Annotated in this window: 124 protein-coding genes (1 of these 124 cut by a window edge); 93 read left to right on the top strand and 31 right to left on the bottom strand. The window is 54.4% G+C overall.

Annotated elements, in window-relative coordinates; all coding sequences use genetic code 11:
- On the top strand, nucleotides 1-350 hold the 3' end of the coding sequence (locus tag BUB27_RS01850; RefSeq protein WP_143157839.1) for an AraC family transcriptional regulator. It extends 553 nt beyond the left edge of the window; only the last 350 of its 903 coding nucleotides appear in the window; its start codon lies off the left edge, out of view; the stop codon is at nucleotides 348-350.
- Nucleotides 351-979: 629 nt separating this feature from the next.
- Nucleotides 980-1,498: a hypothetical protein gene (locus tag BUB27_RS01845; RefSeq protein ID WP_143157838.1), complete on the top strand. Its 519-nt coding sequence runs from the start codon at nucleotides 980-982 to the stop codon at nucleotides 1,496-1,498.
- Here the strand turns inward: BUB27_RS01845 and BUB27_RS01840 are convergent.
- Together BUB27_RS01840 and BUB27_RS01835 are read right to left on the bottom strand one after the other, a co-directional pair.
- Nucleotides 1,495-1,722, bottom strand: a complete 228-nt coding sequence (locus BUB27_RS01840; RefSeq protein ID WP_159434733.1) for a hypothetical protein — start codon at nucleotides 1,720-1,722, stop codon at nucleotides 1,495-1,497. The two genes, BUB27_RS01845 and BUB27_RS01840, sit on opposite strands and share 4 nt — an antisense overlap.
- 275 nt (nucleotides 1,723-1,997) lie before the next feature.
- Nucleotides 1,998-2,402 carry a hypothetical protein gene (locus tag BUB27_RS01835; RefSeq protein ID WP_143157836.1) on the bottom strand — a complete coding sequence of 135 codons (405 nt, stop codon included), beginning with the start codon at nucleotides 2,400-2,402 and terminating at the stop codon, nucleotides 1,998-2,000.
- Nucleotides 2,403-2,903: 501 nt separating this feature from the next.
- On the opposite strand from BUB27_RS01835, the gene BUB27_RS01830 reads away from it, so the two are divergent.
- From BUB27_RS01830 to BUB27_RS01800, 7 genes are all read left to right on the top strand, one after another.
- Complete coding sequence (locus BUB27_RS01830; RefSeq protein WP_143157835.1) at nucleotides 2,904-3,317, top strand: hypothetical protein; 414 nt, start codon at nucleotides 2,904-2,906, stop codon at nucleotides 3,315-3,317.
- Nucleotides 3,318-3,832: 515 nt separating this feature from the next.
- Nucleotides 3,833-4,141, top strand: a complete 309-nt coding sequence (locus tag BUB27_RS01825; protein WP_143157834.1) for a hypothetical protein — start codon at nucleotides 3,833-3,835, stop codon at nucleotides 4,139-4,141.
- 171 nt (nucleotides 4,142-4,312) lie between these two features.
- Nucleotides 4,313-4,609 (top strand): hypothetical protein, encoded by a 297-nt coding sequence (locus tag BUB27_RS01820; RefSeq protein WP_143157833.1) that lies wholly within the window; start codon nucleotides 4,313-4,315, stop codon nucleotides 4,607-4,609.
- Nucleotides 4,610-4,623: 14 nt separating this feature from the next.
- Nucleotides 4,624-5,283: a DMP19 family protein gene (locus tag BUB27_RS01815; protein WP_143157832.1), complete on the top strand. Its 660-nt coding sequence runs from the start codon at nucleotides 4,624-4,626 to the stop codon at nucleotides 5,281-5,283.
- Nucleotides 5,284-5,358: 75 nt separating this feature from the next.
- On the top strand, nucleotides 5,359-5,823 hold the full coding sequence (locus BUB27_RS01810; protein WP_143157831.1) for a hypothetical protein: 465 nt from the start codon (nucleotides 5,359-5,361) through the stop codon (nucleotides 5,821-5,823).
- 15 nt (nucleotides 5,824-5,838) lie between these two features.
- Entirely contained in the window at nucleotides 5,839-6,192 is a 354-nt protein-coding gene (locus tag BUB27_RS01805) for a hypothetical protein (protein ID WP_143157830.1), read from the top strand.
- A gap of 18 nt (nucleotides 6,193-6,210) precedes the next feature.
- Nucleotides 6,211-6,879: a hypothetical protein gene (locus tag BUB27_RS01800; protein WP_143157829.1), complete on the top strand. Its 669-nt coding sequence runs from the start codon at nucleotides 6,211-6,213 to the stop codon at nucleotides 6,877-6,879.
- 873 nt (nucleotides 6,880-7,752) lie between these two features.
- Here the strand turns inward: BUB27_RS01800 and BUB27_RS01795 are convergent.
- Nucleotides 7,753-8,337: a hypothetical protein gene (locus tag BUB27_RS01795; RefSeq protein WP_143157828.1), complete on the bottom strand. Its 585-nt coding sequence runs from the start codon at nucleotides 8,335-8,337 to the stop codon at nucleotides 7,753-7,755.
- Between the two features lie 478 nt (nucleotides 8,338-8,815).
- Nucleotides 8,816-9,202: a hypothetical protein gene (locus tag BUB27_RS01790; protein WP_159434732.1), complete on the bottom strand. Its 387-nt coding sequence runs from the start codon at nucleotides 9,200-9,202 to the stop codon at nucleotides 8,816-8,818.
- A gap of 511 nt (nucleotides 9,203-9,713) precedes the next feature.
- Between BUB27_RS01790 and BUB27_RS01785 the strand changes: the two genes are divergently transcribed.
- The 4 genes from BUB27_RS01785 (at nucleotide 9,714) to BUB27_RS01770 (ending at nucleotide 15,898) form a co-directional block, all read left to right on the top strand.
- Nucleotides 9,714-10,253 (top strand): hypothetical protein, encoded by a 540-nt coding sequence (locus BUB27_RS01785; RefSeq protein WP_143157826.1) that lies wholly within the window; start codon nucleotides 9,714-9,716, stop codon nucleotides 10,251-10,253.
- 101 nt (nucleotides 10,254-10,354) lie between these two features.
- The gene (locus BUB27_RS01780; RefSeq protein ID WP_143157825.1) at nucleotides 10,355-13,306 is read left to right on the top strand and encodes an ATP-binding protein; all 2,952 of its coding nucleotides are present in this window, start codon (nucleotides 10,355-10,357) and stop codon (nucleotides 13,304-13,306) included.
- Nucleotides 13,307-13,311: 5 nt separating this feature from the next.
- Nucleotides 13,312-14,859, top strand: coding sequence for a response regulator receiver domain (locus tag BUB27_RS01775; protein WP_143157824.1), 1,548 nt, complete (start codon nucleotides 13,312-13,314; stop codon nucleotides 14,857-14,859).
- A gap of 10 nt (nucleotides 14,860-14,869) precedes the next feature.
- A complete protein-coding gene (locus BUB27_RS01770; RefSeq protein WP_143157823.1) occupies nucleotides 14,870-15,898 on the top strand; it encodes a DNA cytosine methyltransferase in 1,029 nt (342 codons plus the stop codon).
- A 902-nt stretch (nucleotides 15,899-16,800) separates the two neighbouring features.
- On the opposite strand, the gene BUB27_RS19060 is transcribed toward BUB27_RS01770, so the two are convergent.
- From BUB27_RS19060 to BUB27_RS01735, 7 genes are all read right to left on the bottom strand, one after another.
- Nucleotides 16,801-17,268 (bottom strand): ATP-binding protein, encoded by a 468-nt coding sequence (locus tag BUB27_RS19060; RefSeq protein WP_268793962.1) that lies wholly within the window; start codon nucleotides 17,266-17,268, stop codon nucleotides 16,801-16,803.
- Between the two features lie 97 nt (nucleotides 17,269-17,365).
- Nucleotides 17,366-18,256 carry a DUF1376 domain-containing protein gene (locus BUB27_RS01760; RefSeq protein WP_143157821.1) on the bottom strand — a complete coding sequence of 297 codons (891 nt, stop codon included), beginning with the start codon at nucleotides 18,254-18,256 and terminating at the stop codon, nucleotides 17,366-17,368.
- Between the two features lie 668 nt (nucleotides 18,257-18,924).
- Entirely contained in the window at nucleotides 18,925-19,356 is a 432-nt protein-coding gene (locus BUB27_RS01755; protein WP_143157820.1) for a hypothetical protein, read from the bottom strand.
- Between the two features lie 280 nt (nucleotides 19,357-19,636).
- Nucleotides 19,637-19,912, bottom strand: coding sequence for a hypothetical protein (locus BUB27_RS01750; RefSeq protein WP_143157819.1), 276 nt, complete (start codon nucleotides 19,910-19,912; stop codon nucleotides 19,637-19,639).
- A gap of 443 nt (nucleotides 19,913-20,355) precedes the next feature.
- Nucleotides 20,356-20,646: a hypothetical protein gene (locus BUB27_RS01745; RefSeq protein ID WP_159434731.1), complete on the bottom strand. Its 291-nt coding sequence runs from the start codon at nucleotides 20,644-20,646 to the stop codon at nucleotides 20,356-20,358.
- Nucleotides 20,643-20,864, bottom strand: coding sequence for a hypothetical protein (locus tag BUB27_RS01740; RefSeq protein WP_143157817.1), 222 nt, complete (start codon nucleotides 20,862-20,864; stop codon nucleotides 20,643-20,645). Before BUB27_RS01740 ends, BUB27_RS01745 begins: the two co-directional genes overlap by 4 nt.
- Before the next feature lie 35 nt (nucleotides 20,865-20,899).
- Complete coding sequence (locus BUB27_RS01735; RefSeq protein ID WP_143157816.1) at nucleotides 20,900-21,097, bottom strand: hypothetical protein; 198 nt, start codon at nucleotides 21,095-21,097, stop codon at nucleotides 20,900-20,902.
- A gap of 89 nt (nucleotides 21,098-21,186) precedes the next feature.
- Here BUB27_RS01735 and BUB27_RS01730 point away from each other — a divergent pair, with 89 nt between their 5' ends.
- From BUB27_RS01730 to BUB27_RS01715, 4 genes are all read left to right on the top strand, one after another.
- A complete protein-coding gene (locus tag BUB27_RS01730; RefSeq protein ID WP_143157815.1) occupies nucleotides 21,187-22,095 on the top strand; it encodes a S24 family peptidase in 909 nt (302 codons plus the stop codon).
- Nucleotides 22,096-22,322: 227 nt separating this feature from the next.
- Complete coding sequence (locus tag BUB27_RS01725) at nucleotides 22,323-23,009, top strand: putative polyvalent protein kinase domain-containing protein (protein WP_143157814.1); 687 nt, start codon at nucleotides 22,323-22,325, stop codon at nucleotides 23,007-23,009.
- A 429-nt stretch (nucleotides 23,010-23,438) separates the two neighbouring features.
- Entirely contained in the window at nucleotides 23,439-23,879 is a 441-nt protein-coding gene (locus tag BUB27_RS01720; protein WP_143157813.1) for a hypothetical protein, read from the top strand.
- A gap of 221 nt (nucleotides 23,880-24,100) precedes the next feature.
- Nucleotides 24,101-24,511: a hypothetical protein gene (locus BUB27_RS01715; RefSeq protein ID WP_159434730.1), complete on the top strand. Its 411-nt coding sequence runs from the start codon at nucleotides 24,101-24,103 to the stop codon at nucleotides 24,509-24,511.
- A 36-nt stretch (nucleotides 24,512-24,547) separates the two neighbouring features.
- Here BUB27_RS01715 and BUB27_RS01710 read toward each other — a convergent pair whose 3' ends face one another.
- From BUB27_RS01710 to BUB27_RS01700, 3 genes are all read right to left on the bottom strand, one after another.
- On the bottom strand, nucleotides 24,548-24,937 hold the full coding sequence (locus BUB27_RS01710; RefSeq protein WP_143157811.1) for a hypothetical protein: 390 nt from the start codon (nucleotides 24,935-24,937) through the stop codon (nucleotides 24,548-24,550).
- 6 nt (nucleotides 24,938-24,943) lie between these two features.
- On the bottom strand, nucleotides 24,944-25,438 hold the full coding sequence (locus BUB27_RS01705) for a hypothetical protein (RefSeq protein ID WP_143157810.1): 495 nt from the start codon (nucleotides 25,436-25,438) through the stop codon (nucleotides 24,944-24,946).
- A gap of 192 nt (nucleotides 25,439-25,630) precedes the next feature.
- Nucleotides 25,631-26,095, bottom strand: a complete 465-nt coding sequence (locus tag BUB27_RS01700) for an HIT family protein (RefSeq protein WP_143157809.1) — start codon at nucleotides 26,093-26,095, stop codon at nucleotides 25,631-25,633.
- 678 nt (nucleotides 26,096-26,773) lie between these two features.
- Here BUB27_RS01700 and BUB27_RS01695 point away from each other — a divergent pair.
- The 12 genes from BUB27_RS01695 (at nucleotide 26,774) to BUB27_RS01640 (ending at nucleotide 36,662) form a co-directional block, all read left to right on the top strand.
- On the top strand, nucleotides 26,774-27,904 hold the full coding sequence (locus tag BUB27_RS01695) for a hypothetical protein (RefSeq protein WP_143157808.1): 1,131 nt from the start codon (nucleotides 26,774-26,776) through the stop codon (nucleotides 27,902-27,904).
- A gap of 943 nt (nucleotides 27,905-28,847) precedes the next feature.
- Entirely contained in the window at nucleotides 28,848-29,186 is a 339-nt protein-coding gene (locus BUB27_RS01690; protein WP_159434729.1) for a hypothetical protein, read from the top strand.
- A 38-nt stretch (nucleotides 29,187-29,224) separates the two neighbouring features.
- Complete coding sequence (locus BUB27_RS01685) at nucleotides 29,225-29,914, top strand: SIMPL domain-containing protein (protein ID WP_143157806.1); 690 nt, start codon at nucleotides 29,225-29,227, stop codon at nucleotides 29,912-29,914.
- A 312-nt stretch (nucleotides 29,915-30,226) separates the two neighbouring features.
- Entirely contained in the window at nucleotides 30,227-30,625 is a 399-nt protein-coding gene (locus BUB27_RS01680; RefSeq protein ID WP_143157805.1) for a hypothetical protein, read from the top strand.
- On the top strand, nucleotides 30,622-31,068 hold the full coding sequence (locus tag BUB27_RS01675) for a hypothetical protein (protein WP_143157804.1): 447 nt from the start codon (nucleotides 30,622-30,624) through the stop codon (nucleotides 31,066-31,068). The genes BUB27_RS01680 and BUB27_RS01675 overlap by 4 nt, the downstream gene beginning before the upstream one ends.
- A 4-nt stretch (nucleotides 31,069-31,072) precedes the next feature.
- Complete coding sequence (locus tag BUB27_RS01670) at nucleotides 31,073-31,387, top strand: hypothetical protein (protein WP_143157803.1); 315 nt, start codon at nucleotides 31,073-31,075, stop codon at nucleotides 31,385-31,387.
- Between the two features lie 474 nt (nucleotides 31,388-31,861).
- Nucleotides 31,862-32,263, top strand: a complete 402-nt coding sequence (locus BUB27_RS01665; RefSeq protein WP_143157802.1) for a hypothetical protein — start codon at nucleotides 31,862-31,864, stop codon at nucleotides 32,261-32,263.
- A 15-nt stretch (nucleotides 32,264-32,278) separates the two neighbouring features.
- Nucleotides 32,279-32,647, top strand: a complete 369-nt coding sequence (locus BUB27_RS01660) for a hypothetical protein (protein ID WP_143157801.1) — start codon at nucleotides 32,279-32,281, stop codon at nucleotides 32,645-32,647.
- A 37-nt stretch (nucleotides 32,648-32,684) separates the two neighbouring features.
- Nucleotides 32,685-33,170: a hypothetical protein gene (locus BUB27_RS01655; protein WP_143157800.1), complete on the top strand. Its 486-nt coding sequence runs from the start codon at nucleotides 32,685-32,687 to the stop codon at nucleotides 33,168-33,170.
- 259 nt (nucleotides 33,171-33,429) lie between these two features.
- Nucleotides 33,430-33,885, top strand: a complete 456-nt coding sequence (locus BUB27_RS01650; protein ID WP_143157799.1) for a hypothetical protein — start codon at nucleotides 33,430-33,432, stop codon at nucleotides 33,883-33,885.
- Nucleotides 33,886-34,142: 257 nt separating this feature from the next.
- Nucleotides 34,143-34,643: a hypothetical protein gene (locus tag BUB27_RS01645; protein WP_143157798.1), complete on the top strand. Its 501-nt coding sequence runs from the start codon at nucleotides 34,143-34,145 to the stop codon at nucleotides 34,641-34,643.
- A gap of 573 nt (nucleotides 34,644-35,216) precedes the next feature.
- Nucleotides 35,217-36,662 (top strand): glyceraldehyde-3-phosphate dehydrogenase, encoded by a 1,446-nt coding sequence (locus tag BUB27_RS01640; RefSeq protein ID WP_143157797.1) that lies wholly within the window; start codon nucleotides 35,217-35,219, stop codon nucleotides 36,660-36,662.
- A gap of 1,610 nt (nucleotides 36,663-38,272) precedes the next feature.
- On the opposite strand, the gene BUB27_RS01635 is transcribed toward BUB27_RS01640, so the two are convergent.
- Nucleotides 38,273-42,781: a LamG-like jellyroll fold domain-containing protein gene (locus BUB27_RS01635; RefSeq protein ID WP_159434728.1), complete on the bottom strand. Its 4,509-nt coding sequence runs from the start codon at nucleotides 42,779-42,781 to the stop codon at nucleotides 38,273-38,275.
- Nucleotides 42,782-44,254: 1,473 nt separating this feature from the next.
- Here BUB27_RS01635 and BUB27_RS01630 point away from each other — a divergent pair.
- The 3 genes from BUB27_RS01630 to BUB27_RS01620 all read left to right on the top strand — a co-directional run bounded on the left by BUB27_RS01630 (nucleotide 44,255) and on the right by BUB27_RS01620 (nucleotide 46,315).
- Nucleotides 44,255-45,409: a hypothetical protein gene (locus BUB27_RS01630; RefSeq protein ID WP_143157795.1), complete on the top strand. Its 1,155-nt coding sequence runs from the start codon at nucleotides 44,255-44,257 to the stop codon at nucleotides 45,407-45,409.
- A 125-nt stretch (nucleotides 45,410-45,534) separates the two neighbouring features.
- Entirely contained in the window at nucleotides 45,535-45,942 is a 408-nt protein-coding gene (locus BUB27_RS01625; RefSeq protein ID WP_143157794.1) for a hypothetical protein, read from the top strand.
- 7 nt (nucleotides 45,943-45,949) lie between these two features.
- Nucleotides 45,950-46,315 (top strand): hypothetical protein, encoded by a 366-nt coding sequence (locus tag BUB27_RS01620; RefSeq protein WP_143157793.1) that lies wholly within the window; start codon nucleotides 45,950-45,952, stop codon nucleotides 46,313-46,315.
- 662 nt (nucleotides 46,316-46,977) lie between these two features.
- Here BUB27_RS01620 and BUB27_RS01615 read toward each other — a convergent pair.
- Nucleotides 46,978-47,331 carry a hypothetical protein gene (locus BUB27_RS01615; RefSeq protein ID WP_143157792.1) on the bottom strand — a complete coding sequence of 118 codons (354 nt, stop codon included), beginning with the start codon at nucleotides 47,329-47,331 and terminating at the stop codon, nucleotides 46,978-46,980.
- A gap of 362 nt (nucleotides 47,332-47,693) precedes the next feature.
- Here BUB27_RS01615 and BUB27_RS01610 point away from each other — a divergent pair, with 362 nt between their 5' ends.
- The 10 genes from BUB27_RS01610 (at nucleotide 47,694) to BUB27_RS01565 (ending at nucleotide 54,937) form a co-directional block, all read left to right on the top strand.
- On the top strand, nucleotides 47,694-48,203 hold the full coding sequence (locus BUB27_RS01610) for a hypothetical protein (RefSeq protein ID WP_143157791.1): 510 nt from the start codon (nucleotides 47,694-47,696) through the stop codon (nucleotides 48,201-48,203).
- An 83-nt stretch (nucleotides 48,204-48,286) separates the two neighbouring features.
- Complete coding sequence (locus BUB27_RS01605; RefSeq protein ID WP_143157790.1) at nucleotides 48,287-49,819, top strand: hypothetical protein; 1,533 nt, start codon at nucleotides 48,287-48,289, stop codon at nucleotides 49,817-49,819.
- A 33-nt stretch (nucleotides 49,820-49,852) separates the two neighbouring features.
- On the top strand, nucleotides 49,853-50,422 hold the full coding sequence (locus BUB27_RS01600) for a tetratricopeptide repeat protein (protein WP_143157789.1): 570 nt from the start codon (nucleotides 49,853-49,855) through the stop codon (nucleotides 50,420-50,422).
- A 38-nt stretch (nucleotides 50,423-50,460) separates the two neighbouring features.
- Nucleotides 50,461-50,772, top strand: coding sequence for a hypothetical protein (locus tag BUB27_RS01595; RefSeq protein ID WP_143157788.1), 312 nt, complete (start codon nucleotides 50,461-50,463; stop codon nucleotides 50,770-50,772).
- 21 nt (nucleotides 50,773-50,793) lie between these two features.
- Complete coding sequence (locus BUB27_RS01590) at nucleotides 50,794-51,420, top strand: hypothetical protein (protein ID WP_143157787.1); 627 nt, start codon at nucleotides 50,794-50,796, stop codon at nucleotides 51,418-51,420.
- Nucleotides 51,421-51,430: 10 nt separating this feature from the next.
- Nucleotides 51,431-51,889, top strand: coding sequence for a hypothetical protein (locus BUB27_RS01585; protein ID WP_143157786.1), 459 nt, complete (start codon nucleotides 51,431-51,433; stop codon nucleotides 51,887-51,889).
- A gap of 50 nt (nucleotides 51,890-51,939) precedes the next feature.
- A complete protein-coding gene (locus tag BUB27_RS01580; protein WP_143157785.1) occupies nucleotides 51,940-52,845 on the top strand; it encodes a hypothetical protein in 906 nt (301 codons plus the stop codon).
- A 601-nt stretch (nucleotides 52,846-53,446) separates the two neighbouring features.
- On the top strand, nucleotides 53,447-53,884 hold the full coding sequence (locus BUB27_RS01575; RefSeq protein WP_143157784.1) for a hypothetical protein: 438 nt from the start codon (nucleotides 53,447-53,449) through the stop codon (nucleotides 53,882-53,884).
- A 10-nt stretch (nucleotides 53,885-53,894) separates the two neighbouring features.
- Nucleotides 53,895-54,362: a hypothetical protein gene (locus BUB27_RS01570; protein WP_143157783.1), complete on the top strand. Its 468-nt coding sequence runs from the start codon at nucleotides 53,895-53,897 to the stop codon at nucleotides 54,360-54,362.
- Nucleotides 54,363-54,385: 23 nt separating this feature from the next.
- Nucleotides 54,386-54,937, top strand: coding sequence for a hypothetical protein (locus BUB27_RS01565; RefSeq protein WP_143157782.1), 552 nt, complete (start codon nucleotides 54,386-54,388; stop codon nucleotides 54,935-54,937).
- 36 nt (nucleotides 54,938-54,973) lie between these two features.
- On the opposite strand, the gene BUB27_RS01560 is transcribed toward BUB27_RS01565, so the two are convergent.
- Both BUB27_RS01560 and BUB27_RS01555 read right to left on the bottom strand, forming a co-directional pair.
- Nucleotides 54,974-56,896: a hypothetical protein gene (locus tag BUB27_RS01560; protein WP_143157781.1), complete on the bottom strand. Its 1,923-nt coding sequence runs from the start codon at nucleotides 56,894-56,896 to the stop codon at nucleotides 54,974-54,976.
- A 363-nt stretch (nucleotides 56,897-57,259) separates the two neighbouring features.
- A complete protein-coding gene (locus tag BUB27_RS01555) occupies nucleotides 57,260-57,802 on the bottom strand; it encodes a hypothetical protein (protein WP_143157780.1) in 543 nt (180 codons plus the stop codon).
- A gap of 126 nt (nucleotides 57,803-57,928) precedes the next feature.
- Between BUB27_RS01555 and BUB27_RS01550 the strand changes: the two genes are divergently transcribed.
- Complete coding sequence (locus BUB27_RS01550) at nucleotides 57,929-58,447, top strand: hypothetical protein (protein WP_143157779.1); 519 nt, start codon at nucleotides 57,929-57,931, stop codon at nucleotides 58,445-58,447.
- A gap of 15 nt (nucleotides 58,448-58,462) precedes the next feature.
- On the opposite strand, the gene BUB27_RS01545 is transcribed toward BUB27_RS01550, so the two are convergent.
- The 6 genes from BUB27_RS01545 to BUB27_RS01520 form a co-directional block, all read right to left on the bottom strand.
- Nucleotides 58,463-58,828 carry a hypothetical protein gene (locus BUB27_RS01545; RefSeq protein WP_143157778.1) on the bottom strand — a complete coding sequence of 122 codons (366 nt, stop codon included), beginning with the start codon at nucleotides 58,826-58,828 and terminating at the stop codon, nucleotides 58,463-58,465.
- 981 nt (nucleotides 58,829-59,809) lie between these two features.
- Nucleotides 59,810-61,738, bottom strand: coding sequence for a hypothetical protein (locus tag BUB27_RS01540; protein ID WP_143157777.1), 1,929 nt, complete (start codon nucleotides 61,736-61,738; stop codon nucleotides 59,810-59,812).
- A gap of 60 nt (nucleotides 61,739-61,798) precedes the next feature.
- Nucleotides 61,799-63,694: a hypothetical protein gene (locus BUB27_RS01535; RefSeq protein ID WP_159434727.1), complete on the bottom strand. Its 1,896-nt coding sequence runs from the start codon at nucleotides 63,692-63,694 to the stop codon at nucleotides 61,799-61,801.
- Between the two features lie 88 nt (nucleotides 63,695-63,782).
- Nucleotides 63,783-64,304 carry a hypothetical protein gene (locus BUB27_RS01530; protein ID WP_143157775.1) on the bottom strand — a complete coding sequence of 174 codons (522 nt, stop codon included), beginning with the start codon at nucleotides 64,302-64,304 and terminating at the stop codon, nucleotides 63,783-63,785.
- 922 nt (nucleotides 64,305-65,226) lie between these two features.
- The gene (locus tag BUB27_RS01525) at nucleotides 65,227-65,463 is read right to left on the bottom strand and encodes a hypothetical protein (RefSeq protein WP_143157774.1); all 237 of its coding nucleotides are present in this window, start codon (nucleotides 65,461-65,463) and stop codon (nucleotides 65,227-65,229) included.
- A 113-nt stretch (nucleotides 65,464-65,576) separates the two neighbouring features.
- Complete coding sequence (locus tag BUB27_RS01520) at nucleotides 65,577-65,777, bottom strand: hypothetical protein (RefSeq protein ID WP_143157773.1); 201 nt, start codon at nucleotides 65,775-65,777, stop codon at nucleotides 65,577-65,579.
- A 781-nt stretch (nucleotides 65,778-66,558) separates the two neighbouring features.
- On the opposite strand from BUB27_RS01520, the gene BUB27_RS01515 reads away from it, so the two are divergent.
- The 3 genes from BUB27_RS01515 (at nucleotide 66,559) to BUB27_RS01505 (ending at nucleotide 67,870) form a co-directional block, all read left to right on the top strand.
- Nucleotides 66,559-66,918: a hypothetical protein gene (locus BUB27_RS01515; protein WP_143157772.1), complete on the top strand. Its 360-nt coding sequence runs from the start codon at nucleotides 66,559-66,561 to the stop codon at nucleotides 66,916-66,918.
- 187 nt (nucleotides 66,919-67,105) lie between these two features.
- Nucleotides 67,106-67,507, top strand: coding sequence for a hypothetical protein (locus BUB27_RS01510; protein WP_143157771.1), 402 nt, complete (start codon nucleotides 67,106-67,108; stop codon nucleotides 67,505-67,507).
- Nucleotides 67,508-67,534: 27 nt separating this feature from the next.
- Nucleotides 67,535-67,870 (top strand): hypothetical protein, encoded by a 336-nt coding sequence (locus BUB27_RS01505; protein ID WP_143157770.1) that lies wholly within the window; start codon nucleotides 67,535-67,537, stop codon nucleotides 67,868-67,870.
- A gap of 744 nt (nucleotides 67,871-68,614) precedes the next feature.
- Here the strand turns inward: BUB27_RS01505 and BUB27_RS01500 are convergent.
- Nucleotides 68,615-69,169 carry a 2'-5' RNA ligase family protein gene (locus BUB27_RS01500; RefSeq protein ID WP_159434726.1) on the bottom strand — a complete coding sequence of 185 codons (555 nt, stop codon included), beginning with the start codon at nucleotides 69,167-69,169 and terminating at the stop codon, nucleotides 68,615-68,617.
- Nucleotides 69,170-69,429: 260 nt separating this feature from the next.
- Nucleotides 69,430-69,915, bottom strand: coding sequence for a GNAT family N-acetyltransferase (locus BUB27_RS01495; RefSeq protein WP_143157768.1), 486 nt, complete (start codon nucleotides 69,913-69,915; stop codon nucleotides 69,430-69,432).
- Between the two features lie 416 nt (nucleotides 69,916-70,331).
- Here BUB27_RS01495 and tnpA (BUB27_RS01490) point away from each other — a divergent pair, with 416 nt between their 5' ends.
- On the top strand, nucleotides 70,332-70,790 hold the full coding sequence (gene tnpA, locus BUB27_RS01490) for an IS200/IS605 family transposase (protein ID WP_143157767.1): 459 nt from the start codon (nucleotides 70,332-70,334) through the stop codon (nucleotides 70,788-70,790).
- 357 nt (nucleotides 70,791-71,147) lie between these two features.
- On the opposite strand, the gene BUB27_RS01485 is transcribed toward tnpA (BUB27_RS01490), so the two are convergent.
- Nucleotides 71,148-71,591 carry a GNAT family N-acetyltransferase gene (locus BUB27_RS01485; protein WP_159434725.1) on the bottom strand — a complete coding sequence of 148 codons (444 nt, stop codon included), beginning with the start codon at nucleotides 71,589-71,591 and terminating at the stop codon, nucleotides 71,148-71,150.
- A gap of 166 nt (nucleotides 71,592-71,757) precedes the next feature.
- Here BUB27_RS01485 and BUB27_RS01480 point away from each other — a divergent pair, with 166 nt between their 5' ends.
- From BUB27_RS01480 to tnpA (BUB27_RS01460), 5 genes are all read left to right on the top strand, one after another.
- On the top strand, nucleotides 71,758-72,228 hold the full coding sequence (locus BUB27_RS01480) for a hypothetical protein (RefSeq protein WP_143157765.1): 471 nt from the start codon (nucleotides 71,758-71,760) through the stop codon (nucleotides 72,226-72,228).
- 144 nt (nucleotides 72,229-72,372) lie between these two features.
- Complete coding sequence (locus BUB27_RS01475) at nucleotides 72,373-72,891, top strand: hypothetical protein (RefSeq protein WP_143157764.1); 519 nt, start codon at nucleotides 72,373-72,375, stop codon at nucleotides 72,889-72,891.
- A 1,255-nt stretch (nucleotides 72,892-74,146) separates the two neighbouring features.
- Complete coding sequence (locus BUB27_RS01470) at nucleotides 74,147-74,569, top strand: SHOCT domain-containing protein (protein WP_143157763.1); 423 nt, start codon at nucleotides 74,147-74,149, stop codon at nucleotides 74,567-74,569.
- A gap of 4 nt (nucleotides 74,570-74,573) precedes the next feature.
- The gene (locus BUB27_RS01465) at nucleotides 74,574-75,014 is read left to right on the top strand and encodes a hypothetical protein (RefSeq protein ID WP_143157762.1); all 441 of its coding nucleotides are present in this window, start codon (nucleotides 74,574-74,576) and stop codon (nucleotides 75,012-75,014) included.
- Between the two features lie 294 nt (nucleotides 75,015-75,308).
- The gene (gene tnpA / locus BUB27_RS01460; RefSeq protein ID WP_143157761.1) at nucleotides 75,309-75,767 is read left to right on the top strand and encodes an IS200/IS605 family transposase; all 459 of its coding nucleotides are present in this window, start codon (nucleotides 75,309-75,311) and stop codon (nucleotides 75,765-75,767) included.
- Nucleotides 75,768-76,176: 409 nt separating this feature from the next.
- Here tnpA (BUB27_RS01460) and BUB27_RS18825 read toward each other — a convergent pair whose 3' ends face one another.
- A complete protein-coding gene (locus tag BUB27_RS18825; protein ID WP_159434724.1) occupies nucleotides 76,177-76,329 on the bottom strand; it encodes a hypothetical protein in 153 nt (50 codons plus the stop codon).
- Nucleotides 76,330-76,694: 365 nt separating this feature from the next.
- On the opposite strand from BUB27_RS18825, the gene BUB27_RS01455 reads away from it, so the two are divergent.
- The 6 genes from BUB27_RS01455 to BUB27_RS01430 all read left to right on the top strand — a co-directional run bounded on the left by BUB27_RS01455 (nucleotide 76,695) and on the right by BUB27_RS01430 (nucleotide 80,831).
- Nucleotides 76,695-77,303, top strand: a complete 609-nt coding sequence (locus BUB27_RS01455) for a hypothetical protein (RefSeq protein ID WP_143157760.1) — start codon at nucleotides 76,695-76,697, stop codon at nucleotides 77,301-77,303.
- Nucleotides 77,304-77,701: 398 nt separating this feature from the next.
- The gene (locus tag BUB27_RS01450) at nucleotides 77,702-78,070 is read left to right on the top strand and encodes a hypothetical protein (protein ID WP_143157759.1); all 369 of its coding nucleotides are present in this window, start codon (nucleotides 77,702-77,704) and stop codon (nucleotides 78,068-78,070) included.
- Nucleotides 78,071-78,458: 388 nt separating this feature from the next.
- Nucleotides 78,459-78,806 (top strand): hypothetical protein, encoded by a 348-nt coding sequence (locus BUB27_RS01445; protein WP_143157758.1) that lies wholly within the window; start codon nucleotides 78,459-78,461, stop codon nucleotides 78,804-78,806.
- Nucleotides 78,807-78,832: 26 nt separating this feature from the next.
- A complete protein-coding gene (locus tag BUB27_RS01440) occupies nucleotides 78,833-79,381 on the top strand; it encodes a hypothetical protein (RefSeq protein ID WP_143157757.1) in 549 nt (182 codons plus the stop codon).
- A gap of 11 nt (nucleotides 79,382-79,392) precedes the next feature.
- Nucleotides 79,393-79,827: a hypothetical protein gene (locus tag BUB27_RS01435; RefSeq protein ID WP_143157756.1), complete on the top strand. Its 435-nt coding sequence runs from the start codon at nucleotides 79,393-79,395 to the stop codon at nucleotides 79,825-79,827.
- Nucleotides 79,828-80,312: 485 nt separating this feature from the next.
- Nucleotides 80,313-80,831, top strand: a complete 519-nt coding sequence (locus BUB27_RS01430; RefSeq protein WP_143157755.1) for a hypothetical protein — start codon at nucleotides 80,313-80,315, stop codon at nucleotides 80,829-80,831.
- 12 nt (nucleotides 80,832-80,843) lie between these two features.
- Here the strand turns inward: BUB27_RS01430 and BUB27_RS01425 are convergent, their stop codons facing one another.
- Complete coding sequence (locus BUB27_RS01425) at nucleotides 80,844-81,158, bottom strand: hypothetical protein (RefSeq protein ID WP_143157754.1); 315 nt, start codon at nucleotides 81,156-81,158, stop codon at nucleotides 80,844-80,846.
- Between the two features lie 631 nt (nucleotides 81,159-81,789).
- On the opposite strand from BUB27_RS01425, the gene BUB27_RS01420 reads away from it, so the two are divergent.
- The 33 genes from BUB27_RS01420 to BUB27_RS01260 all read left to right on the top strand — a co-directional run bounded on the left by BUB27_RS01420 (nucleotide 81,790) and on the right by BUB27_RS01260 (nucleotide 104,896).
- Nucleotides 81,790-82,230, top strand: coding sequence for a hypothetical protein (locus BUB27_RS01420; RefSeq protein WP_143157753.1), 441 nt, complete (start codon nucleotides 81,790-81,792; stop codon nucleotides 82,228-82,230).
- A 327-nt stretch (nucleotides 82,231-82,557) separates the two neighbouring features.
- On the top strand, nucleotides 82,558-83,886 hold the full coding sequence (locus tag BUB27_RS01415; RefSeq protein ID WP_143157752.1) for a PH domain-containing protein: 1,329 nt from the start codon (nucleotides 82,558-82,560) through the stop codon (nucleotides 83,884-83,886).
- Nucleotides 83,887-83,904: 18 nt separating this feature from the next.
- A complete protein-coding gene (locus BUB27_RS01410) occupies nucleotides 83,905-84,438 on the top strand; it encodes a hypothetical protein (RefSeq protein WP_143157751.1) in 534 nt (177 codons plus the stop codon).
- Between the two features lie 446 nt (nucleotides 84,439-84,884).
- Nucleotides 84,885-85,253 (top strand): hypothetical protein, encoded by a 369-nt coding sequence (locus BUB27_RS01405; protein WP_143157750.1) that lies wholly within the window; start codon nucleotides 84,885-84,887, stop codon nucleotides 85,251-85,253.
- A 22-nt stretch (nucleotides 85,254-85,275) separates the two neighbouring features.
- Nucleotides 85,276-85,695: a hypothetical protein gene (locus tag BUB27_RS01400; protein WP_143157749.1), complete on the top strand. Its 420-nt coding sequence runs from the start codon at nucleotides 85,276-85,278 to the stop codon at nucleotides 85,693-85,695.
- A gap of 162 nt (nucleotides 85,696-85,857) precedes the next feature.
- Nucleotides 85,858-86,478 carry a hypothetical protein gene (locus tag BUB27_RS01395; RefSeq protein ID WP_143157748.1) on the top strand — a complete coding sequence of 207 codons (621 nt, stop codon included), beginning with the start codon at nucleotides 85,858-85,860 and terminating at the stop codon, nucleotides 86,476-86,478.
- 582 nt (nucleotides 86,479-87,060) lie between these two features.
- Nucleotides 87,061-87,480, top strand: a complete 420-nt coding sequence (locus BUB27_RS01390) for a hypothetical protein (RefSeq protein WP_143157747.1) — start codon at nucleotides 87,061-87,063, stop codon at nucleotides 87,478-87,480.
- The gene (locus BUB27_RS01385; RefSeq protein WP_159434723.1) at nucleotides 87,458-88,003 is read left to right on the top strand and encodes a hypothetical protein; all 546 of its coding nucleotides are present in this window, start codon (nucleotides 87,458-87,460) and stop codon (nucleotides 88,001-88,003) included. Before BUB27_RS01390 ends, BUB27_RS01385 begins: the two co-directional genes overlap by 23 nt.
- 6 nt (nucleotides 88,004-88,009) lie before the next feature.
- Nucleotides 88,010-88,288 carry a hypothetical protein gene (locus tag BUB27_RS01380; RefSeq protein WP_143157745.1) on the top strand — a complete coding sequence of 93 codons (279 nt, stop codon included), beginning with the start codon at nucleotides 88,010-88,012 and terminating at the stop codon, nucleotides 88,286-88,288.
- 36 nt (nucleotides 88,289-88,324) lie between these two features.
- Nucleotides 88,325-88,756, top strand: coding sequence for a DUF3465 domain-containing protein (locus BUB27_RS01375; RefSeq protein ID WP_143157744.1), 432 nt, complete (start codon nucleotides 88,325-88,327; stop codon nucleotides 88,754-88,756).
- 91 nt (nucleotides 88,757-88,847) lie between these two features.
- Nucleotides 88,848-89,192 carry a hypothetical protein gene (locus BUB27_RS01370; protein WP_143157743.1) on the top strand — a complete coding sequence of 115 codons (345 nt, stop codon included), beginning with the start codon at nucleotides 88,848-88,850 and terminating at the stop codon, nucleotides 89,190-89,192.
- A 17-nt stretch (nucleotides 89,193-89,209) separates the two neighbouring features.
- Nucleotides 89,210-89,755 carry a hypothetical protein gene (locus tag BUB27_RS01365; protein ID WP_143157742.1) on the top strand — a complete coding sequence of 182 codons (546 nt, stop codon included), beginning with the start codon at nucleotides 89,210-89,212 and terminating at the stop codon, nucleotides 89,753-89,755.
- Nucleotides 89,756-89,764: 9 nt separating this feature from the next.
- A complete protein-coding gene (locus BUB27_RS01360) occupies nucleotides 89,765-90,220 on the top strand; it encodes a hypothetical protein (RefSeq protein WP_143157741.1) in 456 nt (151 codons plus the stop codon).
- A gap of 878 nt (nucleotides 90,221-91,098) precedes the next feature.
- A complete protein-coding gene (locus BUB27_RS01355) occupies nucleotides 91,099-91,581 on the top strand; it encodes a hypothetical protein (RefSeq protein ID WP_143157740.1) in 483 nt (160 codons plus the stop codon).
- Between the two features lie 5 nt (nucleotides 91,582-91,586).
- Nucleotides 91,587-92,126 (top strand): hypothetical protein, encoded by a 540-nt coding sequence (locus tag BUB27_RS01350; protein ID WP_143157739.1) that lies wholly within the window; start codon nucleotides 91,587-91,589, stop codon nucleotides 92,124-92,126.
- A 54-nt stretch (nucleotides 92,127-92,180) separates the two neighbouring features.
- Entirely contained in the window at nucleotides 92,181-92,771 is a 591-nt protein-coding gene (locus BUB27_RS01345; protein ID WP_143157738.1) for a hypothetical protein, read from the top strand.
- An 18-nt stretch (nucleotides 92,772-92,789) separates the two neighbouring features.
- Nucleotides 92,790-93,257, top strand: coding sequence for a hypothetical protein (locus tag BUB27_RS01340; protein WP_143157737.1), 468 nt, complete (start codon nucleotides 92,790-92,792; stop codon nucleotides 93,255-93,257).
- A gap of 394 nt (nucleotides 93,258-93,651) precedes the next feature.
- Nucleotides 93,652-94,020 carry a hypothetical protein gene (locus BUB27_RS01335; protein WP_143157736.1) on the top strand — a complete coding sequence of 123 codons (369 nt, stop codon included), beginning with the start codon at nucleotides 93,652-93,654 and terminating at the stop codon, nucleotides 94,018-94,020.
- Nucleotides 94,021-94,943: 923 nt separating this feature from the next.
- Nucleotides 94,944-95,729, top strand: a complete 786-nt coding sequence (locus BUB27_RS01330; protein ID WP_143157735.1) for a CPBP family intramembrane glutamic endopeptidase — start codon at nucleotides 94,944-94,946, stop codon at nucleotides 95,727-95,729.
- Between the two features lie 469 nt (nucleotides 95,730-96,198).
- Nucleotides 96,199-96,579, top strand: a complete 381-nt coding sequence (locus BUB27_RS01325) for a hypothetical protein (protein ID WP_143157734.1) — start codon at nucleotides 96,199-96,201, stop codon at nucleotides 96,577-96,579.
- Nucleotides 96,580-96,606: 27 nt separating this feature from the next.
- Nucleotides 96,607-97,041 (top strand): DMP19 family protein, encoded by a 435-nt coding sequence (locus tag BUB27_RS01320; RefSeq protein WP_143157733.1) that lies wholly within the window; start codon nucleotides 96,607-96,609, stop codon nucleotides 97,039-97,041.
- A 120-nt stretch (nucleotides 97,042-97,161) separates the two neighbouring features.
- Complete coding sequence (locus BUB27_RS01315) at nucleotides 97,162-97,488, top strand: hypothetical protein (RefSeq protein WP_143157732.1); 327 nt, start codon at nucleotides 97,162-97,164, stop codon at nucleotides 97,486-97,488.
- A 100-nt stretch (nucleotides 97,489-97,588) separates the two neighbouring features.
- Complete coding sequence (locus tag BUB27_RS01310; RefSeq protein ID WP_143157731.1) at nucleotides 97,589-97,816, top strand: PF20097 family protein; 228 nt, start codon at nucleotides 97,589-97,591, stop codon at nucleotides 97,814-97,816.
- Nucleotides 97,817-97,843: 27 nt separating this feature from the next.
- Nucleotides 97,844-98,272, top strand: coding sequence for a hypothetical protein (locus BUB27_RS01305; RefSeq protein ID WP_143157730.1), 429 nt, complete (start codon nucleotides 97,844-97,846; stop codon nucleotides 98,270-98,272).
- A 92-nt stretch (nucleotides 98,273-98,364) separates the two neighbouring features.
- Nucleotides 98,365-98,814 carry a hypothetical protein gene (locus BUB27_RS01300; protein ID WP_143157729.1) on the top strand — a complete coding sequence of 150 codons (450 nt, stop codon included), beginning with the start codon at nucleotides 98,365-98,367 and terminating at the stop codon, nucleotides 98,812-98,814.
- Between the two features lie 520 nt (nucleotides 98,815-99,334).
- Complete coding sequence (locus BUB27_RS01295; protein ID WP_143157728.1) at nucleotides 99,335-99,847, top strand: hypothetical protein; 513 nt, start codon at nucleotides 99,335-99,337, stop codon at nucleotides 99,845-99,847.
- A gap of 44 nt (nucleotides 99,848-99,891) precedes the next feature.
- Nucleotides 99,892-100,344 (top strand): DUF4279 domain-containing protein, encoded by a 453-nt coding sequence (locus BUB27_RS01290; RefSeq protein WP_143157727.1) that lies wholly within the window; start codon nucleotides 99,892-99,894, stop codon nucleotides 100,342-100,344.
- A gap of 19 nt (nucleotides 100,345-100,363) precedes the next feature.
- On the top strand, nucleotides 100,364-100,861 hold the full coding sequence (locus tag BUB27_RS01285; protein WP_143157726.1) for a hypothetical protein: 498 nt from the start codon (nucleotides 100,364-100,366) through the stop codon (nucleotides 100,859-100,861).
- A 549-nt stretch (nucleotides 100,862-101,410) separates the two neighbouring features.
- A complete protein-coding gene (locus BUB27_RS01280) occupies nucleotides 101,411-102,160 on the top strand; it encodes a hypothetical protein (RefSeq protein WP_143157725.1) in 750 nt (249 codons plus the stop codon).
- 75 nt (nucleotides 102,161-102,235) lie between these two features.
- Nucleotides 102,236-102,544, top strand: a complete 309-nt coding sequence (locus BUB27_RS01275; RefSeq protein ID WP_143157724.1) for a hypothetical protein — start codon at nucleotides 102,236-102,238, stop codon at nucleotides 102,542-102,544.
- Nucleotides 102,545-102,561: 17 nt separating this feature from the next.
- Nucleotides 102,562-103,032 carry a YcxB family protein gene (locus BUB27_RS01270; protein WP_143157723.1) on the top strand — a complete coding sequence of 157 codons (471 nt, stop codon included), beginning with the start codon at nucleotides 102,562-102,564 and terminating at the stop codon, nucleotides 103,030-103,032.
- Between the two features lie 36 nt (nucleotides 103,033-103,068).
- Nucleotides 103,069-103,722 carry a hypothetical protein gene (locus BUB27_RS01265; RefSeq protein WP_143157722.1) on the top strand — a complete coding sequence of 218 codons (654 nt, stop codon included), beginning with the start codon at nucleotides 103,069-103,071 and terminating at the stop codon, nucleotides 103,720-103,722.
- A gap of 754 nt (nucleotides 103,723-104,476) precedes the next feature.
- Nucleotides 104,477-104,896 (top strand): hypothetical protein, encoded by a 420-nt coding sequence (locus BUB27_RS01260; RefSeq protein WP_143157721.1) that lies wholly within the window; start codon nucleotides 104,477-104,479, stop codon nucleotides 104,894-104,896.
- Nucleotides 104,897-105,329: 433 nt separating this feature from the next.
- On the opposite strand, the gene BUB27_RS01255 is transcribed toward BUB27_RS01260, so the two are convergent.
- Nucleotides 105,330-105,941, bottom strand: a complete 612-nt coding sequence (locus tag BUB27_RS01255) for an NUDIX hydrolase (RefSeq protein ID WP_143157720.1) — start codon at nucleotides 105,939-105,941, stop codon at nucleotides 105,330-105,332.
- A gap of 56 nt (nucleotides 105,942-105,997) precedes the next feature.
- On the opposite strand from BUB27_RS01255, the gene BUB27_RS01250 reads away from it, so the two are divergent.
- Nucleotides 105,998-106,204: a hypothetical protein gene (locus BUB27_RS01250; RefSeq protein WP_143157719.1), complete on the top strand. Its 207-nt coding sequence runs from the start codon at nucleotides 105,998-106,000 to the stop codon at nucleotides 106,202-106,204.
- Nucleotides 106,205-106,234: 30 nt separating this feature from the next.
- Here BUB27_RS01250 and BUB27_RS01245 read toward each other — a convergent pair whose 3' ends face one another.
- Nucleotides 106,235-106,936, bottom strand: a complete 702-nt coding sequence (locus BUB27_RS01245) for a hypothetical protein (protein WP_143157718.1) — start codon at nucleotides 106,934-106,936, stop codon at nucleotides 106,235-106,237.
- A 237-nt stretch (nucleotides 106,937-107,173) separates the two neighbouring features.
- On the opposite strand from BUB27_RS01245, the gene cas9 reads away from it, so the two are divergent.
- Nucleotides 107,174-110,395, top strand: coding sequence for a type II CRISPR RNA-guided endonuclease Cas9 (gene cas9 / locus BUB27_RS01240; RefSeq protein ID WP_159434722.1), 3,222 nt, complete (start codon nucleotides 107,174-107,176; stop codon nucleotides 110,393-110,395).
- The last annotated feature ends 533 nt before the right edge of the window (nucleotides 110,396-110,928 follow it).

Here is a 110,928-nt window from a genome sequence, read left to right as displayed (position 1 = left end):
TCAGCGGCAGCCAGCGCTCCTATCAGATCGGGCAGGTCATCGAGTCCATCAAAAGCGACCTGTCCCAGTCACTGCGCATCGATGACTTGGCGCGCCAGCACGGCATGAGCCCCTCCACCCTGCACCACCATTTCAAAAGCCTCACCGCCATGAGCCCCCTGCAGTACCAGAAGCACCTCCGGCTCAATGCCGCACGCGGCCTCATGCTCAATCAGGGCATCGATGCCGCCAACGCCGCCTTCCAGGTAGGCTACGAAAGCCCCTCCCAGTTCAGCAGGGAATACAACCGCCTCTTCGGCGCCCCACCCCTCAGAGACATCAAAACCCTCCGCCAAAAAAGCAGCCAGTAGATTTACCCGGCCGGGGAGTTTTCAGTTTTCAGTGGCTAACGTGTAGAACACCCTTTGCGCTGATTCGGTACCGTAGCCAGTAGCGAGTAGGTAGTAGCATCACCGGATAAACCAGTGGGCGCTTGCGCAGACAAATCGGTTAGACACAGCATCAAAGCAATTTCCCCACGGAAATTTCCGCTACCCGCTCCCCCTTGCGGCTGGTTGCTGGCATGTAGAGCACCCTGTGTACTGATTCGATACCGTAGCCAGTAGCGGGTAGGTAGTAGCATCACCAGATAAACCGGTGGGCGCTTGCGCAGACAAATTGCTTAGTCACTGCATCAATGAAATTTCCCCATGGAAATTTCCGCTACCCGCTACTCCCTACCTGCTACGGCCCCTACCCGCCCTCGAACCACGCCGCAGCAAAGAACCCCAACGGGGTTCCATCGTCTAGCCCGGGGTCAGCGACCAGCGGGAGCGCCACCCCGGGAATAGGATAAAAAAACAACACGACCCCAACGCGGGTCGCGTAGGTTCCATCTAGCCGGGTTCTCGATTCTTCATTCTCCTCGCAGGGGCTCCACTACAAACAAGCCCCCCGATTGCAATACCCGCCGGCCTGTCACGCGCCTATCATAGGCAGCATGAAAGGAGACATGGAGTTCAGCACCCAGCTCTGGCACTGGGACGACTCAGGCATCCGGGTCACCACGCTCAAGACCCAGCACACCACCACCATCCCGTGGCAGGAGGTCGCCGGCATCTGCTCCCTTTTCATCCAAAAACATGATGGCAGCAGAATCCGCATCCTGGAGAACCGGAGAAAGGTATCCCGCGATCTCAGCAAGCAACTCGAGCAGAGCCTGAAAACCCACTGTCCGCAAGACTATGTCCGCAATCTTCAGCGCAGCATCCGTGAGCTCCAGCCATGTGTCCACAGCTACCTCCCGCTGAGGCTCTACCTCATCACCCTCCTCCCCTGGTACTGCGTGATGACCCTAGAGAGCCTTGGCATCCTCCCCGCAGGCTACCTCCAGTGCCTGACCCTCCCCACCATCATCTATCTAACATTACTTCTCATCCCGCACCTCCTCATGCTCCATGTCATCTTCCAGACCCATAGAAACAACTTCCAAGAACTAGAACAAATCACCCAGGCCTAAGCGGCCATGAAGCCCTGCTTGATGAAGCGTTTTCCACCACGAATCGCACGAATCTCACAAATGCGGTCTGGATGCAGCCCGGCTAGATGAGTAAGGTTCCACCACCCCTCCGGGGTGGTTTTGTTTTTGGATCCAGTTCCCGGGGTGGCGCTCCCTCTGGTCGCTGACCCCGCGCTACTTTCCATCACCCCTCCGGGGTGAAGCGCCCTCTGGGCGCTTGTCATTGGTCACGAGTCAGGAGTCATTGGGGTTCCATCTAGCTGGTATCAGTAATTAGTCATCACGAATCAGTCATGCTCCGCAGGGGCCGGGTTCCATCTAGCCGGTAATCCATCCCAATCTGTGAAATCTGTGGCTAGAAAAGCTCCATCTAGCCGGGTTCCATCCAAACCGAATTCGTGAGATTCGTGTCATTCGTGGTGGAAATGCTTCATCTCGCTAGGCTTCATCTAGCAGGTATCAGTAATTAGTCATCAGTCATGCCCCGTAGGGGCTCCATTCAGCTGTACCAGAATAGCTCGTTTCCGGGATTTCTTTTCGGCGATACCCACTCGCCGTTCACCCACTTCGCAGAGAAAAGAGTCCCTCCCGCATACAAGGGACCACCATAGAAGCCAGCCCGCACGCTCACCTCCTCCGGCGTACCCTCCACATACATGATGAAGCCCCCCTTGCTCCAGGGCCTGAAAAAGTTATTCCGCCACAAGCCCCACTTCACACTCCGGTCAAAGGCACCCTTATTCCAGCCGCACTCTATCAGCTTCTCCTTCTGCAGCTTGCTCAGCCCCGCCTCGTCCACCACGGTCACGGCATCCGTCACCGGCCACAGGCACCAGCCAAAGTACGCCACCAGCAGACCCAGCAAGCACCTCCGCACCAATCGCATCCGACACTTCTTCTCCATACCCCCATAACGCCCCAGCCCACCCCTTTCTTAGATGCGGCCTATCCAGTCGAGGGTTAGGAGGCATTGGGCCATCTGGCTAGCAGGACAGCCTGTGGGATCATTCGGTACCGTAGCCAGTAGCGGGTAGGTAGTAGCATCACCGGATAAACCGGTGGGCGCTTGCGCAGACAAATCGGTTAGTCACAGCACCAAAGAAATTTCCCCATGGAAATTTCCGCTACCCGCTACTCCCTACCTGCTACGGCCCCTACCCTCCCTCGAACCATGCCACAGCAAAGAACCCCAACGGGGTTCCGTCGTCTAGCCCGGGGTCAGCGACCAGCGGGAGCGCCACCCCGGGAAGAGGATAAAAAAACAACACGACCCCAACGCGGGTCGCGTAGGTTCCATCTAGCCGGGTTCTCGATTCTTCATTCTCCTCGCAGGGGCCAAGAATCATTCCCAACAGATCCCTTTTGGTTTTTCATGCGCATCCAGTCATGGTATCAGGATAAGCTTATGAAATCCCTTATCCTACTGATGCTCATGTGCTGCTGCTCCCTTGCGGGTGATAATTTTAGAGTGGTCACCAAAGATATCGACATAGAGTCTGACGAATGGGGTTCTATTCGTATCGCTTCAGACGTCTTCACGACCTCAGCAAGCACAGCCAGAGTCTATGTATCCATCAACAAGCTATCGAAAGATTTGAAGGGGAAAGCCAAACTTTGTATCCATGGTTATCATATTTTAGGAGCTTCTCACCTTCCCCTTATCACCAAGGAATACGAGTGGGATGGCGTGTTTAACTTCTATGCCCTGAGCGATATTCCGATCGCCTCACCGGAGTACAAAGTTTTCATGAAACTAACAGATGTGAAACCAAAGACTAAATACAAAGTAATCTTTACCATCCTGGAGCTAGACGAATAGCCTACACCTCCCTTCCGGCCCTTGTCATGGGTCAGGAGACATTGGGAGTCTGCTTGATGGCACCCTCTACGATGAAACTTACGCGACCCGCGTTGGGGTCGTGTGTTTTTTCTATCCCTTTCCCGGGGTAGCGACCCTTCGGCTCGCAACCCGCGGGCTAAGCTCCGGAACCCCGTTGGGGTTCGCAAGTGAACATCCCAAAGGGATGGGTTTCATCTTATCGGCCTCTATCCTTTCTCCTCTATCCTTCCCACTCCCCGCAGGGGGTCCATTCGTGAGATTCGTGTCATTCGTGGTGGAAATGCTTCATCTCGCTAGGCTTCATCTAGCAGGTATCAGTAATTAGTAATTAGTCATCAGTCACGCCCCGCAGGGGCCAGCCTTCCGTCTCTTCCGTGCCTTCCGTGGTTAGAAACGCTTCATCATGCAAGGCTTCACCAACTTTCCTGCTGCACTGTCTCCCCTTTTATGTGATGGTCGGGAGTCGTTTGAAGAATGGAAACCCTACACCGCACATGAACCCACCGAGCCGCACTAAAAAGACAATCATCCGGGTGCTCAAAGCCGCCACTGTCCTGCTCCTGATGCTTCTGGCCTTTTGCAGCGGCGTGATCGTAGCTGATTCCCGCTGGGAAAAGCTGGCGGGTGACTACGTCTCGCTCTCCCATGACTTGAACGCAGCCGAGGACGCTGACTTGGTCCAAGTCACAGGCGATCACGGCTACTGCTTCGTGACTGAAAAAGATGAAGTCGTCTACATCTACGCCGGAAGCCTCTCACAAATCGAATTCCCCATCCCACTTTACAGCGAAACCAAAGAATGAAAGCACTATCCATTCTCACCACCGTCTGGGAATGGACCGGCTCCAGCACCAGAAAGAAGTAAGCTCCCTAAGATGGACTTTCAATACAACCACCCCTGCGGTCTGCTAATCCACCGTTACCTGACCATAGAACAGCTCCGCAATTCAACTCTGTCACTTGTGGCAGAGACCATGAATAATGAATTCAGCTGGTACACACTACCAACTGTACAATCCAAAGATCACAGCATCGTATTCAAGCTCTGCTTCCTAGGAAACTCGATCCACAGTATCCTCATCTACGATGCTAGCCCTCGCTTCGGCACATCATGGGGCCAGCACTGTCAGTCCTCAGAGCAAGCACGCGCCCAAAGCACTCTAGATTGGCTAGAGCAGTCTTCTGACGAACAATCCAGAATCATCCCGGCAAACCTCCACTGTGGATACGATGAAAAATCAGGCTTCGGCGCCTGCTCGATTAGATTCTAACTAGGCAAATACCCATGATCGGACCCGTACTCGACATCCCGGAGGAGACCCTGCGCTCCCTGCCGGACACTCTCCCGGGAACACCACCCGTGGACATCACCGCGTCCGATGCACTGCGCCCCGGCGCCACACAAGCCACCAGCTCCACCTTCAAGTTCCAGTGCGGCGAGCAAGTCGTCATACTCCAGACCTTCCCCCGCCTCCACCTAACAACAACCCTCAAAGCCTTGGATGATATGAAAATAGACACAGAAAAATGGTGCAGAGATAAAATGCCATCATTAATTGATCGCGTTTTCAGAGCGGAGCAACCTAACGAGGTTCTTGCTCGCATGCCAGATCGAGATAGAATCCTCTTTTATATAATGATATTTGATACTGAGCTCGGCAGTGGGGGATTGCACGAATATCTGTGTACAATCAATGGTGATGACTTTTACAATGTCATCGAGTCAGCTAAAATTGTTGGTGCTGTATCTCTAGCGTCTTCTCTGGAGGCAGTGGCGCACTATTTCCCGGTAGAAATAATAAAAGGAGATGGTTACGAACGGGCAGACTACGTTTGGACTCTTGCGAAAAACAAAGGTCATTATGTGGTAGATGATTTTATCAAAGTGAACGTTGATGAGAATCTGTATGAGCTTCTTTATAAATATTACCAAAGCTGCCAATAATACCCTCCCACTTCCTAGCCATCAGCATGCACAACTCGATTGTAGCAGAAAAACTAAGATAACAAAAAGCACCTTATGAAAACCGCCGCCACGCTTTGCCTCCTCATCTCCCTGTTCGTCCTGCCTGCGAAGGCACAGAGCCTGCACGCCGTGGAGAACCTGCACGCCAAGTTCCTGGAATTTTGCTCTGACCACAAGGAGTACACCATCAGCTATCGCGGCATCCTCAGCCGTTCGTCCTCTCAGGACGGCATGCGCTGGCTCACCGAGAGCCCCGGCGTCTGGCGCATCAAACGATCCGGCAAACCAGAAATGTTAGACCTAGTCCTTCTCCCGGCTGAGGACAAAACCTCCTTTGTCTACAGCGAGGGTAAAGACAGCCTCTACTTCCGCGCCTACCTCCACGAAGACCCCACCAAACCCATCAGCGGTAAAGAGTTTGAATCCTACATGGGCATGACCTTCCTGGACTTCGCCAAACAACTAAAAAAATGCCCCAACCGATTCCAGAAAACAGCCGAAATCTACAAAGACGAGTAGTGAACGTGCGGCCGCTTGTTATTGGTTAATGCTTATTCGTTATTGGGCCGACTTAATGAAACCCTGCTTGATGGAACATCCGCGACCCACGTTGGGGTCGTGTTCTTTTTTAATCCTATTCCCGGGGTAGCGATCCTTCGGCCCGCAACCGCCGGGCTAACGTACGGAACCCCGTTGGGGTTCTCTAGTGAGCATCCCGAAGGGATGGGTTTCATCATTCCCATTCGTGAGATTCGTGTTATTCGTGGTGGAAAATGCTTCATCGTGCAGGCCCATCAACAATTAACCAATAAACCATTAACAAACGTGCAGGGCTTCCATTCGTGGCAGAAAACCTTTCCTGAAACACTCGACACCCAAGCCACGTAATACTGGTGAACGTGTGCCATGAAAGCTTTCATCCTATTGACGACCGTGTTACTCAGCCCCCTTCTCCTGGCGGAGGATTTCCACTACACCTCCTTTGACCTCAGAAAAGACCTCCCCGTTACCGCGCGGCTCAAGCTTCCTGCAAAGGTATCCAAGATCCATGAACACAAGAAAACAGAGAATAAGGATACCATCACCGCCTCTATTTCAGATGATAGGCTCGGTACTATGGTCGTGGAAATCCTGGACCAGCAGAAGCAGCTCCTATGGTCCGGAGACTTCGGCTACAACCTCAGCGCCACCCCGGGATGCAGCATTTCGATAGAATGCCACCCCAGCCAGCCCTACTTGATCATCCAGTACTACGGCTACAAATGGGACCATCGCAGCCTCCTGCTGAAGCTCGAAACACAGGGAGAAACCACAAAGGTCTTGGCGCATAACAAGCTAGCAAAGGACATCCTGACCTATCTGAAAAAACAACCAGGCTACAGCCCGAAGCACCAATACACCATCTCTCCCCGTACCTTCACCGAGAAAGGCCTCACCCTAGAATGCATACCCCTCGAGCTCCCCGAGGCGAAGCTTCCGCACTCGCTGGCCCAAGGAGAAAGATGGTTCACCGTAACAGCCAAGATAGAAAAAGATTTCACCCTCACACCCACGGAGTCAAAAATCACCCACTAGACGGCCGGCGGCCGTTTGTTATTGGTTAATGGCCCATGCGGGGAGAATTGAGAATCAAGAATTCAGTATCAAGAATCGGGCTAGATGGATCCTTGCTAGATGAAACATACGCGACCCACGTTGGGGTAGGCCCCTGCGGGGAATGACTGATTCGTGATTACTGATTACAGATAGCATCCCTACGGGATGTTTCCTGCTTGATGGCATCCTCTACGATGAAACTTACGCGACCCGCGTTGGGGTCGTGTTGTTATTTTATCCTATTCCCGGGGTAGCGATCCTTCGGCTCGCAACCGCCGGGCTAACGTACGGAACCCCGTTGGGGTTCGCCCCTTCGGGGAGTGAGAAGGATAGAGGAGAAAGGCTGGGTAGTTGCGTAACCTTCCTCCACCTGAGCGTGCGTTATTGGTTAATGGTTATTGGCTAATGGGGTCGGCTTGATGGAGCCCGGCTAGATGAGCAAGGTTCCACCACCCCTCCGGGGTGGTTATTTGTTTGGGACCGAGTTCCCGGGGTGGCGCTCCCTGTGGTCGCTGACCCCGCGCTACCTTCCGTCACCCCTCCGGGGTGAAGCGCCCTCTGGGCGCTTGTCATTGGTCAAGAGTCAGGAGTCATTGGGGTTCCATCTAGCTGGTATCAGTAATTAGTCATCACGAATCAGTCATGCTCCGCAGGGGCCAGGCTCCATCTAGCCAGTAATCCATCCCAATCTGTGAAATCTGTGGCTAGAAAAGCTCCATCTAGCCAGGTTCCATCTAGCCAGCCCTTCTGTCTCTTCCGTGTATTCTGTGGTGAAACAGGTTTCATCTAGCCGGGCTCCATCTAGCTAGCCCAATAACGATTCACCAATAACCATTAACAAGCCCGCAAGGGCTATGGTTCCAGCTTCATGCTCAGCAGGACGATCGCCAGGCTTGGATTCTCCCGTGTCTGCTGCAGTGCGTCCTCCAGTCCGCCTAACATAGTCTTTCCGGAAATTTTCTGCCCCCCAATGGAGTAATGGGTCTCATAGATGACGCTCTCACCTTCCGTCACACGGGACTCTCCGCTTGTATGGGAAGATCCATCATTCACTGCTCCCTCGGGTAGAGCCAGCAAGCTTGTGCCGAGAGTGGTCGACTCACATTTAAAATCATAGTCCAGCGCCAGCCCTTCTTTGGTGGTAATGACCGCTACGGCCCCGCGCTCACTCAGCCCGGAGAATTTCAGCGCACGCTCATCCTTCACCTCGCCGCCCTGCACCAGCATCAGCTTGAACTCACCATCCAGGCTCCGCTCCGGCAGCAACTCGTAGACCATCATACCAATCTCCCCCTCCCCGGAAGCCCGCAGCCCTCCGAACTGATAAGCGTCATACACCCGCATCTCCAGCGGCGCTGCATTCACCTCCGCCTCCTTGTCACACCCGCTCAGCAAAGCCGCTGCCAACAAACTACCGCACCATAGACCCATCTTCATAGCCCGCACCCTATCTTCCCTCCGACCTCTCTAGCAAGACAGAAGCGGCCAGCGGCCGCTTGTTTCTGGCTATTCGATGTGAGGCCTGCCAGCTAGCAGGACACCCTCTGCAATCATTCGGTACCGTAGCCAGTAGCGAGTAGGTAGTAGCATCACCGGATAAACCGGTGGGCGCTTGCGCAGACAAATCGGTTAGTCACAGCACCAAAGAAATTTCCCCTCTGAAATTTCCGCTACCCGCTACTCCCTACCTGCTACGGCCCCTACCCTCCCTCGAACCACGCCGCAGCAAAGAACCCCAACGGGGTTCCATCGTCTAGCCCGGGGTCAGCGACCAGCGGGAGCGCCACCCCGGGAATAGGATAAAAAACAACACGACCCCAACGCGGGTCGCGGAGGTTCCGTCAAGCAGGGTTTCATCTAGCCCGATTCTTGATTCCCGATTCTAGATACAGCATTCTCCCCGCAGGGACCCCACTCAGCTGTACCAGAACAGCTCGTTTCCGGGATTTCTTTTCGGCGATACCCACTTGCCGTTCACCCACTTCGCAGAGAAAAAGATCCCTCCCGCATACAAGGGACCACCATAGAAGCCGGCCCGCACGCTCACCTCCTCCGGCGTACCCTCCACATACATGATGAAGCCCCCCTTGCTCCAGGGCCTGAAAAAGTTATTCCGCCACAGGCCCCACTTCACACTCCGGTTAAAGGCACCCTTGTTCCAGCCGCACTCTATCAGCTTTTCCTTCTGCAGCTTGCTCAGCCCCGCCTCGTCCCACACGGTCACAGCATCCGTCACCGGCCACAGGCACCAGCCAAAGTACGCCGCCAGCAGCCCCAGCAAGCACCTCCGCACCAATCGCATCCGACACTTCTTCTCCATACCCCCATAACGCCCCAGCCCACCCCTTTCTTAGATGCGGCCTATCCAGTCGAGGGTTAGGAGGCATTGGGCCATCTGGCTAGCAGGACAGCCTGTGGGATCATTCGGTACCGTAGCCAGTAGCGAGTAGGTAGTAGCATCACCGGATAAACCGGTGGGCACTTGCGCAGACAAATCGGTTAGACACAGCATCAAAGAAATTTTCCCACGGAAATTTCCGCTACCCGCTACTCCCTACCTGCTACAGCCCCTACCCTTCCTCGACCCACGCCGCAGCAAAGAACCCCAACGGGGTTCCGTCACCCAGCCCGGGGTCAGCGACCAAAAAGGAACGCCACCCCGGGAATAGGATTTAAAAAGAGAATACGACCCCAACGCGGGTCGCGGAGGTTCCGTCTAGCAGGGTTTCATCTAGCCCACATTCGTGAGATTCGTGTTATTCGTGGTGGAAATGCTTCATCAAGCCAGTAATCTGCTCCAATCTGTGTAATCTGTGGTTAGAAAGGTTTCATCAAGCCCGCCCCTTAACCAATCACCCTTAACCAATAACAAAATAGTGGACACCCCCTATCAGCTCGACCCCACCTACCTGGATCTCAGGGAGATGGCACTCTCGCTCACTTCGGAGGATATGGCGGAGCTCGGCTACCAGCCGGTTCTCGCCGTCATCATGGAGCTGAGCATGGCGCAGGGCGTCGCCAGCATCGTCTCCACCGCCGACGGCTCCGCCAGCCTCTACCTCTCCAACGGACGCCTCACACTCGGCCTCGGCGAGCACGAAAAGGTCCGCCACGCCGGCAAGGAATTCCAGGCCGTCGCCTTCATCGCCCTGCAGCACTGCCAGCCCAGCAACAGCTGCCCGCTGCCCCAGCCCGGCTACACCAGCTTCCACATCATCACCCCCGAGGGCAAATTCACCTACACCGCCCCCGAATCCGCCTTCACCCAGAAACGCGACACCCTCAGCCCCCTCTACCTCTTCGGCCAACAACTCCTCACCCAAATGCGCCTGACAGGATCGCTGGATGGGTAGGGGGTATGCGCACTAAATGCTACCACTGGAATCGATTTTATGTATAACGCCATGCGTAGCGTTTATTTTTCTACATAAATCTCATTTACTTCCCATTAACTATGCCCGAACCAGCCACTTTTCGTAGCCGTGCACGTGTTGTTGACCTTTTAGGTAGACAGCAAATTGCAGACGCCCCAACTGCTATGGGGGAGTTGTTCAAAAACGCTCTAGATGCTGCAGCAACTGATGTCAGGGTAAATTTTGACGAAGAAAACCAACTCCTCCAAATCCGCGATAACGGCCTTGGTATGCGCCCCTGTGACGTCAAAGATAAATGGTTGGTTCTCGCCACGGAATCACGCTTCCAACCAGATTCAGAAGATTCTGATAATTGGCTAAAACATGCCACATCTGAACAAAAAGAGTGGCTCAATAAACCAAAATACGGTGAGAAGGGAATTGGACGCTTGTCTATTGCCCTGTTAGGAAGAATGACCTTGCTCTGGACGGTCTGGGGAAAAGGGGTAGATAAAGTTGGCACCTTGTGCTTGGTTCACTGGAATTTATTTCAGCATCCTCACTTACTTTTCGAAGACATCCCCGTCCCAATATTGAAACTACAAGGATCCCCGTCACTGTCTGACTTCGAGTACCTATTCACCACCCTTCAGAAAAACGCAGCTATTCAGGGAATCCTAAAAGATACCGAATGGGATATTTCTCCAGACAAACATCTTTCAAAAGAGCTACAAGAAGACATCAATATTGACTGTACAGCTTTAAGGCAGTTGATCGATTTACCCTGGGAAACAGGCACTAGTTTTATTGTCTTCAATCCCTCTGAACATGTCGAAGAACTGTTTGAAAAAGACAATAATGAAATCAAATCTTGGGAAGATCGCACTGCAGACTGGCTAAAGTCCTACCATGCCTTCTCCACATTCTGGAACCCATTCCACGAGACAAAAGATAGATCTTTCCAAATCCACCCTTCATTAAATGATAAACCACTGGATAAATCATATCGCTATTGGGAGCCTGATGACTTCAAACTTTGCGACCATCATATTAAAATTGAAGTATCCAAAGACGGATTCGCCAAAGGGTTCTTCAAGAACTACAATGACAAAAAAACAACGCCTTACCAAAAGCAGTTAAAGAACTTACCAAAGAGCCATCACTCGCCGGGCAATTTTTTAGTTGAGATAGGCTATATTCAGGGTCAAAAATCCGACTCATTTCTCCCCGAAATAGTACGAAACGAAATGGAGACAAGATTGAAGCATGCTGGCGGCTTTTCGATCTACATGGACAATGTCAGAATTCAACCCTATGGGGCGATAGATTCCGACTTTGCTGGCTTCGAAACTAGGAGGGCCAAAAACGCGGGCCGTTATTATTTCTCCTCCGTTCGTATGTTTGGCGGGGTATTCATTCCTAACAAGACAGCAACAGGCCTGAAGGAAAAAGCTGGACGTGAAGGCTTCGTTAAAAATGGAGCCAGCAGAGGCCTAAGACTGTGGTTGGAAGATTTATTTACTGATCTAGCAGATTCACATTTCGGCAGCAAGTCTGATCGAAAGGACAAAAAAGAAAGGAAAGAGAAGAAGGCCAGAGAAGCAGCTCAAAATAGACTAGCTGAAGAAACCGCAGAATATCTAAAATCCATCAAAATCTATAAAGCTTGGATTAAAGAATTTGAACAAAGAGAAAAAGATCAGGTACGAAAAGGCAGACAACACATTGCTGCTGAAAGAAATGCTGTAGCAGGCACACACATAGATGATTGTGAGGAATCGATCGATAAGTTACGAGAACTAGAAAATGAGCTTCGTGACAGTCCTTGCGATCCACCTGATGGCGCTATTCTAGAAGGAGACATACTCGATGATGTCGATACCTACATCGGCACTAGAGAGAGAATCCTTAATAGGTTAAAGAAAGAAATCACCAATCAAGTAGCCCAACTCGCTCCTTTATTAGAAAGAGCCCGCTCTGAAGAAGATAACATCAAAAATCTATCAGAAAGGCTAAACAGCAAATCAAGCTATATACACAATAGCTTACATAAGGAACTCCAACCTGCTATTGCCAAGGCAAAAACGATTGAGGGTGACATCCAAGATTTTGCGGATAAAGAAATAGCTTTTATCAATAGGATTAGAGATGAGGCGCTGGACGGTTTAACCTTGGAGAAGATTGCTCGGGACAAATCAGGAGAGAGCTCAAAAATTTTTGAAAAGGCAATTCAGCTCCAGACAGATACATACGATGAAGTCGTACTCCCTCGTGTACGACGACTCGTGAATGACTTTGAGCACCTTACAGATAACTCCAGTAAGAGTATTTTGTTAAACGAGCTTTCCAAGAAGATCGAATCACTTCAAGAACGCCTAGACTACCTGACAGAGATTGCCCTGATTGGACTGATTCTTGAGACAGCAACCCACGAATATGAAAATCAAGTCAGCTTGGTCAGAAACTCAATCAGATCGCTTAAAAGAAAACTTCATAATGGAGAGGCAGAAACTCTCGCAGTTTTAGCTGATGCATTTGAAATTATAGATCACAGAATACGTATGTTTGACCCTATTGTCAGAAGAAGATCTCCTAACAGATCTTCACTATCTGGCAAAAGCATTAAAGACTTTATCCTCCACCATGCCAAGCTGACACCTGATATTCACAGCAAAATAGAATTCACCGCAGCATTCTGTGAACTGCAATTGCATAAAGTCAAGACCCCTGTCATTCTCGGTTCTATTTTCAATCTATTTACTAATGCGCTCTACTGGACCAATAAAGGTAACAGCAAAGGAAGAATACGCTTTTCAGTGGTTGGCAATACTATTGTAGTATCCGATGACGGACCAGGTATAACAAAGAATGATAGAGAGCGTATTTTTGACCCAGGATTCTCTAGGCGTCCTTACGGAAGAGGTTTAGGACTGTTCATTGCCAAAGAGGCACTGCGTGGCGCCGACTTCATTCTCGCCTGCTCTCAAGAACCTGAACTGGGAGCCCTTGATGGCGCGAATTTTACCATTACTCCATTTTTAAATAACGACTAGTTAATATGCCCTCAAATACCGTAATCAGAAAACGAGTTATCAAAGAGTTTTGTAAGTCTCTTGTCTGGATTGATGACCAAATACTCCCGGAGTCAGACGATCCTGCATTGAGACTTCAGTACAGAGAATTCTATCACCCTATCTCCAAAGCAATATCTGACGAAGGTATTATTTGTCACCTCAGAGGTTTTCCGTCTATTAGAAGCTTAGAAGAAGATGATTATTCAGAAGAAGAGGATATAGATAACGATATACAGCAATGTTCTAACTTAGCAACTCAAGCTGACATAATTATACTTGATTGGCATTTGGGCTACGAAGACCGCCCTGAACTAGCAGTTAGAATCATTAAAGAAATAGCATCTCTTCGAGGTGCCCGCTTTTTAGTTATTCTGTCTAGAAAAGAGAATCTCACTTCAGAATTTAAAAGTGAATTTCCTGAGTTCGAGCGAAATGGTGATTGGTTCACCAATGGTCAATTAAATGTAGTCCTAAAGCACAAGCAAGATTTTGATGGAGAAGATAATGATGAGCGAGTTCAAAAAGGGCGTCTGCTCCTCGAAGAAATTTTCAACCAGTTGTCCGTGGTTTATCCAGACTACCTACACTGGGCGGCCATAGAGCTTTCCTCTGCAATCAAGCGAAATATCCCCTCTTTATTATCTGCGTTACCTTGTGGCACCGACTTAGGTGTACTCACAGAAAAGCACCATTCACAAGAAGATGTTAGGCACGCAATTTGTGAAAACTTATTGGAGGATTTAAAAGAAACAATTGACCCGGATGCCCTTCATTGCCTCTCTGATGACTTGCTCAAATTAGACGCTTGGGATATCGAATTCAGGACTGGCTTCAACTCGGAGATCTCACAATTGAGAACTGATGCACTAGACTATACACCTCCGGAAGGAGCAGAAGATCTATCTAATCCACACTCAGATTTAGCTAAGTATGCTAATAAGCTCAATCCGTCAGGCGGCAAAGTCAGAGGGATCAGTGACTACAAGAGAATGCTTAATGCTATTAGGACCAATTTTAACTTGGTAAACGGACATCAAAAAATCAACGACTTATGGAATGCTAATTTGATGTTTTCTGAATTTGCTGAAATCAGAAGTAACCCTAGCCCTAATCAAAAGTATAGTCACGGATCAATCATGACCACTAACGCCGCGCAACAAGCCTTTGAAGGCAGAAGAACTCCTCACCCTTCTATCTTCATTTGTATATCTGAAAATTGCGACTGCGCATGGTCTGATCATCTTTTATTTTTAGAGGCAGAACTAGTCAGTTCTCATGGCACTTATGACGACAAGGATGGCTACACCTTCTTGCGGTTCAAAGGAAATGAATATGTGATTAAAACTGGAGCAAAGAACTTGCACAGATTATCATATGCAGAAGGAACTAAGCAGATTGCCGATCATATAATAATAGGAAGAATAAGAGAGTTTATCATCTCACGAATCTCTGGTAGGTATTGGTCACACGCAACTAGAGTTGGTGTCAACCAGCCCATGTTCCTGAGACACGGGCGTACCGAAAGAGGATAGTTAAACAGATATGAGGAAGGCGATTGATTTATTTTCTGGATGTGGAGGTCTCAGTGAAGGTCTAAGACAAGCAGGCTTCACTATGTTGGCCTGTGCCGAAATCCGTCCTGAGGCTCGAGATACTTATTCTCAGAATCACCCTGATACGAAAATTTATCCAGACATCAGAGAATTAGAGGGATCACAAATACAGAAAGATTTTAATCTGAAAGTAGGGGAGCTTGACCTCTTGGCCGCATGTCCACCATGCCAGGGATTCTCGTCCATGAGGACCAAGAACAAGGAAGTTGCGGATGATCCACGTAATGAACTCATCTTTGATGTAGCTCGCTTGGCTAAGGAACTATTACCCAAAGTCATTCTTATTGAGAATGTACCTAGACTTCTACGTGATGAGCGTTTGGAAGAATTCAAGCGTATCTTGGGTTCAAAAAAGTATGGGTATAAGTTCTCTGATGGCGTGCTAGACGCTCAGGATTACGGAGTAGCTCAGCGCCGTAAGAGAATGATTCTTATTGCAACACGCTTCGGTGAGGCGGGCCTACCTGAGAAAGGCAACAACAAGGTATTTGTGAAGGACCTAATCAAAGGCCTTCCATCACCTGATGGGAAACACAAGCTACCTCTTCATCGACTTCGTCAGAATTTAAGTGCTCGAGTAGTAGAAAGGATTTCACTGGTCAAAAAGAACCGCAGCGAACTTCCAGAAGAATACGAACTTCCATGCCATAAAAGATACCCTAAAGGCTTTCGTGATGTGTACGGACGTATGAGTTGGGATGATGTAGCGCCCACCATCACAAGAGCCAGCCATAACCCTTCTAAAGGGCGATTCGTACACCCCTCAGAAAATCGTGGGATTACCTTGTACGAGGCCATGCTATTGCAGGGGTTTCCTAAGACCTATATTCTTCCTACGACACTCGGTATCGGCAAGATCTCTTCTATGATAGGTGAAGCTCTTCCACCACCACTCGGAAAAGCCCAAGGAGAACACATACGCCAGTTCCTGGAAACTCAGGAAGCCAACCTCAGCTAGGCGATATACCTTCCACCACCCCTCCGGGGTGGTTTTTTATTTTGGTCGGGGTACCCGGGGTGGCGCTTGCTAGGGCAAGCTTACCGCCGGGCTTTGTTCCATCATCCCTACGGGATGAAGCGCCGCTGGGCGATTGTCATTGGTCAGCCTATTAAGCCTGCTAGATGAAACCTACGCGACCCGCGTTGGGGTCGTGTTGTTTTTTTAATCCTATTCCCGGGGTAGCGATCCTGCGGCTCGCAACCCGCGGGCTAAAGTACGGAACCCCCGTTGGGGTTCTCTAGTGAGCATCCCGAAGGGATGAAGTAACAAGCCCAGAGTAAAGCGCAGCGTACCACGGGAACGCGTGTACCATCCCGGATGGGCTGGAGGAACGGAGGTAGCTCGTGCGAGAAATTTGCCAGATAGCTCTGCGATCATGGGGACCACTCGTTTAAATCGTCAATTCATGGAAGCTCAGCAATGATTATGTGATTTCACAAAATTACATAATGAGCAGACAACAGAGTTCACTAATTTCCGCATTAGAGCGCATCACGAATAAGAAAAAACGCCGTAGAGAAATTCTAATAAAGATTCTTTCTACAGTGCTTAGTAAAACATGGCAAGTAGCCCTGATCATCATCGGCTTATGGATAAAAGATCGATGGAGCCATTAGCTTATTCGTGAGATTCGTGTCATTCGTGGTGGAAATGCTTCATCGGGCCGGAATCAGTCATCAGTAATTAGTAATCAGTCATTCCCCGCAGGGGCCGGGTTTCATCTCGCCGGTAATCCATCCCAATCTGTGTAATCTGTGGCCAGGAAAGCGCCCTCTGGGCTCTTGTCATTGGTCAATGGTCAGGAGTCATTGGGGTTCCATTTAGACGGTATCAGTAATTTGTAATCAGTCATGCCCGCCTTACGGGCGGGCACGGTAGCTGCCCCAGTCGCAGTTGACGATGCCGCCGGTTTCTTCGGCGCGGGACCAAATGGAGCGGCCTAGGGCGGCGGGGATGTCCTGCGGGGGGTGGTTGGTGATGATGACGGTGGTTTTGAGGGCGTCATAGCGGTGGTCGACGAGATTGGTGAGGGTGCGGCGCTCCCATTCGGAGCCAGCGAGTTCGCTGAATTCATCGATGACGAGGTAGCCGGTGCGGCGGGTGCGCTCCAGGGTCTTGCGGGCCTCCACGGCGGTCTGGCCGCCCTCGTACTGCTGGCGGATCAGTTCTAACAGGTCATGAGCCTTGTAGTACCAGCCGCAGGGATGTCCGGCGCGCTGGCGCTGGTGTGCCCACCAGGTGGCCATCTGGGTCTTGCCGCCGCCGCGGTCTCCACAGAGGATGAGGAGGGCATCCCCGGCGGCCACGCGGTCACTGAGGGAGAGCATCTTCTCATGCGAGGCTCCGCCCTGCTGCTCGAGCGCGGCGATGTGGCGCAGCGGGAAGCGATGCTCCACCAGCTCATGCCGGCAGCTCTCCGGCCCCCTATAGCGAGCGGACGCTGATGCCTGCCCCTGCCTTGTCCCTCTGCGGCTGCTTGTCTGTGCTGCCGCTGCCTCCAGTTTTTCGATCACCTGCTGCATGTTTTTTTCTTTGCGTATAGCGTTTGCCACGTTCGTTTTCCTTTCTGAGTTCTGCCTCCAGCCTGACCTGGAGCACGTATTTCCATTTTTTGTTAGAGAGGAGATCCTCTCCTGTCTGCTTGTACCAATCCTGCCCGGCGTAGACGCCGTAGAACTCCCTGCCTACGCTGCCTGCAAATTCCTTCCACTCGTCCGGGGCACGACTGCGTGCATAGACCTCGCAATCGGATTCCTTCGGCGCACGCCGTCGCCTTTTTTTCTTCTCTCTCTCAACTACTACCGTAGTTGGAGATGAAGATGTAGTAGTAGTGCATACCATTTGCTCCGCGTTTGCATCGATTTGCGGATGCAAAACGGATGCAATTGCATCCCCCTGATCCTCTGTATCCCCCGTAGTAGAGGGGTTTTCCTCAGAAAGTGTTTCAGACTTTGTCTCGACTTGCTCGGAGTCATTATTTTCTACCCAGCGCAGTTTCGCGGCGACGGCACGCGCTCGCGAGTTCTTCTTTTGCTTCTCGCGCTCCTCATCCAGGCGATCGTGACGCAGTCTTTCCGGGTCATCCGGGTCCACGGTGAAGAGCTGCATGGCCTCTCTCACTGCGCGGGTCATGGTGGGGAAGCCGATCAGGACGGCGATCTTCTTGGCATCCGCCGGGAGGGTGCCGCTGAGCCAGCACTTGCAGAGCATGCGCATGTACGCGCCCTGGGCCTGCATGCTCATTTGCATGACGCTGTCTGAGCAGAGGTAGTCCTTCGGGTAAAACTGGAATGCGGGTGATTTCTTCTTAGGCATTGTTTTGTTAATGGTTAGATTCCCCGGTTGGGGAAGTGATCAGGATAAAGGAAAAAGGATAAAGGCTGGGTAGTTGCGTAACCTTCCTCCACCTGAGCGTGCGTTGTTGGTTAATGGTTATTTGTTAATGGGCCGGCTTGATGGAACCTGTTCTTCCACCCCTCCGGGGTGAAGCGCTGCTGGGCGCTTGTCATTGGTCAGGAGTCATAGGGAGCTTCTTGATGAGCCTTGCACGATGAAACCTGCGCGACCCGCGTTGGGGTAGGCCCCTGCGGGGCATGACTGATTAGTGATTACTGATGGATGTTCCCGGGGTAGCGATCCTGCGGATCGCAACCGCCGGGCTAACATCCGGAACCCCGTTGGGGTTCGCCCCTTCGGGTTTGTCAGGGGGCAATGGTGGGTAGGATCCGTAGCAGGTAGGGAGTAGCAAGTAGCGGAAATTTCCCCGAGGAAAATTTCATCCATGCTTTATCTATCCAGTCTGCATGTGTGGCTGATCTCCGGTTTATCCGGAGTGGCTACTTCCTACTCGCTACTGGCTACGGTACCGAATGATCTAAGCGGAAACTCAAGCCCAATGACTCCTGACCATTGACCCATGACAGCCCACAGGGCTTCGCTTCATCGTGCCGGGTTCCATCAAGCAGGGCTTTCTCCTTTTTCCTCTATCCTTTTTCCTCCCTCGCTTCCGCGAGGGAATCGAGCGCGCGCTCTAGCGCGCGGAACTCGCACATTTTTTCGGCGGTGGCGGCGCAGGTGGCTACGGCCTGGTCGCTGTCCAGCTTGAGGGCGCGGCGGATGATGGCGTGCGGGCAGCCACGCCGGTCTAGCAGCCAGCAGCTTACCCAGAGGGCCTTGCGCACGCGGTAGTCCAGGTTCTCCCGCGCGCCCTCCAGCAGGGTGCGGGCATCCGGCAGGCCGGTGAAGCGGCTGGCCACACACAGCGCCAGCAGCAGCTCCCGTTGCACCCGCGCATCCACTGGGGCCTTCACCCCCTTCTCCTGATTCTTTACCTGCCCGTGGGGAGACAAGCCCCGCGCGTCACTGGGACACACGGGACTCTCCTCGGCAGTACTGACACACACGTACTTCATCATTGCTCTGCTTGAATGTTTGCTTTGGTTCTGCGGAAGCCATTTTCTCTTCTACATAAGTTTGTTAGAAATGAGCGTGATCTGGTATGCGCTCCCCACCTGCGATGCCCCTACTCCCCTCAAGTACCCACCTCGGCATCGCTGCTCGCCACCCGGGGTCCCCACCACCCCGCGGTAGCGACTCCTGCGGACCAAGCTTCCGCGTTATGAAAAATTTTTCTTACTTTCTTACTTACTTACTCACCTAGTTACCGACTCACTTACTTACCTTTGAATAATACTGTTAGATAAGCACCTTCATCACTTCCTCGTCGGAGTCCTGCTGGGTGCAAGCGCGGCGCACGTGGCGCTTCACATTCTCCACCTCATAGGAATGCACCTGGCGGCGCTCCATGGCCTGGCGTGCCTTGTGCAGGGCCAGCGGAGTGGAACGCGCGCGGAACTCCATGCGCTGCACCGATCCCCCGCGCCGTACGCGATAGTTCACACTCGCCACACAAGCCTCAGCCACATCCAGCGGCTCCTCTCTCTCACTCATCCATCCTTGGTTGATCATCATTGGTTTTTTCTATTTACTAATTCTGTTAGATCGTTTGAAAATGTTTCCTGGTAGCTGGAAATGCTTCCTCTCGCGCATCAGCGCCCACACGCCGGCACACACACGGCCAGCCCTCTCCTCTCGGTTTTATTCGGGGGTTATTCCCCGGACCTCTCCGCCCTTCCTGTTAGAGAAACCGATCTGCCGACACACACACTGGTCACACACACACGATTCTCTCTCTAAGCGGGGAAGAAGGTCCGGGGCTTTGCTATGCCCGCGCTAGCCCAGCAGGTAGCGCAGGACCCCCGCCATGGCCGCTGCCGTGCCCCCGTAGGCCACCCAGCTCAGCAGCCTGCCTGAGCGCACGGGCCTGGGGCCCAGCTGCAGCTCAGACCCGCGGTGCTCATTGCGCTGCGGTGCCGGCGCCAGGCCCAGCCGCTCGCGCTCCTCCGTACTGCGCCTCATGCCGCGTCCTCCCTGCCACTGCAGGCCAGCATGGCCTCATCCGCCGCCAGGGCCGCGCGCTGCCTGCGCGCATGCTCGGGACAGAGGTATTCCTCATCACACCAGCCGTAGACCCCGCAGCAGTCCGCCATGTAGGCATCCACCGCGAGCGCCTCGCCGGTATCGATCTGGATTTCCTCCCCACAGCCCTCGCACTGGCAGCGGATGGCCATGCACTGCGGCCTCAGCCCCACCTGCTCCATCGCCACCATGGCATCGTAAATATCCGGTATCGTCCTGCCTCTCATCCTTGCTTCTCCATTTCCACTGTTCTGCTTTTCTCCTGCTCCGGATTCCTCCAGCAGCGCGCCGCCAGGTAGAAGCGGCGTCTCTCGTCCGCACCGTGCCCGAGCACGTCTGAGACGAAATCCGCCGCCTCCTTCACCCCATAGCCCAGCCCATTGACCAGGCGGAAGAACTCCGCCCGGTACTTGGTCCAGCCGCGGGGCGCCGGCGCAGTGTCCACCGCCTGGCGCAAGCGCTCCAGTTCACGGCAGCCACTCACGACAAACCTCCCTTCACCACTGGCTCAGCCACACACACACCCTGCAGGCGCACCTGCTCACCCTCGAACTGATCCAGCGCCCACCCCAGGATCACCTTGGTGGCATCCTTGATTGTCGTGTTTGCACCATCCGCCAAACTCCGTATCCGTATTTTCTGTTCCTCCGGAACTTCCAGTACTGACTTTCCACTCATCACAGGTATATAGTTACCTAACATGTAACCCGGCGACAAGTAAAAAGTTACTTCTCAGGTAACTTTCTTTAGGCTACACTCCCCCCGGCATGAAAATCACGAACTCAGTACGCGCCTCCATCCTTTCTGGCATAAGGAACAAGGGGATCAACCAGTCCGATCTAGCGGCCCACCTGGGCTTCCAGAAGAACTGGGCCACGCGCCTTTTCAACGGCACCCTGAAGACCCTGAGCGAGGAAAATGTGGATAAAATCTGCGAGTATCTGGGCATCACCCTGACAAAAGTTACCTCTTCCGGGGAACCAGTATCCCCGCTCGCCCTGCAGCTGGGCAAGGCCATGGAGGAGAACGAGCACCTGGCCATGGCGCTGGACCACCTGGCCCGCTACACGGAGGACCACCATTCCTCCTACACCCTGCCCTACATCCCCACCGAGGACCTCATCGCCTTCGGCCAGGAAATGGTGCGCGCCGCCCACGAGGACCCGGGCAAACCCGGCAAGGTGGGCCGCATCGGCGTGGTCTACATCGCCAGCATCCTGGAAAAGCTCAGCGAGGCCAAGCGCCAGGAAACCCGCCGCGCCTCCGCCACCACCACGGCCAGCCCCCCCGCCAGCGGCCATCACCTGCTGCCCTGCATCGGCTCCCTCTCCGCCGGCTCCGCCCTCTATACCGAACCCTTCCGCTGGGAGGACGAACCCAAGCAGTTCATCCGCGTGGACCGCAGCTACCCGGACGACCACTTCGCCGTGCAGGTCTGCGGAGACAGCATGGAACCCGGAATCCCGGACTCCTCCCTCATCGTCATGAAACGCGTCCACCCCGGCGAGGAAACCGAGGGCAAGATCTACGCCGTCTGCGAGGGCGGCGGCATGGTGCTCAAGCGCCTGATCAGCAAGTCCGGCCAATGGTACCTCCACAGCACCAACCCCAAGTACCCCGAGTACCAACCCCTCGACGACTCCATCATCCAGGCCCTCTTCGTGGACATTTGTTGATGATGATTTGTTAATCGTTAATGGTTATTGGTTAATGGGCCGGCTAGATGAAGCCCCTGCGGGGAGTCAGAAGGATATAGGAGAAAGGATAAAGGCCTGCTTGATGAAACTTTTTTCCACCACGAATTGCACGAATTTGACGAATCGTGGCTTGATGGAGCGAAGCCCGGCTTGCCACTTGGGCTCGAAAAATCTACTTTTCAAATCCACAACAGATTGTAGCTTAAATGCGTGATCGACGCCAAAAAACTGAGGGAGTCCCGCTCCCGCCACTTGTTGCGCAGCTCAGTGAAAGCTGTGAAGCAAGTGCGCGCCTTTATGGCGGCACAACCTATTACACCGAGGAAGTCGGGATCTTTCGAGCCTACGCAGGCAGGCACCAGCACTTCCTCACCCAAGCACCAGACACCCTAGACACCCAGCCCACTGCGGAGGGTAATGAACACCAGGTCTGGTACTGCGAAGAGCAGGCAAGCTTTCTCAAGGCCACTTGGCCAAACCACTTTGGCATGAAAGTCGTCCACCGTCAGGACGAGGAGCCCCAGTGCTCACCCATTGACTACCTGGAACGCTGGCACCTTCACAACGAACTCTTCGGGGACTCCGTGGAATTTCTCGGAGTGCTGGACACCCCTCGCGGCATGCGCCTCCTCATTACCCAACCCGCCATCGAGGGCGCAGTAGCCAGCCAGGAACAAATCCACGAGTTCTTCCAGAGCTCCGGTTGGCTCCCCTTCAAGGTCGACGGCAACATAGCCTACTACGACCCCAGCAGGGAAATCGTAGTCTCAGACACCCACCAGGGAAACATCATCGCCATGGAAGACGGCCAACTCGCCCCCATCGATCTCCGCGCACAGCTACTCAGCCCCGCCCTCACCTCCATCGTCCAAAGCCTCTGCCCGACCGTCTAAGGAGACCACCTCCCCCCACCCCGCAGGGGCGAACCCCAACGGGGTTCCGTACCTTAGCCCGGCGGTTGCGAGCCAAAGGGTCGCTACCCCGGGAACATCCATCAGTCATCAGTAATCACCAATCAGTAATGCCCCACAGGGGCCTACCCCAACGCGGGTTCCGTATTGGTTTCATCAAGCAGGTCCAAAGGCTCCTGACCCTTGACCAATAACAAGCGTCTCGTAGCCGCTTCAAAACATCGCCGGAAAGATCGCCGGTTTTCAGAGACGACTTGGCATCTACCTCTGATCATACAAAGGTTGCCGATAGCTTGAGGATCGCCGGTTTTCTCAATCCAAAATGCTGAAAAACCTCCTTGGCTTAATCCACCAAGCCCCTAGCATCCCAAGGTCGCACAACCCCGTCGTTTTACATCACGTACCCACCCCATGCGCTTCAAATCATTCCTTTTACTGCTTCTCTGCACCCTTCTCTGTGCCTGTGGCGAGAAGACCCAGCCGCTCACTCCGGTTCAGGAGGTGGGGCTGTACAGTTTTCTATTCGATGACTGCCCGTTTATGGTGATGGAAAGTGAAGTCGAGGAGATGAGTATCCGTGGAGCCGATAACAAGCATGAGTCCAAACTATCCCTCGGAGTGAGAGGAAAAATCATTCTTGGTGACCCATTGGGGAGCGTCTGCCATCACATCACAGATAGCTTTGTAGACAGCGGCTACACCATCACTCAAAACTTGAGCGACTCAAAAGGCGACAAACTCATCATGAAAGGGACCCATGGCACCGAGAGCTTTGTGATGGAGTTGGTCGTTATCGAGAAAGAATCGCTCCTGAACCTATTCCACTTCAAGATCCGCTATACCGAAGAATAGGGGCATAATGAAGCCCTGCTAGATGAATTTGCGCGACCCGCGTTGGGGTCGTGTTGTTTTTTTGCCACATACCCGGGGTAGCGATCCTGCGGCTCGCAACCGCCGGGCTAAGATACGGAACCCACGTTGGGGTTCTCTAGTGAGCATCCCTGTGGGATGGCCTCATGAAACTAGGTGTGGTTTATGATGACCTGTTAGACTACATTGAAAAACATCCACTCATGAAAATCTCCACAAGAATCCACACAACGATCACCGTGCTCCTAGCTATCTTCTGCGTGTATCTGGGCTATGGCTACTCTACCGAGCGCGCGAAGAACGATACCATGGAAAACAGGATCACGAGTGATCTCAGCAAGTTTGTGATCCTCTACATGTGCCACGAGGAGAAAGACCCTGCATTGGTACCAGAGCGACAAGCTCTGGCCCAAAAGCGTAATCTAGAGGCGATCCATGATCTCTCGGACTTCATCATCGAGCATGATTTATCCAATCAGTACACCCACATTCACCTCGAGGGCGTGATGAATGGCAACCGGAAACACCACTATCTCGATGAGCGCCAGCGAACCCTATTCGCCCGCATGCTGGATGAGTACTATTCCAAAAACCCGTCCATGCTCGTTGAATAAGGTTCCCCCACCTGAGCACGCGTTATGCGTGAATGGTTATTGCTTACTTTCCACGATTTCTGTCCACACGCTAATTAAAGAGGACATTTCTGATGACCAACTTTTAACGCATTTACTGGTTTGAATCCAATTTAGTATATAACTAGCCTGATCTAAATTAAACCATGCTTTGTAATCTGTTACTGAAGATTCATCATCATAGCTAAGCCTCGACAAAAAATGATATGTGGAATCGTCTTTGTAGAACGCTTCCCCTCCCTCTTCCTCAAGGAGGGCAATACTCGCGCCTACCATAGTCACGAACATGCTACCGCTGACATACATTGTGTTTTCTATGATTTTCTTCTTATCAGCCACAGACAAATCTTTTGGCAAAAAGTCTGTCGCTTTCCCTTTGGTTGGTGAAAATATCTCGGTAATATTCATCCTCTACTAGCCTTTGCTTTTGTGGGCGGCGATTTGCTCGTCCACGCGTTTCCATTCGCGTGCGATGCGGCGCTGGTCCTTGGGGGCCGGGGAGTACTGCCCCAGATGCGACAGGACGTATTCCGAAATCCGTTCGATCTCGCCGAGCAGGCGGTCGCTGATGCCTGAGCCGCTGTACTCCAGCTGCGCGGCGACTCCGCAGCCTAGTATGGACAGCTCGCAGTCGTAGCCCTCCTCATCTCCTGTCACCTCACGCATGTATCGATCGATGACCGGGAAGTAGTAGTCGAATGCCTTCACCCCCATGAACATGAAGTCCTCTTGGTAGTATGCGGAATGCGTGAGGAACAGCTCGTAGGCCTGCTCCAGGCTGAGGCCGCCAAAGTTCTGCCAGGCACATTGCGCATCCAGATGACCACCGCATGGATCAAAATCCTTTTCCGTGGGAAGCGGCGCTGTCCGGCGAGGGGATGGGAATTTCTCGTATGGGTCTTTGGCCATCGAAGTGAAAGGTGTGAGGGAAAACGATTACCCTACTTGATGGAACTTTCCTACCACAGAATACACGGAAGTGACGGAAGGCTGGCTAGTTGGAACCCGGCACTATGAAGCATTTCCACCACGGATTGCACGAATTTGACGAATCGGGCTAGATGGAACCCTGCTTGCACCTACAACGCCCTGCGACGCATCTCACCTTGGCTCAAACCGGGTTTTCACCCGCGCGATGGCTTCCTGCACGCTGGGGCCGTGGATGGGTCTCTTGTTTTCCGCTTCAATGTATTCCCTCCAGAGGAAGAGGGTGAGGCTGGAGCCATCGCAGAAGAGTTTGGAGTACTCTGGGTCCTGCAGGAATGCCTCCTCCAGCCAGGCATAGATGGGGATCACGTGGAAATGCACCGAATGCCCGTCGTCGTAACCGTAGCGGCTGCAGAAGACCCTCTTCGGCTGCAGCTCTTCCTCCACGTACCTGGTGGCCTGCACGATCAGCGTGCCAAGCTCCAGCGATGCTTCCTCGCTGATGTCCTGGAAGCGCTCCACCTGGCTATCGGCGGCCCCGATCATGAGGTAGCCCGGCATGTCCGTGTCCACGCGGTGATTGATGGTCCAGTGCTTTGCCCGGTGGACGATGAGGTGTTCAGGAATGGTGAAGGCCATAGGAATCAGTGGTGCTAGAGAAAACGATTACCCTGCTAGAGCTAGCATTTCTACCACGAATTGCACGAATCTCACGAATGCGGGCATGATGAAGCCCTACTAGATGAAACGTTCCTCCACCCCTCCGGGGTGGTTTTGTTTGGAGGGCCGGTTCCCGGGGTTGCGCTTGCCGGAGCAAGCTTACCGCCGCGCTTCGTTCCCTCATCCCTACGGGATGTAAGCCCTGCGGGCTGGTCATGAGTCATTGGGCTTGAGTTTCCGCTTAGTTCATTCGGAACCGTAGCCAGTAGGAAGTAGCGAGTAGCCTCTCCGGATAAACCGGAGATCAGCCACACATGCAGACTGGGTAGATAAAACATGGATGAAATTTTCCTCGGGGAAATTTCCGCTACTCGCTACTCCCTACCTGCTACGGTTCCTACCCTCCATTGCCCCCTGACAAACCCGCAGGGGCCTACCCCAACGCGGGTCGCGTATTGGTTTCATCTTATCGGCCTTTCTGCGTCTTCCGTGTATTCCGTGGTGGAAAACGCTTCATCTAGCAGGGCTCCAACGTGGCTGGGCTCTATTCTTGATTCTTGATTCTCAATTCTCCCCGCAGGGGGTTCCAAACTACCAGCTCGACGGGGGGCTGGTGCTGGGCTATGGATAGGGGCTGTGTAGTCGTCTGCCCTTGCTATGAAAACGTTCCTTCTTCTCTCCGTCGTCCTCTTGTCTGTGTTTGTCGCGTGGCGTGCCATGTCGCCGCCACGTGAGGGATCTCCCACCACGGCTGAGCAGCCGGCACCGACACAAGCCGCCAGAGAGAGAGAGCCGGATAACCTGCAAGCCGTGCAGCCAGTCCAGCACTCGACGCCTGCCAGACCTGACGACAGCGCGTCCCGCCAGGTCCTGCGGGAGGAACTCCACGGCGAGTGGGTGGAATTTTTCAAAGAGAACGACAAATTCATGTTAGGCAGCAAGCACCGGGAGTTTGCCAATGAAACAGTGGCCCGGCTAGGAGTCTCTGCCGAACTCGCGGAGCTGGTCACCCTGCTGGGACGCTCCGGTTATCCTAGCGCCGTGACCTTGATCGACAACGCGGTGAAAGCGCACTTCCTCCAGCACCCGGAGGCCGCCGTGGACTTCGCCCAGCGGGTCGAGGAGCCGGACAATTCCATGAACTCGCTGCACCTGCAGAAGTGGATCAGCTATGCTGGTGCGCAGATCCAGCTGCCGGAGGATGCCCTGGAGACCGAGCAGCTCTCACCCCGGCTACGCCAGCAGCTACGCTACGGCATGGCCAAAGGCCTGGCCGCCCGGGATCCCGATGCCGCCCTGGCACTGCTGCGGGAGGTCAATGCCGCCGGTACTCCCTCCGCCACACGCAGCGACAGCGTGCGCGATGCGGTCTCCGCCCTGCCAGAGGATGCCAACTACCTGCAACTGGCCGAGAGCTTCTTCGACTCCCCCTCCACGGACGATGCCTGGCGACGCGGGGCCGAGGATTTCTACCGCGCCTGGACAGACCAGGATGCGCTGGCCGCCGCCAGCTTTGTCCTCAGCCAGGAACCCGGCGAGTGGAGCGACAGGATGCTGGGCACGGTGATGGAAAAGGTAGCCAGGCAGAATACCGAGCAAGCAATCGACTGGCTGAAGCAATTCGATGACGAACGTACCTACTCCAAGGCCGCGGAATCCATCGTCTATCAGATCGCCCAAAGTCGTCCGGAAGACGCCCGGAAGATCACCGCCACCATCCCCTCCCAGGACACCCAGGCCAAACTCTACGAGCTGATCCAAGCCTTTGAAAACAAGTACAGTAGGTGAACGTTTGTTATTGGTGAATCGTACTTTTGTTATTGGTGAATCGTTATTCGTTAATGGGCCGGCCCCTGCGGGGAGAATTTAGTATCAAGAATCAAGAATCGAGCCCAGGCACGTTGGAGCCCTGCTTGATGGAACCTGTTCCTCCACCCCTCCGGGGTGGTTTTTATTGGGAGGGCCGGTTCCCGGGGTTGCGCTTGCCCCGGCAAGCTTACCACCGCTCTTCGTTCCAACATCCCTCCGGGATGAAGCGCCCTCTGGGCGCTTGTCATTGGTCAAGAGTCATGAGTCATTGGGGTTCCATCTAGCCGGGATCAGTAATCTGTAATTTGTAATCAGTAATGCCCCGCAGGGGCGAACCCCAACGGGGTTCCGTACCTTAGCCCGGCGGTTGCGAGCCGCAGGGTCGCTACCCCGGGAATTGGATAAAAAAAGAAGACGACCCCAACGCGGGTCGCGGATGTTCCATCTAGCAGGGTTTCATCCAGAACCTATTCGTGAGATTCGTGGTAGAAAAAATCTACCCATCGACAGCCGTTCCATCCAGCCCAGCAATCAGTCCCAATCTGCTTAATCTGTGGCTAGATACGTTTTCATCAAGCCCGGTTCCATCTAGCCAGGATCAGTAATCTGTAATCAGTAATTCCCCGTAGGGGCCTATCCCAACGCGGGTCGCGTATTGGTTTCATCTTATCGGCCTTTTTCCTTTCTCCTCTATCCTTCCCACTACCCGCAAGGCGGGCTCCAACTCAGAGATTGACCCGGGCGGCTGGTTCACTAGCTTGGGTGTCTATCGTTTTGCTTGTGTCTATGAAGATCATCCCGCTTATACTTTCGGCCCTCTTCCTCAGCGGGATCACCACCGGCGTCTTCAGCCGGAAGAACTAACAAGTATTCATTCAACTACTCAGAGATCCTACGTATGAAATGGTCATGGTATAACTTTATGCTCCAGCTGCTGCTGGGATTTGTCCTCTTTATCGCAGCCACATTGAGCATCTATGCCTTCAGGGATCCTAATCCTGAGCTAATGGTCTACGCCATGTTCACGGGCAGTATCATTTCCTGTGTCCTGCTAGCAATCATCAGCGGGCTGTTGTGGTGGAATCTCAGGGCCTTGCTCATCACCGTGGGATTGATTGCTACCGACATTACCTTTTCTCTTCCCTTCCTCATTCTGATGCTCGCGATTGCCAGCTTCCTCTACTTCGCCTCAAATAAAGCCCGAAGCTTCATCACCTACTTCACCGCAAAAACTAGCGAGAATGACTCCCCCGATGCCTAGAGCATTTCACCCTTTTACCCAAACACCGATAAAACCACATGAAATCCATCATCCTAACAGCCGCCTCCCTCATCCTCTCTCTCAGCGCCGCACAGGCGGAGATCGATACCAGACGTCACATCGAGGTCTCCGGCACTGCGGAGCTCCAGGTGGAGCCTGACCGCGCTGTCTGGTCCATCGCCATCCGTGGCGAGGCCGACTCTGTCTCCGGTGCCTCCCAGCAGCTGGACGAGTCCACCCAGGCGCTGCAGAAGGCGCTCAAGGAAGCCAAGTTCCCAGACACCACCATCCGCCTCAGCGCCATTTCTTCCGGCCGCCACTACACTGGCGAGGATGAGAACAAGGTCTTCGCTGGTTACTATGCCGAACGTAAAGCCGAGATCGAGCTCAAAGACCTGCAGCAGCGCCAGCAGATCGAAAGCCTCCTGCTGAGCGACAACCGCATCGAGATCAGCAAAGTCAGCACCCTCTCCAGCCAGCACGATGCTCACCAAAGAAAAGTCCTGCTCAATGCCACTGCTACGGCCAAGTCCAAGGCCGGCGACCTGGCAGCCGCGCTGGGCGCAGAGCTGGGCCAGGTACTCACCATCCAGCAGGGTTCACCCTCCTACCTACCCGGTCTCTACATCAGGAGTAACAGCATCGCAGCTCCCACTTTCGCCACCCCAACAGAGATGGAGAAACTCTCCTACAGTGCCACCATCACCGTGAAGTTCGAGCTGAAGTAGGGGCGCAAGTGGGGAGTATGGAGGAGAAAGGAGAAAGCCCAGCATGATGAAACTTTTCCTACCACAGAATACACGGAAGGGACAGAAAGGCCTGGTTGTTGAAGCCCGGCTTGATGAAGCATTTCCACCACGAATCTCACGAATCTCACGAATGGATGCATGATGAAACCCAGCTAGATGGGACTCGATGTGCAAACGTAACACCGTTAACCTAAAACGCCCTACCACAGATTATACAGATTGAATTTGATGTCCTTTTCCCTATTCCAGCCGATTCGTTTCTGTTAGTCTGGACTGATCGGCTGACATACCATGGACCAGCAAGTGAACAAACTGAACCGTGCCTACCATTCCTTTCTGAAATGGTTCCTCTGGGTTTATTTTGTCCTGGCGGTCATCGGGGTGATCTACAATGGATGGGACCGTGAGAACGCGCGCCTGGTCTTCTACCTCTACCATGCCGCCAATGCCCTGCTGGTGGTGGCTCTGCTGCGCGCGCTGGTCTGCAGGCGCAGCAGCCTATGGGCCGGCTGTCTGATCGCGCTCGGGCTGGTGCTATGCTTTGTCTACACGGGGCAGGGCGGACTCTTCCTCATAGCCATTGCCAAGAATTCCAACCAGGCCTTCCTGCTCACCGCCGTGATGAGCTACCCCATCCTCGCCTGCATCCAGCTCCAGTCCAGATTCGCCAAACCACTCACGACCCCATGAAACTTCACCAACTCATCACCTCCTTTCTCGCCGCGCTCGGGCTGCTGGCTCTCAGCTCTTGTGGGGAGAAGCCAGTCGTAGAGGCTGGGCCTGACTCAACACCCAAGAAGGCCCAAACCTGGGAGGTCATAAACTCTGACGGTGTGACGTACACAGTAGACCTGGTAACCCATAATGAGGATGAGCTTGTCGCCATCCTAGTGAGTGACGGGTCAGTAACCCAGCACAAGACCGAGATATCCTATGGACGCCTCATTATCGACGGAAAGGATTTTTCTGAAAAGAAAGAGAAGGTCTATGCCTACTTCAATGGAGAACTGATCGATATGCTCAGCAGGGACGCAGAGCTTTGCCGGCAACTGGAGGCCGAACTGGACTCGATCGAAGACGACAAAATTCTGGGTGTGGTGAAAACCATGAAGCAACTACGGGACACGAGATAAAACGATGAAGATTTTTTCCAGGCTGACTTACCAGGTCAGCTTCGGCATCACCGTTGCTGCGCTGCTGGCGGTCTTGATAGGCGACCTATTCTACTCGGATCTGCGCGCCCCGGATCTCATGGCACTGGCCTTCTTCCCCTTGATCTGGGCGATGGTCAGCATCGCATTCACCATCCCAACCTGCCTGATCCTGCTCTTCGTCCCGGTGGCGCGGGCCATCATCCGTCTCAGGCTGCTGCTGGCCAACCTCGCGGGCGCCGGCCTGCTCATCCTGCTGGTCAACGGCTCCCGGGCCGTGGATGCCATCATGCGCGTGTGAAGGGGGAGGCCCCTGCGGGAATTTTGTTATTGGTTAATCGTTGATGGGCTTGCTAGATGAAACATGTTCCCCCACCCCTCCGGGGTGGTTTTTGTTTGGAGGCCTGGTTCCCGGGGTTGCGCTTGCCCCGGCAAGCTTACCGCCGCGCTTCGTTCCAACATCCCTACGGGATGTAGCGCCCTACGGGCGCTTGTCATCGGTCAAGGGTCATGGGTCAATGGTCATGAGTTTCCGCTTAGTTCATTCGAAACCGTAGCCAGTAGGAAGTAGCTAGTAGCCTCTCCGGATAAACCGGAGATCAGCCACACATGCTGACTGGGTAGATAAAGCATGGATGAAATTTTCCTCGAGGAAATTTCCGCTACTTGCTACTCCCTACCTGCTACGGCCCATACCCATCTCTATCCTTTCCACTCCCCTCCGGGGCTCCTTTCTTCTTTTCACTGAGTGGCAGAGGCGTTTAGGATGATAGGTATGAAAATCATCACGTGTCTGTGTGTACCGCTACTCTGTATTACACTGCCCTGCTGCAAGGAAGCAGCCGGTACGAGCGATGCGGTGCAGGTGGAACCAAAGGTATCCACCCCGGCGGCAGACACGGCGAGCGCTGAAGAAAAAGAGATCACGGCTGAGGAGGTGAATCGCTTTGCATTTGTAGAGAAGGAGCTGGTCGCGAACCCGGGGGACGAGTCCGGCTACAAGCACCTCTACATGGGCAGCCGGGACGACTACGACTACTTCAGCGTACGCGAGAAATTTTATAAAATCCCAAGTGAGCAGCTGAGCCTAAAAAAAACCTTCACCCTGACCCAGGACAAAACCAAATGGCTGCCTATGAGAGTCCACTTCTCCCACGTCAAGTACCAGGGCGAATAAACCAAAACACCTAAGATGGCAGCCACCGAAATCCCCATCATCGAGTTCCAGTCAGGCGTACACTTTGCGCTGACGATCCTCTGCATCTGCGTGACACTGATCACTGGCGTGAGAGCAATCCTCGCCGCCCGCAGTGCATCTGCCAGCTACTATCATCGCCTCGGAGCACTGGGCTGCGCGCTGGGAGTCTGTCTTCTCTCCTACTGGGTCCACCGGGATTTCACCCTGCGTGACCTCAGCTGGTATACCAGCCAGGAAACCGCTATAGACCCCAGCCTGATGGCCCTGACAGAGGCCTACAACTACCTCAACCGAGCCAACTATCTCTACATCGCCCTCGTCGGAACCATCATGGGCTGCGTCAGCCTCTCGATGAAGAAATGAAGGCATTCATCTATTTTGTTAGAAAGCATTCCCAAGCATGAATTACTACAGCTTTGAGATCGATGGCGTGAAGGTCGGCTACTTCGAGTATGAGGATCGGGACGGCATCCTCTACCAGCGGGCTTGCTTGGCGGTGAACGGCGAGCGGCAGGAATTCCCCTTCTGGGTAAAGTACCTGGGCACGACCATCTCTGCCTACAAGTCTGGCAACGGGGACTATGTCTCTCTGCCAGGAGATAGCGAGGCCGTGCCCTCCTCCGCGCTGATGCTTTTTCTCGACAAAATTTGCACGGGCGATGACCTGCGTCTCCCCGTGATCAATGAAGGCAGTGGAGAGATCAGCGGCGAGGCGAGCTTCATCCGCGAAGGTGACAAGATCCAGGTGCTGCTGGATGGAAAGCCCGACAAACATTTCATCCTGCAAGGCGGCCGCATCGTGGAATTCGGCTGGGGCGGCCAGGCCGTCTCCCGCCTCATGCCCAGCAAGGAAGCAGCCGTCACCGGCACGGCATGGGCTGAGTGAAGCGCCCGCTGGGCGCTTGTTATTGGTCTAGCCCCTGCGGGGAGAATTTAGTATTAAGAATCGAGAATCAAGAATCGAGTTCCTGCTAAATGAAACCTGCGCGACCCTCGTTGGGGTCGTGTTCTATTTTTAATCCCATACCCGGGGTAGCGATCCTGCGGCTCGCAACAGCCGGGCTAAGGTCCGGAACCCTGTTGGGGTTCTTTGGGATGATTCCATGATTGATCCAGCCTGAGCATACTGGCTAGAGTCCTTGGCGATGATGAAAGGTGTTCTTTATGCGGCGGGTCTGGCGCTCGTCTCCGTGCTCTCCTTCCAATTCGGCGTGCAGCGGGCGGAGGCGCGGATTGAGGGTTCTCAAGAGTCCAAGACAGCTTCCGGGTTTCCTGATAAACGCGAGGCGGTAGCGAATCTGAATGAGGCCATTTGGCTGGAGAACCTTCTTGCGGCAAAAGATTACGATAACCTCCGGCAAATGGCCGACGCCAAGATCGTAAGCAACCTGACAGCCTACGCATCCACCTGGCCTGACGATGCAGAAAGATTCCAGGAAGAAATGTCTAACTCCGAGAAGCAGCTGCTCATCGTGCTCAAGCGCGTCCAGGACAGATCCTTCAGCGGAAAAGACATCGTGGACTACGAGATCCTGCTGCAGCGCCTGCGGGACGACCAGCTTCCCGTTAGACCAATAATTTCCTCTGCACCTTCCGAGTGATGCGCTAGGCCGGAGACTTGCTCCAAATCTGGTGACCTTACTAGATGAAACCTGTTCCACCACCCCTCCGGGGTGGGTTTTTATTTTGGGGGCCGGCTCTCGGGGTTGCGCTTGCCGGGGCAAGCTTACCACCGTGCTTTGTTCCATCATCCCTCCGGGATGTCAGCGCCCGCTGGGCGCTTGTTATTGGTCACGGAGGATCTTCTTGGTTTACAAATGATTGTTGAAGTAGGAGGATCAACGGTCACTAGCAACTTATGAAAACATCCTGCACCATTGGCCTTACTCTCTATCTACTCGCCTCCTCTAACATCGCAATTTGTGATGAGGGAGACAGCCTGATTCAAAAAGACAAACTAACGATCGATGGTGAGCTCTTTGCGAATTTTGAAGTGCATGAATGTAAGGTAGAGTCCCTTTACCAAGGAAAGGGAACGCACGTGATCTACACACTCGGGGCGAACAAGCAGCTCCTCGATATCGAGGCTCACATGAATCATGAAGGCTTCTACTTCGAATGGAAGTTACTCTATCTGGCCGACCAGAAAGAGTGCGCGGTACAGGTAAAAAAATGGAAGGTCTTGGAACAGAGCAAGGATGGCATCGTCCCGCTGAGCAGCACTTTGCTGGATGTGAGAAATTGGAAAATCATTCCAGAGAAAAATCAGGAGCTTGATGAGAACAACTACAACAAGCTCTACATCCTTCTCATGCACTCCATTGAAGAAGATCTCAAGAATTCAGGCATAAGCCAATAAGATGCCCATTCATAGGCCTGCTAGATGAAATCTGCGCGACCCGCGTTGGGGTCGTGTTGTTTTTTCTATCCGATACCCGGGGTAGCGATCCTGCGGCTCGCAACCACCGGGCTAACGTACGGAACCCACGTTGGGGTTCTCTAGCATGCATCCCGGAGGGTTGAGTTTCATCTAGCTCCATTCGTGAGATTCGTGCGGATTCGTGGTGAGAAACGCTTCATCATGCTGGGTTTCATCTAGCCCCCATTCGTGAGATTCGTGCAGATTCGTGGTGGAAATGCTTCATCAAGCCGGGTTCCATATAGCCGGAATCAGTCATCAGTAATTTGTAATGCCCCAGCGGGGGCCCTGCCCCGCTGGGGATCATGACATACCTCGGGCTCTTCCGTCATTGTGCTGTGGGGGGCGGCGTGGCAACATTGGCCAATCGTCCAATTGTCGTAGAGCGGAGGAACGATTCCCAGATTTGGCATAGAATCCGCATTTTGATTGCCAGAGCCCGCTCGAAATCATTGGTCGTGTACACATCTTTCGAAGTACCCGGGTTCATTCACCACGCACCCATCACTGGCCATGACATCTCTATTATACGAGCAGCGATTTTCTCAGCATCTGGACGAGCACGACACGTCCATCGAGCTGACGAGCAGCATCAATCATCTGGCACGCCGCCAGTCGATCGAACTGGTGCTGTTCCGGAATCACATCCTGAACATCAGCCCGGCCAAGCTGCTCAAGCTTCATTCCGAAAATCTGGTGCACCCGGAGGTGGCCATCCACCTAACGGCCAAGATCGCCCAGTTGATCGAGGGACTGGAGCTGGAGCCCTGCACCATCGATATCGGCAAGCTCGCCGTGAAATGGGAGGAAGAGGAGGAAGGCTATCTGGATGATGCGCTGGCGGCCTTTCTGAAGCGGGAGCTGGCGGACTTCGCCGGTGGTCCGCGGCAGAACACACCGCCGAAGGATGTGGTGCTCTACGGCTTCGGCCGTATCGGCAGGCTGCTCTGCCGGGAGCTGATCAAGCAGGCGGGCAACGGCCACCAGCTCAGGCTGCGCGCCGTGGTGGTGCGCTCGCTGGACGAGGAATCTCTCAAGACACGCGCCGCCCTGCTGGGCAATGACTCCACCCACGGCACCTTTGATGCCACCATCACCATGGAGACCAGGGACAATACCCTTACCATCAACGGGCAGAGGGTGCAGTTCATCGAGGCCAACAGCCCGGATGAGGTGAACTACCACCAGTACGGTATCTCGGATGCCCTGGTGATCGACAACACCGGCGCCTACACCACCCAGGCCGAGCTGTCCCGCCACCTGGAGGCCGCCGGAGTGGCCAAGGTGATCCTCACCGCACCGGGAGAGGACTTCAACAACACCGTCTTCGGGGTCAACCAGGACCTGCTCGATCTGGAGAAGGAAACCATTTTCTCCGCCGCCTCCTGCACTACCAATGCCATCTCTCCGGTGCTGGATGTCATGCAGAAGAAGTTCGGCATCGTCAAAGGCCACATCGAGTCCATCCACGCCTACACGAACGACCAGAACCTGCTGGACAACATGCACAAGAAGCACCGCCGCGGCCGCTCTGCTGCCGTGAATATGGTGATCACCTCCACCCGTGCCGGCACCGCCGTGGCGCAGGCCATCCCCTGCCTGGCTGGCAAGCTCACTTCCAATGCCGTGCGGGTACCCACCCCGAACGGCTCGCTCGCCATTCTCAATCTCGACCTGGAATCCAGCGTCACCGTGGAGGAGGTCAACCAGACCATCCGCGAGGCCGCCCAGGAAGGCCCGCTGGCCAACCAGATCAAGTACGCCACCGAGCCCGACCTGGTGTCCACAGACATCATCGGCAGCGACTGCTGCTCCGTCTTCGACTCCAATGCCACCATCGCCTCCCCGGACTCTAACAACGTAGTCCTCTACATCTGGTACGACAACGAACACGGCTACACCATGCAGGTAACCCGCCTCGCCAAGTACGTCTCCCACGTGCTCCGCCCGGTGTACTAAGCGCCCTGCGGGCGCTTGTCATTGGTCAATAGTCAGGAGTCATTGGGGCCTGCTTGATGGAACGTTTTCCACCACGGAATACACAGAAGCTACAGAAAGGCTGGCTTGATGAAACGTATCTAGCCACAGATTACGCAGATTGGGACTGATTGCTGGGCTGGATGGAGCCCCTGCGGGGCGATTACTGATTGGTGATTACTGATGACTGATTCTGGCTATATGGAACCCGGCTCGATGGAACGTTTCCACCACGAATCTCACGAATCTCACGAATGGGGGCTAATTGTAACCCTGCTAGATGGAATATCCGCGACCCGCGTTGGGGTAGGCCCCTGCGGGGCATTACTGATTGGTGATTACTAATGACTGATTCCTGCTTGATGGAGCCCCCTGCGGGGTAGCGACCCTTCGGCTCGCAACCGCCGGGCTAAGGTACGGAACCCACGTTGGGGTTCGTCCATGCGGGTTTATCAGGAGGCAATGGAGGGTAGGATCCGTAGCAGGTAGGGAGTAGCGAGTAGCGGAAATTTCCTCGAGGAAAATTTCATCCATGCTTTATCCCTCTGGCCTGCATGTGTGGCTGATCTCCGGTTTATCCGGAGAGGCTACTCGCTACTTCCTACTGGCTACGGTAACGAATCATCTAATCGGAAGCTTGTACAGGATCGCGAGGCTGGATGGGGCCCCTGCGGGAAGAATTGAGAATCATGAATACAGAATCAAGCCTGGGACGATGGAACGTAGCCCTGCGGGCTGGTCATCGGACTACTTAGCAACAGGAGATAACATCCTTCCTCCACCCCTCCGGGGTGGTTTTTGTTTGTGGGCCCGGTTCCCGGGGTTGCGCTTGCCGGGGCAAGCTTACCGCCGCGCTTCGTTCCCTCATCCCTCCGGGATGTAGCGCCCACTGGGCGCTCGTCATTGCCCCTGCGGGGAGAATCGAGAATCATGAATATAGAATCAAGTCCAGAACGATGGAACGAAGCCCTGAGGGCTGTTGGTTGGTCATGAGCCATTAGGGCTCCATCTCACCAGCCTTTTTCCTTTCCCCTTTATCCTTCCCACTCCCCGCATGGGCGAACCCCAAGGGGTTCCGGACCTTAGCCCGGCGGTTGCGAGCCTAAGGGTCGCTACCCCGGGAACCTGCATTAAAAATAGAACACGACCCCAACGCGGGTCGCGTAGGCTCCATCTAGTCAGGCTCCATCTAGCCCGATTCGTGAGATTCGCGTAATTCGTGGTCAAAGAAAACTACCCACCAACAGCCGTTCCATCTAGCAGGACTTCATCATGCCCCATTCGTGAGATTCGTGCAGATTCGTGGTGGAAAACGTTCCATCATCCCGGGCATCATCAAGCAGGAAATCCATTCCAATCTGAGTAATCTGTGGCTAGAAACGCTTCATCAAGCCCGGTTCCATCCAGCCAGCCTTTCTGTATCTTCCGTGTATTCCGTGGTTAGAAAAGCTTCATCATGCCGGGTTCCATCATACCAGGATCAGTCATCAGTAATTTGTAATCAGTAATGCCCCGCAGGGGCCCAACAACACCGGGACCAGGCCTGGAGGCACTGATCCCGATGCGCACACGCAAATGCTTACTCTTTCTTGTTAGGGAGTGACGGTGACTTTGGCATCGTCCCAGGCGGTGACGCCTGTGCTGGCATCCCTGCGGCCCTCTAGTACCAGCCAGAGTGGCTGGCCGGCATCCGCCGCAGTGGCGGTGTAGCTGGTGGTGTATTCTACCCAACTGCTGCCCGGCCAGATATTCCCCGGGCTACCCGCCACGGGGGTGGTGGGTGCGGTGCCGAAGTAGCAGCGCGCCACTGGATAGGAACTCCCCGCCCGGCGACCCCAGACGCTGAGTTGATAGGTGTAGCCCTCCACCATGCCATCCGTCACCGGGTAGGAGAAGGCGGTGGAGCGCCCGCCATTGAGGAATTTCCCGCTGCCGCTCATGGTAGGCACGGTCATGCCACCGGAGCCGTCATTGTGCGGGCGTACGCCTACCGATCCATGATCACCTGCGCCAAGGATATCCGTCTTGGTCCAGCTGATGCCACCCTCTACCGGAGTGGAAGCCGTGGCGTCATCATCAAAGCTGTCCAGGAAGAAGACCGCCGGGCTAGCCAACTCACGATCCGGCACCAGCGGGTCCGTGCCAAAGAGAATCTCGTCACCATCCGGCAGAGTATCGTCATCGGTATCAGGATCGTAGGGGTCAGTTCCAAGCAGGATTTCCTCGCCATCTAACAGTCCATCCGAATCTTCATCCGGGTTATTGGGATCCATAGCGTAGAGCTCCTCGTCTTCATTGCTTAGGCCATCGCCGTCGCTATCTGCTGCGCCGGTGGTAACGGCTACGAAGCCGAAATGGACGACTTCCCATTCATCGGTCAGACCGTCGGCATCCGAATCATCATTGGCAATGTCCGTCACGGTGATGGCGATCACGGCGGTGTCCGTGGCACCAGACAGGTCGGTGACTTGCACGCTGAGCGAGAAGACAGGATTGGCCAGGCTCTCGTAGTCCAGCAGGCTGGTGGTGGATATCTCTCCGGTGATGTAGTCGATCGTAAACTGGCCCTGCGCATTGCCTGAGAGGATCTCGTAGCGCAGCGCATCCCCGCCATCCGTATCCGTAGCACTCACGGTGGTGAGCACGACTCCGCCTGCGGTATTTTCCGGCACGCTCAGCGTAGCACCACTGGCGGACGGGGCTTGATTCACGATGATCTGGTCCGGCGCCGTACCTTGTGCCAGCGCGCTCACCTGGCTGGCATCCAGCGCGGTATTGTAGATCGCAAAGTCATCTAACAGACCTCGCAGGCTATTTCCGCCATCCTGTGCCGAACCGATGAAGAGCTCGGTAAAATCTGTCACCAGCGGGCTTTTTCCGGAGGCGGAGGACAGCAGGCTGCCATTCACGTAAATGCTAGCGGTGCCACCATCCTTCACATAGGCCACGTGGGTCCAGCTGGTCCAGAGAACGGAGGAAGCATTTACCCATATTCTGTTAGACGAGGAAGTGCCGCCGCAGTCAAAGTAGATGCGGTCATTGCTCCAGGGGCTGTGGGCCTGAATGCCGCGCTGACCCGCACTGCTGCTCGGAGACACCGCCCAGAAGGAAGAGTTCTTGTAGCCTGTCTGGCTCTGCTTTTGCCAGTAGCTGATGGTCAGCTTGTCATTCTGGGCCGCTTCTTTCAGGAACTGCACGGCTGCGACTCGCGCAGTCTGACCGCTGGAGCTAGTGCCCAAGTCGAGCGCACGGTCCCCGGCAGAAGAAGTCCTGCCGCCGGCATCCGCCGAGTAGGCCGCGCCACCCTCAAAGGCAGCCAGCGTATTGTTCTCCACGTCACAGGATCTGTTAGGGTCCGATGCGTCATTGAAATCCCAATGAGCCACCAGGGTATCTGGCACCACCTTGCGTAGTGCGATGCGCTGCGGTGCGGCCTGACGGTAGGACAGCGAGACCAAGGTATCACCACCATAGGGGGCCACACTCACCTGATAGGTGTGCTCCTCAGCCTGCAGCAGCCACTGGCCATCTAGCACGATCTGGAAGTCCGACTTGTCCGAGGTCTCCGAGGAACTGCAGCTGAGCCACAGCGTGCCTGCTTCCTTGCGCCAGATGTAGGCGCCCGGACGGCTAACGGAGACGAGCTCGCCTTCATTGATTTGCTCGGTAGCATCAAAGACGGCGGCAGCGTAGGTGCGGCTCGCCTTGTCGTAGAAACGGTGCACCTTCGAGCTGCGGTTGATGGTCACCGGCGCGGTGGCAGGATTTTCCATGGCCGTGGCATAGGCCGCCAGCTCACCGGGCTGCGGCTTCACCAGCACGGAGTACTCCACGAACTGGTCCTGAGGCGCGGCCCCGTGATCAAACCAGACCTTGGAAAAGAAGCCCGAGGTCGGATCAAACTGCTGCATGTTATTGAGCCAGTCGCTGGCGTAGGTGTAGCTCGGCGCCGAGCCAGTGCCATTGTAGTAGGCGGGCAGAGAATAGGTCCACTGCTGAGCGCCGCGCTCCGCCACCACCGGCGGATTGCCAGCCAGCGGGTGCACGTAGTAGCCGGTGCCATTGGCATCCGTGATCTCATGGCCGCCACCTGCCGGCAGGGACCAGGAACCCGTCCCCGTCTGCACCGTGCCATCCAGATCAATTCCCTGGTTGCCAGGATCGCTGTGTGCCTGCTGGATCAGTCCGGTGTGCAGGGTGTCGCTGGAGGTGATGTTATTCGTCACCAGCACGATGCGCTTGCCCATGAAAAAGGCGCTCTTGTCCGCGTGCCCGGCGTGGTACATCCAGATGCCGCCCTTACGCAGATTTGCACTGCCCATCAGATTACTCTCACCGCCGAAGTAAGCCGGAGTACGCCAGTATAGAAAGTCCGCATAGGGAATGTCCTTGGTGGTGACATTCGGGTAGTAGGAATAGTCCCAGCCTTCGTACTGGAAGCCGGAGTCCACCTCGTTCGGCTTGCGGCCATTGTTCCCCACCGGCATCACCATCAGCGCGCCGTGCATGCTTTTCACATTAAAATGATCCGGCAGCCCCATCGCATCATAGGCTTCGCCACCACGCCAGTGGCCATGCTGGCCGCGCAGCGTGACCAGCCAGTCGTCCCCGCCATCGCCACGATGGACAGAGACCCCATTGGTCGTATGCGAGTAGTGCCCTTTCAGCGCCGCTGTGTAGAGCGGTGAATCACTGCTTATGTTAGACGGAATGCTCATGCTCTGCCACTCCACGGGCAGGGAGGTACTGCCAGCGCCCGCCTTGGAAATGGCGGCATAGGCCAGCTCGGTCTCCTCCGTGATGGTCTGGCCCTTGAAGGCGGCACTGAGGCGCGCCACCTCCGTAGGGAAATACACCGTCCTGCCGAATCCGCTACTGGTCGGCGAAGATCCCGAACGCAGGCCCGCCCGCATCTGCATGTGCAGCGGGTTGTAGTCCCCCGTCGTGGAAAAGTCCCAGGCCAGCGCGGCACTGCGGAATCTCTCCACCGCCTCCGCCGTGAAGTCTGAGGTGAAGCCCGCCTGAGTCATCACCTTGTGGTAGGAAACCATCGACCCAAAGGAATACTGGGCATAGGAAATGTGGTGACCGTCATGATGGATCACCGCGCCATCCAGCGGCACCAGCTGCGCCTTGTGGTTCCCTTCCTTCCCTGTGATCGAGACATCCAGCCCGCGCCGCACCAGTCCTAACAGCTGCCACTTCGCCTCGTTATCCCCGATCAGTGCCAGCCCCTTGAAGGCCGTCGGGAAGTAGTTCAGATAAATATCTGTAGAAGCACTGGCATGATCATTCAGCAAGCTCCTGCCATAAGACACATAGAACATGCTCAGGCCCAGCAGATCACGCTCGGCCGCCGGCAGGGAGTGAGCCATGCGGTAGACCTGAGGGGCATTGTTCCGCCAGGTGTAGCCATTGCCTATCCCCGGTACAGACTGGCCTCCGGGCAGATAATTCTGATCCAGGAAATGCTCTACCAGATCGTAGTAGAGCTGCTCCAGCGTGGGTGCCTGGGCTGCGGAGGCATTCTTGTAGTAGTCTGCCAGCGCTCTAACAGAAGGCAGGAAGTCGCCATTAAAGCTGGCGGGCAGGCTCAAGTTCGTCTGTGAACCACTGCCCTCACCATCCATCACGATGCCGCGTCCAGTCACCACCCCGGTACCGGAGTCACGCACCAGCGCAAACTTGCTGCGGATGGCATCCACCGCATCCATCTGGGCCTGGCTCAGGCCAGTACCATTGTAGTAGGTGAAGCCGCCCGGATAGCTGGCATCCACCTGCTGGATAGCGCTGAGCTGCGTACTCGTCAGCGAGGCGGGCTGCGCATTCGCATGGGCATAGTGGGTCTGGAAATCCCAGTCATAGGCCGGAGTGGCCAGCAAGCCCGTATGGGCCAGCAGACCAAACGAACACGCCAGCGCGATGCTCCAGCTGCGTGAGTTATAGACAGGCCGACGATCAGCCTGATTCTTTTCTAACAAACATGATTCATGCTGCGGTGATGGCCCGGCACACTTGCCCGATGCATCCTTGGTGTCACTGCCTGAGTGAACCAACAAGCGGTGGGTGAGCTCACTCCACCGTAGGGGTTTTTGTTTCATTCTCTGTTGTTGTCTAGGTTTGAATGCGGATGCAGGCGCATAGAGCACGCCCCACACATCCATGCGGAATGAGAACAAAGGAATAGAGTGGATACTATTACCTGTACTACACGTCAACATAAAATTACTATCACGCAGTTAGAGCATCCCCCCTGCGGGTAGAATCGAGAATCATGAATACAGTATCAAGTCCGGGACGATGGAACGTTTTCCACCACGGAATACACGGAAGGGACAGAAAGGCTGAATAGATGGAACCGGGCTTGATGAAACGTTTCTAACCACAGATTACGCAGATTGAGATTGATTGCTGGGCTGGTTGGATCGGCTGTCGGTGGGTAGATTTTTTCCACCACGAATTGCACGAATCTCACGAATGGAACTCCTGTGGAGAGTGGGAAGGATTGAGGAGAAAGGATAGAGGCTGGCTAGATGAAACCAATACGCGACCCGCGTTGGGGTCGTGTTTTTATTAAATCCTATTCCCGGGGTAGCGACCCTTCGGCCCGCAACCGCCGGGCTAAGGTACGGAACCCACGTTGGGGTTCGCCCATGCGGGTTTATCAGGAGGCAATGGAGGGTATGGGCCGTAGCAGGTAGGGAGTAGCGAGTAGCGGAAATTTCCTCGGGAAATTTCATCCATTCTTTATCCCTCTGACCTGTATGTGTGACTGATCTCCGGTTTATCCGGAGAGGCTACTAGCTACTTCCTACTGGCTACGGTACCGAATCATCTAATCGGAAGCTTCTACAGGATCGCGAGGCTGGATGGGGCCCCGGCGGGGAGAATTGAGAATCAAGAATACAGAATCAAGCCTGGGACGATGGAACGAAGCCCTGCGGGCTGTTGGTTGGTCATGAGTCATTAGGGTTTTATCTCACCAACCTTTTTCCTTTCTCCTCTATCCTTCCCACTCCCCGAAGGGGCCTACCCCAACGGGGTTCCGGACCTTAGCCCGGCGGTTGCGAGCCGAAGGGTCGCTACCCCGGGTATGGGATTAAAAATAGAACACGACCCCAACGCGGGTCGCGTAGGTTCCATCTAGCCAGGCTCCATCTAGCCCGATTCGTGAGATTCGCGTTATTCGTGGTAGAAAAAATCTACCCACCATCAGCCGTTCCATCTAGGTCGGATCAGTAATCTGTAATTGGTAATCAGTCATTCCCCGCAGGGGCCTACCCCAACGCGGGTCGCGTAGGTTCCACCTAGCTGGGTTTCATCTAGCCCCCATTCGTGAGATTCGTGCAGATTCGTGGTGGAAAACGTTCCATCGTCCCGGGCTCCATCTAGTCCCGCTTTCCGTCCCTTCCGTGTGTTCCGTGGTAGAAAAGCTTCATCGTGCTGGGTTCCATCATGCCAGCCTTTATCCTTTCTCCTCCCCCCTGCCCACTGGGCTGCCTACTTGACATACGGGAGCTGGAAGGTGTTTAATGTGGGCTCTCTTTTCACCCCGTGTGTAGTCTAAGCGTATCGTGAACCCTCGTCTTCCATGGCTGATTGCTGGCTCTGCCCTCTGTGCAGCGGGGCTGGTCGTGCTGATGAATCGCGACCTCGAACACGGTGACATGCCTGCAGACGACAAGGCTGGTTCACAGGCCCAGAGATCGATGAGCGGAGTGGTAAGCGCCAAGAACCCCGCTGCCCAACGCGAAGCTAGGATCCTGAAACTGATAGACCGCTTCCATAAGCTGCAGGAAAGCTCGGCTAGTCATGAAGAAAAGAAAACGCTGGCGGAGCAAGTCTGCCGCGAGCTGCTCTTCAGCCCGGAAATGGACCAGCTGCTCAGCGAGATGGAGCGCAGGGGGATGACGCGAATCATCGAGATGATGCGGTCTCCACTCATCGATACTTTATCCGACATTCATGACGACAACATCAAGGCAGAGGCCCTCGCCTCGCTCATGGAGCACCCGGCTACGATCAGCCATTTCAGCTATTCTTACCTCTTCCTTGAGATGGCGATCTTTAACCTGCCGGACGAGGACTTTAAGAAGCTAAAGACCAGCCTCGGGAAGTACAGCGCCACCTATCAGAACCAGGCTCAGTTCTATTACTACAAGCACCACATGAGAGAGAACCCAGAGAAACATTTCATGGAAGGCTTTAAGCTGCTAGACTGGGAAAACGATACACAGTTCGCCAGCTACGAGGCAGAACAGCTGACTTACCAACTCTCCTGGGCCGGCCGTAACATTCCCTATGAACAAGTGATCGACCAGGTCCACACCTTGACTGCCGATAAGGAAGAAAACTCCCCTTCCAGAGACATCGTCCTCACCAAGCTCTACAGTTTCTGGTCCTCAAAAGATCCCCAGGCCGCGCTGGAGCACGCGCAGAAAATCTCCGCCGCAGAGACCTACATCAAAGAGCTCGCCACCAGCGTCTATCAGAGAAAGGATTCGCAAGAGATCGTGCAATGGCTGGATAGCATCCAGGACGAAGCCACCGCCGAGCAAGCCCGCTACATCGTCGCCCGCGGCCTAAACGCAGACCCCGTCCTCTCCCGCATCATCGCAGAAGGTATCAGCGATCCCGAACGGCGCGCCGCCGCCTTCAAGGCCATCGAGGCCCATGAACGCATCCGTGAAAGAAGAGACGCTAGAGACTTCGGCACCAAGATAGAATGAGTAAAGCCCTGCGGGCTTATCATTAGTCAATGGTCACAAGTCATTGGGATTTCACTGAAACGCAATCTAGGTTCTTTATTCTAAAGATTGTGTTAGTAAGCTGCAGACAAGCCACACCACTAGCCATGTACAAGTACCTCTTCCTCATTCTGATGTCCCTACCTTGCATGGGAAACATGTTGCGCATCCCCGTCTCTGACGAGAACGGGAAAGCCATGAACGAGCTGGTCTTCTTCATCGAAAAATCTACCGACAAGAAGAAAGGCTACCAACTGGCCATCTACTCACCGGTCAAAAACTTTCTGCAGGTCAACTACACCATCATGCAGAATGACAAACCCGTCAGCCAGAAGACTCGCCTCAAGAATAGCATCTTCAGAGAAGAGATGGTATTCCACTCAGTAAATTTACTAGAGGAAATCTCTACCCACGTGGACCTGGACAACAAGAAGGGCGATGAGCTCCGACGTCTCTTTGAGGAGCAGAAAACCAAGAAGTTCCACATCATCGTGCACGGATCCATCACCAAATAGACCAAGCATGTTAGACTCGATACACAAACGCGCCTGGCTCGCTGCGGGGATCTGCCTGGCCTTGCTCGCCGCGGTCTGTGGCTGGCTGATGATGGATCAGGAATACAAGCGCCTGCCCTCGCCGGACGGCCGCTACACCGCCATCGTGAGCTCTCCCCGCTACGCCACCGCCCTCCCGGCCTTACCCGGTGGAGGTGGGGACAAGGCCGGCCACATCCGCATCATCGATGCCGCCGGTGAGAGCTACGGCGAGCTCCCCCTCTTCATGCTCAGCCAGGCCAATGACCTGGTATGGACCCGTGGAGGCGCCCGCATCAAAGGCGTCGGCGAGTGGGACTTCGCCAGCAAGACCTACCAGAGCTGGGAGGAGTAGGGTGGAAGCCCTGCGGGCTTGTCATGAGTCATTGGTCAAGAGTCATTGGGGAGCCCAACACGATGAAGCGTTCCCACCACGAATCTGCACGAATCTCACGAATGGGGGCATGATGAAGCCCGGCACGATGAAACCTGTTCCACCACCCCTCCGGGGTGGTTATTTGTTTGGGACCTGGTTCCCGGGGTTGCGCTTGCCGGGGCAAGCTTACCACCGCGCTTCGTTCCAACATCCCTACGGGATGAAGCGCCCAGCAGTCGCTTGTCATCAGTCAAGGGTCACAAGTCATTGGGATTGAGTTTCCGCTTAGTTCATTCGGTACCGTAGCCAGTAGGAAGTAGCTAGTAGCCTCTCCGGATAAACCGGAGATCAGTCACACATACAGGTCAGAGGAATAAAGCATGGATGAAATTTCCCGAGGAAATTTCCGCTACTCGCTACTCCCTACCTGCTACGGACCCTACCCTCCATTGCCTCCTGATAAACCCGCAGGGGCGAACCCCAACGGGGTTCCGGACCTTAGCCCGGCGGTTGCGAACCGCAGGTTCGCTACCCCGGGAACCTGCATCAGTCATCAGTAATCACCAATCAGTAATGCCCCGCAGGGGCCTACCCCAACGCGGGTCGCGGAAGTTCCATCTAGCAGAGGTTCCATCAGCCCCTCAATCTGTGTCTTCCATCGGGTTTTGGAGGTCTTGTACCCGCCCACGTTCAACATGGGCACTTTGATCCTTTACCACAGCCAGATACAAGGCCTGCTGCAGGCCATCCAGACCACGCTCCTCACGCTGGCTCAGAGCCGCCTTGTAGGAATAGGTGAAAAGAAACCCAGAGGCATCCCCCTCGTAACTCACGATCACTTCTTTGGCCACCTCGCCACTCAGCTCCGTGATATAGCGGCTCAGCTCCTCCCTGAGCACCTTGCGCATCTTTTTGTGATACGCATCGCTCCCCAGCTCTATCATCGCTCTTCTCTCCGCCTCGCCTTTTGGAAAAGCTTCCCAATTTGCAGACATATAAGTCCCTCCCCGAGTGCGCTCATACAGCACTTCATTCTCCCAAAAACTGAACGCCCCTCCACCCAAGAAAAGACAGCACAAAAAAACCAGGGCAAACCAACGCAGCTTCATGACTTAACAACGTTCCTTGCCCAAATGATCTTAGCTCAAAGCACAGCTCTCTGATGAATCCACTTTCTGCCCCTTCCGTGTATTCCGCGGTTAGAAAAGTTCCATCTAGCCCGGCTCCATCATGCCCCCATTCGTGAGATTCGTCCAATTCGTGGTTAGAAACGCTCCATCGTGCTCGGCCTCCAACTCCATGATTGACCCATAGGCGCGGCGGGCTAGCCTGACGGCGTCACCGTTTTGCCAAAGCCATGAAAGCGATTCTACTTCTTTTGTCCCTGCCCCTTCTGCTCGCCTGCAAGCAGCGCCAGACCTTGGGGGATGTAGAGCCGCCAGCAGAAGATCCGGATACGGCAATCGCGGAATCCCCCGCAAAACCCAGAAATAAAAGTATCATCGGCATCTGGAGGCCACTTCTAGAAAAGCCCTCGGACAACGTCGTCATATACACCTTCAAGGAAGATTCCACCGTAGAGCTGATTACCGTTAGCGAGGGCAAAGATTATAGTCTCTCCAAGGACAAGTGGAAGAAGGTTGATGCCTTTGTCTATGACGGCATTGCGGAGATCCCCTTGAGGTCCGAGGTCCGTCAAGTCGCTAAGGAGCCACCCAACCTCAAGAACGTGCGTAGGGCCAATGCAGTGGCTTATGAACTGGGAGGAATGCTGTTCATCCATGACCTAGACGATGACACTCTAACTGTCGATCACGACTGCTATGTCAATGTTTACCATCGCTTAGAGGAGGTCAGAAGTGAGTAAGAAAAGCTCTATTCCTTCCGCTTTCAGCCCCTCACGCATTTCTATGGCCGCAACCCAAACCACCTAACATTAGATCTCCACCCATGCTCAACGCACGCACCTGGCATAAGCTTTGTCTCAGCGGATACCTGATGTTTCCCGCTCTCGTAGCCTATTGGGTTTTTCCGGATCATCCGCTGATCTGGCTGGCCTACCTGGCCCTGCTCTGGGGGGGGCTGGTATTTGTCGCCGGGGGGATCGTGTGCCTCCTGATGACCTTCGGGAAGATGGGGCTGGGCTGCCCGACATGCCGCGCCCACAGTGAGGTGCTGGGCATCCACCAGTCCAGAATCACCATCCAGTGCCCAAAGTGCGGCGAGATGGATCTCAGGATCGGCCTGCTGAGTGGCTTGCTCAGCAACGAACCAAAAGTGGAAATCACGGATGAGGACTACCTAGCCGATGACAGGCCGCGCTACCGCTCCACCCTCCACGTGCCTTTCTGCCACCCAGTCGCTTTCGGCCTACTCTATTTCCCAGTCGTGGGTGTGGTCATCGCCGCAGCGGTGATCCACCAATTCTCCTGGTTCTATCTACTCATCCCGGGCTTCTTCTGCTATTTTCTATCAGGCTTCATCCTGGAAAGCCTCTTCACAGGCAAGATGACGGATAAAGGGGAAACCATCACGCGCGCCTACTCTCCTTTCCGTTTCTACTCCTCTCTCGTCTCCTGGCTAGTGGTCTACCTCTTCGCGCTCGCTTTCCCTGTCGGCTTCGCACTGCAGGAGAGCAAGAAAGAACAGACTACCCAGCAGGAGGCTGAGACCCCGGAGAAAAACGCCGCCCTCTCGCTGGACGAGCAATACCCGCTGCCGCCTTACGCCCGGGAATCCCTGAAGAAGCTCCAGGCGCGGGTGATCTTCGACGGCATCCTCCAGCCCGGCGAGTCCAAGCGCTTCGAGAATTTCGGCGAAGTCCAATCGATCGGTTACTATGTCGACCAAACCATGAGCGAGACACCACACAAGCTCTCATTGACCTTTAGCTGCACAGACGGTGGCTGGTACAGATCGCTTGAAGGCTCGCAAATCACCCCGGCAGAGCCTCCCGTCAAGAGCGGCTACACCGCCCACAACGATGGTCCCACGCCGCGCCGCATCCTCGTCTACACAACACCCATGGAAGAGCCCGTCAAAGTTTCCAAACTCACCAGCGCGACCTTAGGCTACAAGGATGCGGACCAGGGCGACATGGCCAAGATCAGCAAGCTGATCCATTCCTATGTGGCGGATGGCGCCACCACCGTCAATTTCCCCAGCGGCAAGTGGCAGTGGCACGACCTCTCCCAACTGGATCTGCCTGCCGATGCCCAGAAGAGCCTGGAAATCCCGCTCGGAAATCTCCAGTTAGAAGCCCTGGAGAAGCAGGTGCGCGACTGGATCTCCACCGAGCAGATCAAAGCCGTGCAGATCAGCATCGACCCCCAGGCCCCGGCCAAGCTATTCTTCAGCATCGAGCACGTACTCAGCGAACTGAAGATCCCCTACGCCCTGCTCGACGGCACTGAGCACAGCCAAGGCAAGATCCTCCTCCAGCAGACCGACGGCAAAGCACGCGTGATCGCTCCAGATAGATAGCCGCCAACACACCTTAACCACAGACTAGAACCGATGCGAAATAACATAACCTGGGAGACACTCTACCAAGAGGCCAAGCGTGAGTTCGAAGCCCAAAACTACCGGAATGCTGTCAGCCTACTCGAGGAAGGTCTGGACTTAGCCTCAGACTCGCTAAACTACCTTCAACTGTTAGGAGGTGCCTACCAGGCAAATGGGCAAGTGATGGAGGCCGAGCAAGTGTTTCTGCAGATACATGACATCGAACCCAGCTTCGGCAGTCAGTTCAATCTGGCCGAGTGCGCCTTTGTCCGAGGCGACTATGCACTCGCTCAGGAGGAATTTAAAAGAGCCTTGTCGATGGCTCCCGCGGAACCTATCCACCGCAGCATCGCCGCCTTCAAGGTCATCGTATCCGCCGGGCTCGCTGGCAGCCCCATACCGGATTGTTATGATCAGGAGTTTACCGACACCGGAAGCCACTACAACCAGCTCGTCCACAGCATCTGGGACAATGACTTGGAGCGCGCCCATGAACTTATCGAGTCACCACAGACCAACAGCTCAGATGCTGGTCCCTACATCGATACCCTCAGAACCTCCGGCATGATTCAAGATGCATAGCCAAACAGGTGATACCAACTAACCAAGATCCTAACATCATGTTCAAGATCAAACAAAACGTGGAACGCGCCGTGCAGATCGCTACCGATCCGGAGCTGCGCGCCAGATCCATCGCCCAGCTGGAGAAGAAGCTGGAGCTCAACCGCATCTCCCTGCTCAGCTCTCTGCTCGCCTTCGTAGCGCTCACCCTCATTTACATGATGGACAGGGAAGATCCGCATAGCCTCAAACTGATGTTCTTCATCGGCTTCGTCACGCTCTGCTCCCTCCTCAGCTACACCTCCTACTTCAACCGCCTCGTGCAGCTCAAGATCGAGGAAGCACGGGACTGCGGCAAAGCCACGGACTAACAGACACAAGTATTCTCACCCATGCGCAAACCCATCATCATCTCTACACTGGCAGCTCTCATTCTAGCAGCCTCGGGCATCACTCTCTGGAATGCCTCCCAGCCAGTTTTCCAAGCATCTAACACCAACAGTTTCTCACTTGAACATGATGGATTAGCAGAAACCTACCGTGAGCTCGGAGGGTTCACGGTCTCTAAATGGTCATACCGCCAGTGGTTTGAAAAGCATGACCTCTTTACGATGCAAGGCTGTGTAGCCGCTGACCAAGCTGGCACCAAGGTAGTCATAGGAGGCTCCGTTGTCGGGTTAGACATTTCCAGCAGCGACTCTACTGGCAGCTCTACCGTGATCTCTAGATCCAGCGCCGGGGTCATCAGTGAGGACGGTAAATCCGTGACTCCAAAGATAGAAATCAAGATCGAGTACGACCTACAGCACGGCACGGCCACTCTACTGAATACAGGACAGCAGCACCCCCTGACTTCAGACAAAGTCTACACTGTCTATCTGGATAAAGATTTCCAAATCAGCCAATTCGTCATGCTCGACCCCGGCAGCCCTCCGGAAGGAATTCACCCAAAACTCATCGAAGCCTTCCTTAGTCTAGAGGCAACAAAGAAGGAACTCATGGAGATAGACCCTTCGTAGAAGACCACCTATGGATGACTACCATTACAGACCCATCACCTTTGAAGACGTAGAGCTCCACCCCTCGGCGATGGCGATGCTCCTGCTGGATTCACTGATTCCCAGCTTGAGCAAGCAGACAGCGGATTGGATTTTCGACTTTCGTACCTGTTGCGGCAAGCTGTGCACCAGCCCTTCCTCCGTGTGCGAGGCTGCTGCCAAGGAACTGCTAGAGAAGATACCAAACTACCGCAGTGCCATCCTCAGTGATATTTCATCCAGAATCGAATGCGAGTATTCCGCCGAGCAAATCCTTGAGTTCTGGAATGAAGCTTTGGCTGAGATCCTCAGGCTTGCCCGGGTGGCAGACACGCATTGCTCATGGATCGCCCCCATCCACCCCAAAGACCCCATCCAGTCTCTCGAAGACCATGCCGACTTCTATGCCAGATTCCTCAAAGCCACCGAGAAAGCAAGCGATGGCGATTGATCATTTCCAATCCCCTGAAAACTGTTAGTCCCAGTGGACGTTTTAAAATCATGAAACTTATCTCCATCATCCTCGGCATGGCGGGCCTGCTGGGTACCCTGCAGGCACGGCCCCAGGGCGAACTTAGCGACGGCAAAGCACAAAGCATCGCAAGTCTGGGAGTGCGACTCACGCCGCCGGCCGGCATGAAAACCATCCTGGCAGGCGAGACCGAGCCGGTGAACTACGCCTTTCCCTGGTTCCAGGGCAAGGACGGCCACATCAATCTGGCCACAGTGCCGAAATCGCTCGATGACCCGCAGCTGGAGCAAGCCGTGGCCAAGCACCTGGCCCACCCCAAGAGCCCCTTCAAGCTCCAGGCTGAAGTCCAGCCCATCCAACTGAAGTCCGGCATCGCCGCCCTGCGCGCGGAGCTGACTGGCAAGACGGATCCCGGCCTGCAGGTCATCCGGATCTATTTCAAGACCCGGCAGGGCAGCACCGGCTACATCCATATCCTCCCCACACCCGGCCAGAGCCAGGTGCTGGAAACCGCCGTCCGCTCCACCCTCACCCACGGCACCGCCACCCCCGCCGATCTCCCCAAAGACCTCCAGAAAAACATCGACGGCCAAACCGGCACCCCGCAGGCTGCGGAAACCATCATCCCCCCTAAGATCAACCTCCTACTGGCTACGCTGAAAAAGGGAATGACTCAGGACGAGCTGACCACCCGCATCAAGCAGTATTACCCCGAATCTTACTTAGCAGAATCCGCAGGAGGACTGGCGAACCAAGTACTCACATACCGTCTAGTTCAGGGAGAAAAAGTACTTTTTGAGCTATCCATGCATGTCACCGATCACAATGAAAACTGGATCCTCAAGAGCGAAAAATTCACTCTCTACAATTCAGCTTACAACAGATGGGTTGTGATAGAAACTCAGCCCTTCCGAGCGGAGAATCCCAAACCATAGATTCAAACACACCGCTGGCTCCCCTGTAGCTGTACTCCAGCCCATAAAACACCTCCCTTCCCCCACCCCTCCGGGGTGGTTTTTTGTTGGGGGTCCGAGTTCCCGGGGTTGCGCTTGCCGGGGCAAGCTTACCACCGCGCTTTATTCCCCCATCCCTACGGGATGCAGCGCCCGCTGGGCGCTTTTCATAGGTCATGGGTCATTGGGGTTCCATCTAGCAGGGATCAGTAATCTGTAATTTGTAATCAGTAATGCCCCGCAGGGGCGAACCCCAACGGGGTTCCGGACCTTAGCCCGGCGGTTGCGAGCCGCAGGATCGCTACCCCGGGAAGAGGATTAAAATAAAGAAACGACCCCAACGCGGGTCGCGTAGGCTCCATCTAGCCAGGATCCATCTAGCCCGATTCGTGAAATTCGTGCGGATTCGTGGTGGAAAACGCTCCGTCTAGGCCGGATCAGTAATCTGTAATTAGTCATCAGTAATGCCCGCAGGGGCCTACCCCAACGCGGGTCGCGGAAGTTCCGACAAGAAGGTGATTGCCCGGATCGTTCATCTGGTTAGACTGGCCGCATTCGTGTCACTCCAGTTACGTTCCCGCCTATGAAAATCCTTATCACCCCCCTGCTCGCGCTCAGCATACTGACAGCTTACGCCGACGAGCCCACACCGGAGAAGAAAGGCATTTCCCCTGCCGTCAGCCAGCAATTCGGCCAAGTGATCGAGGTCAAAGTCGTCTTCGTGGAAAAGCCGAACACCTACTACGCGCAGAACATGGTCAAAGCCAGCTGCTACGTGAAGATCCTGGAGGTCAACGGCAAGAAACTGGAGCAACCCGTGGTGCTGGAATACCGCTGCGCGGACGTCGACTTCAAGCTGGGCAGCCAGCACACCCTCACCGCCTACGAAGACCTGCAGAGCAGCGGCGTAAACCGCGAGTGGGACGGCAAAATCCGCCAATTCAACTACGGCATCAGCCACTTCATCCGCCTAAGAAACCCCGCACTGCCAAAAGCAAAGAAGCCTTACACCATAGAATAGATTCCATCCGATGAAAACCATCCTCAAACACGCCCGCTCCCTCGGCATGCTGATTGCAGCTCTCGCCTTCACCAGCTGTGCGGACACCGCACCGAATACGGAAAGCTGCCGCATCCACAAAGTTCCCACGCAGCAAAAGAAAGGCTTCCTAAGAAATGACCTTTTTAAATCCACTTCAATGAACAAGGACGAGAGAGATTTCATGATCATCTTTCCGCCAACCGGCAGCTCTCAATGCTACAATCTCATCACCTCACGCACCCAGAAAGGGGTCTACACCCACCCAGTCCAATTCCCCTGGTGTCCCCGATGCCAAGCTGAGCACGATTCCAACAAAGCCAAGTTTGATAAACTCACCCCCAGCCAGCGTGCCGCCGCCCGCGAAGAAGGACTCAAGAAGATTAACTCTATACTTGGCAGAAGCCTAGACATGGAAGCACCAGATCTCGACCTACCACCCCCACCCAAAGATCTCTAACATAAAATAAACCCAGTCTCATCATGCCCACACCAGCCTTACACGATGTACTTCGGATACTCGCCGGGGAATCCGTCTTTGACCGGGACACCGACAGTAAGATACTCCAAGCCTCCAATGAAGTAACAGCCCGTGCCTTGTACGAAATGGTGCGGGAATACGATACCAACTCACCAGACTGGGCAAAGGAATTGGCTAATGACTTAATGGAAATCTCCGAGGGGGACCCCAGTGTACTCATCGGATTTGATGACGGCAGATGGCAAGGGCGGGAAGGTGATGACGAGGATCTCTCCCCTGAGTCAGGCCTCCATGAAGAATACCTGAAGCTCGAGTTTGTGAATGCCGATGCCTGCTTCTATCAGTTTCACCTTTTCCCGACATTCGAAGAACCGTTCTTTGAGGAAGTCTCTAGAAAGCGCGCCTATGAGTTTCAGTATCTCAACATCAGGGTAACCCATCCTGATGACGTACAGGTCTTCATCCAGAACCTGCGCGGTAATCCGCATCTGGTAAAGATCCACCAATCAAATGCTGAAGAGTTCTCTGCCGCACCATCACAGAACCCTGGCTAGACCCCACACTTCCTACTGAACACTCCTCACAGGGGCTCACTCCTGCTCTGGCCTCATAAAGTCCTGTGGGTTATTGCGCAGGGTCTCGCCCATCTCGCGGGCCATCTTGACCAGCTTCTTGGGAAGCGCAGAACCAGTCACCTCCAGGTCGTCTGTGCAGGATAGCTTGCCTCCTGGAAGCGTGTGGGTGAGCATGATTTTCTCCTTGGCCACAGTGAGAGTGATTTGCTCGCCCTCCTCACTGAACAGTGTCCTGGTATAGTCGGCCTCCAGCTCCGCAGCCGCGATGGCATCTGGCAGCGCCTTGTACAGCTCCGCTCCCAGCCCGCGGCTGATGCGGCACCTTCGCTTCCCTTCCTTCCAGAGCAGGATCACCATCTCCTGCACCTCACCATTGGGAAGCATCTCCACCTGGGCATGATAGGTTTTCCCCAATCCAGCGGACAGATGGTAAGCATCGACCAAGAGACCCGTATCCTCCTGAGGCAGGGGACGGGCTGTGGGCACCTGTGGAGGTGACTTGTACACGCCGTATAAGCTGAGGTACCAGCTGGCGGCGGGCTCGGCCTGCTGCAGTAGTTCTAACAATTTTCCCCGGACCTCCGGCATGACCACCGCCCTCTCTTCACCGCGGCGTACTTTGACGAGGTAGTGCCCGTAGCCCTCCACAGCCTGCACATACATCTTATTCTCAGTGCCTACTTCGCCTTTATAGATCTTGCCCTCCGCGGCAGCCTCGCAGACACGGGCCAGCTCCATGATTTCCTTTGGATTGAGCTTCCACCTCTTCTGGTTAGATCCCGGCCACTGCAGGAATATCTTGGATAAGCGCCTCCCCTTGTCCTTGTCCACGTGGAGGAGACCATCCGTCTCCACGTGCAGCGCCACCCTGCCTAGCTTTTTATCGCCCAAGTCCCTAGTGAGATACAGCCTGGCGTTATGGGTCAGGATAGGCTTCGCCTTCGTGTAGAGCAATTCGGCCAGCTTCTCCAGCCATGCATGCTGCTGCTCATTCATGGCGAGCGCCTGCTGCTGGTACTTCGCCAGCTGCTGCAGCTTCTGCCGGGGAATCGTGACCGTCCATTCAGTCGTGGCATCCACCAGCCCGATTTTCTCTCCCTGCGTCAACAGCTCCATTTCCGCACTGCGCTCTTTCTGGTCAAAGGTCAGCCGGTAATACTCGCTAGAACTCCGGAGCGAGGTGATGACCGGTACTTTCTCTCCCTTCTCCAGCTTCTCTGGCACCTTCTCCAGTCTCCTGCTCAGGCTAGGGGCAGGCAGGGCTCTCCGGAACTTGCCCTCCCCGTAGCCCACTGCCAGGCCGCGGCTGACGCCCTGCTTCTCCCCATTGTCATAATAGGACGCGTAGGCCTCTATCCTCAGTGGCTCCACATCCACCGTCCCTAACAAGCAATAGATCCCTATTCTCTCCGTGAATGGCGGCCTGGCTTCCTCCGTCTGCTCCGGCACGGATGTCGCCGTGGCCAGCTTGCGGTACCACTCACGCGCCGCCAGAGCATCCTCAAACATCCGGGCATAGCTGCTCACCTCATCCGGCGTAAAATCTAGAAACTTTTCCCCTATGCTCACGCGCACCGTGTACCCCACCTGCTGCCGCACGCACTCATAGTATACCTGAGTCCCATCCGTCACAGACGACCCCTCGTAGGGCTCATCATAGATCGCACTGAGAAATACCTTGGACAGCTCCTCCGCATCCACTTCGCTACGCTCATAGCCCTCCTTGAACCCACGCAGCGAGGCATACCATTCGATCTTACACGCGTCCTTACCCCCTTCGAAATAGTAGCTCGCACTCAGGACCATCTGCCTGTGTACCCCGTAGGCACCCTCACGGATCCCCCAGCTCACCTTCATCTTCTGCCCCTCAGGAATCAGAGCCTCAGATCCTAACAAAGACGACAAGGGAAACAGCAGAAACAAAATCAACAGGCGCATACACATCACCTGCCTTATCCCAGAAAAGCCCCGCCATGACAAGAGCTAGGGAAGCAGGAAGTATAGAGGAGAAAGGATAAAGCCTGACGAGATGGAGCCCATGCGGGGAGAATTGAGAATACAGTATCAAGCCCGACATGATGGAACGAAGCCCTGCGGGCTGGTCATTGATCATTAGTCATTGGGTAAACAACTAGCAGGAAACACCCCGGAGGGGTGATGGAGAGTAGCGCGGGGTAAGCGACCATCGGGAGCGCCCCCCCGGGAACCCGCCTCTCTCTAACTACCACCCCGGAGGGGTGGAGGAAGGTTCTCACATTCTGAAGGAACCATGGTTAGAACGAATCCCTGCTGGTCGTGCCCCTATTCCTCCGGAATCAGATGGGCGGAGAACTGAGCTAGCTGGGCCTGCGGATAGAGGCGGCAGTGCAGCAGGAAGTCTGTCTCCTGATAGCGCACCGCGCAGGAGACGCAAATCCAGCTCTGCTTCGCCAGCTTGCCTGAGGCTCCGTTGTAACCTGATCCGTAATGACTACCCAGAAATCCAGGCTTCCTGAAGGACTCTATACCACCATCCCAGCCCCCGTTATGGTGTTTTGAAGCAGCATGCGAACGGTACATCAGGATCTCAGCACCATTGCCCTCCAGCTTCTGCTTGATCTGGCTGGAGATTGCGGTGGCCTCCTCAACGGTACTGAAGGTGAAGTCAATCGGGCTAGTCTGGTGGTACTCAGAGTAACGGCGAGTATAGGAATGGGATACCATGTCACCATCAGCCTTCACCGCCTCCGCCATGGCACTGACTAGATCTTCCATGGCATCTTCCTGATCGGGGTCCTTCTTCTCCTTGCAGGACACCAAGCCAGATAAAAACGCCACACAACAAATCACTTTCAGCCATCGCATGGGCTGAGGCTATGACCAAGAACCACGAAGCTACCAGCACATTCCACCGTTCCTTCTCTAACTCCAGTCCATCTTTTTACGTTCTTTCTTGAATAGATTCTAACATTCAGGAGTCCTACCTCCTGTATGAAACCATCTGCATCTCTGAAAAAACTCATCAAAGCCTCTGCCGCCCTCTCCCTATGCCTTGCTCTGCCAGCCACCGTCCTAGCCGCAGACGACGTCAAGCCGCTCGTGGATGAAAGCCTGGTCATGGCCAAGGGTGGCACGGTGCACCGGGTAAGGATCCCGGCAGATGCCTCCGCGGCTTCCCTCATCAGGCTCACCAGCCGCCGTGCCAGTGGAAAGGCGATGGCCACCACCTCTTTTCTCTCCGTGGAAGTGGGTGAAAATGCTGGCAAAGTCGTGACTCTCATCCTCATTCCCATGGAGCCACGTGGAGGTGAAACCCATCTGATGGCCAGAATCATACTCGCGGACGGCTCCAGCGTGGCGGGCAAGTACACCCTCTTCCAAACGCCAAGTACCTACCACAGCGTCAGCCCCAGAAAAATCTACAAGCCCGGCGACACCCTGCTAGACTTCGGCTACAACCGCTCTCAAAGCACCCTCATATCCCTCACCATCACGGAGCCGAAGAAATAAAAGATTCATCACTCACTACCGTGCATCCTGCGCAGGAAACTCTGCGCCGCCTGGGATCACCACGGGCATCAGCTCGGCCTGCGTGACCACATCCAGCACATTGTCCCGATTGACCGGGATCTTGCCGGGGATCAGGACAAACTGATCCGCCGGGAGACCGCTCATGGAGGGAGCATTGGTGATCGCGAAAGAGCCGTAGCTGGTTAAATAAGACACCGACCGGTAACTGTAGTCATCCCACTCGAAATCGCTCACAACTTCAGCGATCTCGCTACGCTTTTGCTGCTGGGCAGCCCGGTGCTCCAGGTATTCCTTCCCCTTGATGTACCCGCCCACAGCCAGCGCAGCCAAAACCAACAATAGTAAAATTCTCTTCAGCATGATTCCCCTCCCTCAGAGTTCTTCTCTCTAACTAGAGTGACAAGCCGACCATGACAAGCCCTGCTAGATGAAACCTACGCGACCCGCGTTGGGGTAGGCCCCTGCGGGGCATTACTGATTGGTGATTACTGATGACTGATGCAGGTTCCCGGGGTAGCGACCCTGCGGCTCGCAACCGCCGGGCTATGGTCCGGAACCCACGTTGGGGTTCGCCCATGCGGGTTTATCAGGAGGCAATGGAGGGTAGGATCCGTAGCAGGTAGGGAGTAGCGAGTAGCGGAAATTTCCTCGGGAAATTTCATCCATGCTTTTTCCCTCTGGCCTGTATGTGTGATTGATCTCCGGTTTATCCGGAGAGGCTACTCGCTACTTCCTACTAGCTACGGTACCGAATCATCTAATCGGAAGCTTGTACAGGATCGCGAGGCTGGATGGGGCCCCTGCGGGGAGAATTGAGAATCATGAATACAGAATCAAGCCTGGGACGATGGAACGAAGCCCTGCGGGCTGGTCATCGGCCTACTTAGCAACAGGAGATAACATCCTTCCTCCACCCCTCCGGGGTGGTTTTTGTTTGTGGGCCCCGTTCCCGGGGTTGCGCTTGCCGGGGCAAGCTTACCACCGCGCTTCGTTCCATCATCCCTACGGGATGTGAGCCCTTCAGGACTTCTGTCTCTTCAGTGTATTCCGTGGTAGAAAAGTTCCATCTAGCCGGGATCAGTAATCTGTAATTTGTAATCAGTAATCGCCCCGCAGGGGCGGGGCTTCATCTAGCAGGAAATCCATTCCAATCTGAGTAATCTGTGGCTAGAAACGCTTCATCGTCCCGGGCTCCATCTAGTCCCGCTTTCCGTACCTTCCGTGTATTCCGTGGTTAGAAAAGCTTCATCGTGCTGGGTTCCATCATGCCGGGCTTGATTCTAGATTCTCGATTCTCCCCGCAGGGGCAATGACAAGCGCCCAGCGGGCGTTTCATCCAGCCTACTTCTTCAGGGTGAAGAAAACCTCGGGATGCTTTTCCAGCCACTCGGCCTCCTCCTCCAGCCGCTGGGCATTCTGCTTGTGGTGGATCATCCAGCTTTCCTCCAGATACATCCTCTGCCCTTCCTCTTCTCCTTTCAGGAAATACAGCAGGACAATATCTCGGCTGTCTTCCGTCACCTCCATACGGAAGCGCTCGCCACCTTTCTGCCCACACTCATAGAGATAGTTCTCACCAGCATTGCGGGCCTTGATCGCCTCCTTAAAATGGCTGTCCAGATCTTCAGTGAGATCCTGATCCACAAAGTGCTCAACCTCTCCCACTCCACCTTTGACATACTCACTCCAGCGCAATGCCAGCTGCTTCTTCACCCCTCCCTCTGGCGTATAGCTCATCCGGTGGAGGAAGCCCATCTTCCCGCGGCCGGCACCTTCCATCTGCAGGGCCGCATTCACCACCACTTCCGCATCCTCCACGACCGGAGGATGTGCTTCCTTGGTAGGCTCTGGAGCCAAACGAGTATCCATGACCTTCTGATACCACGCCTGCGCATTGTCCGCCTGGTGTAGCGCCCACTTTATGACATCCAGGTGGCCTGGAGCGATCATCGCCACCTTGCCTCCGCGCTTCACCTTGACCATCCACCTGCCATAGACTTCCTGCGTCTCGATAAGCGTTTCCACCTCTCCTTTCAGCACGACGCGGTAGTTCTCTTTCTTCGCAGCCGCCTCGCAGGCCTTGCAGTATTCAGCCAGCACATCCCGGCGCACGGCCCCTATGTCCGGGCCAAATCCCTCCCAGCGCATCTCCACCCACAGGGGAGACATCTCCCTGTCCATCCAGCCTCTGTTCCGCACGACACGCAGCTCCATCGGCTCCATCTCAGGAGCCTGCTCGCAGCGGATCTTCAGCAAAATATCCAGCCCTACATCATCACTGATCGCGCTTCGCTGGCCCTCGTAGAGCAGCTTCCTGTTTTCCACCATCCAGTCATGCCGTTCCTGCACCTGCTGATCCAGACTACGGATCTTCTCTATCTGCTCCAGCGTGAAGCTCCCCTTCGCCACCTCCTTGTTATCTACCCTACACACCACGTGTACCCGCTCATCCGCTACGCTGCCATTCACCTGATAAGTGACCTGAGATGGTGCCCTTCCCCGGTTGAGGGGAATACTCCTGTCCCTGCCACGCTTCACATCATCCGCCACCGAGGTCAGAACCCTATAGAGATATCTGCCATTCAGCCCCTCATCCTTTTTCTCTCCTCCATAGTCCACACTGTATTGTCTAACATGAAAAGTATACGGCAAGGCCCTCCTCATCTGAGCACCGAAATGCAGTGTAAGCTCACCGGCCTGCACCGCTCCCAGCTCGGAATCCACACGGACCCAGTAGACTTTAGGCGGGCGCGCCTTCTCCGTCCACTCCGGCACTTCCTCCGCCACCATCAGCTTGCCGTACCAGGCCTTGGAAGAATCAAACACCGCACGGATCTCCATGAAGTCCCTAATATCCTGCGGGCTGAATGTCACGCTCTGCTCCCCGCTACTCAGCTTTACCTCGTAGCCGCCTACGCCCTGATAGGATACATACGTGAGCTCGACTCCCTCCCTGTCCTTAACCTCTTTCACCATCGAGCAGGGCTTCCCTGCGGCAGCTTCCGCAAACACCATCGTCAGTCCATCCTCATCCAGAGGATACCAGCTCTTCTCGTCACGCAACTCACTACAGTACGCCTGGAGACTCTCCTCACATTCCTCCTTGCCCCTCTCGAAGCGGTAGACCGCCGCAATCTGCATCTTATCAAATAACCCATAGATCTTCCACTGGGGGACTACCTTCACCTTAAACTTCCCGCCCTCAGGCAGAACCTTCTCACCACCTAACAAGGGGGTCAGCGACAACAACACAATCAGCAACAGGCGCATACACATCAGCACCTTATCCCAGAAATCCTCCCCCACCGCAAGCTCACAAAAAGGGAGCCGTCATTCGTCCTGCCGGAAGAAGAGCTTCTGGTTCTGGCCCAGCCACTCGCCAGTTTTTTCCACATTCTCTAACAAATCCAGCACCCTCTGTGGAGAACCATAATCAATGGTAAGATGCAAAGTTTCGGCACCCGCCTCCGGCACATAGGTAAAATCAATGATTTTCTCTCTCTCGTCTACCTCCAGACTGAAGTGCTCGCCATCCGGATCACCCCATCCGTTCATATAGACCTCACTTTGTTTGGTGGCTTGTAGGGCCTCACGCAGGAGAGGCTGCAGCTCAGCTGACAGCGCCGTACCGAGCACCACTTTCTTGCTGCCCTGATGATAGACAAACTCCTTCACCACCTGCACCTCTCCGCCTAGAGTCTGCTCCACCCGGCCTTCCAGATTAATTCTCCCTTGCCTACCGGCGGCCAGTTGTGCGCTCCCCACCTTCAACACCAATTCAGTGCCAGTGGCTCCGGATGGACATGCTTCCTCACTCTCGTCTGGCAGATCGTACAGGCCATGCAGTTTGGAGTACCACTTACGTGCCACCTTGGCCTGGTCCATCAGCTTTATCAGTCTCGCCCCCATTTGAGGGGAGTAGACCACGCGCGCGTTCCCGCGCTTCACCTTGACCGTCCATACCCCATACAGCTCCTCCGCCTCTATCTCCATAGGCACCTCCCCCCTAACGACCGCATGATAATTTTGCTGTTTGTTCGCGGCGATACAGGCATTCACAAACTCTGTCACCTCATCATCTCCCAGCGGAAGATCAGGCAGGGTAAACGCAGGAAAGGTTACGCTCATTTCCACTTTCTGCTTCGAGTAAGGTCTAATAGCTCCTACGGCGAGATGTACATGGGCGCCAACCTCCTCACCATCCTGAACCTTCATCTTCACCTCAAACTGGAGATCATCTGCAAGCATGCGCTTCTTGGGCTCATAGAATAAATGCATGTGCTCCTCCATCCATTGATGATGAAGCTTGGACTTCTGAGCTATCTTATCCATCTCAATCAGCTGCTCCTCCTTCAGCCTCGCACTCCAGTCACCCACTCCAAGGTACTTGAACGGGTTCACCCTCCTGTCTCCTTCTACCATCTCTATATCCGCATAGTTCTCCTGCTGGTTAGTCGCTACCAGAAACTTAACCCCTCTGCCTTGAGGGATAACCAGTGGAAAATTGGAGACACTGCCAGCCTCAATCCTGCTCTTCAGCCTCGCTAAGTAATTCACCAGTATCCCCGCTGGCCTGGGCTCCTTGTACCGCTTCTCGCCATAGCTTACATCTCCACCAATCCCAGAACCCGCACGCTGACTGTTGACGTAATAGTAAGCTGTCGGGAACAGCCGCAGCTCACCAGCCTCCACCATCCCGAGCCTCGAAGTCACCACGATTTGATCAGTCGCCGGCGGCCGGGCCTGCTTTGTCCACTCTGGCACCTCCTCCGCCACCATCAGCTTTTCATACCAGGCCCGTGCACACTGGACATCTTCTACCATCCGTAGAAAAGCGCGCACTCTCTCCGGGGAAAATTCCACCATCTTCTCGCGGCGTGTGAGGCGTACCCCCAAGCCACCTTCGCCGGGATAAGTCACGTAGCGGATCCAGTCATCCCCCTTCACCCCTTTACTCTCAAAGTTCTCTCCCCTTGCCGCGCTCTGGAAAGCCTTCACCACTATCTCCCCGTCCAGCTCATACCACTCTCTCTTCTCTCCCAACTTGCGGGTTCCCATGTTCCACTCCAGAGCACAACCCTCACGCCCCTCCGTGCAGGAAAATTCCGCCGTGATCTCCAATGCCTCGCTCAGCCCATACACGCGCTTATTCACCTGCCACTGAACTTCAAAATCATAGCCCCCCGGGATAAGTCTCTCACCACCTAACAAAACACTAAACGGCAATAGAAATAGTAAGAGCAACACACGACAGAACATACCCATCTCTATCCCAGAAATCCTCCCCCACCGCAAGGACACAAAAAGGGAGCCGTCATTCGTCCCCCATCGGCATGACTCCCGTGGTCTCAACCGATCTCCCCTTCCTGGCGGCATCTGCCAAGCTGTCAAAGCCAGCTTCGCCCCACTCCTCGGTACCCATCGTGTAGAGATGCACTCCAGTCACGGTATGCATCTTCCACCGCTTCAGGCACGACGTCTTCTCCAGCCTCTGGATCACCTCGCGCCCATCCCGAGCTGTGACAAAACAAAAGACCGTACCACCCTTACCTTCGCCGCCCTCTCCATCAGTCAGCCCCTGGGCACACTGGACTTCCGCCATATACACGGGTGCTTCCGAGTCATCCTTCCCCAGGATGTCCAGATAATCAAACTCGTCCCAATGCTTATGCAGGATCTCCACCGCCCTCTCGGCTTCCTCCTCCTTCACCATGACACCATAAGCCACCGACCCCTCAGCGTAGGCAGAGGGAGCCCCCTCATCGTGCAATAGACGCACTACAGGAAGAAACTCCGACGCTGCATAAACGACTGCTATCAGTACATCTCCTTCCATCCTTCATTCTCTAACATAAATTAACCCAGCCTCACAAGAACATTGCTGGGACGGGCCGAGCCAGCGAACTAAGCACCCTTCCTCCACCCCTCCGGGGTGGTTTTTTGTTGGGGGCCTGGTCCCCGGGGTGAGCCCCTGCGGGGAATGACTGATTCGTGATTACTGATAGTATCCCTCCGGGATGTAGCGCCCGCTGGGCACTTGTCAGCGGTCAAGAGTCATTGGGCGACCAAATGAAACCGTGCGAGATGAAACCTGCGCGACCCACGTTGGGGTAGGCCCCTGCGGGGCATTACTGATTGGTGATTACTGATGACTGATGCAGGTTCCCGGGGTAGCGCCCCTGCGGCTCGCAACCGCCGGGCTATGGTACGGAACCCCGTTGGGGTTCGCCTATGCGGGTTTATCAGGAGGCAATGGAGGGTAGGGTCCGTAGCAGGTAGGGAGTAGCGAGTAGGGGAAATTTCCTTGGGAAATTTCATCCGAGCTTTATCTACCCAGTCTGCATGTGTGGCTGATCTCCGGTTAATCCGGAGAGGCTACTCGCTACTTCCTACTAGCTACGGTACCGAATGATCTAAGCGGAAGCTTAATCCCAATGACTTTCGACTCTTGACCGATGACAAGCGCCCGTTGGGCGCTCCATCCCGGAGGGATGAGGGAACGAAGCGCGGTGGTAAGCTTGCCCCGGCAAGCGCAACCCCGGGAATAGGCCTCTCTTTTATTACCACCCCGGAGGGGTGGAGGAACATTTCCCATCAGGCAGGGACTCCACCTAGCCCGATTCGTGAGATTCGTGCGATTCGTGGTAAAGAAAGCTACCCACCAACAGCCGTTCCATCTAGCCGGGATCAGTAATGAGTAATCTGTTCCAATCTATTTAATCTGTGGCTAAAAATGTTCCATCAGGCAGGGACTCCACCTACCTCCGTAATTCAACAACAACAGGCACAATACTATTCATCACACTCTCATTCGAGAGATAGGCTACGACCTTGGGCCCCGGTGATTCATCACTTAAGATACGGATCTCGATGCAAACGGACTCACCAAGCAAACGGCGTTCATAACTGCCCTCCACCAGCTCATGGTTTTCCCGGCTCAAGAAAATCGAGAGGAGTTGTCCATAGCGTTTCAAATGGGCACGTTTAAGTTTCATTCCCGTTTCTTCAGATTCCAACCTTCGTCAGGGAAGCTCGTGGTCGCGCTCTTCACGCTATGGCTAAGGTAGACTCTCATCATCATTTCAAATCATCTAACAAACAACTCTACCTAAGCCAAGGAAGCCTCTCTCAAGCGCTGGCGGTAGCGGCGCTGCGCCTCGTTCTTCTTCTCCTTGTTAGCCGCATACCAGCGTGCCTTGCGCTCGGCTTCGGCACGCAGAAAATCCGCGTCCTCCCGCATACGCTCGCGATAGCGCTTCGCCGCGGCTCGCACCGCTTCACGCTGCTTGGCTGGATCCTTGTAAGGCATAGCCACCACTAAAACCACCCCACCCGTCCAAGTCCATCCTATTCCATCCGGAGGCCACAATGACTCGATAAGAGGACGGGTTTGATCAAGCCAGAATCAGTCATCAGTAATCACCAATCAGTCATGCCTCGTAGAGGCCAGGCTCCATCATGCCCGCCTTCTGAGCAATTTGTAGCGGAATCCGTTTCATCAAGCCGGCCCCAGTGACTTCTGACTATTGACCAATGACCAGCCCCTAGGGCTCCCATTTGTGGTAGAAAAAAGTTCCATCAAGCAGGCTTCCATCTACCCCGCTTTCCGTCCCTTCTGTGTTTTCCGTGGTGACATCCGTTCCACCATGCTGGAGCTCGATTCTCGATTCTTGATTCGTCATTCTGCCCCGCAGGGCCTACATTCCACAGGGCTAAAATGTCATTTCTGACTGAAATTTCACCAAAGCTCAGAAACCCTTGGAAATCCTTATAAAATCGTCGTTTTCAGCCACTTAGAGACCCCTCTGTGACAAGATCTTTCTTTTCAAAAAGAAATCTCTCGTCTACTATGCAGGTTGTGATCGTTCATTTGCTCCAGTTTATCCCCTGCTCTGGCCAGCTTCGCTCTGACCGGATCCTTGCGGAGCATTGCCCTAGAGATGAACGCACGAGCTGGCTGCCAGGCCATCCCTACCTAGCCCTCTGGCCGCGGCGCGAAGAAAAAACCAGACATGTCCTACGGTGCCCAATCTGACGGCACCTCATTCTCCCCTCTCTCTTTCCCCCCAGCAACCATAACCCCACCCAATATGTACCTATTCAAGCAATCACGAGAGTATCCTCTGTGTAACGACTACATGATCCTCAATTTCAAGGACAAATACGCGGTCACCGCCATGTCCAAGGGAGGCGAGGACCATGGGATCTTCCCGGCAGCGCTTCAGCTTGTCGACAAAGACCAGATTGTGACTGAAGTGTTTTGCCCGCCGAAGACCATCACCCAGACGTACCAGCTGAATGGTCAATACCTCCATCTCTGGATCAACGGCAGAGAAGTCGTCTGGACCCGCCTGCCGCAATCCAGGATCCCGGAAAACGTGCTGCACATCTTCGACCTCGGCAAGCAGTACCTCCACAAGAGAATGAGGCAAGCCAGCGTAGCCTACTAGACTCTGCGTAGGCAAACCAGCGTCACCTCCTCACATTACTGGAGGGGCGGGAATCGGTGTAATGCGGTCTCTAGCTCAGTAGTCTGCTGCTCTGCTTACCGGCATTTATGTTAGTATAACATTAATGACACCCGATATAAGGTAGACATCTTCTAACAGCCTTGTTAGATCGTGCGCCGCATACCTTATGAAGATCCCATTCCCACTCTACTCACTTGGTCTTGCGCTGCTCCTTAGCCAGTGCAGCACAGAAGAAGAAACCGTCACTGAAAGTAAACCTGAACGCAGAGAACTATCCCCTCTGGAATTAGCGCTGCAGCAAAAGCTCAAAGAAGCCGCATCCCCAATCCAGAAGGACTCGACCCCCGCCCCTGCGAGCGCTGAGGACTCAGCAGAGACCTCCAGCGATGCTGAAGCACTCTACCAATCCGCCTATCAGGAAGCTCAAGAAGCCGAACCTCACAACCTGTTCAAGATCAAAGAAAAGCTCGAACAAAGCCAGTCCCAGCACCCCGACTGGAAACCAGAGATCAACCAAGCCCGCCTCCAGCTCACCCCTCAACCGGCCGAAAGCAAACTTACAAAGTAATCTAACATACAATTATAGGCGACTATCATGAGACTCCTCAGAATCATACTCGGCTCCATACTTGGGTTGCTTATATGCATAGTCGCTTTCTTTTTTCTATCAGACCTACGCAGTGAGGCCGCCGCCGAACGCGCACTGTCCATCAAAAGCTTAGATCAGATAGAGGCAAACTATGGTGCACCGAATGGGCTCGATAGTTCCTCCTTTGGTCAGTTATACATTGATTTCATCACCGAAGAAGAAATCCGCCAAGGCATCACCATTTCGATCTATAACGTGCAGGATATGCCCCAGATTTATTTGGCCGTCAAAATCGATCCCAAAACCCAGAGTTATCTAGACTCTAACATCATCTACCCTTGATAGCTGGCCTCCCCCCTCACTTTCTTCCATCCCCCCACCTCTGCCACCCCTTAAGGGTGGTTTTTTTGTGTCCCTATTCCCGGCGTGATCTTGCGCGACCCCGTTGGGGTCGTATGTTGTGGGGGGCCAGGTTCCTAGGGTAGCTTCGCTACACGAAGCAACCCCAGGCTAACATGCGGAACCCCCTTGGGGTTCTCTCATCCATTCCAGATTCCACCTCCTCCAGATTTCAAGTACCCGTTCCATCAAACCGAGTTTCATCTAGTCCCCTTTCTGCTTCTTCTGTGTATTCCGTGGTAAAATCCGCTCCATCAAGCAGGACCAATGACTCCTGACCATTGACCCATGACAAGCCCGCAGGGCTTAATCAGTCATGCCTCGTAGAGGCCAGGCTCCATCTAGCCCGCATTCGTGAGATTCGTGCAATTCGTGGTAAGAAAAAGTTCCATAATGCCGGCCCCAATGACTCCTGACTATTGACCAATGACCAGCCCCTAGGGCTCCCATTCGTGGTCAAAGAAACATACCCACCAACAGCCGCTTTATCCGGCTTGGCTTCATCTAGCAGGTAATCCATCCTAATCTGAGTAATCTGTGGTTGAATCCGTTTCATCAGGCGGGCCTTTATCCTTCCCACTTTTTCCTCCACACTCCCCGCAGGGGCCGGGCTCCATCAAGCAGGCCCCAATGACCCATGACCATTGACCCATGACAAGCCCGCAGGGCTTAATCAGTCATCAGTAATCACCAATCAGTAATTTCCAAAGGAATCCCCGCCAGGTCCAGCGTTTCCAGATCCTCGATCTCGCCGTCCACGTAGGAACAGATGGTCATGGAGTCCACCATGCCAGTGATCGTTTTGCCCTCCTCGTTCCAGGCCGTCGCCAGATCGTAGAGATGGTCCGGATCCTTGCTGGTGGCGATACCGATGTGCGGCACGTAAGGGATGTCCAGCCTCAGGCGCTCACGCATCAGGCCCGAGTAGAGATCATCATGCAAGCGGCTGATCCCAGAAAAGCCCTGGTCTGGCACTAGGAAAAGGTGGTACTCATCCGTCAGATCGTTGTTATACACCAGCGCATGGCGACAGCTAAACTCCACCGGCGCATGGCGCCCGGCAACGCTGGAGACCTGGTCCCGAAGCTGATCGCGGCCAATGCCCTCTGTCGACCCCGGAAAAATCAGCGTCCAGTGAGCCCCGATCACATCCACGTAGGCCTGGTCGTGTTCACGGCGGAATGCACGGATCATTTCCGCATCGGCTTCAGACAGGCGTGGATAAGCAACACATAAGAGCATACAGAGCCGTAACAAGCATCCCCACCCAACACAAGAAGCGATCACTAACAGTTTTCACCCCGACCCATGAGATGCCTGGACAAGCGTCTTAGGGATTACGTTTAAAGTGTTACCTACGCTCCGCACACATCATCAAGCCGGGATCCATCTAGCAAGCAATCCACCCTAATCTGAGCAATCTGTGGCTAGAAAAGCATCTTCAAGTATTTCCCAATGACTTCTGACCCTTGACCAATGACCAGCCCGCAGGGCTTAATCAGTCATGCCCCGCAGGGGCCACACATCAACACCGTGTCCGCGCCGGCGTGTCCTGCGTGCACGAATCCATTCGCCAGATAAAAGGCGAGCACACGCTCATTGCCCTGCTTCACCTCGGCTCGGACCTGGGTCATCCCGTTTTCCTCTGCCCAGCGCAGCGCACACTCTAACAATTCACGAGCGCATCCGGAACCACGACGCTCGGGCGCCACCCACATCTGAAAGAGCTCCCCCTGCCGTGGCTGGTCGAGATCCCGGTAGAGAGCCGCCATGCCAACCGGGTCGGCATCCAGCGCCAGAAAGATGGCTCTGTCCGGACCTGCGGCCGCTGCACGCGTCTGCTCCTGCCACCAGGCATCGCTCCGCTGCAAGGCATCCTCATAAGTCGAGGCAAAGGCCTGCGGGGAATCTTTCAGCGCTGCCAGCCGCATCTCGCGGTAGAGCGCCCCCTCATCGTCACGGATTCTTCTCACAATCACAGTACTCATCAATCACGCATGCAAAGTCAAGGACCCGACCTTCTCATTTCACAAAAGTCAAAAGCGCTTATCAAGCAGGACTCCATCTAGCCCGATTCGTGAGATTCGTGCGATTCGTGGTCAAAGAAAGCGCTTTAGGTTTTACGTGTTACGTTCACACCGCGCGCTTCATTGTACTGGTCTGCTCACTTCACACTGCCTACTGAACACTCCCCGCAGGGGCCTGTTTCTTTCGTGGTTCAATTCTCCTCACAGGTACACCAACAAGAACCCCACAGGGGTTCCGCATGTTAGCCCAGGGTTGCGGGCCGAAGGGTCGCTACCCTGGGTATCTTCATAAAATAAAATACGACCCCAACGGGGTCGCGCAACTCGACTGTTAGAAAGGTTCTGGAGTTACAAAGAGATTTGGTATATCAGGCTCTATGTCCCAGTCCTTTTGCCAATGCTATCTTCATGTGGTCTTCTCTACCAAGGAACGTTATCCCTTTTTATCAGACCCAACCTTCCGGACTAAAACCCATGCTTATCTGGCCGAGGTGGCGAAGCGTCTCGGCTGCACACCTGTCCAAGCAGGAGGGGTAGAAGATCATGTCCACCTCCTATGTATTCTTGGTAAGCAGGTGGCATTGACCGAGCTCGTGAAGGAGCTGAAACGGGCTTCCACCAGATGGATCCGGGAAACAGGCGAAGCTGGATTGGAAAAATTTTCCTGGCAGTCGGGCTACGGAGCATTCTCAGTTTCGGCATCCGCAGTAGACGAGGTAAAACAATACATCCTCCATCAAGAGGAGCATCATCAGCGGATGAGCTTTCAGGATGAGTACCGTAGTTTGCTCGCCAAATACGGGGCCAAGTTCGATGAAGCCTATGTTTGGGACTAAGCCAGCGTGATCTTGCGCGACCCCGTTGGGGTCGTGTGTTGTGGGGGCTAGGTTCCTAGGGTAGCTTCGCTACACGAAGCAACCCTAGGCTAACATGCGGAACCCCCTTGGGGTTCTCCCATCCACAGCCGCTCCATCGTATCGGCATGCATCTAGCCGGGTTTCATCCAGCAGGTAATCCATCCTAATCTGTGTAATCTGTGGTGGAATCCGTTTCATCTATCCGGAATCAGTCATCAGTAATCACCAATCAGTCATGCCCCGCAGGGGCCGGGTTTCATCTAATCCGCTTTCCGTATCTTCCGTGTATTCCGTGGTGGAATCCGCTTCATCAAGCCGGACTTTATCCTTCTCCCTTCACACTCCCCGCAGGAGCCTCGCCAGCTGATAGCAATTCTCCAGCTCCTCTTCCTCGGTAAACCCCAGCCGATGATAGAGGCGGATCGCCGGGTTGCCCTTCAGCACCCGCAGCCTGACCTGCCGGCCTTTCCGGTCCGCCCTGTCCAGGACCTGACGCAGCAAGTGACTGCCGATCCCGCGGCCCTGCCACTCCGGCTTGAGCAGAATATCCCGGATGTAGAAGCCGTCCTCCCGCTCCACCACCACCAGCAGGCCGATGTCTTCACCTCCCTCCTGAATGATCGAAGAAGCCTCCGGCGCAAAATACTCGCGGAACTTTGCAGTATCCCACTCATGCGTCAGCTCCACATAGGGCCGCATCTGTGACTCATAGAAGGGATCCAGCCATTCCAGATCCGACGCCCTCGCCGGCCTGATTGTTATGTTAGAAAATGAATGCACTGCCTTTCTTCTACGATTAATTCCTCTTCGTCAGATTTTTTCCCATCCTCCCACACTCCACCCCGAATACAACCCAGGACTTCTGGTTAGGCTAATACCCTCAGTCTATTCGCTTCCACAGGCCAGGCATTCATGCATAGTCTTGTATTCCACGAAAGCATTGGCCATGAACCCTAAACAAAGAAGATACCTCACCATCATTCTCATCGCCAATCTCTGCCTGATTACTTGGCTCGTGATCCGGCAGATGAATCGCCCTACACTTAACGATTTAATCGCAGACTGGGAAGATACTCACTACATCAGTAATGACAGTATACGCCAGAGAATCAATTCAGCGCCCGTTATCATTCTCACCAGAAACGAAATTCATGGGAACAAGGTGACTGGCACGATCACCGAGATTCTAAAGCATGACGAAAGTGTACTCCTCAATATCAAAGTGGGTGACGATTTCAAACACATCACAAAGGAAGTCCGGCCGAATCATTCAGTACCCGACGGATCGATAGCCTTCTACACCGGATCACCCGCTTCCTTCGAGCAATCATGGGCCTTTTATGATGAACGTTTACCCATCGGTAAAAACCTCACCCTCGACCGCATACGCAAGCTCATCCAAGACGAGAATAGATAAAATCTAACAAAAATAACGGCTATATGTATTCTTCTCACCTCCTCTTATCACTCCCCGCAGGGGGCTAGATTCTCCCCACGGGCCTCCATCTGACCCACCAAATAGGCATCGACACAGAACATCTCATCCCTTATTCCATGAGACATGAATCGTTTTTGCTGTCCTAGCCTTACTGTCCGCAAGGCCCTGCTGATACTACTTGCGATGTTGGCCGTTCCCGCATTCGGCGAAGTGAATTGGTCGCATAAAGTCGTCGAAGGGGAAGATGGCGGGATCAATGCCAATTACTTTTTCTACCAGACCTTCAAACCTGACTACGGCGACGGAACTTTGATGAGCGTTCAACGCGTCAGAGCGATTTACGCGCTCAAACGTGAGGGCGATATAGTGGTCGTCGATTACTTTCTCCAAGGTAGTATGCGTGTAGTCACCATGCGAGCGGCGCGAGAGTCACTCGAGAACGTGATCGCTGGAAAGGACGTCGAATTCAAGAAGACCAGTGAGTTTTCGATCGAAGCGGAAACTAGCGTCGGATACCTAACACTTAAGAATCAGAAAGCCTTGAATGACGAGCAGCGCGAGCAGATGCTCAACTTGGTCTACATCCTTTCCATGCAACGCAGCCCAATCAAGAGCGACCAAGGCGCAAACCCCAAGCCCTGACCCGCCGCAAGTTAAACCTTACCGATGAATATGAATCCTAAAAAGGAGAGCATCAGCTGCTTCACCCAGCTAGGCTCCATCATGCCGGACTGGATTCTCTATTCGTAATACTCGATTCTCTCCTCAGGGCTCCATCTAGCAGGTAATCCATCCTAATCTGAGCAATCTGTGGCTAGAAAAGTTTCCTCAAGCATTTCCCAATGACTCCTGACCCTTGACCAATGACCAGCCCGCAGGGCTCCCATTCGTGGTCAAAGAAAACTACCCACCCACAGCCGCTCCATCTAGCCGGGTTACATCAGTCCCACTTTCCGTATCTTCCGTGTATTCCGTGGTAGAATCCGCTTCATCAAGCAGGACTTTATCCTTCTCCCTTCACACTCCCCGCAGGGGCTCCAAAACCACGATAACTCACTCGTAAAAGAGGAACTTACCCTGCCAGAAGGCAAAGTTTTCCACAATTCTTCACATTTTTTTTTCACAAGATTTGACAAAAGTTCAGACCACTTATGACATCGCATTCATTTTAAAAGCTTTAGGACAGTTTTTCCATATCCCATGAAATGGACAATCGGGACCCTCCCCGCCAACCACCATGAAAGCCCTTTCATACTAAGCCCTATAGACCCCCCATTCCGCACCATTTGCTTATAGCTGAACAAATCGAAGTGTCTTGCCATTTCTCCAGCAATGAGTTATAAAAGAACCATCCCCCCGAATAAGGACGCCCCCTTGAAACCCCCACTATAGTTTCAAGGGGGTTTCTTATTGCCCGGATTCAAGGCTGAATGCTTTAGGCCTTATGTTAACCGTGTTACGTTCTACCGCTCGCATTATCAAGTAGGCCCCAATGACTCCTGACTATTGACCCATGACAAGCCCTCAAGGCTTCCATGACCCGTTCCATCAAGCCGGGCTTCATCTAGCAGGTAATCCATCCTAATCTGAGTAATCTGTGGCTAGAAAAGTTTCATCTAGCCGGGTTTCATCCAACCCGCATTCGTGAGATTCGTGCGATTCGTGGTAAACAAAGCGTTTTAGGTGTTACGTGCGCTCCGCGCGCTTCATCCAGCTGGGCTTCATCATCTCAGCTTTCCGAAACTTCTGTTTATTCTGTGGTAGAATCCGTTTCATCTATCCGGAATTAGTAATCACCAATCAGTCATGCCCCGCAGGAGTTTCCACTGCTGAGATTATAAACTCCCCGCGCCTTTGTACTGTTAGCTCCGGCCCTGCCTGTGCTAGACAAGGAGGCATGGAAGACAACATTGCGGAGCAACTCGAGAAACTCGCCAAGCTGCATTCCTCCGGCATGCTCAGCGAAGAGGAGTTCGCCCGGGCCAAGGCCAGAATCCTCGACGAGGATGAAGCCCCGGATGCGGACCAGCCTGCACCCCAAGCTGAGAATGCTGAGTCCAGGCCGAAGCTCAACATGCCCTACCCGGATCCCGACCGCGACCCGCTCCCGCGCCCATTCAACCAAGTCTACCGTGACAATGACCTGGGCCGCGCCGCCAACCGCTGGGTCTCCCTGCAGACCGTCATGTCTGTCATTGGCGTGATCTTATTCTGCATCTTCGCACTCTCATTCTGCTCCACGCAGAGCAAATTCGAGCGCGACTTCGACCGCCGCTGGGACAGCTTCCCAGGCAATTCAAGCTCACCTCTTTCCCGCTAACAGCATGACATTCAAGCCCCTGATCCCACTCAGCGCCATCCTGCTGCTAGCCGCCTGCGCACCCAAAAAAGCACCGGCTCCACCCGCACCTTCCGCTCCACCCTCTATGAGCACGAAGGATGTAGCACACATCATCGAAAACTTTCATAGCTTTGTGTATGCCGGCACCGACTCCCGTTTCCTGCTGGAGATGGACAAGGCCGAGTACGATGCCTTTGTCTTCGCATTTCAAAACAAGCTAAGCCAGGTCGGCAGTGACAAGTTCGACTATCGGTCACAGAGAAGCTCCACTACGGGGAAGGACGACAAGCTCGCCTACTTCGCCACCCAGCTGGGGCGCGACAAATACGCTGACCTCACCATCACCGGCACCATGGATTTCACCAACGAGCGCCTGCTCATCCGCGTCTTCCACACCGACATGCACCCCTACCAAGAAGACTAAGCCAAAGCGCCATCAGCACCATATCCTGCCAGCCTAATCTTTTGGGTTATCCCATCCTTCCAGATCCGATCTCGGCCAAAGCTCCATCTAGCCCAGCTTTCCGTACCTTCCGTGTCTTTTGGGTTATCCCCAATAGAACCCCAAAGGGGTTCCGCATGTTAGCCCAGGGTTGCGGGCCGAAGGGTCGCTACCCTGGGTACCGTCATAAAAAGATAATACGACCCCAACGGGGTCGCGCAACTCGACTGTTAGGAAGCTTCTGGAGTTCCAAAGAGATTTGGTATATCAGGCTCTATGCCCCAGTCCTTTTGCCAATGCTATCTTCATGTGGTCTTCTCTACCAAGGAACGTTATCCCTTTTTATCAGACCAAACCTTCCGGACTAAAACCCATGCTTATCTGGCCGAGGTGGCGAAGCGTCTCGGCTGCACACCTGTCCAAGCTGGCGGGGTAGAAGATCATGTCCACCTCCTATGTATTCTTGGTAAGCAGGTAGCATTGACCGCGCTCGTGAAGGAGCTGAAACGGGCTTCCACCAGATGGATCCGGGAAACAGGCGGAGCTGGATTGGAAAAATTTTCCTGGCAGTCGGGCTACGGAGCATTCTCAGTTTCGGCATCCGCGGTGGACGAGGTAAAACAATACATTCTCCACCAAGAAGAGCATCATCAGCAGATGAGCTTTCAGGATGAGTACCGCAGTTTGCTCACCAAATACGGGGCAAAGTTCGATGAAACCTATGTGTGGGACTAAGCCAGCGTGATCTTGCGCGACCCCGTTGGGGTCGTGGGTTGTGGGGGGCCAGGTTCCTAGGGTAGCTTCGCTGCACGAAGCAACCCTAGGCTAACATGCGGAACCCCTTTGGGGTTCTCCCATCCATGCCAGACCCCACCTCCTTCAGGTTTCACGTACCCGTTCCATCAAGCTGGGCTTTATTCTTTATACTAGATACTAAATACTCCCCGCAGGGGCCGTAATCTGTGGCTAGAAAAGTTTCATCAGGCGGGCCTTTATCCTTCCCACTTTTTCCTCCACACTCCCCGCAGGGGCTCCATTCGTGGTCAAAGAAGCTACCCACCCACAGCCGCTCCTTCTGTGTATTCCGTGGTGGGAAAGGTTCCACCCAGCAGGGCTTCATCAAGCAGGCCCCTGCGGGGAGTGTTCAGTAGGAAGCAGGCAGTATATAGTACTGCTTGATGAAGCCTGCGCGCCCCCCTTGGGTGTTCTTTCCTGCGGCATGGGTCAAGAGAGGGTACGGGCTGTAGCGGGTAGGGAGTAGCGGGTAGCGGAAATTTCCTGGGGAAATTTCTTCCATACCTGATCCCTCCTGCCTGTTTGCGTGACAGCTCTCCGGTTTACCCGGAGAGGCTACTTCCTACTCGCTACTGGCTACGGTCTCGAATGATCTAATCGGCAACGTCCTCGGAGGTCTCCCAATGACTCGTGACCATTGACCGATGACGCGCCCTGCGGGCGCACATTCTCTCCTAGCCAGAGTGTGCCCGATCTGCTTCCATCATCACTGCCGTTTTGCTGATGCATCCAGGCCTTGCCATAGCTGCATTTCCCGGATTGGTCGCTGCGTACCCGCGTAGCACGACCAAGGGCGGCAGCGTGCCGGAATCTTCACCTAGCCCATTCGCGCGCTGACAAGCCGGGCTTGCTGTGCTATGGATAAGGATGTCTGTCTTGCCTCGCTGTGTGTGTCGGCAAGTCCTCTGGACGAACCCAGCTTCTAACATGATTATGAAATCCCTGCCCATCATCGCGCTCCTACTCTGCACCCCCGCGCTCCACGCCGAGCCGCTCACCAAAGCCGAAGTCCTGCGCCACAGCAGCGCCGATAGCGACCTCGCCTACTGGGGCAACTACAACGGCATCAACTTCCCCAAGCTGATGGAAAACTGCCTCAACCACCGCAACCAGCGCGACCAGACCAATGCCTGGAAGATCCTCGTGCACTTCCTCCACTCCTGCGGAGCCGACGGCGCGGCCGGCGATGCCCTCAGCCTGGTAGGTCCGGGTGCCGCCGCCCAGGTGGAGGACGACAGGCTGGTCCACATCCTCTCCCAGATCCCGCGCGATCATTGGCAGAACATCCCCTTCGATCCAGCCCACCGCTTCGGCTACGACAAGCTCTCCGAGCAGGAGAAAGAACAGCTCAAAAAAGAACAACCCCTCCTGCACGCCCTGATCGCAGACACCCTGCTGCGCCGCAACGACTACGCCGCCTGGAAAGCCGCCAACGACAAACGCCAAGCCCAGATCAAGGCCCTAACCAGTCATTAAGCTGGCTTGCCAGCTTGTCATCGGTCAATAGTCAGGAGTCATTGGGGTTTCATCTAACCGAAATCAGTCATCAGTAATCACCAATCAGTAATGCCCCTCGGGCCTTCCATCTAGCCCGATTCGTGAAATTCGTGCGATTCGTGATTAAAGAAAAATCCCCACCGGCAGCCCGTTCCATCTAGAAGGGTTTCATCCAGCACAGTCTTTCCGTGCCTTCTGTGTATTCCGTGGTAGAAAAGTTTCATCAGGCAGGCCTGAATACTTTCTACTTCATACTGAACACTCCCCGCAGGGGCCGTAATCTGTGGCTGAAATGTTTCATCAGGCGGGCCTTTATCCTTCCCACTTTTTCCTCCACACTCCCCGCAGGGGCTCCTTTTTCCTAATTACTTCATTTCATGAAAGAACGCCTGAAACGCTTCCTGTCCAGCCGCCCTGTCTGGTATTTCCTCGGACTCCTGACCTTCCCCATCCTCTCGCTGATCTGGACCCTCTGCTGGCCCAGCCCCAAAGACGCCATGGGCCTCTTCCCCGGCTATTACGAGGAATACGACAGCACCTACACCTTCAACGGCGACCACGAGTATAGCCTCAAATTCCCCGGCGACCGGGAGAAATTCCTCAAGTTCGTCCGCGCCATGGACCTGGAGCACCACAAGCTCTCCGACACCGAATACAAAGAGGCCGGCAGTGACTGGGAACGCTCCGCCGTCTTCGTAGAAGACGACCAACTCCGCACCATCCGCTACAGCTCCTCCAGCCATTAAGCTGGCAAGCCAGCTTGTCATCGGTCAATAGTCAGGAGTCATTGGGGTTTCATCTAACCGAAATCAGTCATACCCCGAAGGGACCTACCCCAAAGGGGTTCCGTATTCCAGCCCGGGGTCAGCGACCATCGGGAGCGCCACCCCGGGAAACTCACCCAAAAAAGAACACGACCCCAACGCGGGTCGCGTATGTTCCATCTAGCCAGAATCAGTCATCAGTAATCACCAATCAGTAATGCCCCAGAGGGGCAATGTTCCCTCTAGCCCGAAATCCATCCAAATCTGCGTAATCTGTGGTGAGAATTGATTCATCAAGCTAGGCTTCATACTTTATACTTCCTACTTAACACTCCCCGCAGGGGCACCTTTCTCCTAATTACTCTCATTCATGAAACCTCTATATCCTTTCCTTAGCCTCACCTTGGCCTGCTGTCTCGGTGTATCCTGCCAGCAGGATAAACCAGCAGCAGAAGTCGATAGTTCCCCACCTGAGACGCAGCCACAGAATACGACGCCAAAGGCCGATAAGCAGCGTGAGATCAAGAGAAACATTGAGTCTGACGACTCGCCATTAAGTAGCGAGTTCGAGACAGTACAAGTCAGCCGCGATCTTCTCGGTCCAGTCTCCTTCCAGCCAACCATCAGGGAATCCGGGATCGAAAAACCTGTCTTTCAGCCGCCCAAAAATCCAAATCCAGTTAAGGGTATCTTACCCATTCCCGAGGAGAACGAATAGCTGCTGCTGAAATCTTTCTAACACCCATGAAACTCCCGCACCCTATCCAAGAAGCATTCGATCGAGAGATCAAGTTCCTCACTGATGAGCACGGTGAGTGGAAGCTCGAACTCGAAGGCAATGATTCCTACATAGAAGAAACTCTCGGGAAAGAAGTGTCCGTGATCGGCAACAACGGCTTTGGCGATTACCTCTTTCTGGAGATAGATCCTGCATCCCAGTCACCTCAACTCCCCCTCTACATCTTCTGGCATGAGGGCCAAGAGGTGCAGCCAGTCCAGACAGAGCTCGAGTGCTATCTGGGCCTGTGTCCCTATCCGCCCTCATCCACCCAGGCACCAAGCTTTGCGGATGGCTCCATGGTTTGCTTGGGGGACGAAGTGGAGTTCTTTTCATTCTTTCGTAAAAAACGAGGCAAGGTGAGCTACATCACCGGTCTTTCACCTCTCGACCACAAGGTGGAAACACTCGGCATCCCAGCCATCGAGGTTGAACTGCCCTGCGGCACTCGCTACGCTATCTCCGCTACAAACCAAGGACATCGTCTCAAGAAATCCGTGAGAAAACTCAACTGAGCTATAAAGCCATGCAAACCCACTTCACCAAACTAAGACGCCTGATTCTGCTATCCGCAGTGTCCACGCCTGTGCTTTCCTTCATCGCCTTTCTCGTCTTCGCCGCGGGCCAGGAGGCCGTCGGGCTGCTGATGGGCCTCACCGCCTTTTTGGTGGCAAATGCTTTTCCCCATGAAAAGCCAATGAAGGATCCTAACAAGGAATCGCAATGGAAGCTATCCCATGTCCTCCAGCTCATCCCTGCCATGCTGGTAAGCATCTGGCTAGTGCAGCGCCCTAGCTTCCAGCTCCTGCTTGATGATGCCTGGGCCAGCCTCTGGGACTGGCGCGTCATCACCGCCGCGGCCATCTGGCACGCCCTCTGGCTGCGCTCCTCCTACCGCAAAGCCACCACCCTCGAGGACACCTCCATCATCGCCATCTACACAGAGCCGGAGAAGTCCTAACAAGAGCATCCTCCTTCCTCCACCCCTCCGGGGTGGTATGGGTGGGGGCACGCGTTCCCGGGGTTGCACTTGCCCAAGGGCAAGCTGACCACCGCGCTCTGTTCCATCATCCCTCCGGGATGCAAGCCCGCAGGCTAGCCACAATCAGTAATCAGTAATGCCCCAGAGGGGGTTCCATCTAGCCCGATTCGTGAAATTCGTGCGATTCGTGGTTAAAAAAATCCCCACCAACAGCCCGTTTCATCTAGCCCGAAATCCATCCAAATCTGCGTAATCTGTGGCTGAAATGTTTCATCAAGCGGGCCTTTATCCTTCCCACTTTTTCCTCCACACTCTCCGCAGGGGCCGTAATCTGTGGCTAAGTAGGTTCCATCAAGCAGAGCCTAATGACTAGTGACCCTTGACCGATTACGAGGCCTCAGCCCTCCTACTGGTACAGCCACGCGGTACAGCCACGCCCTTCCGAAAGATTAACCAGAGTACCCATGCAAACATCCCACATCCAGAAACTGATCGACGACGCACAGTTCGTTGACCTCTTTGACGACAATGCCGAAGAATCCTTCTATGGCTACATCATCCAGCAGTCAGAAGAACTGATCCAACTGGAGGTCTATGACAGTGAGGGGCGCTCTGAAGGCACCATGATCCTGGACAAGGAAGACGTGTCGCGCATCCGCTGGGGGCATACCGAAGCCACCCTTACCGAACAACTGATCGGCCAAAGAGTGGATTCACCGAGCATCGATCTCCAGTCCCTCTGTCAGACCGCCAGATCTATCAGCCAGCACTATGGCTATCTTTGCCTCACACTAGGATCCTATGGTACGGACAAGATGTACATCGGCCAGATTCACGAAGATGAAGAGGAGTCACTCATCATGCACGAATACGGCACCAGAGCACGACATGAGCGCAGCTTCCTCCTGCTCAGCTGGGGTGATGTGACCCGGGTCCAGGCAGGTGGGATCTATGAGCACAATCTACACCAGCTCTACCATTAGGAAGCCCTCATCCTATCTCAATCTCTTCTTCCCCTGCTGCCGCAGAATATCCGCATGCACTCGACCCGGCCGGAACGCCAGCCAGAAAGCCCACCCGTAGGGAAACAGAAACACTACCGCCAGACTCACCATCAGTGGGGACTTCCCCCTCTGCTCCGCATCCCGCCACGCCCAGCGCCATAGGAAAATCCCGGCAGCCAGCACCACCCCGAGATGAATGAAGAATAGTAGATACTTTTGCAGAAACTCCACAGCCATACTCCACCACATCCCGACTTGCCCCACCACTACAAAATCGCCTTCTATACAGAGCCGGAGAACTAACATCCTTCCTCCACCCCTCCGGGGTGGTATGGGTGGGGGGCTACGCGTTCCCGGGGTTGCACTTGCCCAAGGACAAGCTGACCACCGCGCTAAGTTCCATCATCCCTCCGGGATGTAAACCCGCAGATTAACCATCGGTCAGGGGGCAGGACTTTATCTCCTCCTTACAGGTAGCATAAAGCGTAGCCAGTAGCAGGTAGCGAGTAGCCAGAGAACCCCAAAGGGGTTCCGTACGTTAGCCCGCGGGTTGCGAGCCGCAGGATCGCTACCCCGGGAACCTGCATTAAAAAGAACACGACCCCAACGCGGGTCGCGTATGTTCCATCTAGCCAGAATCAGTCATCAGTCATCACCAATCAGTCATTCCCCGCAGGGGTTCCCTCTAGCCCGAAATCCATCCCAATCTGCGTAATCTGTGGCTGAAATGTTTCATCAGGCGGGCCTTTATCCTTCCCACTTTTTACTCCACACTCACCGCAGGGGCTCAATTCGCGCGATTCGTGGTAAGAGAAAAAATACCCACCAACAGCCCGTTTCATCTAGCCAGCTTTCCGTACCTTCTGTGTAATCTGTGGTAGAATCCGCTTCATCTAGTAGGGCTTTATTCTATATTCTTGATTCTAAATTCTCCTTCATGCAAAAAGCCATCAAATGCCTGATCGCTCTGCCCCTGGTGCTGGCTGTCCTGTTCGCCATCGTCTGGGCGGGCTATGCGCTGCATGAGCACTTCGGGGAGCCGGAGAGCCGGGAGATCGTCATTCGCTCAGCCGGGCAGCACAATCCCCTCCAGCTGGAACTCTCCGCCGCCGGCAATGACTACATTCGCCGCAAAATCCTGGCCGACCAGACAGAGACCGGCACCATCACTCTGAGGGATGGCGAAGTCGTCTGCTACTGGTTCCGCTCCCACCATCTCTGCTCAGACATGGGCACCACCTTGTTCCGCTTCCCCGGCGGGGAGGACTTCTACCTCAGCGGCTACTTCTGCTGCGAGGTCAGCTTCCCGCAGGATTCATTCGCCTCCGCCCAGGAGCTCAGCACTTTCCTCCAAAGCGTGGACGGCACCCAGCCGTGATTTTCAAGTAGGCTTCATCCTGCCACAATCAGTCATCAGTAATCACCAATCAGTCATCCCCCTCGGGGTTCCATCTAGCCCGATTCGTGAAATTCGTGAAATTCGTGTGATTCGTGGTAAGAGAAAAATACCCACCAACAGCCTGTTCCATCAAGCTGGGCTTTATTCTTTATACTAGATACTAAATACTCCCCGCAGGGGCCGTAATCTGTGGCTGAAATGTTTCATCAGGCGGGCCTTTATCCTTCCCACTTTTTCCTCCACACTCCCCGCAGGACTTTCTCCTCTATCCTTTAAACTAACTACTCCCCGCAGGGGCACCCTAACATGATCAGAACCTACCTGGACAAATACATGCAGAGCTGGTGGATGCCATCTCTAGCCTACCTCCTCCTGTGTGCACTCAGCATCTTCACATTGCTGTTAGGAAAACCGCTCGAAATCCTTTCCTTGTATCTCTTCTCCCCCCTGGCGTTCATTTCCTTTATTGGCATCATGATTACCTGCTTCTGGAACCTGAACCAGAGAAGATGGGGAGCAGGCATTTTCAATGGCCTGGCCGTGATTATCTGTCCCGTGATCACCGCCTTGACTACGTCTGCCATCCTGTTCGGCGTCATTTTGTCTGGCCCCAGCGAGGACGGCTTTGCAGATAATCTAAGCATCCCGACAGATATCGAGCTCTCCGAGCCAGAGACCCATGCCTCCCCCCTCGGCGTCACCAGCGAGCAGCAAGATGAACTTCAGAAAATGGTGCGGGCCGCGCTGGAGAAACCCGGCGGACAGAGCAGCCAGTTTGTCCCCAGCATGCCCTCGCTGCGCAGCGCCGCCACAGACCACCCGGATCTCTTCCGCGCCTATGTGGAGGCTTCTCCGGACTGGCATGTCTTTGGCGAGAGCGGCAATCACTTTGCCTCCCGCAGATGGAGCTACGCCGGAGACCCCGGAGACACCCTGCACGGCTACATCTCGGATTTCGGCGGCGGCTCTGACTTCCAGACCCGCTGCCTGATCTGCCTAGACCGCAAGCCCTGGAGCCGCTACTCCGTACAGCATGTGCAGGAGGGCACACACCTGGTGCAGCCAGACATGACCGAGGGAAATAGCCTGCAGGAGAGCCGGGTCATGATCGAGTGCGGGGGCGTCTGGGTAGAGATCTTTGAGCAATCCTCCGCCCCGGAGCGCCGCATCACCCAGGCCACGATCGCCGCGCTGGAAAAGGAATTCGCCGAGTTCCAGCAGGACCCCGCCGCCGCGCTGGAGCAAGCCCGGTCCAGATCCCGCGAGCTGGCGCGCAAGCTCGCCTCAGCAGATAACCATCCCATCCTCCTACTAGAAGGCATGCAACCCGGCATCTATAAGGCCGTCTACGCAGTGAATCCAGGCGAACCCGGCTACGTCTACCTGAAGGCCTACGAGATCACCCAGGGCACCCGCTTGTCCGAGTCCAGACTCACAGACGCCACCAAAACCCGCATGGCCTGGTCCAGCGACCCCGACGAACGCTTCGGCGCCAAGACTGGCTTCACCATCTACGAAGGCTACTGGGGCAAGCCCTACGCCGCCCGCTTCGAGGTCTGGTTCATCCCCGACTCCGGCCAGCCCGAACGCAAACTCGCCGAGCGCAACTACAAGATCGAAGGCTGGCAACGTTAGAAGCTAACACACTGTCTCATGAAATACCGCTGGATAATCATCCTTGCTCTCCTGATCCTCTCCATAACGGGACTAGGTGTGATATCCTACGCCTACATGGAACCCCAATCCCCGAGTGGCCTCAAATACCTGAAGTTCAAGTATGATCCCAGCGAGCCAGATCTAGAGAGTATCTCTAAACAACTGTTCCTGACCAACGGAGGCCATATTCCTCCCACCTTTGATGACTTCCTGTTTGAGCGGTTGAATCATGCAACGATGGATTCAGAGGAATACAAAAACATCCTCGGCTTCTATGCAACCCAATCCAGATACTCTCGCGCTGGTCGAAACATCTACGCCAAGGGAGAAAGCTATCTCCCCTCGATCATCACCTATGGTAAGCAGGCCTTAACAGAAGAGCGCCAGACCGGCTTTCTCTTCCTCGCCTACGGCATTGCCAAAAAGAAAGAACTCTACAAACCCTCTCTCTATGGTGACCAATCCCCCCTTGAGTACTTGCAGTACATTGAGAAAGGCCGGTTAGACGAAGTCTACATCTCTAGTCCATAAAGAGCTATCCCCAGCAAAAAGGGAGTCATTAAAACCGTCACACTCAGAGAGCACGATGAATCTCACCCTTCCTCCACCCCTCCGGGGTGGTATGGGTGGGGGCACGCGTCCCCGGGGTTGCACTTGCCCAAGGGCAAGCAGAGCTTAGCTTCATCGTCCCGGTCTTTTTCCTTTCTCCTCTATCCTTCCCACTCCCCGCAGGGGCCCCATCTAGCCAGAATCTGTTCCCATCTGCGTAATCTGTGGCTGAAAATGTTCCATCAGGCAGGGCTCTATTCTCTATTCGTGATACTAGATTCTCCCCGAAGGGGTACCACCGATGAGAAAGACGTGATCGCCGTCCGCGGCGCCTCGGTACCGGAAGAAATTCTGCAGCAGTTAGACTAGCATCGATAACAGAACCTTGTAGCTATTAAGCATTTCCTGATAGAAATGGCTAACTTCTTATGACTACTCACACGCTCACAGGAACCTGGTTTATCAGCGGCATTGGCGAAGCTGAGAATGAAGTCGGCATTCTGGCTCTCCTGACAGACGGGCGTGCAATTCAGTTCCCTTCATCCACTGCTAAGCCCCGCCTGAATCAAACCATGCGCCTCTGGTACCGCTATGAGAGCGCTACCTTGCTTCGCTTCAGTCTGAAATATGGCGAAGAGGGATGGATCCGGACTATCGAAGAAACCCATGACGGCTGGATTATGAGCGATGAAAGTGGCATCCACAAATTTCCCTGCATCATCGCCCCAGAAGACGCCTTACCTGAATGGTACCCCGAACTACTGGAGAAAAATCTGGATAGAATGAACAAGCCATAGCTTTCCCTATTTACCCAACCCCATGAAAACCATCTTCACAGTCCTCAGCAGCCTCACCGCCCTGCTAGTATCATGCAAGCAGGAGCAACCCAGCGCGGCCGAAATCATCCGGGAAGCTGAGAGAAGAGGTCTGCTCGTGAGAGAAGACCCCGAAGCCGCTCAAGAAGCCACAGATGCCCTGGTCTCTCTCCTGAGGAAGGATCACACGGGGCAAGGCGATTTCGAATATCGCGAGCTGCAAGTGCTCGACACCCCCCGGCAAATCACCCTGGTACTCTACCGGACAGATCTACGCTCTGCCCAGACACAGCAGGCCGTGAAAACCATTCTACAGCAACACCCGCTGGATGCCATCCAGCTCGCCGAGGAAAAGCTCATCCAGAAAGAGCGCGGCCCAAGGCTGGTCTATAGCGGAGTGAAATACCACCTCGCCAATGACTAGCTAGCGCTTGAGCCAGTCGAGCAGATCAAACCCGGACTCATCGGTAAGATCAAACGCTGACAAATGCGCTTGGTCGTGCTACCCTCTTCGATTGCTTGGTCCTGGAGACCTCTCTTAGAGACCGGCGACCAAGTCCGTTTTGCAATAACAGCCCCCCATACGATGAAAAAAGTACTGACCCTCACTCTGGCCGCCCAGCTTGGCTTCATGGCCCTCCCCCTCTCCGCGCGGGACCCTAACGAGCCCTACAAGACCCCGGAGCAATTGCTCAGCTTACCCAGCGAATACAATCCAGCCGATCTGAAAACTCTGGCGGCGAAGGAGAACAGGACTGGCAGGGAGAACTCCACTTTGTCGCGCCTGATCCTCATGGCTGCGGTCAAAAAGGATGCTTCCTGCGCGGATCTTCTCAAAGACAAAGAGCTCCTGAAGAATGAGCAAATCAAGCTGGCACTCGCAGCCTACGACTACAACCTGAACCAATCGCGTGCGGCGCTGGACACCATCTTTGCCCGAATGGCCATCGATCCCATGGGAGGCGATGTGGATTCCATCGTGGCCCTAGGCGTGGTCGATGAGTGGGATCTCAGCATCCGGGCATTCCAAAAGCATTTCTACCATACCGACGGAGCAGGCGCCCACTGCATGCGGTATTTCCTGAAGATGCGCGCCACCTTAAACCCGGAAAAGTACGCTTCCTTGAAGGACAGCTTCAAGTACGCCCGCATGAAGACGACCTATGAAGCCTACCTGCCCGACCCATCCGAGCAGAACCAGGAATAGCGCTCAAGGCCAGAAACTTCCTTCCTCCACCCCTCCGGGGTGGTATAGGTGGGGGGCACGCGTTCCCGGGGTTGCGCTTGCCTAATGGCAAGCTGACCACCGCGCTAAGTTCCATCATCCCTCCGGGATGTAAGCCCGCAGACTAGCCATCGATCAGGGGGGCAGGACTTTATCCCCTCCTTACAGGTAGCATAAAGCGTAGCCAGTAGCAGGTAGCGAGTAGCCAGAGAACCCCAACGGGGTTCCGGAACTTAGCCAGGGGTTGCTAGCCACAGGATCGCTACCCCTGGAACCTGGCCCAAAAATAGATACGACCCCAACGCGGGTCGCGTATGCTTCATCTAGCCAGAATCTGTTCCAATCTGCGTAATCTGTGGCTGAAAATGTTCCATCCGCAGGGTTCCATCGTACACAATCTTTCCGTGCCTTCCGTGTATTCTGTGGTAGAAAAGGCTACATCCAGCAGGGATCCATCTAGCCCGATCCGTGAAATTCGTGCGATTCGTGGTGGAAAGCGTTTCATCGGGCTGGGCTCTATTCTCTATTCGTGATACTAGATTCTCCCCGAAGGGGCTCCCTAACATGATCTGTTCCATCCTCCATCTGCTGGCCTGCTGCGGTATGATCGCCTCGGCGATCTACGGGAAGATGCATGCCCCGGACAGCGCCACGCTCTATCAGCACATGATCGCCAGCACGGCGGTGGCCAGCTGCTTTGCGCTGGTCATCCTCTACAACTACCTGATGGAGACCTTCGTGGAGTACTACAGCGGAGTCCACTACACGGACGGCCCAATGACTCCCCGCCGCCGCGCCCTCATCATCCTTTACCTGCTCCTCACCCTGCTGCCTCTGCTCGGACTAATCCCCGCCATCGGTGGCCACGCCATCCCGATGATCATCATCGGCAGCCTTGCCGCCCTCGCCAGCCTCTGCTCCATCATCGGCTATCTACGCAGAGGGACAGATGAGGATGACGATGACGAGGAAGTGGAATGTTAAGCGCTCACCACACTTCATCATGAACTATCCTGAGCGTTATACCCTTGGCGACAAAGTGAAGACCATCCAGGAGGGTGACCTGGTCTGGTGGAATGAAGGTGTTTGCGTAGGCTTTGTACTTGAGGTCATGGAAGAACCTGCCGCCTACGAAGCCTGGGGGCTGGACGAGCCCAGCATCGCTTTCACCAACCTGCATCCCTTTGAAGCAAACTTTGAAAAACACCCGCAGCACATCGGCTCTGTGGTCAGCGGTGGCACTGTCGTTCTCACGCCCGACCAACTGGAGGACGATGGAGTCGGTCTGCTCTCCCCTCACGAACGTAATGAGCTGGACTGGGCCATTCATAAGGCCAGGTCACTGATAGACTCCTCGCTGAAGGAGCTTCCCTTCTGCGTCACAGCCATCCTGGACATGGAGCGCAATGAGGAAGATTGGATCTTCCACTTTGTCGATACAGAGTGCACGGTACAGAAGACGGTCTGCTTCCCCTTCCGTCCAAATACCAGAGACAGCCCTACTTAAAACCCCATGAAGCCCCGCATCCTACTCCACACCCTTTCCTTGCTGCTGAGTCTGGCCGCCTTCGCCATTGCGGTGCGCGCCTACCAGCTCAGCAACCCCAACGCGATCGATACCCAGATCGATGCCGCCCTGCAGAAGCGTGAGCAAGCCTTTATCCAGGAAGTCAAGCCGCGCCTCCAGTCCATCTTCGAAGCCAATGACCCCAAGTACGGCAAGGACTGGAACCCCCAGACCCTGGAGCAACTGGTCGAACCCATCACCGAGCTAAGCCAGGAAGCGGAGTAAGCCCGTCTCTCCGTTCAGCCCCAGCATCTATTCATCATGAAAGCCTTCCTTGTCACTGCAGCCATTGTTGGAGCATCTGCCCTCTTCTACTTGAATCCCGAGCTGGATCTCGCCTCGGTATCCAGTCCCAGCAGGGACAGCCACCACATCGTAGAAGCCTATGAGAACCACACCAGTGGCAAGCAGGTAGCGGGTGTGGGAAAAGTCACCCGTATCCTGAGTGATGATCTCAAAGGCAGCAGACACCAGCGCTTCATTCTCAAACTAGAGGGCGGTCACACTTTGCTGATCTCCCACAATATCGACCTGGCTCCTCGCATCAACTCTCTCAAGATCGGTGACGAGATAGAATTCTACGGTGTCTATGAGTGGAATAGCAAAGGAGGTGTCGTGCACTGGACCCATGATGACCCCAAGGGCAGACACATCAACGGATGGCTCAAGAAGAACGGCAAAATCTACCAATAGACACCGCATCTCAGGTAATCATTGCCCCATCATGACGGGTAGCTAGGCTCAGCCCAGCAAAGACGAGTTGCCACGATACCTAACAATTCTCATGAGCACACCCTACACCACGCCGCAGACCTCTGCTGAGGTTCCCAGCCTCACAGGCGACCCACGGAGGAAGTTCTGGCTGAAAGTCGTCTGGGCATCACTCGCCGGGGTTTTTATCCCGCCCTTGCTTGGCCTGGGCATCACCATCCTGAGCATGCGTAGCGCCTTCAAGAAACTCTCCGAGTCCGGCACAAGCGACCCCACCAGCCTGGCCAGCGACATCTCCAACTCACTGGATAGCATGATCATCGGCGGTGCGCTATCCACCCTGGCATTGCTGCTCCTTGTAGTCGCCCAGTTCCGCCTCCGTTCATTCCCGAAAGCAGCCAAGAACACTGCATCCTAACACCAAATATAAATCCCATGATCTCAGACATTACCTTCTCTGAACTCCAGCCAGCTACCATCTATGAAAGTGAGCGCTATGAAGCGGTCATTACGCATACACGATTCAGGCCAATAGGCTACTATGTTGAAGAAGAATATGAGGATAAAGATGTGCGCGTCATTTACTATCCGAAAGACGATGAGAAGCCGGATCCTACCTGGATGGCAAAAGTCTTCCCCAAGTCGGCGGACGAACTGATAGATGTATTCAACACGGCCCTCGCCCAGTACTGCGGTGAGGGATGGTGTGGTGAAGATATGCGCGAGGAAATTATCGAGGAATTGTCTGAAGGCGGATTCTTTGAAGACACCGAAAGACTCAAAGTCTTCACAGAGAAAGGCTACCCGCCATTCATCCTCGTCCAGACTATCATCTTTGACCGATACCGGAATCGCCTCATTATCGAGGGACACACAGACATCGATTATAACCTAGACGAGCACGGTATTGCCGTGAAGATCGATGAGAAAGGCATCGAGTTCAACTACAGTGCCGAATTCAAGGTAGGCCGTATCAATTAATAATTTCCCATGAAAACCCCAGCAAACAGTGAAAGCGGGTGGTGGGTCGTCACCTACCTCGATGGCTTCTACAAGCAGAGCGGACCGGGACTGCTGACCAGTCCCACCTTTATCAGGAAATCCTGCATGACGGTACGCTGCATCCATTGGAAGGAAGCCTACAGCAAATGCATCAACTCCTTCCGCAACAAGGACGTCAGCTACGCGGTGTGCGAGGGCCAGCCTGAGCAGCTGGACGGCATGCTGGGCCGCTGGCAATTCATCGGCATCCACTCGCTGGCACCTCTGCCCGAGTCCCCGCAGGACATGCAGGTCATCTCCGGCAGTGAGAGCTACACCCTCCTGCCCCACAGCCACTACGCTCACGACTGTTGTCAGTCCTACAGCCTAGATGAATGCTTCGATGAAATACGGGAGTCCAGAGAACACAGCAACCCCATCGTCGACCCGCGTAATGAATTCTAGCGGAGGTTCACCCGCCATGGCGGGTGAGTCATCGGCCAATAGTCAGGAGTCAATAGGGAGCCCATCCATTGCGATTCGTGGTAAACAAAGTGTTTTAGGTGTTACGTTTTAAGTGTTAGGTGACTGACTAGCCGGAATCAGTCATCAGTAATCACCAATTAGTCATGCCCCGCAGGGGCCTACCCCAAGGGGGTTCCGGAACTTAGCCAGGGGTTGCGAGCCAACGGATCGCTACCCCTGGAACCTCACCCCAAATAGTAGATACGACCCCAACGCGGGTCGCGGATGCTCATCGGTGACATGAGAAAAGCCAACAAGCTCCTCAACAAGTCCCAGTCGCACTAGAGTACAGCACTTCCTCCACCCCTCCGGGGTGGTATAGGTGGGGGGCACGCGTTCCCGGGGTTGCACTTGCCCAAGGGCAAGCTGACCACCGCGCTCTGTTCCATCATCCCTCCGGGATGAAAGCCCTGCTGGCTTGTCATCAGCCATTAGTCAAAAGTCATTGGTGCTCCATCTAGCAGGCAATCCATTTTAATCTGCGTAATCTGTGGCTGAAATGTTTCATCAAGCAAGAATCAGTCATCAGTAATCACCCATTAGTCATGCCCCGCAGGGGCCTACCCCAAGGGGGTTCCGGAACTTAGCCAGGGGTTGCGAGCCACCGGATCGTTACCTCTGGAACCTCACCCAAAAATAAACACGACCCCAACGCGGGTCGCGGATGCTTCATCTAGCCAGGTTTCTTCATGCAGGCCCCAATGACTTATGACCCTTGACCGATGACAAGCCTACAAGGCTTTCATTCGTGGTAGAACCTAGTCCCTTGAAAAACAAAACTTTTCCTAACACCCCATAATAGAAATAATCACCTCACCATGACTGAAGCAGCAGACAGGCCAGACAAGAAAGCAAGGTTTCCCTGGTGGACCATTCCGCTTATCGCACTTGCTTCCATCCGTTTCGAGTACAACACAGAGAGCGGATCACAGCTACAGTTCGACGGCATGATAACCTTCCTTCTCGTCCTAACCATCGTCGCGATCTGCCTCGTGATCGGCATTATCAAAAAAGGGCAGCGTGTCCTGCTTGTACGCGGTCTCATTAGCCAAATACCCCAGAGCCGCTTCTGGATGGCTCTTCCTCTGGTCGTTTTCTTACCCGCTATCGGCTACCGCAGTGTATCCGGCCTCCTTTCTCCTGATGACCCTAACCAACCGTACCACTATCAATGGGATTTCCAATGGGGTGCTCATCCGCTGCACATCTGGTTCATTGTCGGCACAATCATTCTACTTTTCCTACACACCACGAGCCTGACCATCAAAGAGATGGAACGCACCGCTCTCCAGAAAGACTAGATACCATGAAATCCCTACTCATCCTGCTGGCTTGCTGCCAGCTCGCTCATGCCGAGGCCCCTGCCGCCATCGGCAAAATCCTTGCTACCGAGGACCACGCAAGCATCCTCCAGAATGAGGAGGCTCTCCCGGAGATCTTTGACTACCTACTCGAGCACCCTGAGCAGGAAGACACCTGGAAGGCCCTCTGGAAATTCCGTAAACATACCGACGCCGGCTTATCGCTCCAGTACAAGCGCTACGCCCACATGGCCGTCGCCAAGAATGGCAAGATCTTCTGGCAGCGCTACCTCTCGGGCAATGAGGACGCCCTCCACCTACTGGTCGATGCCTTCCGCCACGATCCCACTTCCTTCGGCGAAGACGTCCGCAAAGCCAACCAAACACTCATAGCCATCCTCGCCCTCGGTGACCTTATGGCTATCAAACACCCACAGTTCAGCGACGAAAGCAAGCGCCACCGCTTCGCCGATATATGCCTTCAAGCCCACTACCTCGAGTGGAGCAGCCGCTACGCGGACATCCTGAAAAAGAAGAAGGAGTAATTTTTTCTAACAAGCATCTCCTCAGCCAAGGTAACTATTCTAGGTCTTCGACCCATGCGAGTGCGTAAATTCAGACTAGCCCTCTTTCTCTCTCTGACTGGAGGCTATCTCATCTATATACTCTTCATGTGGCTGAGTGTGGATCGGCACTGGAAGCTACACACTCAGTCGGAGATTGAGGTAGAAAACGTCCTGAGGGAAATCGATCTCCAGCTGCGCCCGGGTGAAGGCTGTGTACTGGAGATTCCGGTGCATCACTTCGATGACGAATCCTTTTTTCATAGGAACCATCAAGCAGGAACCCTCTACCTGCTCTTTAAAGAGGGCTTGCCGCCAGGCTCACCCGTTCAGCCGGACCAGATAGTCTGGTCTGGTCACAAGATCCTGAAGCTCTTGGCTGTTGATCCTGATGACCCTATCAATCTGAGAGCCACGCTAGTCCATGAGGATGCAGACAAGCCGGTGGTCAAGGTCTCAGGAAACCTATCACTCAAGCATTGGTACCCGGTCGACCATCTCTCTGAATTCTCTGAAGAGGAGTCTGATCCATTCACATTTGATGAGCTGTACGGCGTGAAGATCGTCTGGAGGGGAAAGTCCAAGTCATTGACCTTCGATGACAGAGAGCAGAAGCTCGATCATTAAACTGCCGGATCCCAAACCATGCGCCGCTTCCTCAAAATTTTCTTCCTCAGCATCCTCACCCTCATTGTCGCGGGCCTCTTGCTGATGCGCTATGTGGTGATGCCCTCGGAGGGCTACCCGAGCTGGCAGGCCGTGCGTAACATCATGCAGCGTGACGGGGAAATACGCATCTCCTTCCCGGAGGACGTGACCATCCTGCACGCCGAATGCAGACACCCACAGGCGATCACCGGCATTCAGGGCCAGCAGGTCATCACCAAGATCGGCTATGCCTGGAGCAAGGTGAAGGTCCGGCTGAAGAAAGCCGATGGCAGCGAGCTCGACATCGTCTTCCACCCACAGAAGCTCAACAACTGGAACCGCATCCACTATCTCCCCAAAGATCCGGGAAATTTCGATGCTGGATTCCTGAAATACGAAAACAGCATCGAAAAAGACGCCCACGACATCACCTTCCCCGAGCAGACCGCCGACGCCGCTCAATAATACATCTAACAAAAACATCACCCCTTCGGGCTTGCCATCAGCCACTAGGGTTCCAACTAGCCAGGTTTCTTCATGCAGGCCCCAATGACTTATGACCCTTGACCGATGACAAGCCTACAAGGCTTTCATTCGTGGTAGAAAAAGTTTCATCATGCCGGGCTGTATTCTCTATTCTAGATACTGGATTCTCCCCGCAGGAGCCAAGCAGGCAATCATTCCTAATCTGCGTAATCTGTGGCCAGTAAAGTTTCATCAGGCAGGACTGTCTACTTCACACTTCCTACTGAACACTCCCTGCGGGGCTTGCCGCCGCAGGACCAAATCAGGACTTGAAGAATAAACGCGCAGCCACTAACACAGGGGCGTCGTTCTTCCACTCTATCCCTGATTCTCTATGCCTAGCTCTGGTGAAATTATTCTCGGTTTACTAACCTGCCTCGTCATCGGTCTGGGTATTGCCAGCGAAGTCCTTTGGAAACGCCGCCTCAAGGCCCACAGCCAAGTCACCGGCGTCGTGATCGACCATGATCGCATCAGCGGGGAGACCTACATGAGGATCCAGTATCCCTTCGGCAGCCACACCATCGAGCACGTCGCCGAGTATGCCAAGGTGCTCCCGGTCGGCACGACTGTGCCCCTGTTAGTTTCTCCGGACGGGCAAAAGGTGATCCACCTCTCCACCCTGAACCGCTGGGGCTTCACCATCGGCTCCTTCTCCCTAGGCTTCATCTTCCTCTGCTCCCTCATCATCACCAGTTTGTAGGTGGTCATTCGTCAATGGCCATGAGTCATTGGGGATCTTCATACCAGCCTCACAGCTTAAAACAGAGCGTAGCGAGTAGCTAGTAGCAGGTAGCCAGAGAACCCCAACGGGGTTCCGGAACTTAGCCAGGGGTTGCGAGCCGCACGGTCGCTACCCTTGGAGCCTTCCCCAAAAATAATACGACCCCAACGCGGGTCGCGTATGATTCATCAAGCCGGGCTTCTTCAAGCAGGCCCCAATGACATGTGACCCTTGACCGATGACAAGCCCACAGGGCTTCCATTCGTGGTAAAGAAAGCGACCCATCGACAGCCGCTCCGTCTAACATATAGCACCAATCAACCACCCACCTGGGTGTTTTTTTGTGCCCGGGTTTGATCCCAAAGGGAGCACAAGCCTTCCTCCACCCCTCCGGGGTGGTATAGGTGGGGGGACCTGTTCCCGGGGTGGCGCTCTCTTCGCTCGCTGACCCCGCGCTTGTTCCATCATCCCTCCGGGATGCAAGCCCGCAGGGCTTTGCTTCATCTAGCCAGAATCAGTCATCAGTAATGCCCCGCAGGGGCCTACCCCAACGGGGTTCCGGAACTTAGCCAGGGGTTGCGAGCCAAAGGGTCGCTACCCCTGGAGCCTTCCCCAATAATAATACGACCCCAACGCGGGTCGCGGATGCTCCATCTAGCAGGTAATCTGTTCCAATCTGCGTAATCTGTGGCTGAAAATGTTCCATCCGCAGGGTTCCATCGTACACAATCTTTCCGTGCCTTCCGTGTCTGCCGTGGTGGAATCCGTGATCCCGCACATCACCACACTGGGAAACTAGGTAATGACACCAATCACTTAGCGTGATACAGTTAGGTTGCTTATTTATCGTGGCGTTGTGTGTTTGCCGCCGTGGTAAGAGGTGAACCCCCTGTGTCCGTATCATGAAAAACCATCTCTCCCCTGGCCCGCGAGTGGCCCCCTCCGTTGGAGCCGCCATGGGCGTCTTCATCGCCTACGTGCTGCTGGTCAATGGCATCCAGTACGTATCCGGCATCCCCTACACCGAGTTTTTTGCCACCGCTGGCAATGCCTGGAAATCTGCCAATGCCTCGCTGGCCGCAGGCTGTGTGCTGCTGCTGGCCTTCGCCTTCTGGTCACGCTGGGACGGCATCTGGCGCGACGACAAGCCACACCGGATGACGGGCGTCATGTGGATCGCCCCCGTGGTCTTCGTCCTCGTCATGCTGAGCCGGCTCGTCTTCAAGCTAAGTGCCGGGGTGGAAATGAGCCTGCTGCTGGCCATCATTGCGGCCGGGGTAGGCGTGGGCATCGCCGAGGAACTGCTGTTCCGCGGGATCATCCTGCGCGCCCTGCGCAACAAGGGACGCTCGGAAGCCTGGGCCATGCTCTGGTGCAGTGTGTGGTTCGGCCTAATGCACGCCACCAATGTCTTCGTAGGCTCGCCGCCCTTGCTCGTGGCTGGCCAGTGCGTGCTGGCCACCATCTCAGGCATGACTCTCTATCTCTTCCGCCGCTCACGCGGCTGGCTCCTCACCGGCATGATCGCCCACGGCATCTGGGATATCTCCACCTTCCTGCCCGCTGCGGAGAATAACAGTACCGCGCAGACGGCTGAAATGGCCTTCTTCTTCCTCATCCCGCTCGTAGGCCTCATCAGTGGTATCGCCGCCTTCCGCTACGACCGCAAACAGGCCAACAATCCCTGAGACATAGAAAATATTTGTTAGGCAAAACCGGAATTTAATAACAAGACCCACCTTCCTCCACCCAATCGCCCGTTGGGCTTGTTATTGGTTAATACTTATTTGTTAATAGCCCTGCCAGATGAAACCTGAGCGAACCGCGTAGAGATGCCCTTAAGACCATCATGCTGGGATCCATCTGCCCCGTTTTCGTGAGATTCGTGCGATTCGTGGTAAGAAAAAAATACCCACCAACAGCCGTTCCATCATGCCAGCAATCATTCCTAATCTGTCTAATCTGTGGCTAAAATTGTTTCATCTAGCCAGAATCAGTCATCAGTAATCACCAATCAGTAATGCCCCGCAGGGGTTCCATCGTGCCAGCAATCATTCCTAATCTGCGTAATCTGTGGCTAGAAAAGTTTCATCGTACTGGCCTGCATACTTCAAACTTCCTACCCTCAGCTCTTCCTGTATGCTCTCCGTAAAACCTATGATCACCAAAGTCACCTCCCTGTTCCTCCTGTGTTTCCTTTTGCTCCCGCTCGCCAATGCTGGCGAGGCAAAAGTCATCGCCGATAACGCCAGCTACACCATCCAGGAGCGCCAGACAGACGACAAAGCGAAGAGCCTGTTCCACATCACCGGCAAGGTAATCGATGCCCAACAGGGGCTGAGCTATATCTATGAAATCGCCAAACTTTGCGACCAGAGAGGCTACCAGTACTTCACCTTCAAACCGGAAGCATCCGGCAAGTGGGACGAGGTCAATTTCTACAAAACCAAGCCCAAGGTAAAGGCACACATCTTCTCAGCCAAACAATGCCTCGAGGACTTCAAACCACTCAATCCCAAGAAGGCGGAGCAGGAGTGAAATCCCACCATCAACTCAATATCCACTATGTCCTGGAACCTAGAGAAAGTAATTACCACCAGTGATGATTTTACATTGTTTAGCGCAGTCAAAGATCTGGCATTTGATGCTTACTACGCAGATAGAAATCAGGTCACCCCGGTGCAAGCAGTCGTCATCGATGCTTGGTGTGCCTCAGGAATCATTGGAGGGGATGGATTATGGCTAGGTAATTATTCGCGGGACGACCTGAAAACCTGGTCTGAATCCTACAAGAAACTCGGTATGAATCAGTCTGCCGAAGTTTTACTTACAGCAGCCACAATACTTCCGGATGAAGATGCCGATGAGACCGACGAACTGTCTAAGAAGTTACACTCTCTCGAAACCGTCTACTATGAGGAAGACAAGACCCTCAGCCAAGTGGTAGCTAGATATATTAGAGACAACCCAGACCAAGCCATCAAAAAGCCAGAGAAATAGCTGGAGTGAGATCCCAGCATCACGCTTCAGGAATCAACAGACGTTAAACAGCGTACTTACACACGACGTATGGCCCGCTATTGGAAAGAAAAGCTCGATACCACCAAGCACAGAGATTTCATGAGTACAGTACATATTGATGGAATGCCCCTATATCCACCTCGAGACAACCTGTTAGATAAATGGGTTTACTTCGCAGAAGCCGACGGCCATCAGCTCCAATTTATCTCTCGCGATCAAGTCCAAGAGGCACTGGACTACTTCTCACTTAAGATCCATGCCTCGACCATGCATGAAGGCATCGATCTCGAGCACTATTGGCAGTATTGGCACGAGAGACTCCCCAAAGGAATGCATAGTCAACGCAGCAAGAAAATCTGGATCCCCACATTGCAGAAACTCCTATCGGCCATTGATACAGATAAGGTTCAAACTCGCTTGTCTTGACCGCTCTCATTACGAGCTTGTCCCAGAAGAAGATCGCCGTAATCTAGCAGACAGGCTCAATGGCCATATCCATTAACCCAATCTAACAAAGAACCAACCCATGAGCAAAGAACGTCAATGCCCCTGCTGTGGATCAGCCAAGCTGGAGCCTGGAAAAGTCCAGTCCAGCGGCAAAGTTTATTTCCGCCCGGAGAACACCAAGTTCCTCACACTCGGCACCAATGATGTAGAACTCTCTGCCAACCTCTGCATGGACTGCGGCTACGTGATGCTCATCGGTGACATGAGAAAAGCCAACAAGCTCCTCAACAAGTCCCAGGCGCACTAGAAAACTTGCGCAGAGAATAGTATCCCCATGGCCACGTCACCCTTCATTCACATTCACTCACGAAAGTTCCCTATTCAACCAGAGGAAGCAGATGAATCAGTGAATGAGGGTATCTACGGGAAAGCTCTCGCAGACTATCTTGCCGAACAGTTGAGAACCAGAGGCTACCAAGTACCTTTCACTTGTGGCGAGGACTGGGGATGGTGGGTCGAAATCCTAGGACAGCCCTACTCGTTAGGCTGTTGTGTGTACGGTGCCTCTGACGCAGACGAAAATCCAGAACTCTGCGTGAAAATCAGCCGCGATCCTGAACGGAAGTGGAGCATTCTAAAGTTCCGCATGATCGATACCCACGCTCGTGTAGGAAAGCTCCAAGAGGACTTGAAGGCAATATTCACAGCAGACCCCGATGTCAAAATGATTGGGCTAAGCGAAGAATTCCCACTCTGGCAATAAGGCAGGCCTGAATACTTTCTACTTCCCGCTGAACCCTCCCCTTAGGAGCCCCTCTAGCTCAAAGGGACACACCAATCAGCAAGTTTCACATCATGACACCTTCACCACTTAAGCTTCTCATCATTACCCTCTTATCCATCAGCCTGTGCAAGGCGGACGACATCAATAAGGCAAACAATCTAGCACGTGAATACTGCCAGAAGGAATTTGCCTACATGGGGAGCTATGGAGAGCGGGACTCCAGAGTGGTTCATGGAAAGATGTACCTGCACAGAATGCTCGAACTCAATGACGCCAAGCTCAATGCTTACTACGCCAAGCACTGCATCAATCAGGAAATCAGAATGTACCAGAATTTCCTCAGCACCAAAAAAGCGTGGAAAAATGCAAATATGACCGTGGAACAGCAGAAAGATTTTACGCTGATCCTCGAGAAGCTCCAACGAGACTTGGCTATCATCGAGAAACACTATCCAACGGACTACGACGTGTTCGATAAATTGCCCAAGCCACCTTTCCCTAAATTATCTCCAGAGAAATAGAAGTAAAAGAAGACGGCACCGCCCTCTGGTACGTGTACCTGAATTACTAGCTCCCGACCTCCATGTGCTTCTGGCCTTCCTCCACCCCTCCAGGGTGGTATGGGTGGGGGTGACCTGTTCCCGGGGTGGCGCTCTCTTCGCTCGCTGACCCCGCGCTACCCTCCATCACCCCTCCGGGGTGTAAGCCCGCAGGCTAGCCACAATCAGTCATCAGTAATCACCAATTAGTAATGCCCCGCAGGGGCTCCATCGTGCCAGCAATCATTCCCAATCTGCGTAATCTGTGGCTAAATTTGTTTCATCAGGCGGGCCTTTATCCTACCCGCTTTTTCCTCCACACTCCCCGCAGGGGCTCCATCTAACCAGCCTTCCGTTCCTTCTGTGAATTCCGTGGTGGAATCCGTTTCATCCAGCCCTTACTCGCGCAATTCGTGGTTAGAAATTCCCTCGTCAAATCCCCACCCACCACGCACACTCCTTTGCAGATCATAGCATCATCATTCACCTTAAAACACCTAACATGAAAAACCTACTGACTATTGCCGCCTTGTTGTCCCTAAGCTGCTCTCTCCACGCCAAGGAGCTGAAAGCAAAACCCTTTCCTAGCTCTGACCTAGCTTCCTACCTCAATCTCTACGCAGCCTCTTTTGAACTGACAGCATCCGGTAAGCAAGAATCATTCGGATCACGGATCGTGGTCTATCTGGATGGCAAAGAGATCGCCTCAAGCACTCTCAGCCAAGACGGGACTGGTGCGGGGAAACGCGCCAAGCAGGAGTACTCGATCGTGCTGGAAGACAACGAGGAAGGCATCAAATTCTGGATTCAGCACAATAACGCTAGCCGTCGCGGCCTCTTAGAAATTCCTAAGAAGCATCGCCCAGACACGTTTCTCCCCACTCCCGCCATTAACAAGGACGGTAGCATCACCTTCGCTGTAAAAGACACTGACAATGGCTTCAACGATGAAGACATGGCACCAAGCACAGGCCATCTCGTCATCGTACTGGAGACCAAGGAAAGCCATGAATAGATGCCTGGAAGCCAAATCCCCAGCCACCACGCACATTCCACACCATGCTGTCTGAGGATGAAAAATGGTTCGCTGTCAGCCTGCGTTTCGTAGGGGATGGCCTGGACCCCACCAAGCTGGAAGCCCTGCTTGGCATGGCGCCCACCACGGTAAGAATAGCCGGGCAGAAATGGAGCGGGAAGCAAGGCCGCAGCTATGGCCCCGCCCGCACCAATATCTGGAGCTACCGCTCACCCACCCCCAGCCATCTGGGATTCGAGGAGCAAATCCAGTCCCTGCTCCAGAATCTCTCCCATTGCCAGGATGCCATCCGCCAGCTTGCCCAGTCTGACCAGGTGGAGGCTGAGATCTTCTGCAGCTACAGCAGCGGCAGTGGCCAGGGCGGCGATACCCTCAGCACCCAGACCCTCGCCCAACTGGCAGGCCTAGGCCTCTCACTCGGCCTGGATCTCTACCCGCCCGATAGCGAGCAAGTCACCCAGGACGATGCTCTCTAACATTTCTACCACTCCACCCATGCAAAAGACATTACCATACACGATGGCAAGCATGCTTTGCTGCGTGGCCTTGCTCACTCTAACAGGATGTAACCAGAACAAAACGTCTTCTCAAACCGAGGTGAGCCAGAAACACATTTCTCCAGAGAACCTCTTTCGTGACCGGATTGAAAATGATCATAAAATCGTATTTGCGGATACATTAATGGTTGGAGCTGGAGGTTCAAACTTCGATAGTATCGAGTTCTTGTTCTATCCCGGCTCAAAAGTCATAATGAAATCTTATGCATATAGCATTGTGGACCATTCGGGTACTTACCAGCTAGATCAAAATCAGGAACTGACCATTCACATCCCTAAAATAGATATCCCTACCTTGGTTCTAGCCTACGATAAAGACCGACTGATCCTAAAGCGCAAAGACGGGCTAAGAGAATTCAAGGGATACTGGAACATATACCCCGAAGCCATCGAGAAGCTCTTTCCTCTCGAAGAACAGCCTAGAGACACACAATAAGACTCAAGCCTTCCTCCACCCAAGCGCCCGTTGGGCTTGTTATTGGTTAATGCTTATTTGTTAATGGTCCAGCCAGATGAAACCTCCGCGACCCGCGTAGAGATGCCCTTAAGACCATCATGCTAGGTTTCATCCAGCCCGTATTCGTGAGATTCGTGCGATTCGTGGTAAACAAGGCGTCTTAGGTGTTACGTTTTAGATGTTAGGAGATCGACTAGCCAGAATCAGTCATCACCAATCAGTAATGCCCCGCAGGGGCCTACCCCAACGGGGTTCCGGAACTTAGCCAGGGGTTGCGAGCCATAGGATCGCTACCCCTGGAACTCATTCCAAATACAATACGACCCCAACGCGGGTCGCGCATGCTTCATCTAGCCGGGCTCCATCAGCAAGGGCTTCATCCAGCCCGATTCGTGAAATTCGTGCGATTCGTGGTAAGAGAAAAATACCCACCAACAGCCGCTTCATCGTACTGGACTGCATACTTCACACTGAACACTCCCCGCAGGGGCCAACCTTCTGGTACTTCCGTATATTCCGTGGTAGAAAATGCTTCATCTAGCAGCCTTTTTCCTCTTCAAAGATAACACCATGAAGCCCTATCTGATTCTCCTCCTCTGCCTCATCCTAACCAGCGCCGCGCACTGCCAGCAGGCGCAGTCCTATCACCAGGCCCAGCACGGCTTCAACGGCGGCCTCCACCGCGTGATCGACCTCAGCCGTCAGGACGGATTCGTGCAGGCCAAAACGCTGGATGATCTTTCCAAGCTGGCTCACAAGGTACCCGGAGCCATCGGCTTCACCGCGCATCCGGATTTTGAGAAAGGCGTGCGCTATGCCCATGCCATCCTCTGGTACGACCGCCTCTCCCGGACCAATCAATCCTGGCCGCTCTACCTCTTCGACCAAGAAGAAGCGCGGAAGCAGCCCGGTGACGACGCCAGCAAGAGATCCCAGGCAGCCGCGGAAGATGCCATCATCAGCGAACTCCTCGTCGCCCAGCAAGCCATCAACAAGACCGGGCAGGACGGTATCATCCTCACAGGGAAAGAACATGTCACCAGCGTGCTCGCCTATGCCATCGTGCGGCTCGGCGGGAAGATCCGGCATCACGGGCGCTTCGGAGCGGCCTGCACCGGATGCCGCAGCGTGGTCCCCGGCGGCAATACCCAGCATTGCGGCAAGGCCATCCAAGGGATCGAACACTGGAGCTGCTGCGGCCAAGCCAAACAGAAAACATTCTGCAAGTACTGGGAACTCAGATACAAGACCTACCTCGAAACCAGCCCCAAACCATAGGCCAGACTAAGAGCAAATCACTCTAGCCTGCCTTTTTCCTTTCTCCTTCATCCATCTCACTTCAACAATCCATCTATGCCTCAAGACTACGAACTCACCCCGCAGGAAAACAGCTACATCAGCCACCTGCGTTCCTTCGCCGCCGTGGCCGACTGGCGCATGACCGCGCTCGATAGCACTGGCGTGGAATTCACCCGCAAGAAGACCTACTCCAACTCCACCCTCATTGTTGGTGGCATTCTCCTCCTCGCCGCAGGTATCGGCCTTCTCCTGCTTATCTGGGGCATCTTCGAATACCTCTGCAAGAGTGACGAGATCCTCTTCATCCCCATGCAGGACATCCGGGAAAAATCGGTCGATACCGACAAGTTCAAGTGGAAGTGAGCCCCGCTACTCAAAACATGGATACCCCAGAAACTATCACACTTGAGTACGAAGCTACGCAGACTCTTGTCAATAAATCCGCCTCTCGATTCGTCTGGCGAAAGGCTGGGCCTTGGTTAATTATCTTTGCCTTGGTCGCGCTGGGATGCCTGTCAGCTCTGATCATGGGTGGACGTGACTGGTACCTCTTTGTGGGGTTGATCGTTCCTGCCTATTATATCTTCGGATGGAGCAGGTACTACTACCTGGCCGATACAAACTTCGCGGTTATGACTGACCGTCAAGTCACCATCCAGCTCACCGAGGAACATCTCACCTTCCATACCTCTCAGCACCAATCGACAATCAAATGGGAGCTAATCACCGGCGTCTGGAAGTTTCGCGATGTCTGGCTCCTTTTCACCTACGACATGGACCACTACACGATGATTCCCACCACGATCCTCAACAATGAGACAATCCAGTTCATCGAGTCCAAGATAAAATGAGGATCATCCGACTCATACATGTTTCACACCAACATCATGCATCCACGTTACAAGGAATGGTTAGTCTATCTCTTTGAACACCCGGTCACCGATCCTGCCTGGCACTGGGATCTGGACGCCCCGGAATTTGACGGTAGCAATGAGGACTTTGCCATTTTGATCGGCGATACTTTTACCCATAGCGGCACAGACCTACTACCCTATAGCGATGCACAGGTAAACCAAGGTCTCTGGTTCCTGTTATCTACAGCCTGTTCAGACTATTTCTTTGCTCTGAAGTCTGCAGAAGTTCCCCTTGAGACACGACTTGCCTCCATCCGCTCTATTATCAGGCTATATCAGGACTGCTTTATGCGGCGTTGTTCGCGCACGCTCAGCCATCTTGATCAAGAATCCCAGAGTCCCCTCAATGCCATATGCTACATGTTCTGGGATATCAATGCACTTGGTTACACAGGCGATGTAGCCGAATCCCGGGAGACAGATGACTGTATTTTCTCCGTGCTCGCACAGACACTCCAGCTCGATCACCCGGCGTGCCAGGAAGCCGCCATCCATGGCTACGGTGAACTCAGCTGCTACTATCCAGAGCGCTGCATGAAAGCGATGGACAACTATCTCGCTGGCGAGATCGACAGCCCCGAACTACGCAGCTATGCGGAGCGCGCCCGCACAGGTGACATTCTCTAAGAATCCGGCTGACCAAACTCCACAATAATAATCTAGAAGCCTACGACCAGCACACCTTTCCCCTAAACCACCCACCCGGGTGGTTTTTTTATGCCCGGGTTCTATCCCAAAGGGAGCACGATCCTTCCTCCACCCAAGCGCCCGTTGGGCTTGTTATTAGTTAATGCTTATTCGTTAATGGCCTGCCAGATGATACCTTCGCGACCCGCGCAGGGATGCTTTTAAGACCATCATACTGGGTTTCATCTACCCCGTATTCGTGCGATTCGTGGTAAACAAGGCGTCTTAGGTGTTACGTTTAAGATGTTAGGAGATCGACTAGCCACAATCAGTCATCAGTAATCACCAATCAGTAATGCCCCGCAGGGGCCTACCCCAACGGGGTTCCGCAACTTAGCCAGGGGTTGCGAGCCCCAGGGTCGCTACCCCTGGAACCCGTCCAAAAAAGAACACGACCCCAACGGGGTCGCGCATGCTTCATCTAGCTGGGTTTCATCTATCCCGTATTCGTGAGATTAGCGCCATTCGTGGTAAGAGAAATATACCCACCAACAGCCCGTTCCATCGTGCCAGCAATCATTCCTAATCTGCGTAATCTGTGGCCAGAAAAGTTTCATCGTATTAGACTACATACTTCAAACTTCCCACTGAACACTCCCCGCAGGGGCTCCATCTAGCCCGCACAGGTGACATTCTCTAAGAATCCGGCTGCGCCACGCGTTTCTCCTCATGAACCGTGACTCAGCTAGGTAACATGAAACCACTCATCTTCCGTCTCTCCCTGGTAGCGATCGGGGTCGCTCTAGGACTCTACCTGTCCACCTGGTACCAGCGTTATCCGGCCTACAGCCACGGTAGCGTCACGCATTTCTGTAGCTGCATCGAGGAGAATCCGGAGTACCAGAATGAAGTGCTCGACATCACCTACCAGATCAACGCTGCCATTGATCAGAAAACAATAGCTTTCGCCAGTGAGCATGGAATCTCCGCTACCGACTTTCGGGCCCGCATCATTCCCCACGGCAATGGCAACTATGAGAAAGTCCTCTGGTGCTCTAACCGCACTGACAAAGTCTACGAGCTCCTGCCCGCCTACGGGGAACTCATCCAAGAATGCTTCCAACCACACGACGCCTTCATGGAAAAAATCCACGCCGAAAAATTCCAGTACTAAGCCATCTAACAAACAACACCAAACGACCACCCGTACAAGCGCCCGTTGGGCTTGTTATTAGTTAATGCTTATTCGTTAATGGTCCTGCCAGATGAAACCTGAGCGACCCGCGCAGGGATGCTTTTAAGACCATCATGCTGGGCTCCAACTAGCCCGATTCGTGAGATTCGTGCGATTCGTGGTAAAGAAAGCTACCCATCGACAGCCCGCTCCATCTAGCAGGAAATCCATTCCTAATCTGCGTAATCTGTGGCCAGAAAAGTTCCATCAAGCAGGCCTGAATACTTTCTACTTCACACTGAACACTCCCCGCAGGGGCTCCATCTAACCAGCCTTTCTGTCACTTCCGTGTATTCTGTGGTGGAATCCGTTTCATCCAGCCGGAATCAGTCATCAGTAATCACCAATTAGTAATGACCCCGCAGGGGCTCCATCAATCACAGGGCGTGGCCATGCCCGTTTGCTGAGCGGCCTGTACGCCTTGCAGGATGTCCTCGGCTAGCACCCGGTCTAGCGAGAGCTCTGGCAGGTCTGCCGGGTCAAAGAAGGCGATCTCGGAGATTTCCGTATTCTCCAGCGCTTCACCACCCGTGACCTTGGCCGTGAAGAAGAGCTTGTAGATGCTCACCGGATATTTCGGCTGATAGGGATGCCTGTCACGATCCTTCAGGGCATAGAGACGCCCTACCTCCACCTGGTAGCCGGACTCTTCCAGTACCTCCCGGGTGATGCCCTCGATGGGCGATTCATTCTGGTCCGCCCACCCGCCTGGCAATGTCCAGCGGCCGCATGCCCGCTCCCTCACCAGCAACACCTTGCCATCCTTTACCACGCAGGCGCGCAGATCCACCTTCGGGGTGGCGTAGCCTTCCTCCGGAAAGAAAAACTTCTCGATCTGCTCCGTGGAGGCATCGCTCTCCATGCCATAAAGCTGAGTAGCGATTTCTAACAATCTTTCGTAGCGCTCACGGTCATAGGCATCCCGTGTGTAGTGGAGCCCCGTCTGTGCGATCGCACGGATCTCCCTGATCAGTTCATGTAGCATCCTATTCTCCGTTCTAACAAATATGGTTGAGTCATCTAAAGTCTTAGGGTTTACGTGTGAAGTCCCAACTAGCCAGGTTCCATCCCGCCCGTATTCGTGAGATTCGTGCCATTCGTGGTAAAGAAAGCTTCATCAAGCAGGACTTTATCCTTCCCGCTTTTTCCTCCACACTCCCCGCAGGGGTTCCATCTAACCAGCCTTTCTGTCACTTCCGTATATTCTGTGGTAAAATCCGTTTCATCATGCTGCCCAATGACTCATGACCCTTGACCGATGACGAGCCCTTGGGCTCCTCATTTCCTGCGGCTGGACACCACGCGGTAGGCACGCACCTTGCGCTCCACCTCCAGCTCATCGGTGTAGGTGAAGGAACCATCCTCCAGCACCCAGGCGCCTACCTCATCGCCATCGACGATCGGTCCCCAGTCGCCACGGATCAGCACCGGCTGCTCGTACTCAGTGGAGAAGGACCAGCGGGTTCCCACCTGCTTGGCACGGCCGAAGGCATTCGTCTCATAAGTGGGCACCTCCACGCCGGGACTCATCCAGCACAGGATGCCCTGATCAAAGCTACGCAGCACTTTCAGCTGGCAGGGCATCTTCTCACGCTGCTCCTGCTCGGACAGCTCCTTGGCGATGCGTTTCTCCAGCCGCTGGTCGAGAATCAGCTGCTTCCTCTCCTTGCCCGCCTCGTTGTAGGCATTCAGCGCGGCGGAGATCTGTTTCTGTTTTTCCTGCTGCTGCTTGCGGTAGGCCTCTGCCTTGGCCGCATCAAAGCCGCCCAGCTGCTTCTGCAGCTCCTCCGGCAGCTTCTCGTAGCCCACCTTGGCCATGCCCTCCGCATGCATCAGCGTGATGCCATCCGGACTCACCTTCGTCACCGTCACCGAGCGATAGCCTTTGCCATCCTTCAGAGTCAACAAATCAAACTTCTGCGGCTCTGCCTGCAACGGCAACAAGCCCAGCCCTATCAGCGGAATTACAAAACGAAACATGCGCCAAGGTAACTCCAGAAAAAGCCGATTTCAACACCGTAGATCCGAACAGGCTGTTCGCTTCCCCATGCTTGGAACAAGTACTCCCTAAAAATGAGCAAAAAAAAGGCGGGATGCTCCGTAGAACAGCGCCCGCTAAATCTGATTATTGCTACGAAAAGAACAACAAACAGTGATCAGTTACCAAACGCAGAATATGCTTGGACAGCCGCGGGGTCAACCTATAAATGTTCTAACATGAATCCTTCCAAATATACTCTCGGGCTGGATATGGGTGTCGCATCTATCGGCTGGGCAGTAGTCTCTCAAGAAGACAAATTTATCGACTGCGGTGTACGTGTCTTTCCTGCAGGTCTAGACAACTTCAACTCAGCCAAGGAAAAGCACCCGAATATGGACAGGCGCAGCGCTCGTGGGATGCGCCGCCGTATCCGCCGCAAAGCCGAGAGGAAAAAGCTCATCAAAGGGATTCTTCAACAGCTGGGCTGGATGCCCAAGGACCCCGTAGCCCTTGACCAGTGGATGGCCATGGATGTCTATGAACTCCGTTCCCGTGCCATTCATGAGCAGATTAGCCTCGATGAGCTAGGCCGTATCATCCTCCACCTGAATCAGCGCCGTGGCTTCCTCTCCCTGCGCAAGGCCGAGGAAGACAGCAGTGACAAGGAGACGCAGGGCATGCTTGGGGAGATCAAAGAATTCCAGAAAGAGATCGATAGTAGCGGCGCCCAGACTGTCGGCAATTATCTCTACCAGATCTATCAGAAAGAAGGCATCCACACGAGCCTCAGAAACAGGAACAACAACAGACGGCTGAACCGCTCCATGCTCTACCATGAGTTCGACCTCATCTGGAATACCCAGCAGGCCTACTACCCGGATACCCTGACGGAGCAGCTACGCTACGGCAGCCTGGGTAAGAAGGAAAAGCCGACCAAGGTAGTCAAACCTGTTCCGCTAGAGGACGGCAGGAACCTACTAGACCAATTCGGTATCGAGAACCTCACCTTCTTCCAGCGCAAGGTCTACTGGCCAGCCGGTTCCATCGGTCAATGCGAACTTGAGCCTGAGGAAAAGCGGGCCCCCGTTGCAGACAGACGTTTCCAGGAGTTCCGCATGCTTCAGGAGGTCAATAACCTCCGTGTCCTGGATGACTCTAACCCGCGCCATCCTGAGGAAAGAAAACTCACTCCTGAAGAGCGCAATGCAACCATCGCCTACTTGACTGGGAAGAAAGAAGTCACCTTCGATGCGCTGAAGAAACACCTCTGCAAGCACCGCGCGCTCCAGGCATCCCTACCTGATTCCCCCGCCCAGCTAAAGTTCAACCTCGAGGCGGGAGGCAGAACCAAAATTTCCGCCACCCCCACAGACCATACCCTGAGCGCCCGAAAAACGCTGGCTAAGGATTGGAATGCCCTGCCGGAGGACACAAAGAACCGCATTGTAGAAATACTGACCGCTCCTGCGGCCACGGATGATGACATAGCAGAAAATCTGTCGACTCTCTCAGAACTTACAGATGATCAGCGCGACAAACTCCTGAGAACCGTCCTTCCTTCCGGCTATTGCAATCTCTCCGTCGTGGCCCTAGAAAAACTCCTTCCCCATATGCGGCAAGGCAAGGTCTACATGGCCAAGGATCAGTCGGACTCCGCCCTCCACGCCGCTGGCTATAAGCGGCGTGACGAAGAACAGACCTCCACCTTCGACCTGTTGCCCAACTTCGCACAACTGACCGACCCTAAAAGCAGCTTCTACGATCCTCACCAGGTCATCATCAACAACCCGGTAGTCCTGCGCTCCCTCACCGAGCTGCGCAAGATTGTCAACGGCCTCATCCGCAAGTACGGCAAGCCGCACAAGATCCACCTGGAAATGGCCCGCTCGCTCAAAATGAGCCCCAAGCAGCGCTCCGAACACCAGAAGAGAAACAGACAACACGAGAAGGAACGGGATGCCGCCCGCAAAGACATCGAAAAGCTGGGCATCATCCCTAACAACGATGCCATCATTCTCTACCGCCTCTGGAAAGAACAGGACAAGCTCTGTGTCTACTCAGGGAAACCCATCAGCATTTCCCAGCTCTTCAATGGCGAGGTGGATATCGACCACATCTACCCCTTCTCGCAGTCGGCAGACAACTCGCTGTCTAACAAGGTAGTCTGCCTGTCACAGGAAAACCGGGACAAGGGGCAGCGCCTGCCCTATACTTGGCTGGCCCATAGCGATCCTGAAAAGTATGAAGCCGCCCTCCAGCGGGCCAAGAAACTTCCCGGCGGCAAGTACAAGCGCTTCATCGCCCAGCAGATACCCGAGGGCTTCGTTAACCGGGACCTCAATGACACCGCCTGGATGGCCAAGGCCGCCCGCCAGTATCTCTCCCACCTCTTTGAGCGCCCCCACCACATCCTCTGTACCAAGGGGAACCACACCTCCACCCTGCGAAACCAGTGGGAGCTGCACTCCCTGCTGCGTCATGACGAACTGGACCTCAAGAACCGGGACGACCACCGCCACCACGCGCTGGATGCCATCGTCATCGCACTCTGTACCCAGGACCGCATCCAGGAAATCACCCGCAAGCTCAAGCACGAGCTGAAAGTCAAGGAAGCACGGGAAGAAGGCAAACGCGTCTTCCACTTCCGTGCCGAGGGAGAGAGGCTGGAAATCCCCTGGCATAACTTCCGCCTGGATGTCGCCGAAAGGCTCAATTCCATCTGGGTATCTCACCGCCCTAGCAGAAAAGTCTCCGGCGCACTACACAAGGAGACCAACTACGGTAAGACCGCCGAGGGCAAACTTGTCCTCAGAAAACCCGTCCAGTCCCTCAGTAAAAAAGAAGTGGAAGGCATCTGTGACGATACTATCCGGGATATTGTGAGAAGCTATATCCATGAAGCCGGCGGAGACCTGGCCGCGCTCAAAGCCATCTCGGCAGACGCCCCGCTCACCATGCCCTCCGGCATCCCGATCAGAAAAGTGCGTACCGCCATTCCCTACGCCCACATCACGATTCGCCCCGGCAGCCCGCATGAGACACACGTGCAGTCCGCCTCCACCCACCACCTCGCCATCTTCAGCCTGGGAGAGGGGAAATTCCACTTCGAGCCAGTCACCCTCTATGAGGCCACCCGCCGCCAGCGCCACCGCGAGCCCCTGGTCCAGAAAAGCTACGCTGACATGCCGCCCGAAGCTGAATTCCTCTTCCACCTCTGCTCCGGAGACTCCATCTTGGCAGAGATAGACGGCACGGATCAGTTGTTTGTCTTTAACACCATGGCCACCTCCACAGGCCAAGTCTGGTTCGCCCATCACACCGACGCCGCTCAAGGGCACAAAGACCCGGATACAGGCCAATCTCTGCTCCGTTCCTGCATGCCTGGTAGTTTTGCTAAAAAATTCCCAAATGCCCGTAAAGTCACCGTTCTCCCCACCGGGGAAATCCGAGACGCTTGATTGAAATATTCAGTAAAAAGGGGACGTGGCCATGAAATCCACGCCCCCTCAGGTAACTGATCACTGCTTGCGGTCAATCCGCAGCTACACGTACCTATTATTGCTGATGATCAATAACCAGTAAGTGTGTAGGTAATTTGACATTAAATACCTTCTTTTCAAGAAACAATTTAAACCATACACGTACCTTTTGTTTGACGTAAATAAACATCCTGCTATAAGCAATTTATGTACCGATTATTATGCTATAGGAGGGACGGATCGGTTCAAGCTCTCCCCTACCCCTCCCAGGACCACCAGTGAGCGGCTCTAATTCTAGCTAGAACCGCTCACGGGATCAAAGAGCCAAAAATAGACTCAAGCCTCCGCAAAAAATGCTCACAACATATCCTTGCGGGGGCTTTTATCATTACACAAGTAGACCTAATAGCAAGCCATAGCTACGAGACAGTGATAGGTTACCATCTCGATCGGATCCCCGTCCGCTGCCGCGCTGCTGCGGATTGACCGCAAGCAGTGATCAGTTACCATCA

The sequence above is a fragment of the Rubritalea squalenifaciens DSM 18772 genome (assembly GCF_900141815.1).
GTDB lineage: Bacteria > Verrucomicrobiota > Verrucomicrobiia > Verrucomicrobiales > Akkermansiaceae > Rubritalea > Rubritalea squalenifaciens.
The sequence above is the reverse complement of the archived record's forward strand: the minus strand, read 5'-3'. Positions and strand labels throughout refer to the sequence as shown.

Excerpts from the sequence above, each read along its gene's own strand:
- BUB27_RS01745 (WP_159434731.1), bottom strand. The coding sequence starts at position 20,646 with ATGAGAGGCAGGACGATACCGGATATTTACGATGCCATGGTGGCGATG.
- BUB27_RS01530 (WP_143157775.1), bottom strand. The coding sequence starts at position 64,304 with ATGGAAGGAGATGTACTGATAGCAGTCGTTTATGCAGCGTCGGAGTTT.
- BUB27_RS01455 (WP_143157760.1), top strand. The coding sequence starts at position 76,695 with ATGTCTGTCTTGCCTCGCTGTGTGTGTCGGCAAGTCCTCTGGACGAAC.
- BUB27_RS01335 (WP_143157736.1), top strand. The coding sequence starts at position 93,652 with ATGCCTAGCTCTGGTGAAATTATTCTCGGTTTACTAACCTGCCTCGTC.
- BUB27_RS01330 (WP_143157735.1), top strand. The coding sequence starts at position 94,944 with ATGAAAAACCATCTCTCCCCTGGCCCGCGAGTGGCCCCCTCCGTTGGA.
- BUB27_RS01500 (WP_159434726.1), bottom strand. The coding sequence starts at position 69,169 with ATGCTCTTATGTGTTGCTTATCCACGCCTGTCTGAAGCCGATGCGGAA.
- BUB27_RS01660 (WP_143157801.1), top strand. The coding sequence starts at position 32,279 with ATGGCAGCCACCGAAATCCCCATCATCGAGTTCCAGTCAGGCGTACAC.
- BUB27_RS01300 (WP_143157729.1), top strand. The coding sequence starts at position 98,365 with ATGACACCTTCACCACTTAAGCTTCTCATCATTACCCTCTTATCCATC.
- BUB27_RS01395 (WP_143157748.1), top strand. The coding sequence starts at position 85,858 with ATGAAAAAAGTACTGACCCTCACTCTGGCCGCCCAGCTTGGCTTCATG.
- BUB27_RS01495 (WP_143157768.1), bottom strand. The coding sequence starts at position 69,915 with ATGAGTACTGTGATTGTGAGAAGAATCCGTGACGATGAGGGGGCGCTC.
- BUB27_RS01280 (WP_143157725.1), top strand. The coding sequence starts at position 101,411 with ATGCTTCATCTAGCAGCCTTTTTCCTCTTCAAAGATAACACCATGAAG.
- BUB27_RS01695 (WP_143157808.1), top strand. The coding sequence starts at position 26,774 with ATGAAAACGTTCCTTCTTCTCTCCGTCGTCCTCTTGTCTGTGTTTGTC.
- BUB27_RS01590 (WP_143157787.1), top strand. The coding sequence starts at position 50,794 with ATGCGCAAACCCATCATCATCTCTACACTGGCAGCTCTCATTCTAGCA.
- BUB27_RS01830 (WP_143157835.1), top strand. The coding sequence starts at position 2,904 with ATGAAATCCCTTATCCTACTGATGCTCATGTGCTGCTGCTCCCTTGCG.
- BUB27_RS01640 (WP_143157797.1), top strand. The coding sequence starts at position 35,217 with ATGACATCTCTATTATACGAGCAGCGATTTTCTCAGCATCTGGACGAG.
- BUB27_RS01470 (WP_143157763.1), top strand. The coding sequence starts at position 74,147 with ATGGAAGACAACATTGCGGAGCAACTCGAGAAACTCGCCAAGCTGCAT.
- BUB27_RS01670 (WP_143157803.1), top strand. The coding sequence starts at position 31,073 with ATGAAGATTTTTTCCAGGCTGACTTACCAGGTCAGCTTCGGCATCACC.
- BUB27_RS01550 (WP_143157779.1), top strand. The coding sequence starts at position 57,929 with ATGAAACCATCTGCATCTCTGAAAAAACTCATCAAAGCCTCTGCCGCC.
- BUB27_RS01360 (WP_143157741.1), top strand. The coding sequence starts at position 89,765 with ATGAAAACCCCAGCAAACAGTGAAAGCGGGTGGTGGGTCGTCACCTAC.
- BUB27_RS01685 (WP_143157806.1), top strand. The coding sequence starts at position 29,225 with ATGAAATCCATCATCCTAACAGCCGCCTCCCTCATCCTCTCTCTCAGC.
- BUB27_RS01680 (WP_143157805.1), top strand. The coding sequence starts at position 30,227 with ATGGACCAGCAAGTGAACAAACTGAACCGTGCCTACCATTCCTTTCTG.
- BUB27_RS01245 (WP_143157718.1), bottom strand. The coding sequence starts at position 106,936 with ATGTTTCGTTTTGTAATTCCGCTGATAGGGCTGGGCTTGTTGCCGTTG.
- BUB27_RS01725 (WP_143157814.1), top strand. The coding sequence starts at position 22,323 with ATGCGTGATCGACGCCAAAAAACTGAGGGAGTCCCGCTCCCGCCACTT.
- BUB27_RS01735 (WP_143157816.1), bottom strand. The coding sequence starts at position 21,097 with ATGAGTGGAAAGTCAGTACTGGAAGTTCCGGAGGAACAGAAAATACGG.
- BUB27_RS01770 (WP_143157823.1), top strand. The coding sequence starts at position 14,870 with ATGAGGAAGGCGATTGATTTATTTTCTGGATGTGGAGGTCTCAGTGAA.
- BUB27_RS01295 (WP_143157728.1), top strand. The coding sequence starts at position 99,335 with ATGAAAAACCTACTGACTATTGCCGCCTTGTTGTCCCTAAGCTGCTCT.
- BUB27_RS01730 (WP_143157815.1), top strand. The coding sequence starts at position 21,187 with ATGAAAATCACGAACTCAGTACGCGCCTCCATCCTTTCTGGCATAAGG.
- BUB27_RS01595 (WP_143157788.1), top strand. The coding sequence starts at position 50,461 with ATGTTCAAGATCAAACAAAACGTGGAACGCGCCGTGCAGATCGCTACC.
- BUB27_RS01555 (WP_143157780.1), bottom strand. The coding sequence starts at position 57,802 with ATGCGATGGCTGAAAGTGATTTGTTGTGTGGCGTTTTTATCTGGCTTG.
- BUB27_RS01665 (WP_143157802.1), top strand. The coding sequence starts at position 31,862 with ATGAAAATCATCACGTGTCTGTGTGTACCGCTACTCTGTATTACACTG.
- BUB27_RS01720 (WP_143157813.1), top strand. The coding sequence starts at position 23,439 with ATGCGCTTCAAATCATTCCTTTTACTGCTTCTCTGCACCCTTCTCTGT.
- BUB27_RS01520 (WP_143157773.1), bottom strand. The coding sequence starts at position 65,777 with ATGCCTTACAAGGATCCAGCCAAGCAGCGTGAAGCGGTGCGAGCCGCG.
- BUB27_RS01465 (WP_143157762.1), top strand. The coding sequence starts at position 74,574 with ATGACATTCAAGCCCCTGATCCCACTCAGCGCCATCCTGCTGCTAGCC.
- BUB27_RS19060 (WP_268793962.1), bottom strand. The coding sequence starts at position 17,268 with ATGCTCTCCCTCAGTGACCGCGTGGCCGCCGGGGATGCCCTCCTCATC.
- BUB27_RS01410 (WP_143157751.1), top strand. The coding sequence starts at position 83,905 with ATGAAATACCGCTGGATAATCATCCTTGCTCTCCTGATCCTCTCCATA.
- BUB27_RS01580 (WP_143157785.1), top strand. The coding sequence starts at position 51,940 with ATGAAACTTATCTCCATCATCCTCGGCATGGCGGGCCTGCTGGGTACC.
- BUB27_RS01655 (WP_143157800.1), top strand. The coding sequence starts at position 32,685 with ATGAATTACTACAGCTTTGAGATCGATGGCGTGAAGGTCGGCTACTTC.
- BUB27_RS18825 (WP_159434724.1), bottom strand. The coding sequence starts at position 76,329 with ATGGAAGAAATTTCCCCAGGAAATTTCCGCTACCCGCTACTCCCTACC.
- BUB27_RS01635 (WP_159434728.1), bottom strand. The coding sequence starts at position 42,781 with ATGAAACAAAAACCCCTACGGTGGAGTGAGCTCACCCACCGCTTGTTG.
- BUB27_RS01840 (WP_159434733.1), bottom strand. The coding sequence starts at position 1,722 with ATGACAAGCGCCCAGAGGGCGCTTCACCCCGGAGGGGTGATGGAAAGT.
- cas9 (WP_159434722.1), top strand. The coding sequence starts at position 107,174 with ATGAATCCTTCCAAATATACTCTCGGGCTGGATATGGGTGTCGCATCT.
- BUB27_RS01345 (WP_143157738.1), top strand. The coding sequence starts at position 92,181 with ATGCGAGTGCGTAAATTCAGACTAGCCCTCTTTCTCTCTCTGACTGGA.
- BUB27_RS01400 (WP_143157749.1), top strand. The coding sequence starts at position 85,276 with ATGAAAACCATCTTCACAGTCCTCAGCAGCCTCACCGCCCTGCTAGTA.
- BUB27_RS01570 (WP_143157783.1), top strand. The coding sequence starts at position 53,895 with ATGAAAACCATCCTCAAACACGCCCGCTCCCTCGGCATGCTGATTGCA.
- BUB27_RS01315 (WP_143157732.1), top strand. The coding sequence starts at position 97,162 with ATGAGTACAGTACATATTGATGGAATGCCCCTATATCCACCTCGAGAC.
- BUB27_RS01700 (WP_143157809.1), bottom strand. The coding sequence starts at position 26,095 with ATGGCCTTCACCATTCCTGAACACCTCATCGTCCACCGGGCAAAGCAC.
- BUB27_RS01675 (WP_143157804.1), top strand. The coding sequence starts at position 30,622 with ATGAAACTTCACCAACTCATCACCTCCTTTCTCGCCGCGCTCGGGCTG.
- BUB27_RS01390 (WP_143157747.1), top strand. The coding sequence starts at position 87,061 with ATGATCTGTTCCATCCTCCATCTGCTGGCCTGCTGCGGTATGATCGCC.
- BUB27_RS01445 (WP_143157758.1), top strand. The coding sequence starts at position 78,459 with ATGAAACCTCTATATCCTTTCCTTAGCCTCACCTTGGCCTGCTGTCTC.
- BUB27_RS01820 (WP_143157833.1), top strand. The coding sequence starts at position 4,313 with ATGAATAATGAATTCAGCTGGTACACACTACCAACTGTACAATCCAAA.
- BUB27_RS01780 (WP_143157825.1), top strand. The coding sequence starts at position 10,355 with ATGCCCGAACCAGCCACTTTTCGTAGCCGTGCACGTGTTGTTGACCTT.
- BUB27_RS01565 (WP_143157782.1), top strand. The coding sequence starts at position 54,386 with ATGCCCACACCAGCCTTACACGATGTACTTCGGATACTCGCCGGGGAA.
- BUB27_RS01385 (WP_159434723.1), top strand. The coding sequence starts at position 87,458 with ATGACGAGGAAGTGGAATGTTAAGCGCTCACCACACTTCATCATGAAC.
- BUB27_RS01415 (WP_143157752.1), top strand. The coding sequence starts at position 82,558 with ATGATCAGAACCTACCTGGACAAATACATGCAGAGCTGGTGGATGCCA.
- BUB27_RS01540 (WP_143157777.1), bottom strand. The coding sequence starts at position 61,738 with ATGCGCCTGTTGCTGATTGTGTTGTTGTCGCTGACCCCCTTGTTAGGT.
- BUB27_RS01305 (WP_143157730.1), top strand. The coding sequence starts at position 97,844 with ATGGCCACGTCACCCTTCATTCACATTCACTCACGAAAGTTCCCTATT.
- BUB27_RS01450 (WP_143157759.1), top strand. The coding sequence starts at position 77,702 with ATGAAAGAACGCCTGAAACGCTTCCTGTCCAGCCGCCCTGTCTGGTAT.
- BUB27_RS01420 (WP_143157753.1), top strand. The coding sequence starts at position 81,790 with ATGCAAAAAGCCATCAAATGCCTGATCGCTCTGCCCCTGGTGCTGGCT.
- BUB27_RS01355 (WP_143157740.1), top strand. The coding sequence starts at position 91,099 with ATGACTGAAGCAGCAGACAGGCCAGACAAGAAAGCAAGGTTTCCCTGG.
- BUB27_RS01600 (WP_143157789.1), top strand. The coding sequence starts at position 49,853 with ATGCGAAATAACATAACCTGGGAGACACTCTACCAAGAGGCCAAGCGT.
- BUB27_RS01705 (WP_143157810.1), bottom strand. The coding sequence starts at position 25,438 with ATGGCCAAAGACCCATACGAGAAATTCCCATCCCCTCGCCGGACAGCG.
- BUB27_RS01645 (WP_143157798.1), top strand. The coding sequence starts at position 34,143 with ATGAAAACATCCTGCACCATTGGCCTTACTCTCTATCTACTCGCCTCC.
- BUB27_RS01815 (WP_143157832.1), top strand. The coding sequence starts at position 4,624 with ATGATCGGACCCGTACTCGACATCCCGGAGGAGACCCTGCGCTCCCTG.
- BUB27_RS01515 (WP_143157772.1), top strand. The coding sequence starts at position 66,559 with ATGTACCTATTCAAGCAATCACGAGAGTATCCTCTGTGTAACGACTAC.
- BUB27_RS01260 (WP_143157721.1), top strand. The coding sequence starts at position 104,477 with ATGAAACCACTCATCTTCCGTCTCTCCCTGGTAGCGATCGGGGTCGCT.
- BUB27_RS01545 (WP_143157778.1), bottom strand. The coding sequence starts at position 58,828 with ATGCTGAAGAGAATTTTACTATTGTTGGTTTTGGCTGCGCTGGCTGTG.
- BUB27_RS01290 (WP_143157727.1), top strand. The coding sequence starts at position 99,892 with ATGCTGTCTGAGGATGAAAAATGGTTCGCTGTCAGCCTGCGTTTCGTA.
- BUB27_RS01710 (WP_143157811.1), bottom strand. The coding sequence starts at position 24,937 with ATGAATATTACCGAGATATTTTCACCAACCAAAGGGAAAGCGACAGAC.
- BUB27_RS01525 (WP_143157774.1), bottom strand. The coding sequence starts at position 65,463 with ATGAAACTTAAACGTGCCCATTTGAAACGCTATGGACAACTCCTCTCG.
- BUB27_RS01340 (WP_143157737.1), top strand. The coding sequence starts at position 92,790 with ATGCGCCGCTTCCTCAAAATTTTCTTCCTCAGCATCCTCACCCTCATT.
- BUB27_RS01430 (WP_143157755.1), top strand. The coding sequence starts at position 80,313 with ATGCAAACATCCCACATCCAGAAACTGATCGACGACGCACAGTTCGTT.
- BUB27_RS01795 (WP_143157828.1), bottom strand. The coding sequence starts at position 8,337 with ATGAAGATGGGTCTATGGTGCGGTAGTTTGTTGGCAGCGGCTTTGCTG.
- BUB27_RS01475 (WP_143157764.1), top strand. The coding sequence starts at position 72,373 with ATGAATCGTTTTTGCTGTCCTAGCCTTACTGTCCGCAAGGCCCTGCTG.
- BUB27_RS01760 (WP_143157821.1), bottom strand. The coding sequence starts at position 18,256 with ATGCCTAAGAAGAAATCACCCGCATTCCAGTTTTACCCGAAGGACTAC.
- tnpA (WP_143157767.1), top strand. The coding sequence starts at position 70,332 with ATGTCCCAGTCCTTTTGCCAATGCTATCTTCATGTGGTCTTCTCTACC.
- BUB27_RS01835 (WP_143157836.1), bottom strand. The coding sequence starts at position 2,402 with ATGGAGAAGAAGTGTCGGATGCGATTGGTGCGGAGGTGCTTGCTGGGT.
- BUB27_RS01365 (WP_143157742.1), top strand. The coding sequence starts at position 89,210 with ATGATCTCAGACATTACCTTCTCTGAACTCCAGCCAGCTACCATCTAT.
- BUB27_RS01380 (WP_143157745.1), top strand. The coding sequence starts at position 88,010 with ATGAAGCCCCGCATCCTACTCCACACCCTTTCCTTGCTGCTGAGTCTG.
- BUB27_RS01325 (WP_143157734.1), top strand. The coding sequence starts at position 96,199 with ATGATCACCAAAGTCACCTCCCTGTTCCTCCTGTGTTTCCTTTTGCTC.
- BUB27_RS01505 (WP_143157770.1), top strand. The coding sequence starts at position 67,535 with ATGAGACTCCTCAGAATCATACTCGGCTCCATACTTGGGTTGCTTATA.
- BUB27_RS01800 (WP_143157829.1), top strand. The coding sequence starts at position 6,211 with ATGAAAGCTTTCATCCTATTGACGACCGTGTTACTCAGCCCCCTTCTC.
- BUB27_RS01650 (WP_143157799.1), top strand. The coding sequence starts at position 33,430 with ATGATGAAAGGTGTTCTTTATGCGGCGGGTCTGGCGCTCGTCTCCGTG.
- BUB27_RS01790 (WP_159434732.1), bottom strand. The coding sequence starts at position 9,202 with ATGCGATTGGTGCGGAGGTGCTTGCTGGGGCTGCTGGCGGCGTACTTT.
- BUB27_RS01620 (WP_143157793.1), top strand. The coding sequence starts at position 45,950 with ATGTTAGACTCGATACACAAACGCGCCTGGCTCGCTGCGGGGATCTGC.
- BUB27_RS01320 (WP_143157733.1), top strand. The coding sequence starts at position 96,607 with ATGTCCTGGAACCTAGAGAAAGTAATTACCACCAGTGATGATTTTACA.
- BUB27_RS01625 (WP_143157794.1), top strand. The coding sequence starts at position 45,535 with ATGTACAAGTACCTCTTCCTCATTCTGATGTCCCTACCTTGCATGGGA.
- BUB27_RS01285 (WP_143157726.1), top strand. The coding sequence starts at position 100,364 with ATGCAAAAGACATTACCATACACGATGGCAAGCATGCTTTGCTGCGTG.
- BUB27_RS01270 (WP_143157723.1), top strand. The coding sequence starts at position 102,562 with ATGGATACCCCAGAAACTATCACACTTGAGTACGAAGCTACGCAGACT.
- BUB27_RS01560 (WP_143157781.1), bottom strand. The coding sequence starts at position 56,896 with ATGCGCCTGTTGATTTTGTTTCTGCTGTTTCCCTTGTCGTCTTTGTTA.
- BUB27_RS01375 (WP_143157744.1), top strand. The coding sequence starts at position 88,325 with ATGAAAGCCTTCCTTGTCACTGCAGCCATTGTTGGAGCATCTGCCCTC.
- BUB27_RS01510 (WP_143157771.1), top strand. The coding sequence starts at position 67,106 with ATGAAGATCCCATTCCCACTCTACTCACTTGGTCTTGCGCTGCTCCTT.
- tnpA (WP_143157761.1), top strand. The coding sequence starts at position 75,309 with ATGCCCCAGTCCTTTTGCCAATGCTATCTTCATGTGGTCTTCTCTACC.
- BUB27_RS01350 (WP_143157739.1), top strand. The coding sequence starts at position 91,587 with ATGAAATCCCTACTCATCCTGCTGGCTTGCTGCCAGCTCGCTCATGCC.
- BUB27_RS01585 (WP_143157786.1), top strand. The coding sequence starts at position 51,431 with ATGGATGACTACCATTACAGACCCATCACCTTTGAAGACGTAGAGCTC.
- BUB27_RS01615 (WP_143157792.1), bottom strand. The coding sequence starts at position 47,331 with ATGTCTGCAAATTGGGAAGCTTTTCCAAAAGGCGAGGCGGAGAGAAGA.
- BUB27_RS01480 (WP_143157765.1), top strand. The coding sequence starts at position 71,758 with ATGAACCCTAAACAAAGAAGATACCTCACCATCATTCTCATCGCCAAT.
- BUB27_RS01255 (WP_143157720.1), bottom strand. The coding sequence starts at position 105,941 with ATGCTACATGAACTGATCAGGGAGATCCGTGCGATCGCACAGACGGGG.
- BUB27_RS01275 (WP_143157724.1), top strand. The coding sequence starts at position 102,236 with ATGCCTCAAGACTACGAACTCACCCCGCAGGAAAACAGCTACATCAGC.
- BUB27_RS01440 (WP_143157757.1), top strand. The coding sequence starts at position 78,833 with ATGAAACTCCCGCACCCTATCCAAGAAGCATTCGATCGAGAGATCAAG.
- BUB27_RS01775 (WP_143157824.1), top strand. The coding sequence starts at position 13,312 with ATGCCCTCAAATACCGTAATCAGAAAACGAGTTATCAAAGAGTTTTGT.
- BUB27_RS01265 (WP_143157722.1), top strand. The coding sequence starts at position 103,069 with ATGCATCCACGTTACAAGGAATGGTTAGTCTATCTCTTTGAACACCCG.
- BUB27_RS01715 (WP_159434730.1), top strand. The coding sequence starts at position 24,101 with ATGAAAATCTCCACAAGAATCCACACAACGATCACCGTGCTCCTAGCT.
- BUB27_RS01310 (WP_143157731.1), top strand. The coding sequence starts at position 97,589 with ATGAGCAAAGAACGTCAATGCCCCTGCTGTGGATCAGCCAAGCTGGAG.
- BUB27_RS01610 (WP_143157791.1), top strand. The coding sequence starts at position 47,694 with ATGAAAGCGATTCTACTTCTTTTGTCCCTGCCCCTTCTGCTCGCCTGC.
- BUB27_RS01370 (WP_143157743.1), top strand. The coding sequence starts at position 88,848 with ATGAGCACACCCTACACCACGCCGCAGACCTCTGCTGAGGTTCCCAGC.
- BUB27_RS01690 (WP_159434729.1), top strand. The coding sequence starts at position 28,848 with ATGCTCCAGCTGCTGCTGGGATTTGTCCTCTTTATCGCAGCCACATTG.
- BUB27_RS01425 (WP_143157754.1), bottom strand. The coding sequence starts at position 81,158 with ATGTTAGTTCTCCGGCTCTGTATAGAAGGCGATTTTGTAGTGGTGGGG.
- BUB27_RS01575 (WP_143157784.1), top strand. The coding sequence starts at position 53,447 with ATGAAAATCCTTATCACCCCCCTGCTCGCGCTCAGCATACTGACAGCT.
- BUB27_RS01605 (WP_143157790.1), top strand. The coding sequence starts at position 48,287 with ATGCTCAACGCACGCACCTGGCATAAGCTTTGTCTCAGCGGATACCTG.
- BUB27_RS01845 (WP_143157838.1), top strand. The coding sequence starts at position 980 with ATGAAAGGAGACATGGAGTTCAGCACCCAGCTCTGGCACTGGGACGAC.
- BUB27_RS01755 (WP_143157820.1), bottom strand. The coding sequence starts at position 19,356 with ATGATGAAGTACGTGTGTGTCAGTACTGCCGAGGAGAGTCCCGTGTGT.
- BUB27_RS01750 (WP_143157819.1), bottom strand. The coding sequence starts at position 19,912 with ATGATGATCAACCAAGGATGGATGAGTGAGAGAGAGGAGCCGCTGGAT.
- BUB27_RS01405 (WP_143157750.1), top strand. The coding sequence starts at position 84,885 with ATGACTACTCACACGCTCACAGGAACCTGGTTTATCAGCGGCATTGGC.
- BUB27_RS01825 (WP_143157834.1), top strand. The coding sequence starts at position 3,833 with ATGAACCCACCGAGCCGCACTAAAAAGACAATCATCCGGGTGCTCAAA.
- BUB27_RS01810 (WP_143157831.1), top strand. The coding sequence starts at position 5,359 with ATGAAAACCGCCGCCACGCTTTGCCTCCTCATCTCCCTGTTCGTCCTG.
- BUB27_RS01435 (WP_143157756.1), top strand. The coding sequence starts at position 79,393 with ATGCAAACCCACTTCACCAAACTAAGACGCCTGATTCTGCTATCCGCA.